Origin of the sequence: Nocardia sp. NPDC056611, from assembly GCF_042792755.1 — a bacterium.
Taxonomy (GTDB): Bacteria; Actinomycetota; Actinomycetes; order Mycobacteriales; family Mycobacteriaceae; genus Nocardia.
Window position 1 is genome coordinate 1,610,527 of record NZ_JBHTVV010000001.1, and the last position, 113,222, is coordinate 1,723,748.

The window sequence follows — 113,222 nt, forward strand, 5'->3', positions numbered from 1 at the left end:
CCACCTCGGGGGGGGCAATCCCTTCCCATTTGGGGGGTGGGCGGGCGGGGGGGGGGGGGGGGGCCCCCCCCCCGCGACCGCCGTCGTGCGTCACGGCGACCGTTCCCCTCGTGAGGGCGACGTGGATCTCACATGCGGGTAGCCGAGGATTGTGCGACTTCGGGGCTGGATAGAGTCGACACCACGTGCAGATCGAGGAAACCCCGAGGACTTGTGTTGACTACCGACCATCTTGACCGCTGGAACGCTCACGAGGCTGCGGCGGAGGCGATGATTCCGATCATCGGCAGCTTGTATCGGGACAAGGGGGTGACGATTCTGCTGCACAGCCGGTCACTGGTGAACAAGTCGGTGATCAGCATCCTGCGGACCCACCGGTTCGCGCGGCAGATCGAGGGCGAGGAACTGTCGATCGACGAGACGCTGCCCTTCCTGGAGGCGCTGCGCTCGCTCGACCTGGGCCCCAGCAAGATCGACCTGGGCCGGCTGGTGATGGCCTACCGCGCCGACGAGCGCGGCCTGTCGGTCCCCGAGTTCACCGCCGACGTGCTCGCCGAGGTGACCGACGGCAACAAGGCCGAGGCGCAGGGCCCGCGCGATGTCGTGCTGTACGGCTTCGGCCGCATCGGCCGCCTGGTGTCGCGCCTGCTCATCGAGAAGGTCGGCTCCGGCAACGGCCTGGTCCTGCGGGCCGTCGTGGTCCGCAAGGGCGGCGAGGACGATCTGATCAAGCGCGCGTCGCTGCTGCGCCGCGACTCGGTGCACGGCCAGTTCAACGGCACCATCAAGGTCGATGCCGAGAACAACACGATCATCGCCAACGGCAACGCCATCAAGTTCATCTACAGCAACGACCCGACCTCGATCGACTACACCGAGTACGGGATCGACAACGCGATCCTGATCGACAACACCGGCAAGTGGCGTGACCGCGCGGGCCTGGAACAGCACCTGCGCCCGGGCATCTCGAAGGTCGTGCTGACCGCGCCCGGCAAGGGCGACGTCCCGAACATCGTGCACGGCGTCAACCACCGTGAGCTGGACCTGTCGCAGACCATCTACTCCTGCGCGTCCTGCACCACCAACGCGATCGTCCCGCCGCTGAAGGCGATGGAGGACGAGTTCGGCATCGTGCGCGGCCACGTGGAGACGGTGCACTCGTTCACCAATGACCAGAACCTGCTGGACAACTACCACAGCTCCGACCGTCGCGGCCGTTCCGCGCCGTTCAACCTGGTGCTGACCGAGACCGGCGCGCAGTCCGCGGTCAAGAAGGCCATGCCGGACTTCTCGGCCAAGATCACCGGCAGCTCGATTCGCGTTCCCACCCCGGATGTCTCGGTGGCGATCCTGAATCTGCAGCTCGAGCGCGCGACCTCCAAGGACGAGGTGCTCGAGTACCTGCGCGAGATGTCGCTGTCGGGCCCGTTGAGCCGCAACCTCGATTTCACCGCGGCCACCGATGTGGTCTCGAGTGACTTCATCGGCTCGCGCGCGGCGTCGATCGTGGACGCCAACGCCACCATCGTGGACGGCGACACCGCGATCCTCTACCTCTGGTACGACAACGAGTTCGGTTACTCGTGCCAGGTCGTGCGGACCGTGCAGTACATCTCGGGCATCGAGTACCCGACCTACCCGCGCGTGGGCGCGGAGAGCGTCGCGGTCGCGGCGGGCTAGTCCCCGGCAGTGACGAAGGGCCCCGGCGGTGTGACCGCCGGGGCCCTTCGCTGTGTGTCGACTAGCTGACCGGTGTGACCGGCTGCCAGCACACCACGCGGGCGGGCTGCGGGGTCACGGTCGCGCCGGCCGGGATGGCGCACTGGTTGGTGTCGGTGGTGCCGTCGAAGCGGCCGCCGATCTGGACGGTGATGGCGGTGCCGTTCTTGGCCGCGCAGTCGATGGGCGCGATCTGGTTGACGTCGGGCTGCATGCTGTAGCAGCTGCCCACCTTGACGTTGGGGGCGAAGCACAGCGAGCTGTTGCCATTGGTGAGTACGAAGTAGCCGGCGTCGCGCAACTTGCCGTCGGGGCAGGTGGCGCCGTTCTTCACCGAGGCGGCCAGTTCGTAGACCGCGGAGTTGTCCTCGCAGGCGGTCGGCTTGATCTTGCCGATCTGGGCGCCGCGGTAGTCGGTGGCGGTGACGCAGTTGCCCACGGCCAGTTCGGGATCCTTGGCCGAGATGGTGCCGGACTTGGTGAGGCCCGCGACGAGGCCGAGCGCCAGGATCAGGATGCCGGCGACGGCGACGATGGTGCCCGTGTGCTTGGGCAGGCCGGATGACGCGGTGGGCAGGCCGCCCTCTTCCGCTGCGACGGGGGTCGTCTTCGACCGGTTGCGCAGTACGAGCCCCACGATCAGCAGGACCACGCCGGCCGCTGGGATCAGGAGGCTGCCGGCGGAGAAGCCGGAGGAGTCGGCCGAATCTCCGGCCGCAAGGATCGCGGTCGACCCGATTTGCCCAATGAACACGTGTTTCAACCCTTCCGGTCCGGTGACGGACTCGGCAGGAAAGTACCTCGAGTGGGGTACCGGCCGGGCTGTTTTTAAATGAACTTGTTTCCGATTTTTTCGAGTGTGCTCACTGCTGTGCGGGACCACCGAGGTGATCCCGCACGGCCCCGGTCAGTGGCAGTCGTGCTTGAACGACAGCCGCTCCGACCAGCGCTGCGAGGTCGGATCGTAGGCCTGGATGTAGGAGTCGTCGCCGCCCGTGCAGGGCGCGTGGAAGCCGGACTTCGGATCCCACATCGTGGTCTGGTAGCCGAACGAGGCGCCCGCGTAGCCGTTGTGCGGCCCGGCCTTCACCGTGTAGGTGGCCAGCCGGGTGCCGTTGTTCCGATTCACGATCAGCGTGACCGTCCCAGTGTTGAAGTGATCACCGTTGATCTTGAACTGCGCTCCGGCATCGGAGACCGCGGTGCACACGTCGCCGTTGCACTTGTTGCCCGCGGTGTAGGTGGTCAGCCAGATGTTCAGCGATGCCTTGCGGGCGGCCGCCGCGGCATTGTCGTCCTTGGCCTGCTGCCGCACGGCCGGGGTGACGCAGACGACGTCACCGGTGTAGGCCTCCCGCCAGACGTACCCGTTCACACAGGTATTGGGCCCGTACGCGCCGCCGCCCGCCTTCCGGGACGCGGCCGCGGCATTGTCGGCCCGCGCCTGATCCCGGGTGCCGGGGCTGACGCACACGTGGTCGGCCGAGTTGGCCTCCCGCCACACATAGCCTTCCTGGCAGGTGTCGGGCCCGTAGTCGCCGCCCGCGTTGGCGACGGTGAGGCTGCCGAACAATCCGAAACTGGCGGAACCGACGACGGCCGCTGCGAGTGCGGCGCGGGCGGCGGTACGGGCGTGGGTGGCGATCATCGGTGCGGTTCCTTCGTATTCGAGGGGGCGAGTACACCGAGAATGCGGGCGGCTACCAACGAACGACCAACGACGAACTCATGGCCGCGAACGGCCGGTGGCCAGCAGCAGCAACTCGCCGATCGGAGCTCGCACCGGGCGCCCGCCGCCCGCACTCCATGCGGTGTCGGTCGCGATGAGCCGTTGCCGGGCCAAGGTCTCGCGAATCCCGAAAGTGCCCGCCGCGCAGTTCCGATCGAGCGACACCCGGGGCGCGTCGACCGGGGATGTCGCGCGGGATGCCGCGGGGCCTTCGCGGATTTGGTCACCGCGGTCGGGGATCCCGGCCTGTATCAGGAGGTTTCGCGGCAGCTGTGGCGGTCGGGCCAGGAGCGCATCACGCATCGGCGGGCGCTGCTGGACGGTGTCGCGTGTCCGGCGCAATCCTGCGCTACTGGAGCCTGACCGCAGAAGTGACGGGTGCCCTGACGACCGGCGCCGCGCAGCAATGGCTGCACGGCGCGTTGGAACGATCGGTGGGTGGTGGGCCGGAGTAGCTGGTCCGGCCCACCGGAACCGCTAGGGATCAGGGCGTTTCGCCCGCGGTCTCGGCCAGCCAGTTGCGGAGCCAGATGGTGGCGGTGGTGCCGTTGCTGTCGACGACGTACCGCGGATACGACTGGTGCACGCCCGAGTCCAGGAAGTCCTGGACCTGTTTGATCCACTGCTCGCCCGCCGGGTTGTCGCCCGGCGCGTTGATGATGGCGGTGCCGCCCTGGACCAGCGCCTCGGACAGGATGGACTGGAAGGTCATCGCATAGCTGGGAATCTGGACCGGGTCCTGGGCGGTGAGCTGGGTGAGCAGCCCGGCCGAGCGGCCCGCCAGGTCGTCGGTGGGGACCGAGCAGTACAGGTCGCCCGCCGCGCAGAAGGTGCGGACCCGCGGGCTGAGCCAGCCGAAGCCGCCCGCCCGCGCGCCGCCCGCGCCGGTGCCGGCCACATGGGGGCCGATCAGGGCGTCGGTGGGGGAGCGGCGCGGATCGGAGACCAGTCCGACGGCGGCCACCCGATCGGGCGGGACGACACCGAGGCCGGTGCCGATCTCGGAGGCCAGGTCGCCCGCCGCGTCCGCGCCCTGGCTGTAGCCGATCAGCGCGAAACGTGTTGCCGCGCACCGGGCGGCCATGGCGGAGATGAGCCCGCGGGCATTGCTCACGGCCTCGTGCTTGGAGCGGCCGTAGACCTCGCCGTCCCAGGGGAAGGCGGTGGCCGGATAGCTGACGTAGTCAGTGCGCACGGAGCCGGGCAGGCCGCGCGTGACTTGGGAGAGCATGCCCTGTTTCGGATCGTCGACAGAGGTTTCCCAGGTGCCGGGGACGGCGATCACATTGAGGTTGGGGCAATCCGCCGGCGCGGCCTGTGCGCCGGGTGCGCCAGTGGCCGTGAGGATTCCGGCCGCGGTCGCCACCGCCGCGAGCGCGCTGCTCGCCGTTCTGAAGGCTCGGGTTACTCGAATGGACAAAGTCCACACCCCTTGTTCGAATCGTTCGGACGATTTCTCCACCGCATGGTCGGTGCCGGGGCGGCACGTCGAGCAGAACATACCAAAGGTGGGGGCCGGTCTCGAGACTGATTGCGCGGGAAACGCCGAGAACCGGACGGATGGGATAAATTGACACCTGTTCCCATTGTCCGGCGTGGCGGCGCGCGGGCGAAATCCAATTCCATTGTGCCGCGCCGATTTCACCGAGGCTAATTCGCGGGCCGGTAGCCGATTCCCCATTGCTATCAATCGACGCGCCGCCCGGCGGGTCGGACTCCAGGCCGATTATGTGGGAGTATTCCGTCCGGGAGAAGTTCTGGCAGTGGTCGCGGACGCTGAGCCGTCGATTCGCTACGGGGCAGGAGGGAACCGGCGGATATGAGTATCCGGGCAACGAATATCGGGGAACATCAGGGCATCACGCTGCCCACATTCGGTGATGTGTTGCGGCGGTTGCGCGACCAGCGCGGACTTTCCCGGGAGCGGCTGGCATTCTCGGCCGGGGTCAGCGCCAGTTATGTCACGCAGTTGGAGAAGGGCGGGAAAGTCAAGCCCGCCCAGGCCGTGGTCGACGCGCTCGTCCGATGCATGAATCAGCGGAATCCGTTGTCGGACACCGAGCGCCGCTATCTCTACGATTTGGCCGGGCTCACCGGCTCGGGATATCCGACGGTCGTGGAGTTGAGGAGATCGATCAGTGCCGACGCGCTGCGCATGCTCGCCATGCACCGGCCCAAGCTGGCAGCGTTCTACGACACCCGGGGCAATGTGCTGGCCGGGAACATCGAATGGGCGCAGGCGTTTCCGGGGTTGGCCGAGAACGGGAATCTGTACCGGTGGATGTTCGCCGATCCGGCGGCCCGGCAGGTGATGGCCGATTGGGAGGCCGACGTGCGGAAGTCGGTGAGCTGGCTGCGCGGGAGTGTCGGCTCGCTGACGGATCCCACCGTGTTCGGTGATCTCATGCGCGAGCTCGGCGAGTTCGCGGAGTTCCGGCGGTTCTGGTCCACCGGTGACGTCGGGTTCGCCCCGCCCGTGCGGACCATGCGGTTGCGTGATCGGGGCACGGGCGAGCTGAAGCTGTACCGGATCCAGGTGGGCATGCTGGATTCCGTGGCGCATCCGGGACTCATCGTCGCCACGGTCGGGCTGCCCACCGGTTCGGCTAGTTGATCGGGGTCAGGATCACGACCGGGATTTCGCGCTCGGTCCACGCCTGGTAGGTGTCGAAGTCGGCGTAGGCCTCCACCAGTCGCGGCCAGAGCCGGGCGCGATGCTCGGCGTCGGCGGTGTGGGCGCGCACCGCGAACCGGTCGCGGCCGATCTGGATGTGGGTGTCCGGGTTCGCGCACAGATTGCGGTACCACTGCGGGTGCTTCGGCAGTCCGCCCTGCGAGGCCACCACGATGGTGTCCGTGCCGTCGCCGATGTACAGCAGCGGGACCGTGTAGACGGCGCCGGACTTGCGGCCGCGGTGTTCGAGCAGCAGCGTCGGCACCGGTTTGCGGAAGCCCGCGCCGATGCGCCATTTGCCGCCGATCCGGCCGCCGGTGCGGCGGTAGATCCAGACCTGCGCGCGGCCGGAGTATTTGAAGATCTTGGGCAGGACCGGGGAGTCGAGTTGCGGGGGCCGCGGCGGGGTGGTGGTCATGGGATTCCTTTCACGCCCCTCGACCATACAGTCAGCACCATGTGTATGGTCAAGGCGTGCGTACGCATGGATGGTCCGGATCAGCGCCCGCCGACGACGCGGAGGCCGTCGACCGCATCGTGGCCGCCGCCCGCCGCGCCATCGACCGCTCCGGCGACGAGTTCAGCATCGCGGAGGTGGCCCGCGACCTCGGCGTCACCCGGCAGACGGTGTACCGCTATTTCCCCAGTGCGGAAACGCTTTTGACGGCCACCGCCATCGCGCAAACGGAACATTTCCTGGACGTGCTGGCCGAGCGGCTGGTCGAGATTCGCGATCCGGCGACCGCGGTCGTGGAGGGCATCGCCTACACCCTGGAACGCCTGCCGGAGGAGAAATACCTCGGCCTGCTGTTGCGTCCGGGGCGGGCCAGCGCCTTCTCGGCGGGCGTAACGTCCGATACCGCACGATCTTTCGGGCGTTCATTGCTGGAACGCTTCTCGGTCGATTGGGCGGGTGCGGCGATCTCCGACAGTGATCTGGACGAACTCGTCGAGCACATGCTGCGCATCGTGCAGTCGTTCGTCATCGATCCGGGCCGCCCGCCGCGACGGGGCGCGGAGCTACGCGACTATCTCTCGAAGTGGGTCGCGCCCGCACTGCTGTAGGGAAACCCCGGGGCCTAGCCTGCCCCGGGGTCTCGGTGGCCGCCCAATTGCGGCACGCCGACACGGTGGAGAACGGGTTGAGTCTGAAGTTAACGTGACGCTCTGCGATTGAGCTACAGCCCATTGGTGGCTGGGCCGGCAGGAGTTGAACCCGCAACCTTCACGCTGACAAGCCGTTCCTTCGATTCGGCGTTCGGCGGCGAATACTGAAACTGGAGCGATAGTGTGAGTTTGAAGGCGCGGTGCCTCTGCCGGTTGGGCTATCCCGCCGTGAGTGGCGGGAGGAGGATTCGAACCTCCACTGAACCGCTGTGCCTGTCACAGTTGAACTTCTGTTTCAGCTTGCGCTCCTTGCGCACTGCCGACTGTAGTCGCCGCCCCGCTACTCAGCCAAACAAATATCCGAAGACGTTCTCGCCCAGCTTGCGCTGGGTGACTTCGGCGTTGTTGGCCTCCTCGCGCGCGAATTTCACGGCGTGCTGGAGCTTTTCGACGCGCTCGACGAGCTCGTTGACGCGTTTGGCGGGCAGCGCGCCGGAGAACCGGATGGTCCGCCAATAGCCGACCACCACATCCTCGTGATACACCTCGACCTGCGCCGGATGCTTCTCCGTCGCTTCGGCTTTCACGTGGTTGCGCGGAATCTTCTTGGTGCGCACCGTCTGTACCGGCTCGGTCGCGTAGCAGTCCGCGGCGGCGTCGTACTCCCACGACTCGGCGGCGTCCAGCACCGGCAGCTTGCGGACGAAGGTGTGCAGGTCCACCAGCTGCTTCTCCAGGAACAGCAGGTAGGTGATGGGCGCGTTCTCGACCAGGGTGCGGCCGTCGACGACCACGTCGGCGGTGGCGGCGCAGTTCGCCCAGTCCTTGGTGGCCACCACATCGAACAGTTTGGTCAGGATTTCCGCCGTGGTGTGCAGGACTTCCTCGGATCTCACCTGGACGCGCGTCGACTCGGGCGGCAGCTGCTCGCCCTCCTCGTCCTTGGGGCGGTAGGTACGCGAAATACCGCTCAGCAACGGGTTTTTGGCCAGCTTGTGATGGGCCTCGGTGAGCTCGGAGAAGGTGCGGGACTTGATCCCTTTCTCGACGGCGACAATCTGATTCAAACGTGTCATTCGGGCACTGTATCGGTGGATCGTTCTTGTCGGCCAGGTGTTTTCGGCCCGCGCATCGGTGGTGGCGGTCGGTGCTGGACGGTGTGGTCTGTGAGTCCGACGCGGTCCGCTGCGACGTCGCGGTCGGGTACGGATCCTGCTCGCCCGCGCCCGGTGCCGGAGCCCGATCGTCGAGTCCGGCCGCACCCGTGCCCGATGCGGTGGCGCGCGAGCGGCGGGGTACGCGGCCGCGTCGGCCGGCCGGGTCGCACGGCTCGGCCTGGGCCGCGCGCCCCGAAGCCGCGCTCAGCCCGGAATCGGGCGTGCGGTAGAAAAGGTATGGCGTCGTGGACGCATCCGCTGATGCCGCCGCCGAGGAGACTTCGTGCGGTCATCGACATCTGAACGGAGAGGCTGTTTCATGGCGACCTCGGAAGCGCGCGCCCAGATCGGCGTGACCGGCCTGGCGGTCATGGGTAGCAATATCGCCCGCAACTTCGCCCGGCACGGCTACACCGTGGCCCTGCACAACCGCAGCATCGGCAAGACCGACGCCCTGCTCGCCGAGCACGGCGGTGACGGCGACTTCGTGCGCACCGAGACCGTCGAGGAGTTCGTGGCCGCGCTGGAGAAGCCGCGCCGCGTGCTGATCATGGTGAAGGCGGGCGACGCCACCGACGCCGTCATCGAGGAGCTGGCCGCGGCCATGGAGCCCGGCGACATCATCATCGACGGCGGCAACGCCCTCTACACCGACACCATCCGCCGCGAGGCGGCCATGAAGGCGCGCGGCCTGAACTTCGTCGGCGCCGGCATCTCCGGTGGCGAGGAGGGCGCCCTGAACGGCCCCGCGATCATGCCGGGCGGCCCGAAGGAGTCCTACGAGTCGCTGGGCCCGCTGCTGGAGTCGATCGCCGCGCAGGTCGACGGCGTCCCCTGCTGCACCCACATCGGCCCCGACGGTTCCGGCCACTTCGTGAAGATGGTGCACAACGGCATCGAGTACGCCGACATGCAGCTGATCGGCGAGGCCTACAACCTGTTCCGTGACGCGCTGGGCTTCGACGCCAAGCAGATCGCCGATGTCTTCACCCAGTGGAACTCCGGCGACCTGGAGAGCTACCTGGTCGAGATCACCGCTGAGGTACTGAACCAGGTCGACGCCAAGACCGGCAAGCCGCTGGTCGACGTGATCGTCGACGCCGCCGAGCAGAAGGGCACGGGCCGCTGGACCGTCAAGTCGGCCCTCGACCTCGGCATCCCCGTGACCGGTATCGCCGAGGCCGTCTTCGCCCGCGCCCTGTCCGGCTCCCGCGCCCAGCGCGCCGCCGCCAAGGGCCTCGCCTCCGGCGTCCTGGGCGAGAAGCCCACCGACGTCGCCGAATTCACCGAGGCGATCCGCCAGGCCCTCTACGCCTCCAAGATCGTCGCCTACGCCCAGGGCTTCGACCAGATCGCCGCCGGCTCCGCCGAATACAACTGGGACCTGCACCCCGGCGACCTGGCCACCATCTGGCGCGGCGGCTGCATCATCCGGGCCCGCTTCCTCAACCGCATCAAGGACGCCTACGAGGCCGACCCGGCGCTGCCGAGCCTGATCCTGGCCCCCTACTTCCGCGAGGCCATCGAGACGGCCATCGACAGCTGGCGCCGCGTGGTGGTCGTCGCCACCCAGCTCGGCATCCCGGTCCCGGCCTTCGCCTCCTCCCTCTCCTACTACGACGGCCTCCGCGCCGAGCGCCTCCCGGCCGCGCTGACCCAGGGCCAGCGCGACTTCTTCGGCGCCCACACCTACGAGCGCATCGACGCCGAAGGCAAGTACCACACCCTGTGGAGCGGCGACCGCAGCGAAGTCCCCGCGTAATTCGCGGTAGGACAACCGGTCTCATGACGAAGGCGGGGCAGGTGCCGATCGGCGCCTGCCCCGCCTTCGCTTTTCGAATGCGAGCCGAATCGCCTCAGAGGGGGAGGCAGAGCAATAGGACTATTCGGTCGGGGTAGGTTTCGCTTTGGATGGGGCCCACTTGGACGTTGTATTCGCGGATTGTGCCGGAGTTGGGGTTTCGGAGGCGGAGGGTGCGGACGGGTGGGGTGAAGTCGACCGTGCCTTCGGACCAGTAGTGGCGGAAGTGGGGGTAGCGGGCCAGATCGGAGACCAGGGTGGTGAGGGAGGGGTCGTCGGGGAGACGGCCGACGGTCATGCGGAGCCATTGGACGTAGAGGCGGGCCTCGGTTTTCCAGTCGGGTTCAACGAGTTTGGCTATCGGGTTGCCGAACAGCCAGTGGAAGATATTGCGGTCCTCGCGGAGGCCGGGGAAGGCGGCGTACCACGCGTCGTTGGCGTCGAGGACGTCGCCGCCGGGGGCGATGTAGGCGGCGAGGGCGGGGTGGAACAGGGCCAGGGCCTCGCGTTGGTCGGCGGTGAGGGAGTCGTACAGGTCCTCGGAGGTGGGGGCGTCGTCCACGCGCAGGCCCGCCAGGTCGAAGAGGTGGCGGCGGTCGGTGGGGGTCAGCGGCGCCTTGGTGTCGAGGCAGCGCAGCAGGGCTTCGACCACGGACCGGGTCGGGTTGCCGCGTTCGCCCTTCTCGAGCAGGGTGACGTAGCTGGCGCTGACGCCGGCGGAGTATGCCAGGTGTTCGCGGGAGAAGCCGCGTTCGTCGCGGAGGCGGCGTAAGGCCTGGCCGAAGCTGGGAATCGAGATGTCATCCGCCAGCCGGTCGCCGTTTCCGGTCACCGATGCCCGCCTTCCCACTGCATGCTCATCGCCGATTCCCGCTCGCAGTCACCGACGAGCAACCCATATCGGGATGCTGCCACACAACTCGTTTCACGACGGGAATGCGTTAGATCCTGTTTGTGTGTGTCGGAGCGCTTGTGGCGGCGGCGCCGCGCGTGATAGTCGCGCTTACCACATCGGGGCTCGATCGGGTACTGGGAAGGTGCTGGGTATCGCCATGGAGTCGGCGCAGAATCCGGTTTCGGCTCTCGTCGGGACATGGTGGGCCGCACTACTTTTCGAGGCGTCTTCAATTTCGCTCTCGAAAGGTTCTACATATGTGGGCTCTGGTTCTCGCCGCGGTCGGTCTCATGACGGGTAGTGCGGTGGCCGCGGGTGCGGCGGGTAGTGCGGGATCGCTGGCCGGGAATATCTGACCGGTCAGGGCTGCGGGTCCGCGGCCATCGCGTCGCGGACCGAACTCTCCTGTGCGCCACGGAATGTCGGCTCGGGGTGCAGGAGAATGGAATAGACGGCCTTGGTGTCGGCCAATTGCTCGCGCAGCCAATTCTGGCGATAAACCATGGTGTGCGGCATGGTGTCGTCACCGACCGCGACCGTATCGATCCCGGCCGCGCGGCACAGCGCGATGGTGCGGGGCAGACTGAAATCCTGGGTGACCGCGATGGCGGAGGTGACGCCGAAGATGTCGTGGGCGCGCACACACGATTCGTGGGTGCTGAATCCGGCGTAGTCGAGCGCGATCTTGGCGGCGGGCACGCCCTGCTCGATCAGGTAGGCGCGCATGGCGGTCGGCTCGTCGTAGGTGGAGCGGCCGTTGTCTCCGGTGAGCAGCAGCGCCTTCACCTTCCCGGCCTCCAGCAGCTGCCGGCCCAGGTCCAGGCGGGCCTTCAGGTAGTCCGACGGTTTCCCGTTCGCCTTGACCTCCGCGCCGAGCACGATGGCGACATCGGCGGACGGGGCGCTCTCCACGCTGTACTCGTACTTCCGGTGCGCCATCCGGATCCACAGATCCGACGCGACCAGCACCGTGAACCCCAGCACCGCGATCACGGCGCAGATCTTCACCACCCGCCGCAGCGGCAACCATGTGGCGACCCGGCTGCGGGCGGAGCGGAGAGCGGAACGCAACTGCATGGTCGCCAGTGTGCCGGAACTCCCCGCGTCGATCGAACGACTTTCCGCCCGTGTCGGGACCGGCTCAGATCGGCTGTACGCCGATCATCGGCAGCACGGTGCGCCGCGCGAACTCGCGGGCCGCCGTCTCGTCGGTGAGCGGGATCAGCCCGTCCGGCGTCAGCACCAGCGACTGCCCCAGCCGCGCGAACACCTCCGCCACCAGATCCGCGTCGAAGTCCGGCACATCCCCGGAAGCCTGTAGCGCGCGCAGTTTCTCGGCCAGATAGGTGCGCCCGACCGCGAGCACCGGCCCGGCCTCGGTGGTCAGCCGCGGCAGGATGGTCTCCGGCTCGGTGCGCAGCAGCCGCCGCAGCAGCTTGTTGTTGGCCAGCTGAATGATGAACGCCGCGAACACCTCCACCAGCTGCGCCTGCCCGGACTTGCCGCCCGCGGCGATCCGCACCCGCTCGTCGATCTCGGCGATGAACAGCTGCGCCTCGCGCACGCCGACCGCGGCGACCAGATCGTTCTTGGATTCGAATCGCCGGTACAGGGTGGCGGGGCTGATCCCGGCGCGACGGGCGATCTCCCCCATGCTGGTTCGCTTGATCCCGAAGTCCAGGAACGCCGACAGCGCGCTTTCCAGTAGCTGTTCGCCTTCGCTCCGCGGCTTCTCGAGAATGCGTTGCAGGATGGTGGGAACGGACGGCATCGAGTCTCCAGTCGATCGGGTGGACGACCCCGCGACAGCGCGGTGAACGGCCGAGGCGCGGTAGCGCACAGGCCGATCCGAAAGTATCTCATTGCCGCGGGGTCGCGGTTCGTACCCCGTCCGATCAGTGAACGCCCGGTCCGGTCAGCGGACGTCGAGGGCGGCCATTTCGCTCTCGATGGCATTGGCCGCGAAATCGATGCCGCTGGAACGCAGTTCGTGGACGCGGCGTTGTAGCGCCTCGAATCCCCCTGGCTGCGCGGCGATGTCGGCCACGCTGATGCGCTGTCGGTGCATACCGTCGTGCTTGTACGACACCGTGAAACCTCCTGCTAGCCCCGAGCGCGCACCCGGCTAGCGGCGGCACAGCACGGGCCGCCGGGAACGCATCCGCCGATGCTAGCAGCGGACTGACTGGTCACTTGATCAGTGTGGGGCTTCTCACACGCCCCCTTCAGTCACACCTCTTGACCCTGGCGATGCAGCGCCGAGTTGTGCAGGTATGCGGCCGCATTCAGGCGAATGTGATCGCGCTCGGCCTCGCTCAGCTCCCGGCGCACCTTGCCCGGGACGCCCGCCACCAGCGACCCCGGCGGAATCTGCGCGCCCTCCGGCACCAGCGCGTTGGCCGCGATCAGGCTGCCCTCGCCGATCACCGCGCCATTGAGCACCGTCGCGCCCATCCCGATCAGTACGTCATCGCCGACGGTGCAGCCGTGCAGAATCGCGTTGTGCCCGACCGAGACACCCTCGCCCACGGTGCACGGGAAGCCGGGATCGGCGTGCAGCACGCAGCCGTCCTGGATATTGCTGCGCGCACCCACGGTGATCTGGTCCATGTCCCCGCGCAGCACCGCCGAATACCAGACGCTCACTTCGCCTTCCAGCCGCACCCGGCCGGCCACGGTGGCGTTGGGCGCGATCCACGCGGTCTCGTCGATCTGCGGCGCGTGCTCACCCAGCTGAATCCTCATGGGGCGAACTTAGCGGCGGAACAGGGCGCGGTGGGCCGCGGGGGTGGTGCCCAGCAGCCGGTGGAAGTGATGGCGCAGATTGACGCCGGTGCCCAGACCGGAATCGGCGGCGACGCGATCCATGGTGTCGTCGGTCGATTCCAGCAGCAGCCGGGCGTGATCGACGCGCTGCTGCAGCAGCCACTGCTGCGGGCTCGCGCCGGTGCGGTCGCGGAATCGCCGGGTGAAGGTGCGTCGCGACATGAGCGCCGTGCGCGCCCAGCCGTCCAGATCCACGGGCTCGTCGAGATGGGTGCGGGCCCAGACCATGGCGTGCTCGATCGGATCCTCGTCCACCGACTCCGGCACCGCGACCGGAATGTACTGCGCCTGTGAGCCACTGCGATGCGGGGCCAGGACGAGACTGCGCGCCAGCTCGGCCGCCATCCTGCTGCCGTGATCGGTGCGCACCAGATGCAGGCAGCAGTCGAGCGCCGCGGCCGTGCCGGCGGAGGTGATCAGGTCGCCGTCGTCGGTCCACAACCGGTCGGCCCGCACCCGCACCGCCGGATAGGCGCGGGCCAGCTCGGTGGCCGCCGACCAGTGGGTGGTGATCTCGCGCCCGTCGGCCAGGCCGCTGGCCGCCACCGCCCACGCGCCGAGGCACAGGCCGACGATCCGGGCGCCGCGGGCGTGCGCCCGGTGCAGGGCCTCGCGAACCGGTTCGGGCAGTGGGCGATCGCGGTCCCACGCGGGGATCACGAACGTGTCGGCGGTCTCGGCCGCCTCCAGGCCCTGGCCGACGACGATGTCGAATCCCGCGGGTGTGGCGAAGGTTCCGGGTTGCTCGGCGCACACCACCACGCGGTAGGGGCTGTGGTCGGGGCCGCCGGCACCGATCCGGCCGAACACCAGGGTGGGGACCGAGAGGTGGAAGGGGCTGATCCCGTCGTGCGCCAGAACGGCGACGGTGTGCTCGGCACTCATGGCCCGATCTTATCGATGCGCGGCCTTCGGGCCACTGTCGGCGCTCGGTCCCACGGACGACACTCGATGCCATGACGAACAAGATCGACACCGCCGCCGCCCTCGAGATCCTCCACATCGGCGGTCCCACCGTGCGTTTCGGCTACGGCGACCTCACCTTCCTGACCGACCCGACCTTCGACGAGCCCGGCAACTACCCCGGCCCGGTCACCCTCTACAAGCTGGCCGGACCCGCCGTCCCGGTCGCGCAGATCGGCCCGATCGACGTGGTGCTGCTCTCGCACGACCAGCACGCCGACAACCTCGACGCCGCCGGTCGCGCGCTGCTGCCGAGCGTCGAGCACGTGCTGTCGACCCCCGACGCCGCCGAGCGCATGGAAGGCGTTCGGGGACTCGCGAACTGGGAGTCGGCGCGGATCGGCGCGGTGACCGTCACCGGCGTGCCCGCGCTGCACGGACCGGAGGGCTGCGAGCCGCTCACCGGTGTGGTCACCGGGTTCGTCCTGCAGGCCGACGGGCTGCCGACCGTGTACGTCTCCGGCGACAACGCCTCGGTCGAGAACGTGCAGCGCATCGCGGACCGCTTCGGGCGCATCGACATCGCCATCCTCAATGTGGGCGCGGCGAACGTCGACCGCTTCGGCGATCTGGACCTGACCCTCAACGGCCGCACCGCCGCCAAGGCCTCCCTCGCGCTCGGTGACGCGCTGATCGTGCCGGTGCACGCCGAGGGCTGGGCGCACTTCTCCGAGCACCTCGATTACCTGACCCACCGCTTCATGCTCGCCGGACAGGCCGACCGCCTCCGCATCCCGAGCCCCGGCGAGACCCTGACCCTCGACCTCCCCGCCGCGGTCGCCCGCGGATGACTGCCGCCGAATTCGGGCCGTGGCGCTGATGGCGGCGCGGCCCCGGCCGGGGAACGATGGCGGTATGAGAATCGGGGTTCCACGGGAGGTCAAGGAGCAGGAGTACCGCGTCGCCCTCACCCCGGCCGGTGCCGGGGAACTGGTGCGGGACGGCCACGAGGTGCTGATCGAGGCCGGAGCGGGCCTCGGGTCCGGCTTCCACGATGCCGACTACCTCGCGGCGGGCGCCCGCACCGCGCCCACCGCCGACGACGTCTGGGACGCGGCCGAACTGGTGCTGAAGGTGAAAGAGCCCATCGCCGAGGAGTATTCGCGCATGCGAGCGGGGCAAGTGCTGTTCACCTTCCTGCACCTGGCCGCCTCCCGCGAATGCACCGACGCCATCCTGCGCTCGGGTATCACCGCCATCGCCTACGAGACCGTGCGCGCCGCCGACGGCACCCTGCCGTTGCTCGCGCCCATGAGCGAGGTGGCGGGCAAGCTCGGCGGCATGGTCGGGGCGTATCACCTGATGGCGCCGCAGGGCGGGTCCGGGCTGCTGCTCGGCGGGGTGCCGGGCGTGCGGCCCGCGGACACGGTGGTGCTGGGCGGGGGTGTGGCGGGCAGCAACGCGGCGACCGTCGCGGTCGGCATGGGGGCGCGGGTCACGGTGCTGGACACCAATATCGCGCGATTGCGGGAACTCGACGCCCGGTTCGGCGGGCGGATCACCACCATCGGATCGAATACCGCGGAGGTCGAGAGGGCGGTGCTGGCCGCCGATCTGGTGATCGGGTCGGTGCTGGTGCCGGGTGCGCGGGCCCCGAAACTGGTGCCCGACAGTCTGGTCGCGCGGATGAAGTCCGGCGCGGTGCTGGTCGATATCGCCATCGATCAGGGCGGCTGCTTCGAGAGCTCGCATCCGACCACGCACGCGAAGCCGACGTTCCACGTGGCGGACACGCTGTTCTACTGCGTCGCGAACATGCCGGGCGCGGTCCCGCACACGTCCACCGTGGCGCTCACCAACGTGACGCTGCCGTACGCGCGCGCCATCGCGAACCTGGGCTGGTCGGGCGCGTGCGCCGCGGATCCCGGTCTCGCGCAAGGGCTCACGGCGGACGCCGGGCGGCTCTACTCCCCGGAGGTGGCGGCCGCGCACGGCTTGGGGCCGGCGACCTACACCTCGTCCTGACCCGGCGGCGGGCCCGCGACCGGGTGAATCCGGTTGCGGGCCCGCGGTGTCCGTCGCTCAGGACTCGGACGAGCCCAGCGCCCAATCGGGTCCCGCGCCGTCGGCCGGGAGGTCGCGCAGCTTGTCCGGGTTGCGCACCACGTCGATCTTGGTGATCCGGCCCTCGTCGATGGTGAACGAGAAGACGCCGGTGTTCTTGCCGTCGAACACCACCAGGCCGGGACGGCCGTTGACCAGCACCGGGCGACCCCACGCGCCGCCGACCTTCGACGCGAACTCCAGGAACCCGAGCAGTGTCGCGGCGACCTTGTCCGCGCCGTGCATCGGGTGCAGGAACGCCTGCACCTTGCCGCCGCCGTCGGAGGTGAAGGTGACATTGGTGTCGAGCACACCCAGCAGCGCGCTCAGGTCGCCGGAACGCCACGCCACCGCGAACGCCGACACCACCTTCTCGTGCTCGTCCGCGCTGGCGGGGAAGCGGGGAGTGCCGTTCTCCACGTGTTTGCGGGCGCGCGAGGCCAATTGGCGCACCGCGGCCGGGGTGCGGCCCACGACTTCGGCCACCTCGGGGCCGGTCATGCCGAAGACGTCCTGCAGCACGAACGCGGTCCGCTCGGCGGGCGACAGCGATTCCAGCACCACCAGCAGCGCGGTGGTGACCCGCTCGTCCTGTGAGATGCGGTCGGCCGGGTCGTCCCAGGTGGTGACCTCGGGCTCCGGAAGCCATTCGCCCACATACTGTTCGCGCCGCGCCCGCGCCGAGCCCAGATAGTCGAGGGCCAGCCGCCCGGTGACCGTGGTCAGCCAGGCGCGCAGATTCTCGATCTGCGCGTCCTCGGGGCTGGTCTCGTAGTACCGGACCAGTCGCAGCCACGCCTCCTGCACCACGTCGTCGGCGTCGCTGAGACTGCCGAGCGTGCTGTACGCGACCCGCCGCAGATAGCCGCGATGCTCCTCGAACTGCCGCGCCAGCTCGGCCTGATCGGGCCCGTTCCGTCCGTCACCACTCATCGCAACCCTCGCCTTCGCTCACGCCCGCCCGGTGGGGCGGACCGTTCACAGGACCGACGAGACAGGTCGCCGGGCTGTGACATTCCCCTGGAAAATCTAGCGAAGGCGACCGCGCGGTTCGCGAATTCGCGGTGACGGGTCAGCGTCGCCGCAGGTAGACGGCCGTGGCGGCGAGGACCGATGTCGCGACCTGAACGGCCTCGGACAAGCGGACCGCGCGCCGCAGATCAGGAACGCGGGGGACCGGACCGTCGCCCAGGGTCGGCCGCATCTCGATGCCGTGCCGGTACTCGGTGCGGCCGCCGAGCGTCACGCCGAGCGCGCCCGCCATGGAGGCTTCCGCCACCCCGGCATTCGGGCTCGGATGCTTGCCCGCATCGCGACGCCACGCTCGCCAGGCGGCGGCGGGACGACCCCCGATCACCGGTGCGAGAACGGTCGTGAGCAGACCGCTCACCCGGGCGGGCGCGAGATTGGCGACGTCATCGGTTCGCGCGGCGGCCCAGCCGAACCGCTCGTACCGCTCGTTGCGATAGCCGACCATCGCGTCGAGCGTATTGATCGCCCGGTAGGCCAGCAGCCCCGGAACGCCCGCCACCGCGCCCCAGAACAGCGGCGCGACAGTCGCGTCCGAGGTGTTCTCCGCGATCGATTCGAGCGCCGCGCGAGCCAGCCCGTCGGCGTCGAGCGCCTCGGGATCGCGACCGCACAACGACGGCAGCAACACCCGCGCGCCCTCGATGTCCCCGGACTCGAGGCGATCCGCCATGTCCCGCCCGGTCTTGGCGAGGGTCGTCCCGCCCAGCACGGTCCAGGTCGCGGCAGCGGTGAGCGCCACCTCGCCGAGCGTCCGAGCGATGCCGTTCGAACTCGGCCGCGAGGCGCGGTGTTTCGCCCCGGCCCGGGAGACGGCGCGCCGCAACCCGATTCCGAGTCCCGTCACGGTGCCGACCAGCACCACTTCGTGCACGATTCCCGCGGCCCGATCGTCCCGATAGGTGAGCTGCTCGACCCGCATTGCCGCCGAACCGAACCCGGCCACCGGATGCCCCCTGCGAGGATCGCCCAGCATCCGATCCAGCCCGAACCCGAGCAGCAACCCGGCCGCAGCGGCAGTCCCCATACGCACCCGGCGAGGCTAGCCGAGCCGGCGGCACGCCCGGGCCCCGGCCGCCGTGCACACCGTCACGCGACCGTCCTGGCGGGAGATCGTGCGCCCAGCACGAACACAACGATGGCCCAGGTGCCGACGCCCCGATGGCCGTGCGCCCTGGATTCGCGCGCTCGGACCCCGTGCGGAGTTCAGGAGCCTCGGGATGCTGCCGCGTGGTCGCGGTCGGCGGCGCTCGGCCGGAGTCAGCGGCGGGTGCCGCCGTAGCGGTCGGCGAGACGGGCCTCGTTGGCGGTGGGCTTCGCCTTGATCGGGGCCGGATCGTTGGGTTTGGCCGCCGGCGAGGGAATGGGCGATTCGGCGGTGTCGTCTGTCGTCGCGGTCACCTCGGCGACCTGTTCGGCCGGGGCGGCGGGTTGGGCGTCGGCCTCGGTCTTCTCCCGGCGGCGGGCGCGGATCTCGGCCCAGACGAAGTAGCCGAGGCCGAGGGGAGCCATGACGCCGAAGGCCAGCCATTGCAGGCCGTAGGAGAGGTAGGGCCCGGCGTCGAGCTGGGGGAGAGCGTCGGGGGTGAAGGCGCCCGGCTGGCCCGTGTCGAGCTGGAGGTAGCCGCCGAGGCCGTCGGTGGGGATGGGGGTGAGGGGGAGGCCGAGGACGGTGGCCTCCTGGGCGGTGTCGGTCGTGTACACCTGCCGGAAACCGTCTTCGGTGGTCGGCGGCTTCTTCTCGATGACGCCCTCGGAGGCGCGGATACGGGCCTCGAGGTGCTGCGGCCCGGTGGGCGGGTCGGCGATGGCGGGCGGGCGGGTGCCGCCCTGCGCGGCCGCGATCTGGCCGCGGTCGACCAGCAGGGTGCGGCCGTCGTCGAGCCGGAACGCGGCGAGCACGGTGTAGGCGGGCTGCCCGTCGAGGTGACGCAAGCGCACCAGGACCGTCGAGTCGGGGACGTAGCTGCCGTTAGCGGTGACGCGCCGCCATTCGGTGTTCTTGCCGTCGCCCGACAGCGGCCCGGCGATGTCCACCGGGTCGGCGTGCACCGACGCGGCGATGCGGTCGTTGCGATCGGAGGTGCGGGTGTTCTTGCCCAGCTGCCACGGCGCGAGGACGGTGAAGCACAGGTAGGCGAAACCGGCGACCACCACGGCCAGGATCAGCCAGCTCGGGCGCAGCAGGAAGGTGAGGCGGCGCAGCAGTGAACTCATGCGTCCCGGCCTCCGGCCCGCGGATCCTCGCCGAGCTGTTCGCGCACCCAGTCCAGCATCCCCGGCACGGCCGCCTCGATCTGTTCGCGCACCAATGCGAAATCGGACTGGTCGCCGTAGTACGGGTCCGGCACCGAGCGACCGTCCGCGTCGGGGTCGAAACTGCGCAGCAGTCGTCGCCGGTCCGACGGCACCCCCAGCCGGGCCAGGTCCCGCTCGTGCCCGGTGTCGAGCGCCACCACCAGATCGGCGTCGCGGTGGTCGGCCCCGATCACCGCGGCGGTGTGCCCCGTCGGATACCCGTGCGCGCTCAGCTCCCGATCGGTCCGGTGGTCGGCCTCGTCCCCGACATGCCAGCTCCCGGTCCCGGCACTGCTCACCCGCACCCGATCCGCCAATCCGGCGCGCTCGAGATGCGCGGCGAAGATCTTCTCGGCCATCGGGGACCGGCAGATATTGCCGGTGCAGATAAACGTCACATGCAGGTCGCCCACGACAGCCATTCTGGCCGGTAAGCGCGGACGGCGGCCACGTAGGGTGGACGGCTGTGCCGGACGACACCGAGTTCCAGGATTTCGACCATGCCAGGCTGCGGCACCACGGGGACGTGGACGCGCGGCCGGGCATGGTGGATTTCGCGGTGAACGTCCAGGGGAGCGCGCCGCCGGAATGGCTGCGGGACCGGCTGGCGGGACGGCTGGGGGAGCTGGGGCGGTATCCGGGGGAGGCGGACGAGCGGGCGGCGCGGGCAGCGGTGGCCGCGCGGCACGGGCGGTCGGTCGACGAGGTGCTGTTGCTGGCCGGGGTGGCCGAGGGGTTCGCGATGCTGCCGCGGCTGGTGTCCCGGCTGGCGGCGGTGATCCATCCGTCGTTCACCGAGCCGGAGCTGGCGTTGCGCGAGGCCGGGGCGCCGGTGGCGCGGGTGATGCTGGAGCCGCCGTACTCGCTCGACGGTGTCGTGGTGCCGGAGGACGCGGATCTGGTGGTGGTGGGCAATCCCACGAACCCGACCTCCGTGCTGCACTCGGCGGACAGCATCCGGGCGCTGCGGCGGCCCGGACGCATCGTGGTGGTGGACGAGGCGTTCGCCGACGCGGTGCCGGGCGAGTCGGAATCCCTCGCCGGAGAGAGTCATCCGGATGTCTTGGTGTTCCGGAGCCTCACCAAGACGTGGGCGCTGGCCGGACTGCGCTGCGGGTACGCGCTCGGCGCGCCGGAGGTGCTGGCGCGGTTGAATCACGGCCGCGCGCACTGGCCGCTGGGTACCTTGCAGCTGGAAGCCATTGCGGCGGTGAGCGAACCGGCCGCGGTCGCGCAGGCGCGGCGGATGGCCGAGCGCATCGCCACCGATCGCGCCGCCATGATCCCGCGGCTGCGGGAACTGGGCGTCGAGGTGCACGAGCCCGCGGCGGGCCCGTTCCTGCTGATCCGGGTGCCGGACGCGGAACTGTTGCGAAAGCGGCTCGCGGACAAGGGGATCGCGGTGCGCCGCGGTGATACGTTCCCCGGGCTGGAAACGGGTTTCCTGCGGGTCGCGGTGCGGCCGGCGGAGGCGGTGGACCGGCTCGTCGCGGCCATCCGCGACGTGGGGTTGTGATCGTGGCAGGCAGGATCGAGCAGGAGGTTCGGTTGTGACGACGGTGCGGCTGTCGGATCTCATCGCGGCGCTGGAAGCGGCGTACCCGCCCGGACTGGCCGAGTCCTGGGATTCGGTGGGCTTGGTGTGCGGTGACCCGCGGGACGCGGTCTCGCGGGTGCTGTTCGCCGTCGACGCCACGGCCGCGGTCGTGGACGAGGCCATCGAGTGGGGCGCGCAGGCGCTGGTCGTGCATCATCCGCTGTTGTTGCGCGGGGTGGACACGGTCGCGGCCGACACCCCGAAAGGCGCGCTGCTGCACCGGCTCATCCGCTCCGGCTGCGCGCTGTTCAGCGCCCACACCAACGCCGACTCCGCTGATCCGGGCGTCTCCGACGCGCTCGCGGCGGCGATCGGGCTCACCGTCACCGGGCCGCTCGATCCGAAACCGCTGACCGCCCTGGACAAGTGGGTGGTGCAGGTGCCGGTCACGCACCGCGACGCCGTGCTGGACGCGCTGTTCGCGGCGGGCGCGGGCAGGATCGGCGCCTACTCCGACGCCGCCTGGACGGTCGCGGGCACCGGCCAGTTCCGGCCCCTCGCGGGAGCCAACCCGGCCCTGGGCGTGGTCGGCGAGCTGCACGAGGTCTCCGAGGATCGCCTCGAGGTGGTGGCCTCGCCGTCGCGGCGGGCCGCGATCCTGGCCGCCCTGCGCGCGGCCCACCCCTACGAGGAACCCGCCTATCACGTCACCGAACGCGCCGACCTGCCGTCCCGGCTGGGCATCGGCCGTGTCGGCGAGCTGCCGGCCCCGGAAACCCTGCGCGAGTTCACCGCTCGCGTGCGCGCCGCCCTGCCCGCGACCACCTGGGGCGTGCGGGCCGCCGGTGACCCGGACCGCGTCATCCGCACCGTCGCCGTCTGCGGCGGCGCGGGAGATTCCTTCCTGGGCAAGGTCTCCCGCCTCGGCGTGGACGCCTACGTCACCTCCGACCTGCGCCACCACCCCGCCGACGAACACCTGCGCGCGGGCGGCCCGGCCCTGATCGACGCCGCGCACTGGGCCACCGAGTTCCCCTGGTGCGGCCAGGCCGAAGGTGTGGTCCGCCACGCCCTGCCCGGGCTCGAGACCCGCGTCTCCACCCTGCGCACCGACCCCTGGACCCTCGGCGAGTCCGACTGCTGAGCCCGTCCGCGCGCGACCCGGCCGACCCCGGCCGCCCCGGCGATTGTCCGGCCCGGCCCGGTCCGCGTGATCGTTTGTCCTGCTCGGGGCGGGCTTGGCGTTTCGGACCCCGCCGGGGCGGTACGGTGGGAGTCTTGAATTTCGTCCATAGCGTCCAGGAGACCTTCGCGTTGAATGCCGAACCATCGATCCAGGCCAAGCTGCTCGACCTCGCCGCCGTCGACGCCGAGCTGACGCGGATCGAGCATCGCCGCAAGGTGCTGCCCGAGCAGCAGGAAGTGGATCGGCTGGCCGCGGAGCGCGGCACCCGCAAGGACGAGGCGGTCAAGGCCGAGATCCTGATCGACGACCTCGACCGCGACATCCGCAAGCTGGAAGGCGAGATCGAGGCCGTCCGCAAGCGCGAGGAGCGCGACCGCGGCCTGCTCACCGCCGGGTCGGTCGGAGCCAAGCAGCTCTCCGAACTGCAGCACGAGCTGACCAGCCTGGAACGCCGCCGCAAGGTCCTCGAGGACGACGAGATCGAGGTGATGGAGCGCCGCGAGGCCGCCGCCGCCGCGCACGCCCACGCCGGGGCCAACCTGGACCAGGCCGAGGCCGAACTGGTCGACGCCGAGCGCCTGCGCGACAGCGCCCTGGCCGACCTCAACGTCGCCCAGCAGCGCTGCGACTCCGACCGCGAAGCCCTGACCCGGTCGTTCCCCGCCGACCTGATCGCCACCTACGACAAGCAGCGCGCCACCTACGGCGTCGGCGCGGCCCTGCTCCAGGCGCGCCGCTGCGGCGCCTGCCGCATCGAACTGGACCGCGGCGAGATCTCCCGCATCTCCCAGACCGCCCCCGACGTCGTGGTCCGCTGCCCCGAATGCGGCGCGATCCTGGTGCGCACCAAGCACTCCGGGCTCTGACCCGACCGCCGCGCGCTCACCGGCGCGCGGCACCCGTGCCGCCCGGCGGGGACCGGCACACGACACGACAGCCCGAATACCGCGAACCAGCACGGCGACGCGACAGGATCGACGCCTGGCCCGCACCGGATCCCCTGGGCGATGACACGGTGAGGCGACGCGGCGGCCGACCCGCGAACCAGGCGCCGCGCGGCACGGGCCTCGACGCCACGGCGGCGTGACCCGCCGGCGGATTCTCGGACCTGCACGGAAGGTGAACAGCGTTGGTGGACATGGTGATCGTGGAAGCGGACGGCGGCTCGCGCGGCAATCCCGGCCCCGCCGGGTACGGTGCGGTGGTCTGGGACTCCGATCGTGCGCGCGTCCTGGCCGAGCGCAAGGAATTCCTCGGCGTCGCCACCAACAATGTCGCCGAATACCGGGGGCTCATCGCGGGTCTGGAGGCGGCCGCCGAGCTGGGTGCGCGGGAGGTGTCCGTGCGCATGGACTCCAAGCTGGTCGTCGAGCAGATGTCCGGGCGCTGGAAGGTCAAGCACGAGGCCATGATTCCGCTCGCCGATCGGGCGCGGCGGCTGGTGGCCGGGTTCGATCGGGTGAGCTTCGCGTGGATTCCGCGCAAGGAGAACTCGCACGCCGACCGGCTGGCGAACGAGGCGATGGACGACGCCGACACCGTCGCCGAGGTCCGCACAGCGCTGCGGGAGTCGGGCCAGGCGCTCGGCCGCCCGGCCGAACTCGGATCGGACGCGTCGAATTCGACGGCGGCCGAACGCGATTCCGGAAGCGGCCAGGGCACGCTCGGGCAGGTCGCCGCCGCCGTGGCGGGCGGGGTCGTGGACAGTCCCGCATCCGCCGCCACGCCCGCACCCGGCTGGACCGGGGCGATCGGGCGGCCGACCCGGCTGCTGCTGCTCCGGCACGGGCAGACGGAATTGTCGGTGGAGCGCCGGTATTCGGGCCGCGGCAATCCGCCGCTGACCGAGCTCGGGCGGCAGCAGGCCGCGAACGCGGCGGCCATGCTCGCGCGCAAAGGCGGGATCGAGGCCATCGTGTGCTCGCCGCTGGGTCGGGCGCGGGAGACCGCGGAGGCGGCCGGGAAGGCGCTCGGGCTGCCGGTGCGGGTGCTGGAAGGATTGACCGAGACCGACTTCGGGGCCTGGGAGGGAATGACGTTCCTGGAAGCCCGGGAACAGGATCCGGAGCTGCACGGCCAGTGGCTGGGCGATCCGTCGATCCCCGCGCCGGGCGGTGAGAGCTTCGATCAGGTGCGTGAGCGGGTCGAGTCGGTGCGGCGGGATCTGGTGGCGTTGTATCCGGGCGCGAATGTGCTTGTGGTCAGCCATGTCACGCCGATCAAGACGCTGCTGCAACTGGCACTCGGAGTGGGTCCGTCGCTGCTCTACCGGCTGCACCTGGATCTGGCGTCGCTGTCGATCGCGGAGTTCTATCCCGACGGCGGTTCGTCGGTGCGCCTGGTCAACGACACGTCGTATCTCTGAGGAGACCGGTAACCCCCGGTGCCGCAGGGGGTTCGGTTCACGGACGTAGGGTCGCCATCAGGAACTCGGTCTGGTCGTAGACGGCCTTCTCGAACCAGTCGTCGAAGTAGATGTCGAAATGGCCGATCGGATAACGCTTCACGGTGGCGTGCTTGGTCCGCTCGGCCGCCTTCACTGTGGGGCCCGCCGGGGCCACCGTGTCGTTGTCGCAGATCGCGTACAGCACAGGCGCTTTGATGTCCTTGACGTGCCGCGTCGGATTGTCGAACAGCGTCGACAGCCCGATCCGCGCCGCCACCTTCGGCCGGTACTGCGCGCTCTCCTCGGCGAGCCGCCCGAATCCGGCGGGTACGTCGGCCGCGCTCATCAACGCCGCGGAGTGCTTCTTGCCCGCCAGCCGCGCGGTGATCGGGCGCCGAATGATCGGCCCCACCACCTGATCCGTCACCGCCAGCGTCCCGGTCTTGATCAGACTGAACGGCCCCTTCGCCAGCGCCGAGGACCAGCCGCTGGTGAACGGGCACTGCGCCACCACCGCCGCGATGTAGTGGTCGTCAGGAGCGACAGCGAGCACGTGACCGCCGCCGAAAGAACTGCCCCACAACGCGATTCGTGTAGCGTCGATCCCCCGGATGGTGCGGGCGAACGCGATCGCCGCATGCCAGTCCTCACGCTGCCGCGCGATATTGATCATCTGCCGGGGCTCGCCCCCGCTGGCCCCGAAATGCCGATAGTCGAAGGCCAGAGCCGCGATTCCCACCGACGCGAACCGTCGCGCGTACCGATCCAACCCCATTTCGCGGTCCGCCCCCAGCCCGTGCCCCATGACCACCAGCGGGCGCGGACGCGGCGGTCCATCCGGGAGATACAGCCAGCCGGCGCACTGTTCGACACCCGAAGGGAACCCCACCTCGACACGCTCCATGACGCCCTACCGTACCCTGGTGGCCGCGGACGAGTCGGTCGGGCGGCCGCGGCGAGAGGAACGGGCAACGCGTGTGCCGCAGCCTGTCGCCGAGGAAAGTCCGGACTCCGGAGAGCAGGGCGGTTGTTAACGGCAACCCGGGGCAACCCGCGGGACAGTGCCACAGAAAACAAACCGCCGGCGGGCCGCACTTCGCGAGAAGTGCACCGCCGGTAAGGGTGAAACGGTGCGGTAAGAGCGCACCAGCGCGCCGGGTGACCGGCGCGGCTAGGTAAACCCCGCCCGGAGCAAGGTCGAAGGCCGCACTCGCGAGAGTGCGGCTGCGCAGGTGTTCGAGGGCTGCTCGCCCGAGCCTGCGGGTGGACCGCTCGAGGCACCCGGCAACGGTGTGTCCAGATGGATGGTCGCCACCCGGCGTTTCGACGTCGGGGACAGGATCCGGCTTACAGACCGACTCGTCCGCCCGTATTTTCTGCCCCTACGCTTCGCTGCGGGGCGGGTTCGCGGCCTCTGGTCCCGATTCTTCCCTCCTCCGCTCCTCCGCTTCGCTCCCCCGCTCCGTCAGTCCAGAATCGGGACGGCCGCGAACTGGGGGTGATCTGTCGGCGAGAATTTGGCGTCGCGGGGGCGATCTCCCGGTGCCATCATGGAAGGCACACCGTCGGATTTCCGATGGCGCGGAGATATTTTCGCGGAGCTCGCCATGGATGTTCTGTATCTGCTGATCGGATGGCTCGCCGCCATCGTCGTGATCGCCGGAATCGGCCTGGCGGCCGGGGTACGGGTGGTCACGCAATACGAGCGGGGCGTGGTGTTCCGGCTCGGGCGGGTGCGGGCCGTGCGGGAGCCCGGATTGCGGCTGCTGATTCCCGGCGTGGACAAGATGTCCAAGATTTCCCTGCAGGTGGTCACGATGCCGGTGCCCGCGCAGGAGGGCATCACCCGCGACAATGTGACCGTCCGGGTGGACGCGGTCGTCTACTTCCGGGTCATCGATCCCCTGCGCGCCCTCATCGAGGTGCAGGACTATCTGTTCGCGGTCGCGCAGGTGGCGCAGACGTCGCTGCGTTCGATCATCGGCAAGAGCGAACTCGACGATCTGCTGTCGAATCGGGAGCAGCTCAACAAGGGCCTGGAATTGCTCATCGACTCGCCCGCACTGAACTGGGGCGTGCACATCGACCGCGTCGAGATCAAAGACGTCGCCTTGCCCGACGCCCTGAAGCGTTCCATGTCCCGCCAGGCCGAGGCCGAACGCGAACGCCGCGCCCGCGTCATCTCCGCGGAGGGCGAATTGCAGGCCTCGCGGAAGCTGGCCCAGGCCGCCGCCAATATGTCCGACGCCCCCGCCGCATTGCAGCTGCGATTCCTGGAAACCGTGGTTCAGGTTGCGGCGGAGAAGAATTCGACCCTGGTGTTGCCGTTCCCGGTGGAGCTGCTGCGTTTCCTCGAACGCAGCGGCCGGACGCCGGCCGAGACCGCGCCGGAGGAGCCCGACGCGTCGCAAGAGATGAGGGAGTAAGTCATGGCTGGTGTCGTTCAACCGGCGGCCATCGTGGTGCTGTTCGCCATCGCGTATGGATTCAAACTCTTCAGTGCCAAGTTCCCGGGCGGTCTGCGCGGTAGGTAGGCGGTCCGCGCGGCGAGCGGTGCGGCCGCGGGAAAACCGGCGGGCGGGCGGCGTGATCGACACCGCTCGCCCGTTTCCCTGCGCATCTGCTCCGCGTGGATGAGAATGGCGGCGCGCCCCACGGTGTGTACCGGCGCGGCTCGGCGTGTCGGGCGGGTTATCGGCCTTGAACTGGCACCGAACGTGATCGACGTCATAAAGTGTTGCGCGTTGGAAAGTTCCGTAGCGGTCCGCGACGGGACAAGGGCTCAACAATCGTCGGAAAGCAGGTCTCGTCTCAATGCGAATTGCTCGCAAACTGGCAGTGGGAGCGTTTCTCGCCGCTGCCGCTTCCGCTGTGCTGGGTGCCGGTTCTGCCTCCGCGGTGGCCGTGACGCCGCTGCCGGGCGGGATTCAGGTGGATCTCACCGCGGCGGACACGCAGTGGGTGGCGCAGAACCACTTCGGACAGGTCATCGCCGGCCTGCCGCATCCGTCGGCCGCGTCGTTCGGGGAAGCCCTGGACTCGGCCGCGTTGCTGTCGTCGCAGTACCCGGGCGGCCGCGTGGTGTTCACCGTGTACGGTCCGTTCAACGAGCTGAACGGCACGATGCTGGCCCTGCAGTAGGGCCAGTCTCCGCAGTGGAACTGCATCAACGGATCGTGTCGGCGCCGGTGGACTTCGGCGCCGTCCGAACCGAGTTCGGACTGGCCTCGGACTACCCGTCCGAGGCCGTCTCGGAGGCCCGCGACGCGGTCGACGCGTTCGCGGGCGCCCGAGCCGACCGGCGGGAGATCCCGCTGGTCACCATCGATCCCCCGGGTGCCATGGATCTGGACCAGGCCGTCTGCCTGGAACGCACCCCGAGCGGCGGATTCCTGCTCCACTACGCCATCGCCGACGTCGCCGCGGTGGTCGTCCCCGGCGGGCCGCTGGCCCGCGAATCCCTGGCCCGCGGCCAGACTTTCTACTTCCCTGACGGCACCGTCCCGCTGCACCCGCCGGTGCTGAGCGAGGGCCTCGCCAGCCTGCTGCCCGACGTCGACCGCCCGGCCGCGCTGTGGACCATCGAATGCGACGCGCACGCCGAACCGGTGCGGTTCTCGGTGACCCGCGCGCTGGTCCGCTCCCGCGCCCGCCTCGACTATCAGGGCGTGCAGGCCGACGCCGACAACGGCAGCCTGCACCCGTCGATCGCCGCGCTGCCCGATTTCGGGCGGCTGCGCATCGCGGCCGGCATCGAGCGCGGCGCGATCACGCTGCGGTTGCCCGACCAGACCGTGGTCCGCGACGCCGAGCAAACCGGGATCGACCACTGGCAGCTGGCGCTGGAACCGCGCACCGCGGCCGACGACTGGAACGAGCAGATCTCCCTGCTGACCGGTATGTGCGCGGCCCGAATCATGCTCGACGGACATAACTCGAACGGCTCCGGCAACCCCGAGCCGCCGGGTCTGCTGCGCACCATGCCGCCGCCCGCCCCGTCCGCCATCGAGTCCATGCGCCGCACCGCCGCCGCGGTCGGCGTGCCGTGGCCGCCCGAGGAGTCCGCGGGCCGCATGCTGGCCGAACTGGACTGCAACACCCCCGCCGCTCTGGTGCTCATGTCGGAGGCCACCGGCCTGCTGCGCGGCGCCTCCTACACCATCCTGAACGGCCAGGACCCGGACACCTTGCGGCACAGCGCGATCGGGGCCCCGTACTCACACGTGACCGCCCCGCTGCGCCGCCTGGCCGACCGCTACGCCACCGAGATCTGCCTGGCCCTGTGCGCGAAAGCCGCGGTGCCGCACTGGGTCGTCGACGAACTCACCACCGCCGTCGACACCATGCGCCGCACCGACGCCCTCGCCGGCAAGGTCGAACGTGCCTGCCTGGACCTCACCGAGGCCACCGTCCTGTCCCCGCGCCTGCACACCGACTTCGACGCGGTCGTGCTCCGCGAGGCCAACGGCACCCGCCCCGCCGAGATCTTCATCGCCGACCCACCCGTCCTCGCCAAGTGCACCGGCGCCCCACCCGAAGGCGAGAACGTCCAGGTCCGCCTCACCGAGGCCGACCCCGTCACCCGCACCGTCACCTTCAGCTACGCCACTGGACCAGCGCTTTCGATGCCATACTCGACGTCATGACCACGTAAACCGCAGCTCTACGCGAAGGCTGGAATATCGCATTTCTGGCGCGTGGAGAATACGGACGGGCGGCCGGTTGTCTACGTCTATGAGCTCGACCCAGCCACGAATACCTACGCGCTCACCGGAATCCACCATGATCGGCTTCAGCTGACCGTTCCGTTCGAGCTGGAGATCGATCTCACCGAGATCGACTTGCTCTGACTGCCTTTCGCGGGGGCGAACCGCTCGTCCGGGTCAGCTCAGTGGGTGGTGGTGGACGAATTCGACGGCGTCCGGGTACTGGTCGAGGGCCTGGGCGGCTGCTGCCGCCTCGGCGTCGCAGAGATGTTGGTAGGTGTAGTCGGCGTCGACGGCGTGGGTGCGGATCGTGTTCAGGGCTTCCACGGCGTCACGGTGGTCGCCGAGCACGCCCTGGAGGTGTTTGGCTTTCTTGCCGAGGTCCTCGGCGGGTTTGCCGAGGACGGCGGTGGCGGCCTCGGCGGAGTAGCGCAATCGTTTGGCGGCCTTGCGAATATCGTGCAGGCGCTCGATGCGCGCGTCCCCGGACAGCCCGTGCTCGGCGTGCACGAGGTGGCGCAGCTTGCGCAGATCGCGGCGCAGCACCTTGGTGAAGACGGGCTCGGCGGGCTTGCCGGCCCGGGAGTCCTTCAGCGGCGGGTCGGTGATCAACTCCCGCAGATCGCTGATCAGTGTGGCGTAGCGGCGGTCGCCGAATGCGGTGACCACCGCGCGGTGGGCTCCGGCATAGGTGTCGCGTTCCTCGGTGATGAGTCGCTGTGCGAAACCTTGGTGATGAATGGCTTTCTCATCTGTCGGCACAGCCTGTTCGGCCAACGCCCCGGTGGCGGCGAGCAACTCGGTGAAGCGTTCGGCGCGCACCTCCGCGTCCCGGGCCACCCCGAGTAATCCCGCCAGCCAGCGCAATTCGTCGGTGATCTCGGTGACCGGTGCCCGGCGCAGTATCCGCCGGTAGGACTTCAGCACGCTGCGCAGCCGCCGGGTGGCCACCCGCATCTTGTGCACCGAGTCCGGAAGGTCCTGGCGCACATCGGGTTCGGCCGTACACAGCCGGTCCACATCGGCGGCTACTGCGTCGACCAAGGCGGGACCGGCTGTGGTGCTCATCTACGTCCTGTACTTGTCGGTGGCTTCCACCAGATGGTGGGTGATGCCGGGTTCGAGGGCCGCGTGGCCGGCGTCGGCCACCAGGTGCAGTTCCGAGCCGGGCCAGGCCCGGTGCAGATCCCAGGCGCTGGTGGCCGGGCACACGACGTCGTAGCGGCCCTGCACGATGACGCCGGGAATGTGGGCGATGCGGTCGATGTCGCGCAGCAACTGTCCCTCGTCGAGGAAGCCGCCGTTGACGAAGTAGTGGTTCTCGATGCGTGCGAAGGCCAGCGCGAAGCGCGGATCGGCGGTCTCGGCGACCCGATCCGGTTGGGGCAGCAGGGAACTCGTGGCACCCTCCCAGGTGGACCACGCGACGGCCGCGTCGGTGGCGAGAGCGGCATCGGGGGAGTGCAGCAGGCGGTGATAGACCTCGACGAGGTCACGCCCGCGGTCGGCTTCCGGCACCGGCGCCAGGAACTTCTCCCACTCGTCGGGGTACACGTACCCCGCGGAGCCATTGTAGTACCAATCGATTTCCTTGCGCCGCAACAGGAATATGCCGCGCAGCACCAGCTCGGTGACTCGGTCGGGGTGGGTCTGGGCGTAGCTCAACGCCAGCGTCGACCCCCACGACCCGCCGAACACCAGCCACCGCTCGATGCCCAGATGCGTTCGCAGCCTTTCGATATCGGCGACCAGGTCCCAGGTGGTGTTGTGCTCGAGGCTCGCCCCGTCGGCGATGTGCGGCGTCGACTGCCCGCAGCCGCGCTGATCGAACAGCACGATCCGGTACGCCTCGGGATCGAAGAACTGCCGGTGGTAGGGCGCGGTGCCGCCGCCCGGTCCGCCGTGCAGGAAGACGGCGGGCTTGCCGTCCGGATTGCCGCTCACCTCGTAGTAGAGCGACTGACCGTCGCCGACGTCCAGCTTGCCCTGCTCGTAGGGCTCGATCGCCGGGTACAGGGTCCGCATCAGCCCGCCACCAGCCCCGCGGCCATGTTCGGGATCTCCAGCGCCGACAGCGTCTGATCACGCACATCGGAACAGCTCTTGGTGGTCACCCGGTCGACCACGCCCCGCTCGCTGGGAATGAACAGGCCGTTCTGCACCGCCCATTGGGCGACGGTCGCGTTGAACGCGATCTTGCCCAGCGTCGGACCCTGCACCCGCCAGTCCGACAGCTGCGGGCGCAGCATGTCGCACAGCTGCTTGGCCTGATCCTCGGAAATGTTCAACGGTGCACCGGTGCTCGGCACGGTCGACTGCGCGGTGGTGAGCGGCGAGCCGGAGCCCTGGGGCTGCGACGGTCCGGTGGTGGTGTTGTCCCCGCACCCCGCGGTCAGCGCGATGGCGGCCAACGCCGCGCCCAGCAGCGAGGTGCGGCGGATCCAGCGACTCGTTCCACGATCCATGAATTCCCTTTGGTCGTTCCAGCTCGTTGGCTTTCGAGTCTGCCACCAAAATCGGGCAGTGGACCGAGATGACGGGGCCCGAAGGCTGGGAGATAGCCGGAAGCTATGGAATGCGCCGGGTGGGGCGTCGGCGGGTGACCTCGCCCGCCCGCGTCCCGGTATCGGCCCACCACGTCCCGGTATCGGCTCACCGCGTCTCCGTATCGGCCCAGCACGCAGCGAAACGCCCCCGCGATCAGCGCGGGGGCGTCCTCGATCAGCGCGTGGCCGGACCGCTCAGTAGCTGTGCTCCGGGCCGGGGAACACCCCGCGCCGCACTTCGTCGGCGTAAGTGGCTGCGGCGGTACGCAATTGCCCGCCCACATCCGCGAACTGCTTGACGAACTTGGCGGTCTTGCCGCCGGTGTAGCCCACCATGTCCTGCCAGACCAGCACCTGCGCATCGCATTCCGCGCCCGCGCCGATGCCGACGGTCGGAATGGTCAGCTTGCGGGTGACCTGCCCGGCCAGTTCGGCGGGCACCATCTCCATCACGACGGAGAAGGCCCCGGCCTCCTGCACCGCGATGGCGTCGGCGATGAGCTGCTCGGCGCCGTCGCCGCGGCCCTGCACCCGGAATCCGCCCAGCGTGTTGACGCTCTGCGGGGTGAATCCGATGTGCGCCATCACCGGAATGCCGGCGGCGGTCAGCGTGTGGATGGTGTCGGCCACGCGCTCGCCGCCCTCCAGCTTCACCGCGTGCGCCCCGGTCTCCTTCATGAACCGCACGGCCGTGGCCAGCGCCTGTTCGGGGGAGGACTCGTAGCTGCCGAACGGCAGATCGGCCACGACCAGCGCGTGCGGAGCGCCCTTCACGACGCCGCGCACCAGCGGGATCAGTTCGTCGACGGTGATCGCCACGGTGGTGTCGTAGCCGTACACCACATTGGCGGCCGAGTCGCCGACCAGCAGGACCGGAATCCCGGCCTCTTCGAAGAGCCGAGCGGTGGAGTAGTCGTAGGCGGTGAGCATCGACCAGCGCTCCCCAGCCTGCTTCATCTGCTGCAGGTGCTGCACTCGCGTCTTCCGCTTCCGCGCCTCCTCCCCGCGCTTGGGAGTTGTCGGCGCCGAACCGTACACAGGGGTTTCCGCCTCGGATACGGACATCATCGTCCCTTTCGTCGTTGCCTCGAGGCCCTGTCGGGTCCCCGGGTTGTTCTGACGTCCTCAGTCTGCCATTGCGGCCGCTCACCCCAGCGATGCAATTGCTCACATCTCAGCCGACCGGTCCCTTAGCCAGCTGGACGCGCTCGGACCGGTTCTGCCCGCTCGCGTCGGTCCATTTCAACGTGACGGTGTCGCCCGGGTGGTGCAGGTCCATGGTCGCGGTGAGGTCGGTGGCCGTGGTGATGGTGTGGTCGTCGAGGCCGGTGATGACGTCGCGGGCGGCCAGCCCGAGCTGATCGGCGGGCCCGCCCTGCACCACGCCCCGGATCTGCGCGCCGCCCCCGGCGGAGGTCACCGAGACGCCGATGAAGGCGGTGTCGCCGATGTGGATGCGGTCCGAGCTCTGGCCCGCCTGGATCTGCTTGGCGACCCCGGCGGCCTTGTTGATCGGGATGGCGAAGCCCTGACCGCCGCCGATGCTGAACCGGAATCCCTTGGACGCGGCGGTGTCCATGCCGATCACCTTGCCGGTCGCGTCGACCAGCGGGCCCCCGGAGTCGCCGGGTTCGATATTCGCGGCGACCTGGATGAGGCCGGTCAGCTGCTCGGAGCTGCCGGTGGCGTCGTCGCTGGCGGTGATGGACCGGTTCAGCGCGGTGACCGTGCCCTGCGCGGGAGTGGGCTCGCCGCGGCCGCCGGCGTTGCCGACACCCACCACGGGGTCGCCGATGGCCACCTTGTCGGAGTCGCCGAGCGGCGCGGTCTGCAATCCGGACGCCCCGGTGAGTTTGATGACGGCCATGTCCTCGCTGCGGTTGAATCCGATCACGGTGGCCTCGTAGGTCTGCCCGTTCCCGAGATCGGTCGCCGAGATCTTGGTCGCGCCCTCCACCACATGATTGTTGGTGAGCACGATGCCGTCCGAGCCGAGCACGATGCCGGTCCCCGCGCCCTCGCCGTTCTGCAGCCCCAGTTCGGTGTCGATATCCACGATGCCCGGCACCACATTTCGCGCGGCCGCGTCGAGATCGGCTGGGGCGGTGGTGAAGTCGATGGGCTGGCTCTTCGTCACCCCGCCCGGCGATTCCGCGATCGGCGCACCCGGCAGGGTCGAGGGCCCGCACGCGACCAGTCCCAGCGTGGCGGTCAGCGCGACCACCGCCGCCGCGGCGACCCGCAGCGCGCGGAGGCGGGACGAGCGGGTGGTGGGCCGATTCGGCGAATGCGGTTGCACGGACATGGCATCCCCTCGTACGTAGAGCCCCCCGGTTCTCTCCCATTAAGCATGCGATTTCTGAGAGCCGCCTGGGGACTTTCCGTGCGAACGCCCACGGACCGGGGAGGACCCGCACCGAACCTCCACCATGGCCGAAACCGTGACATGGCACGATCGTGGGATGGCGTTGATGCGAACCGGCCGGGTCGTGCTCATGGCGACGGCGTTGGCGATGACCGCGGCTGCGTGCACCAGCGTGGTGGACGGCAATCCCACCGCGTCGGCACCGGTGGGGATGGAAACCTTCTACAACCAGACCCTGAACTGGGGCAGCTGCCGCGAGTACAGCGAAGACCAGATGCCGCGCGACGCCGAGTGCACCCGGGTGACCGTGCCGGTCGACTACGCCAATCCCGGCGGGGCCACCGCCAAGATCGCCATCTCGCGGGTCAAGGCGAACGGCGCCAAGATCGGTTCGCTGCTGTTCAACCCCGGCGGACCGGGCGTGACCGGCCTGAGCATGGTCACTCTCGGCGACAGCACCGCGCTGGCCGACCGCTTCGACCGGATCGGCTTCGATCCGCGCGGTATCGGCGCGTCGCAGCCCGCGATCACATGCCGGACCGACGCCGAGAACGACGCCCAGCGCGCCGAGCCGAACCGGGACAACTCGCCCGCCGGCATCGCCGCGCTCGAGGCGGAGAACAAGGACTTCGCCGGCAAGTGCGTGGAGCGCACCGGCAAGGAGTTCCTCGGCCATGTCGGCACCCGCGAGGTCGTGCAAGACATGGACGTGATCCGGGCCGCGCTCGGCGACCCCAAGCTCAGCTATGTGGGCTACTCCTACGGCACCCGCCTGGGCTACGCCTACGCCGAGAAGTTCCCCGACAAGGTGCGCGCCCTGGTCCTCGACGGCGCGCTGGATCCGGAGCAGGATCCGGTCAAGGAGTCGGTGGCGCAGGCGGCCAGCTTCCAGAAGGCGTTCGACGCCTACGCGGCGGACTGCGCGGCCAAGGAGAAGACCAACTGCCCGCTCGGCGACGACCCGGGCCAGGCCACCAAGAAGTTCCGCGCCCTCGTCGACCCGCTGTGGGACAAGCCGGTGCCCACCCAGGACGGTCGCGGCCTGCACTACGGCGACGCCATCACCGGCGTCCAGCAGACCCTGTACTCCAACCGCCTGTGGCCCGCCCTCACCAAGGGCCTGCGCGAACTGGCCCAGGGCAGCGGCGACACGCTGCTCGCGCTGGCCGACATGTACGACGGCCGCCACGACGACGGCAGCTACGACAACAGCGCCGACGCCTTCAACTCCATCCGCTGCGTGGACGACCCGGCCATCACCGACCGCGCCGTCGCCGCCAAGCAGGACGCCGACTACCGCCGCGTCGCGCCCTTCCTCGACGACGGCCACGGCAGCGATGCCGCCCCGCTGGAACTGTGCGCCATCTGGCCGGTCCCCAATACCAGCTCCCCGCACAAGATTTCGATCCCGAACCTGCCCAAGGTCGTGGTGATCTCCACGACCGAGGACCCGGCCACCCCGTATCAGGCGGGCGTGAACCTGGCCCAGCAGCTCGGCGCCTCGCTCATCACCTTCAACGGGACACGCCACACGGTGTCGCTGTCCGGTGTGAAATGCGTCGACGACCCGGTCATCGACTATCTCGTGGACCTGAAGCAGCCCGCCCAGGGCCTCACCTGCTGATCGCTGACGCCCGGGCCGCGCGCCGATATCTCCGCGCGGTTCGGGGTCGTCGCTGCTGACAGTTCCGAGAGTTGAATCTGTCGGCGTATGTAACACGGATTTAACTCCGGGACCCTACGCTCGCGGTCATGGACCGTCAGAAGGAATTCGTGCTCCGGACGCTCGAAGAGCGGGACATCCGTTTCGTGCGTCTCTGGTTCACCGATGTCCTGGGATATCTCAAGTCCGTGGCGATCGCGCCCGCTGAGCTCGAGGGTGCGTTCGAGGAGGGTATCGGCTTCGACGGTTCGGCCATCGAGGGGTTTGCCCGGGTCTCCGAGGCCGACATGGTGGCCAAGCCGGATCCGTCCACCTTCCAGGTGCTGCCGTGGTCCACCTCGAAGGGCCACCAGCACTCGGCGCGCATGTTCTGCGATATCGCCATGCCCGACGGATCGCCGTCGTGGGCCGACCCCCGGCACGTGCTGCGCCGCCAGCTGAACAAGGCCGCCGATCTGGGCTTCAGCTGCTACGTGCACCCCGAGATCGAGTTCTTCCTGCTCAAGCCGGGCCCGCACGACGGCACCGCGCCGATCCCCGCCGACAACGGCGGTTTCTTCGACCAGGCCGTGCACGACGAGGCCCCCAACTTCCGCCGCCACGCCATCGACTCGCTGGAGTCCATGGGCATCTCGGTGGAGTTCAGCCACCACGAGGGCGCGCCCGGCCAGCAGGAGATCGACCTGCGGTACGCCGACGCGCTGTCCATGGCCGACAACGTCATGACCTTCCGCTACCTGATCAAGGAAGTGGCCATCGACGAGGGCGTGCGCGCGAGCTTCATGCCCAAGCCGTTCGCCGACCACCCGGGTTCGGCCATGCACACCCACATGTCGCTGTTCGAGGGCGAGCAGAACGCCTTCGCCGACCCCGACGACCCGGACAACCTGTCCGAGACCGCGCGCGCCTTCATCGCGGGCATCCTCGAGCACGCGCACGAGATCTCCGCGATCACCAACCAGTGGGTGAACTCCTACAAGCGCCTCATCCACGGCGGCGAGGCCCCCACGGCCGCCTCCTGGGGTCGCTCGAATCGTTCTGCGCTGGTGCGCGTCCCGATGTACACCCCGAACAAGTCGGCGTCGCGTCGCGTCGAGATCCGCAGCCCTGACAGCGCCTGCAACCCGTACCTGGCCTTCGCGGTGTTGCTGGCCGCGGGCCTGCGCGGTATCGAGAAGGGCTACACGCTGCCGCCGGAGGCCGAGGACGACGTGTGGTCGCTGACCTCGGCCGAGCGTCGCGCCATGGGCTTCCGCGAGCTGCCCGCGTCCCTGGACGAGGCGCTCAAGGCGATGGAGAAGTCCGAACTGGTCGCCGAGACCCTGGGCGAGCACGTCTTCGACTTCTTCCTGCGCAACAAGCGCCGCGAATGGGCGGGCTATCGCGCGCAGGTGACGCCCTACGAGCTGAAGGAATACCTGGGGCTCTGACCCCGGCGAATCACCCGAATCGGGCCGCAATCCTCGCGATTGCGGCTCGATTCGTGTCTCGCGCCGCCACTCTCATGCCCTGATCGGCACGTCACCGCGGCCACTCGGTGGCGTCGCGGACTGGAAGCGGATTGGACACAGTGTCTGGTTTGAGTGGGATGGGTGGCATGTCTGGTGGGCACGACCTGTAATTTGAAGGACATGGTTCGGCCTCCGACTGCTCGTTCCGCTGTGCCCGGTGTCGGGCGGCTCGGTCTGCTCGAGCCGTCGGCCGCCGCCTCTCTGCGAGAGTTGGCATGGGACAACGTGGACAGCGTTCCCCTGCTGTGGGCGCTGTCGCGTTCCCCCGACGCCGATCTGGCGCTGCTGACGCTGATCCGGCTGCGCGAGCAGCTCGGGAGCGATTGGGCCGCCGTGGATTCCGAACTGCGCCGCGACTCCGCCCTGCGCGGGCGGCTGTTCGCGCTGATCGGCTCCTCCAGCGCCTTCGCCGATCACCTGGTGGCCGATCCGGGCGCGTGGCGGCTGCTGCGGCGGCCCACGCTGCCCAGCCGCGCGGAAGTGCTGGCGGATCTGCTGGACGCCGTGCACGCCGTCCCGGAGAACGGGGCCGCGGCCGGGCCCATGATGTACCGGGCCGGGATCTCCGGGCCCGAGGCGATCGCCTTGCTGCGCAAGCGGTATCGCGATCAGCTCATGCTGCTGGCCGCCATCGACCTGGCCGCCACCGTCGAGAACGAACCGGTGCTGCCGTACCAGCAGGTGGGGCAGCACCTCACCGATCTGGCCGACGCCGCGCTCACCGCGGCGCTGTCGGTCGCGGTCGCGCGGGTGTGTCAGGACCGTGAGGTGCCGGTGCACCTGGCCGTCATCGCCATGGGCAAATGCGGTGCGCGGGAACTGAACTACGTCTCCGACGTGGACGTCATCTTCGTCGCCGAACCGGCCGACACCACCGCCACCCGGCTCGCCGCCGAGATGATGAGCGTCGGCAGCGCCGCGTTCTTCGAGATCGACGCCGCGCTGCGCCCCGAGGGCAAGGCGGGCGCGCTGGTCCGCACCCTGGACTCACACATCGCGTACTACAAGCGCTGGGCGCGCACCTGGGAATTCCAAGCGCTGCTCAAGATGCGGCCCGCCACCGGTGATCTCGACCTCGGTCGCGAGTATCAGAAGGCCCTCATGCCCATGGTGTGGGCCGCCAACGAGCGACCCGACTTCGTGGCCGACGTGCAGGCCATGCGCCGCCGCGTCGAGGACCTGGTGCCCGCTGACCTGCGCGAACGTGAGCTGAAACTCGGGCACGGCAGTCTGCGCGATGTCGAATTCGCCGTCCAGCTGCTGCAATTGGTGCACGGCAAGGCCGACGAGTCGCTGCACGTGCAGAGCACCGTGGAGGCGCTGGGCGCGCTGGCCGCGGGCGGCTATGTGGGCCGCGACGACGCCGCCAACCTCACCGCCTCCTACGAATTCCTGCGGCTGCTCGAACACCGCCTGCAGCTGCAGAGGCTCAAGCGCACCCACACCCTGCCCGCCCCCGAGGACGAGGAGGGCATGCGCTGGCTGGCGCGGGCCGCGCACATGCGCCCGGACGGCCGCCAGGACGCGGTCGGGGTGCTCACCAGCGAGATCAAACGCAACGCGGTGCGGGTGCGGCGGCTGCACGCCAAGCTCTTCTACCGGCCGCTGCTGGATTCGGTGGCGCGCATGGACGCCGCCCAGCTGCGCCTGAGCCCCGAGGCGGCTGTGCGGCAGCTGGCCGCGCTGGGCTACGTCGCCCCGGAGAACGCGCTCGGCCACCTCAAGGCGCTGACCGGTGAGGTCGGGCGCAAGGGCCGCATCCAGGCGCTGCTGCTGCCCACTCTGCTCGAATGGCTCGGTGAGACACCGAATCCCGACGCGGGCCTGCTCGCCTACCGGCGGGTGTCGGAGGGCCTCGACAACGAGATCTGGTTCCTGCGCGAACTGCGCGACGAAGGGGCCATCGCGCAGCGGCTGATGATCGTGCTGGGCTCCTCGGCGTACCTGCCGGACCTGCTGATCAACGCGCCCGAGACCATCCGCATGTACGCCGACGGGCCGCGCGGGCCGCTGCTGCTGGCCACCAAGCCCTCCGATGTGGCGCGCGGAATCCTGTCCGGGGCACGGCGTTACGACGATCCCAAGCGCGCGGTCGCCACGGCGCGCTCGCTGCGCCGGCACGAACTGGCGCGCGTCGCCTCCGCCGACGTGCTCGGCATGCTCGATGTCCAGCAGGTGTGCGAGGCGCTGTCCTCGGTGTGGATCGCCACCCTGGAAGCCGCGCTGCAGGCCGTGATCCGGGCCAGTGAAGCCGAACTGGGCAGACCCGCTCCCGCGGACTTCGCCGTCATCGGCATGGGGCGGCTCGGCGGCATGGAACTGGGCTACGGCTCCGACGCCGACGTGCTGTTCGTCTGCGATCCGCGGCCCGGCGAGGACGAAACTGTCGCCGTGAAATGGGCGGTCGGCGTGGCCGAACAGGTGCAGCGCCTGCTCGGCGCGCCCAGCACCGACCCGCCGCTGCAGGTCGACGCCGGTCTGCGCCCCGAGGGCCGCAACGGCGCGCTGGTCCGCACCCTGGCCGCGTACGCCGCCTACTACCAGCAGTGGGCGCAGCCGTGGGAAGTCCAGGCGCTGCTGCGCGCGCATCAGGTCGCGGGCGACCCCGAACTCGGAGTCCGCTTCCTGCGCACCATCGATCCGGTCCGCTACCCCGAGGGCGGCATGTCACCCGAGGGCGTCCGCGAGATCCGCCGCATCAAGGCCCGCGTCGACTCCGAACGCCTCCCGCGCGGAGCCAACCCCGCCACCCACACCAAACTGGGCCGCGGCGGACTGGCCGACATCGAATGGACCGTCCAGCTCCTCCAGCTGCTCCATGCCCACGAGGTCCCCGAACTCCACAACACCTCCACCCTCCGATCCCTCGACGCCATCGAACGCGCCGAACTCATCGACACCGCCGACGCCGACCTCCTCCGCGACGCCTGGCTCACCGCCACCAAGGCCCGCAACGCCCTGGTCCTGGTCCGCGGCAAACCGGCCGACCAACTCCCCGGCCCCGGCACCCTCCTGTCGGCGGTAGCCCGTGTCGCGGGCTGGCCCAATGACGACGGCAGCGAATTCCTCGACCACTACATGCGCGTCACTCGACGCGCGAAAACGGTGGTGGAAAGGGTCTTCGGCGGCGAATAGCAACCCACGGGAGGCGTCAGTAGGGCAGCTTCAGGTTCCGCTGCCCCATCATCTCCTGGTAGCAGAGGTCCATCTCGATCACCGTGTCCAAAGCCTCCCTGACCGCGAACAACGCGTCCTCGAGGCTTCCGACGGTCAGCTCCGATTCCGCCTCCTCCAAGACCGACCGCAGGCCATGCAGGCTGTCGCCTTGGATGCTCAAACCGGGAAACCTGCGACCTTCCCACCTGACCAGCGAATAGTTTCCCTGTACACCCAGCAACTGCGCCGGTTCATCCACGATCACCTCCTCTCTCTTACGCGAGATCGAAGGAACCCGCGAGTTGTCCGGAACGCCGTCGACCCACGACCAGCCCTCCCGGCGGGCGATTGTGAGTAGCTGCGTGCGCGCGCTACACGAACTGGGCTGGTGGCCATCGCCTGCGGTGCACAGCCGATGCGGCCATAACAGGATCTTCACGCTGTCGGAAGTCTGCATCGACGGCGTCAGCGGCAGTCGGTGATGATTTACGCGAGATGTGGTCCAGGACAACGTCATCACCGCCCTACATCCGCGACGCGGGGAACAACGGAACCCCGCGCCATGACCCGGTCCGATGCCGCCCGCGGTGCCGGCGCCCCGCCCGCCCGCTCGCCGGCGCCTCCACATACCTCGAACCGTCGAGACACAGTCGGAGAAACCTGGCCTCACCACCCGGATGCTCATCCCGGTAGAAACCCCACACGCTCCAGCCGATCACGGCCAGGCAGAGAGCGAGAATCGACAGCAGCGCCCATGTGTCCCAAAGCATTACGGCATCCCCTCGAATTGCGTGGTTCCCGAATGGCCTGATTTCCGAACGGCGTCGCGGGCGTAATCGCTCGGCGCCGGTTCTCGGTGCACCCAGGATGGCTGAAGAGAGCCGTTCACAGTGTGCTGCACGCGAATTACGATGGGTGCACACACTGTGCATGCTCAGGCTGTGCACGCTCATGGTGTGCATGCTCACCATGAACACACCGGTCCTGGGCAATCCGTAGATTGCGAGGCTAACTAACATGGCCGGATCAACGGTCTCCCGCAGGGCATTTGGAAACTTCTTGCGTCAGATGCGGGAAGGGGCCAAGAAGACTGCACTGGCAGCTGGACTACATGCTGAAACCTCTCGCATGACCATCGTGCGGCTGGAAGACGGCCTGCTCACGAAGATCACCACCATGCAGCTCGAAAGTCTGCTCACCTTCTATCAGGCCGACGAGACAAGTCGGGCGGAGGCGCTGAGTCTCTGGCGAGAGGTCAGGGAGCAGGCCAAAGCCGATAAGTTGCAAGGCAATTCGAAAGGCTTCTGGCAGCCGTACGCGGATCAGTTACCTTCGCATTTTCCGCATTACCTGCGGCTCGAAGCGGCAGCCGATCGCATGACCACACATCAGCTCGTGCTGGTCCACGGTCTGTTGCAGACCGCTGATTATCGCCGGGCAGTCGCCAAGTTGGATGCGCCGGAGCTGTCGGTTGTCGATACCGAGCGGCGGATCGAATTGATGGAACGTCGGCAGATCCGGCTCGATAACCCTGCCTTCCAGTTGAAGGTCTTTCTGTCGGAGGCGGTCCTGCGGCATCGCCCCGCGGAACCCGCCGTGATGGCCGCGCAGCTGCGCTGGCTGGCGGAGGTGGGTGAGCGGGAAAACGTTGGTATCCGCGTCATTCCATTCGGAATCGGTCCCCACCGAGGCCTTGTGATGCAGTCATTCACCCTGCTGGATTTCGACAGCCTCCAGAGTCGCCTGACCGAGCCGCCCGTCGTCTACCTCGAGGGCGCTGTAGGGGCCCTCTATCACGATCGAACCGATGTGATCGACCGCTATCGCGAGGCGATCGCCGCTCTGCAAACGGTAGCGTTGACTGAGGACGACACCAGGACCATGGTGCTCGAGGTAGCGAAGGAGTATGCGGCGTGAACAATCCGCCTGTCCGGCAGTGGTACAAGTCCACTCGAAGCGAGACCTCGAACCAGTGCGTCGAGGTCTACCAGGACGATGATCGTGTCGGTGTTCGCGACTCGAAGAATCCTGGTGGCCCGGAACTGTTCTTCGACGGCGCCGAGTGGGACGTCTTCCTCGGCAGTCGCATCTGGGACCGCTGACTCGGGGAGTCGCGCAGATCAGCCGAGTGGAATCCATTCCACACCAACCTGTTTGACGTGGGCTGCCTCGTCCACGGTCAGTGGTGTGCGGCCACTGGCCTTGGCGAGGTAGGTCATGGGGTCCCAGTCCAGCGGAGCGAGGTCGTCGGGGTTGCCGGAGACGAGCAGCAGGGTGGTGACGATGGCGGCGGCTTCCGGGGTGGTCCAGGGGGTGCGGTCGAGGGCGGCGGCGAGGTCCAGGCCGTGGAGGGCGAGTTCGGCCACGCGGGTGATGAGGAAGTCGGTGAGGCCCATGCCGACGCTCCAGCGGGTCATCAGTCGGCGGTCGTCGGGTTCGCGGCGAGCGGAGTCGTGGACCAGCGGCCAGGCGGCGTCGAGTGCGGCGACGACGGCTCGGCCCGAGGGGTAGGCGGTGGCGCTCCGCTGGGCGAGGGCCACGCGCTCGATATTGGCCTGCGCGTCGAAGATTCGCGGGTTGTAGTAGTTGACGGCGTTGAGGGGAGCCGTGGCCGGTTCGGGGACAGTCAGGCCGTCGGTCACGCGCTCGATCCCGGCGACCACGTGGGCGAGCAACTCGGTGACCGTCCACGGTGCGCAGGGTGTCGGCTTGCCGAAATCGGTTTCGGAGAGCCCTGATGCCACGTGGACCAGTGCCTTCGCTTCCTGGCGGAACCCGGTAAGGATGTCATCTCTCCCCATGAGGACACCCTAGGGCGGCGACGGGAGGATCGGCGTACCCCTCGGATGAGGATCACATCGTTCTTCGAATGCCGGATTCGGTTGGGATGCCGCGAATTCCAGTCCCCAGCCTGTGGACGGACCATGTACACAGCAGGTCGGGTCGTTCGGGCGCCCGGAGCGAACATGCCCGGCGGTATGGCGGTGCTGGGAGATTTGCTCTGCGGTTCGTCAAGGGGGGCGGACCGTTCTCGGTCAGCGCATCCGGGGAGATGCTGACCCGCACCGGGCATACGCGGGATTGCTCAAACCGGAGATTGCTCTGGGCACGCTGGGTGATCCCGCCGGACAATGGTCCTATGACCGCCAGTGTCGAACTGCGTGTGTATGCCGAGCTGAACGACTTCTTGCCCCCGGGAGTGCGGTACGCCGCGCAGCTGCGGCCGGTCCGGCCGCACCAGACCGTGAAGGACGTCGTCGAGGCTGCGGGTATTCCGCACACCGAGGTCGACCTGATGCTGGTGAACGGTGAGTCCGTCGACTTCGGCCGCCGTCTGCAGCCGGGCGATCGGGTTGTGGTCTACCCGATGTTCGAGACGCTCGACATCGGGCCGCTGACCCGGGTGCGTCCTTGTCCGCTGCGCGATCCGCGCTTCATCGTCGATGTCAACCTCGGCGGGCTCGCACGGCTGATGCGGCTGATGGGACTCGACGTGCGCGAGGACTGGGAAGCCGACGACGCAGCACTGGCGAAAACAGCCGCGGCCGAGCATCGAATCCTGCTCACCCGAGACCACGGACTTCTCAAGCGCCGCACCGTGACTCACGGCGTATTCGTCCGGTCGGACCACCCGTTCGAGCAGATGGTGGACCTCGTCCGCCGTCTCGACCTGGCGGATCGGCTGGTGCCGTTCAGTCGCTGCCTGCGCTGTGGCGGCGCTGTCACCGGTGTGGCCAAGCAGGACATCATCGAGAGACTCGAACCACTCACCCGCCGCTACTATGACAACTTCCGGCAGTGCTCGGATTGCGGCCGAATCTATTGGGAGGGTTCACATCAGCGACGTCTGGACGCCCTGGTGGCCCGGATCCGCGCGGCCATCTCGTCGTGATACGGCGCTCCTCAGCACCGGGACGGCGGTCGGCCTTCTCGCAGAGGGCATTCACCGAAATCCATTCACCAGCTCCGCGCGCAGGGCATGAGCTGCATTCGTATGCACGGAAAGCCGACAATCGGCCACCGCGACCGGGCTGCCGACGGGCTTGCACTACGTCGCCATTAGGTTTTGGTCTGATGCCCACATTCGAGGAGATCATCCGCCACCGCGAGCCGGACCCCACCGAGAACCCTTGGGTCAACCGGCCGCCCCCACCAGAAGCGATCACGATCGTCCCGTACGACCCACAGTGGCCGCGGCGCTTTTCGGTCTTGGTTGGCGGTATCCGCGCAGCGCTCGGTGATGCGGTCCTGGATATCGAGCACGTCGGATCCACCTCCGTCGAGGGGTTGGCCGCCAAAGATGTCATCGACATCGTTCTCACCGTGGCCGACTCACGGCAGGAGAGCGTATATGTCCCCCCGCTCGAACACGTCGGTTATTACCTCACCGTCCGAGAACCGTCGTTTCACGAGCATCGGTGCCTGCGGCTTGCCGACCCTCGAGTGAACCTGCACGTGTTCGGTCCCAACTGTCCAGAGACCATCCGACTGCGCATGTTCCGCGACTGGCTGCGCGACCACCCCGAAGATCGCGCGCTCTACGAGGACGCCAAACGAGCCGCCATCCCAGGAGGTGGCAACGTCATGGACTACAACGCACGCAAGCAGCAGGTGATCCGCGAGATCTACGATCGTCTCTTCCGCGCCTTCGGGATGAAGTAGACAATCCCCGGGAACCGACATCCTCTCTTGCCGCAGGCGGCGCGGCTTCGAGACGGCGGCAGCTACCGGGCAAGCAGTACAGTGCCGAGGTGGCTGTCACCGTGGAAACACTGACCGAGGTCGACGATGAGATCGTGGAGGCTTTCGGCCGGCTGCTGCCCCAGCTGTCGCAAACGGCCTCGCGATTGGATCGAGAAGCGTTGGCGCAGTTGGCTTCTGCAGAATCGACCACTGTCCTGGTCGCGCGTAGCGGTGGAAAGATCGTCGGGACATTGAGCTTGGTGATGTTCCCGATTCCGTCGGGTCTTCGAGCACGGGTTGAAGATGTGGTGGTCGATGACTCGGCGCGCGGTCAAGGCATCGGCGCGGCGTTGATCGAGGAAGCCAAGACCCGAGCCACGGCTGCCGGCGCGCGAACACTGGATTTGACCTCGCGAGCATCCAGGGCCGCGGCCAATCGCCTCTACGAGCGCCTCGGATTCCGAGCGCGTGAGTCCCGTGTCTATCGCTTCGCTCCAACCGACTGACCCTCGCACAAGGCATCGGCAAACGCACTACTTTGCCGCATAGCGCGCTGCGTAGATGGGACAGCGCCGCACGGCGAAAGATCAACCGGCTGTTCGGTTCTGAGAGCATACGCAGGCCACCCGGTCGGCTGGGCGACGTGTTGCGCCGAGTCCGCGCCGAGGGGGACCCGTAAATGCTCAGGGGACATGAACTGCCATCCCACCGACATCCCGTGCCTAACCGGCACTCACCGCACCTAACCAGCTAACAACACTCTGACGTCAGCAGATGGCACGACTGCATGATGCTCCACCCATCACCTGACGAATGGAGACCTGTGAACACACCCACCCGCGTCGAGCCGTTCCCCACCCCACAGCCCAGTTACCTGTCGGCCGCGGACGCGCCGAAGAAGCAGAAGAAATGGGTGTGGCTGGTCGGTGCCCCGGTACTGGCTCTCGCCCTGGCGGCACCCGCGTGGAACGGCGCCGCGGCAGCGGCCGACGTCGCTCAGCCGGATATCGCGGCGCCCGTATCGACACTCGTGGTCGAATTCTCTCCGGCCAAGCAGGACATCACCTCCAGCCAGCGCAACGCCATCCGGTCTGCCCAGCAGTACCTCGACTACTCTGCCTTCTCCCGCAGCGGTCTGATCCACCAGCTCGAGTACGAAGACTTCTCCACCGCAGACGCTACGTTCGCAGTAGACAGCCTGGATGTGGACTGGAACGAGCAGGCGGCAAAGAGCGCCAAGCAGTACCTCGAGTACACCTCGTTCTCTCGGTCCGGACTGATCGATCAGCTGGTGTACGAGGGCTTTACGCGCGCCCAGGCCGAGTACGGAGCCAATGCCTCCTACTGACAATCTCTTTCGGCGGTAGACCCTGTTGGCGAGAAGCGAGCACTGCGGCGCGCTGCCGGTCGTAGTGCTCGCGTGGGCGCAGCGCGTGGGGTTTTCATCACCGGCAAAGCGTTCACGTCGGGTGCCCGGGCTAAACCGGTCTGGCTTCAGTCAGCGGGAGTGAGCGATAATGCCGCATGCCGCGCTAACCGGAACGGCCAGCGCGAGGTGCCGGCGGCCGGAACCTTGTGCGCCGCAGAACGTCCGCTACTGCCGAGGACCGTGCTGGAACTAGATCAAGGCTGGGTGCAAGCATGTTCGCGATTGAACGCGCCGACGCTTCCGGTGCCGGTGGGGAGGTTGCGGGCGGCGTCTGCGTATGCCTCCCCCGGGGTCGCCCCCTTACCGAAGCCCACGATCGGGAACCCTGCGACGATCGCGAGCGGACTCGTCACGATTGCACCGCAGCCGTTCGCGAACGTCACCATCATCCGGCAGTCGATGATGCCTTGACCCTTGCATGCTCGGTCGGCGGCTCGAATGGCGTCGGCTTCCGTCGGGTGGTTGACCGAAAACGCGTAGACGTTGCCCCACGCGCTGAGGGAAACGGCGCCCCAGTTGACCGGGTCGGCGGCGGCAGGCGGTGTCGCAAGAACGGCAGCGGCGCTCGCCGAGAGGGCGGCGGCCGCAAAGGATTTGTTGAACAAGTGGCGTGCTTCCTCTGCGCGCCGACCAGGGTGCGGCGATCGTATGGAAGATACCGCAGCGCATGGACTCGAGGTCGCCCCAAGTCTTGGGGGCACGGCAAAGACCATCACGAACTGCGGTTTTCGTGATGGATCCGCTGAAACCGATCTAGTTGCCCTTGGCTGCGGCGGATTCGGTCATCCCTCGACGAGGTCGCCTTGCCGAACACACTCTTCTGCCGCTTACGCGTCGGTTCGGAGCGGCTAGCACGGTCCCGGCCAGTTCCGCGTCACCGCAGCGAGCTGCGACTGAGTATGGCTGAACGCGAAGCGGCTGTCCCCGGAACATCTGGTGGGCCGCTCTCGGCAATGGGCCACTGCTCGAATCAAATTGGGTGATTTGCCCGATGGTGCCAACCTGGCACGGCTTGTAGTTTCTAGCGGTATGCCGCGCCGATTGACAGCCCTGTTGGGCATCACCAGCCCGTTGTTCGCGATTGCCGTCGGTGTTGCCGCACCGCAGGCCGCCGCGGCCGACACGGTCGTGCTGGCTCCCTGGGTCTCGTGCACTGGCCACTGGTGCCGCAACGAAACTGACGACACCTATCGCGTGGATGTGATCCTCGACTGCGGTAGAGAAAGGCAGCACGTAATCCGTGCCTACCTTCCGGCGCGCAGGACGTCGGTCGTGGGTGGTGATTGTGGTAGTCATCGCGAGCGCTGTTCGACCGACCGCGAGCGCTGGTGCGACGAGGACAATCCGATCCTCGGGATTCGGTACGACAATGTGGTGGTCGACAACGGGCCGATTCCGCCGTGGCCCTTCGGCGGCACGGGCTCATCGTTCTGAACGCGGAATAGCGGGTTCAGTTGGGGGTCAAGGTATCTGCACGGCCATAACCTCTGTGGCGGCACGTTCCCCCGACCGCACCGCACCGTCGATCCAGCCGCACATGATCGCCGAACTCTCGCTCCCGGCCCAGTGGATCCGCCCGCAGGGGGTGCGTAGCGCGTGACCGAACTCGGTGAGCACACCCGGTGGCGCATGACTGATCATTCCGCCGCCGGAGTAGCGCTCGACCGTCCAGTTCTGCTCGTGGTAGCTGACCGGGGACGAGGCCATCGCGCCGAACCGGTCGACCAGTTCGTTGATCACCACAGCTTTGCGCTCCGCCGGATCGAGTAGCCCGAGCTTGCGAGCCGCGGGACCTTCGGTAATCACGCACATGATGCCGGGAGTGCCGGTGTCCGTGCAGGCGTCGATGGTCAGAGTGGCCGGGCTGCCGGGCGCGGCCGACTGTCCGCACAGGCCGTCAGCGCGCCAGAACGCGGTGTCGTAGACGACCGAGATCTTGTAGACCGCACCACTGGGCATGCGCCGGTGCAGGAAGGTGCGGTCGACGGGAAGCATTGGCTCGTAGGCGATTTGCGTGGCGACGGCCAAAGGCACGGCGACGATCGCGCGCCGAGCGCGGACGGTGAGCCGCTCGGAATGGACGCTGACGCCGTCCTCGTCCTGCGCGATGAGGTCCACCGGTCTCGAAAGATGCAGCGCGTCACCGAGTTCGGCGGCCATCGGTCCGTAGATCGCACCCATACCGCCGTGCACCCTGGCGTCCTGGGCGCCGTCCTTGCTGGAGATGACGAACACCGGCCCGCCGCCCGAGCCCATCTGGTGCAGCGCCCACAACAACGACACCTCCGAGGCGGCCGAGGTGTAAATGCCGGCGAACGCCATGTCGAGCATCTCGCGCGCCTGATGGGAGTGAATATTTCGATTCAGCCACTCCCCCAGGGAGGTTCGATCCCACTCGCCGGCCTTCTCGGCCTCCCACGGAGCGTCGAACGGGATCGACTTGCACATTTGCCCGACCTCGAACAGGCCGGCTCCGAGGTTGGCGATCGCCCACGGGCTCATCGCCCAGGGAATGGTGCCGGAGTAACGGTGCTTCTTGCCGTCGACGATCATCATCGCGTCGCCGTCGACATACTCCTTGTATTCGGTCACGCCGAATTCAGCCATCAGGGCCTTGATACGGTCCTGCCCGGGGCCGACCCACGCGCCGCCGCGATCGATCCAGGTCCCGTCGGGCAGTAACTCGGTGAAGGTGCGACCTCCGACCCGGTCACGCGCCTCCAGCAGAGCGACCGAGCGGCCGGCCTGCTTCAGCCGCAGTGCGGCGGTCAATCCCGCGAAACCCGCACCCACGACGCAAAAATCGACATCGGCTGCCATGAGTCGCCCCTTCGTCCGGAAGTTCCGCACTAGCGCCACGTGTCCCCGTCATCACGTGAGGTGACAGGGCCGGCTCGTCGACCGCAGGGTCTGGCATAGCCAAAGTACGCCGCGCGCCAGTCTCAGTATCGGGATTCGCAGGAAATCTACGCATGTGAGGCAGTGCCCCGCTGTCAGGGATTCCTGACAGATTTCAGCCACGTAGGCGGGGTGAGAGTCCCGGTAGTCGTCAGCACGGCGCCGGTGGGCTGTGCGAGTCGGTGCCGGCCACCGGCCGAGGATGCCGACGCGGGAAGCACGACTGTGGGTGTGTCCAGCAGAACGTGCAGGCGGGCGATGAAGACGTCGATGCTGCCGTAGCGTGCCAGGACCTGCGCGAGCAGTTCGTGCACGGTCGATCCCATGAGATCAGTCATTTCACCCCATTAAGGTTCACCGACCGGTCGGGCCGGTTCTGACCAGCATTCTGCACGATAATCCCGATCACGCAGCTAATTCCGAGATATCGGTGACTTTCCGTGCCTGGACACTCTCGATTCGTGCCATCAGCGCGGTATTCGGGCCGCTCCCGCCCAGGATCTCGATACTGTGCGGTGCGGGTGATCCGATCGTGGAGTGTGGCGGGAATCCGGGTGCGGTTATCGTGCCGCATTCTCACGTCGGATCATCCGACCGGGGTCAACCGTGGACGACTCCGGAATCGATGCCCCGCTTCACCGACTCCGAGCGGCGCATCGTGCTCGGTAGCCGGGTGGATAGGCCCGCAGACTCTTCCTATCCACCCGGCCCGAGCAGCAATGTGGACCGTCACGGCGGAAATCGTCAGATATTCATCAGCGGCCGGGTCAGCCCCCGCGGAGGTGAGGCCCACGTCGTCATCGTGGCCCGCGCCCGGTCGCCGGGTGCGCCCGCGGTGACAGGGTCTGCCACGTCGAAATCCGGTGGGCGGGCACCGTCGTGTGACTGCACCCCCAGCCGGGGTCCACGCGGGCGGCGCTCGACAACGCGCTGCGTGAGGTCGCCCGGCATCTGGGCATCGACCTGCCGGTGTTTCTCACACACGTCACGATCGGACGCGCGGTGCAGCCTCAGCCCGCCGGCCCTGCCATCGACAGCCGCCTCTGAACCCCGATGCCCGGAATCCGGGGCCGCAAGCCCGTGCCCTCCAGCTCGACGGTCTCTTCGATGATGTTGGTGCCCAGTTCCTCGATGAACAGCGGGTCCAGGTTGGCCGCCGCGCCGATGATGAGGCTGTCGAAAGCGCTGTTCGTCCGCATGATGGCGCCGCTGCCCGGCCTGCCCGCCGACCCCACCATCGGATTCGGTGATCTGCCAAGGATTTTCAGCTCCCACGCGCTGCTGCATGTGGATCAGGTTGTGTGGCAGGGTGGGGCGGGCGTTGGGTCGTTGGTGTTCGGAAGGTGTCGTCAGTGGGTTTGGGTTTGGGGCGCAGTGGGCTTCGGCGCTTACGGGTTGTGGCCTGCATGGTGGTGTTCGCGGGGTTGGTGGGGGTGCCGGCGGCCGAAGGGGCGGATCCCTCTGAGGATTCGCTCGCGGAGGCAGCCGTAACGCCTGTGCTGCGATGGGCGGACTGTGCCGAGGGGTTCGAGTGTTCGACTGCCGCGGTGCCGTTGGACTATCACCGGCCGCAGGAGGATCGGATCGAGCTGGCGGTGATCAAATTGCCTGCCACCGATCCCGGTAGCCGGATCGGGACGCTGTTCGTCAACTTCGGTGGGCCGGGGCCGTCGGGGGTGGATCGGCTACGGGAGCGGGCGCGGTGGCCGTGGTTGTTCTCGGCGGAGCTGCGGGAGCGGTTCGATATCGTGTCGTGGGATCCGCGCGGGGTGGCGCGGAGTGCGGCGGCCCGGTGCTTTCCGAACACCACCGAGCAGCTCGCGTTTCTCGGATCCTTCCCGGACATGCCGGGTGACCAGGCCGGGGAGGCGGATTTCTATGGCCGGAACCGGGAGTTGGCCGACCGCTGCCGCGCGCTGGCCGGGCCGGTTCTCGACCACGCCTCGACCGCCAATACCGCGCGGGATCTGGAGCTGCTGCGGCGCGCGGTCGGTGACGCGCAGCTGACCTATCACGGTATTTCCTACGGGACCCTGGTCGGCGCGACCTACGCCAACATGTTCCCCGGCCGGGTTCGGGCCATGGTGTTCGACGGGTCGATGGATTTCGACGGCAGTGTGAACGGCCATGGCGGACAAGGCGATACGGTTCCGGTGGACACCCGCCAGAATGTGGCCGCGGGTATCGCCACGACATTCGATGCGTTCCTGCGTGATTGCGCCGCGGCGGGTCCGAAGTGTGCGTTCTCGGCCGGTGATCCCGCACTGAAATGGCCGGTGCTCGCGGAGCGGGCGCGGCTGGCGCCGATTCGGGCGGCGGGAGAGATCTTCACCTATTCGTCGATAGTCAATGCGGCGGCGAACCTTTCGCGCCCGGACACCTATCCGCAGCTCGCGACCCTGTTGCAGATGCTGTTCGACGCGGGCACCTCGTGGCCGGGCATTGTGCCCATCGCAGATCGAGAGTCCTATACCGGCAATCGCACCGAGGCCTTCTACGCGACCCAGTGCGTCGACAGCGCCGTCCCCACCGATCTCGGCATCTACAGCCGCACCGCGATCACCGAGGATGTGCGGGTTCCGTACTTCGGCCGGATCGGCGTCTTCGACATGATGGCGTGCGCGTTCTGGCAGGCTCGTGACGCCGACCGCTACACCGGCCCGTGGAATCGCCGCACCGCCGCACCGATCCTGGTGCTGAACAGCAGATTCGATCCGGCGACGCCTTTGCAGGGCGCGGTCACCGGAGCCGCTCAGCTGGCGCGGGCGCAGGTCGTGACGATCGAGGGCATGGGCCACAGCAGCATGTATGTGGCCAGCACCTGCGCCGAGCGCGTCAAACGCGACTACCTGTTCAGCACCGAACTGCCGCCGGCCGGAACCGGTTGCGCCGTCGACGCTGCACCGTTCAGCTGAGCGATCAGACGGGGTGGATGCCGCCGCCGTAGGACACCCCTGGGTGCCGGATGGTCGGAGATCAAGACATCGACGCGATCCTCGGCCGTCCCTCCCCGATCTCCCCTGTCTCCACCTCGGGGGAGGGCATCCTCGGCCTGCGGGTCAGTCGAGGTCGTCCGGGGTGGGCGCGATTCGGGCGGAGGGGAATTCGGCTCCGAGGGTGGGTTGGACGTGCGGGAGTGGGCTGCCGAGTAGTTCGTTCTCGCGGTTGCGAATCAGCCAGGGCGGACAGGTGTGGGCCGATTCGGGGGTGGTCGGGCGGGTGCCCGGAGCGAACATGCCCGGGGGCATGGCGGTGCTGGGAGATTCGGGGCGAACCTGTGGTGTGACGGGGCGGGGCTGGGTGGTCGGCTCGGGCACGGTCGGGCCGCGGAAGCTGCGGGTGAGGTCGGGGAAGGGGTTGGGGGAGTAGCGGTTCGATGGTGGGCCGGTGGGGGAGGTGGGGTGGCCTGTCCGGGCGGGATCGTCGGTTGGCGCCGTCGAGGTCGGGAGGGTGGCCGTGGGGTGGGTGCCGGTGGTGGTCGATGGTGTGGGCGAGCGGTGATCGGGATCGGTGTCCGGTCGCCACCGATCCGCGCCGGGGTCGGTCGCGCTTCGATGGAGCGCCTCCGGGTCGTCGGAAGTGGCTTGATCCTGGGGGATGCGCTGTGCGAATGGGGAATTGGTCGCCGAGGCGGTCTCCTCGCCTGCCTGCGGGCGGTGGGTGTCGGGGTCGGCCGGGTTGCGCCACGCGTCCAGGTCAGGCGTGGACCCTGGCGTGGTAATGGCTCGTGTATCGAAGGGGCGACTCGGATCCGTTGCGCCACTGCTGTTCCCGGAGGCATCGGCCGCGCCCGGTGCGGTGATCGTGAAGAAGGCGGGGATTCCTGAGCCTGCCGGCGGATAGATCGGGGTGTAGTTGGCGTCCAGAGCCGCGAGGGCGAGCTGGTATTGCTCGTCTCGGTCGGACGCGGGGCCGTCGGTCACCGGTGGGGGCACGGTTTTGCGGAGGGCTTCGGCGCCGAAGGCGGCGGCGATCATGCGGTGGCCGGTGCTGTGGGCGATCTCGGCGGTGTCGGTGGCGTCCTGGACGAAGCGGCGGGCAGCGGCCGCGGCGGCGTCGGCGAGGTGGCCGGTCATGGTGTCGGCGAGGGCGGTGTGGATGGTGGCGTGGAGGGTGGTGACGGCGCCGAAGATGCTGTCGGCGATGGTGACCCAGGTGTCGGCGGCGGTGTGCATGTCGCAGGGGTTCATGGCTTGGACGGCGTCGTGGATCTGCTGGTGGGACAACCGGGTGAAGTCTTCGACGTGGTCGATGTAATCGGGGTCGGCGGTGCGGTGGGTGAGGCGGGCCTGGTCGTGTTCGGCGCCCGATTGGCTCAGGCGGGCGCTGCGCCGCAAGGCTTCCGGTTCCATCGGCGTCCCTCCCGTCGTCCAGCTTCCGAGTACTTGGACGCGGGAGGGTCGATGCCGGTTCCCGATGTGGCCGGTCAGCCTTTGCGGGCTTGCAGGGTGTAGCTGAGGGGCAGGCGTTCGCGGTGTTCGATCAGTCGCCATTCCCACTGCTCGTCGTGGGCCATGCGGCCAGGCAACGGGTTCGAGGGGACGCTGTCGTGTTCGACGAGCTGGGTGAGGGTGAGGTCGGCCTGCAGCAGGGCTTCGACGATCTCGCCGAGGCCGTGGTTCCACTCGTGTGTGATGGTGTTGGCCACCGTGGAATCGGTTTCGACGTAGGTGGTCTCGTCGTTGAACACCATGGGATCAGCGGTCTCGAAATACGGGTAGCCGATCGTCAGGGCGTCGGTGCGGGTCTCGTCGATCGACCACAGCACCGGGTGGTACTCCCGCAGGAACAGGCGGCCACCGGGCCGCAGCAGCGCGGCCACGGTCGCGGCCCAGCGGCGGATGTCGGGCAGCCAGCACAGCGCGCCGACGCCGGTGTAGACCAGCCCGAACCGCCTCCCGCCGAGCGCGGATACCGCGTCGTAGATATCGGATTCGACGTACTCGATCGGCGTCGCGGCGGCGTCGGCCAGCTTGCGGGCCTCGGCCAGCGAGGCGGGGGAGAAGTCCAGTCCGGTCACGGTCGCGCCGAGCCGGGCCAGTGACAGCGTGTCGGTGCCGATGTGGCATTGCAGGTGCACCGCGTCGACCCCGCGAATGTCGCCGAGCCGTGGCAGATCGAAGCGCACCACATGACTGAGGAAGGACGGGTCGGTCCGGAAGTCGTCGAAGTGGTAGTCGAGGGAATCGGCGTGCAGCGGGGCCCGATCGTTCCAATTGGCCTGATTGAGGCCGCGATAGTCGCTCATGATCCTCGACTGTGTCACGAACTGTCGTTGCGGGACCGGGGACTTCGCGCGATATCTCGGTGGATACTTGTCCCGAGTGGTGTGGGAGGCGAGATGGGGACGTCGCGGATTCGGCGGGGGCTGGTCGTACTGCTGGCGGTCGCGGGGGTGGCCCTGACCGGCTGCTCGGCGTCGAAAAGCCCTGCCTCGCAGCAGATGTCGGCACCGGTGACGGACAACCCATGGGTGGTGGCGGGCCAGACCTCGGCCGCCGGGCCCAGCGGACCCCGCTCCGGGGTGCCGGACGCGAACCTCGCCGCCGAGAACGGGGACGGCGGCGCGGTCGACAAACTGGCCCTCAATGCCATCGCGGATATCGCCGACTATTGGAACGGCCAGTACGCCAAGACTTTTCCGGGCGTGTTCAAACCGGTGACCCGGTTCATTTCCTGGGATTCCACCGCCTCGCGCGCCCAGGCCGTCGAATTCTGCCGCGGCAGTACCTTTCAGGAGGTCAACGCCGCCTATTGCAGTGTCGACAAGACCATCGGGTTCGACCGCGGCACCCTGCTGCCGGGCTTGGTGAAGAAGTTCGGCCCGATGGCGGTGGTCATGGTCCTCGCCCACGAGTACGGCCATTCGGTCCAGGCGCAGGCCAAGCTGAACGGCTTCTTCACCCCGACCGTGGTCCGTGAACAGCAGGCCGACTGCTTCGCCGGCGTCTTCCTGCGCTCGGTGGCCGAAGGCAATTCGCGCCATTTCACCCTCAATACCACCGACGGCCTCAATGGCGTCCTGGCCGCGGTGATCTCCTTCCGTGACCGCGAGCCGGGCGCGTCCCGGGACGAGCACGGTACGGCGTTCGAGCGGGTCACCGCCGTGCAGATCGGCTACACCGACGGCGCGACCGCGTGCAAGGGCATCACCCGCGCCGAACTGAAGCAGCGCCGCGGCACCCTGCCGACGAGCTTCCAGCCGGGCGACAAGGATCGCCAGCTGCCGGTGGACCAGCCGGATCTGGCCTTGGTGGCGCAGTCGCTGACCCGCGCTTACCCGATCCAGCCCGCGCCCGTCTTCGACTACGGCGGCATCACCCGCAGCTGCCCGACAGTGACCGTCACCCAGCCTGTTTCGTACTGCCCGGCCACCAATGTGATCGGCACCGACATCCCGAGCCTCGCCAAGCGCGCGGCCACCGGCGACACCGGCGACCTGTTCTCCGCGACCGTCGGCGGCGACTACAACGCCTTCGTCGTCTTCGTCTCGCGCTACATGATCGCCGTCCAGCAGGCCCGTCGGCTCGGCATCTCGGGAGCCGAATCCGCCGGGCTGCGCGCCGCCTGCTTCTCGGGGGCCTACAGCACCGAGCTGAGCCGCCCCGGCAGCGATCTGCAGTTGTCCGCGACCGATCTCGACGCCGCCATCTCCGGACTGCTGATGGACGGTCTGGCCGCGGCCGACGTCAACGGCGCGGTGGTGCCCAGTGGTTTCGTCCGACTGGAGGCGTTCCGGACCGGCGTCCTCGACGGGGAGGACGCCTGCCTGAAGACCTACAAGTGAGCCCGGTCGGGCTCCGGTGAAACCCGGTCAGGCGGCGGGCAGGTGCGCTTCGAGCCAGTTGACCACGTCGGTGAGCACCTTGTCCTGCTCGGGCTCGTTGTAGATCTCGTGGTAGAGCCCGTCGTAGCGGATGACCGTCTTGTCCTTGGCCGCGGCGTCGCGTTCCACCTTGTCGGTGCCCGTGGGTGAGGCGAGGCCGTCAGCGGTGCCGTGCTGGACCAGCAGCGGCGCGGTCAGGCGATCCAGGTGCGCCTTGACGTACTCCCCGGCGCGCAGCATCTCCCCGGCGGTGCGGGCGGGCACGCCGCCGTGATGCACCAGCGGGTCGTCGTCGTAGGCGCGCACCACCTCGGGGTCGCGGCTGACCAGCGTCGAATCCAGTTTCACGACGGGCACATTCGGCAGGTACTTGGCCACCAGCGGCGCGGCCAGGCGCTGCACGGCGTTGCCGGCCTCGATGTCGATCGCGGGGGCGGACAGCACCAGGCCGTCGACCTCGGGCTGGTCGCGGGTGGCGAAGTAGGCGGTGGTGAGCCCGCCCATGCTGTGGCCGATGACGAATTTCGGCAGTCCCGGGTGGCGGCCGGTGGCGGTGGCGAGCATGGTGCGCACATTGTCGGCGGCGGTGTCGAGCGAGCCGATATTGGCGCGGGCGCCCTCGGACTTGCCGTGGCCGGTGTGGTCGAGCGCGTAGACGGCGAACCCGGATTCGGTGAGCCGTTGCGCGACGTGCGCGTATCGCCCGGAATGCTCGGCATACCCGTGCACGATCACCGCCACGGCGCGAGGCTCGCCGTCGGGCAGCCACGCCTGCCAGAACACGCGGCCGCCCGCGCCTTGGAATTCACCGGTCTCCGTGCGGGTCATCGCCGCTCCTTCGAGTCGAGGTCGTCACGTACCTACGAGGGCAAGGGTGCCGGGTCGCGGTTTCGGACGCCACGATGTGCGTCCGAAATGTCGCCAACCGGCGGAGCCATTCTCGCTCATCGGCCGCGTGATGGGGCGGGCACCGGTAAGCGCGTGGCGACGGGCATGATCGAGCACGTCGCCGCCCCGGCGCCGGGGACTGTGGTGCCGGTCAGAAGGCGGCGATGCGGTCGATGAGCAGCCGGTTGAATCGGATCAATCGGGCATAGTTGGCGCGGGAGATGCGTTCGCCGGTGCCGTGGATGCGTTCCAGGTCGGCGGCGGACAGCATGATCGGGGCGAAGTTGCAGCGGGTCCGCGCCAGATCGTCGTAGTAGCGGGAGTCGGTGGCGGCCGGGACCACGCCGACGGTGACGGCCAGCCCCGGCACCACCGCGCGCGCGACATCGGCGACGACGTCGAAATCCGGTCCGGCGCTCGGATCGGTCGACGGCTCGGAGCAGGTGCCGTCGAGTTCGATGGTGACGCCGTTGTCGCGCACCACCTTCCGGCAGTGCGCCAGCACCCCGGCCACCGAATCACCGGGCAGGATACGGAAGTTCACGTACGCCTCGGCCCGCTGCGGGAGCACGTTGGACTTGACCCCGCCGCTGATCACGGTGGGGGCGGTGGTGGTCCGCACCAGCGCCTCGGTCTGCGGCCGGGCGGCCAGCACCCGCGCCGCGATCGGCCCGGCCACATTGACCAGCCCGAGCAGGGTGCGCCGCGGTTCGGTCACGAATTTCCGCACCCGGGTGAGCATGTCGACGGCGACCGGTGTGAGTCGCAGCGGGAACGGGTGGTCCTGGATCCGTGCCACCGCCCGCGCCAGCCGTCCGACCGCGGTCTGCCGCCCCGGCATGGACGAGTGCCCGCCCACGTCGGTGACCGAGAGCCGGACGGTCGCGAAGCCCTTCTCGCCCACCATGATCGTGGCCACCGGCACGTCGATGCCCTCGGCGACGCCGACGGTGATGACACCGCCCTCGTCCACCAGCAGCCGGGCCCGCACCCCCGCGTCCCGCAGTCGCCGCGACATCCGGCCCGCGCCGTCGGCGCCGAAGATCTCCTCGTCGTGCCCGAACGCGAGATACACCGTCTGCGTGGGCTCGACGCCGTCCCGCAGCGCCGCTTCGACCGCCTCGAGAATCGCGATCATCCGGCTCTTGTCGTCGATCGCGCCCCGGCCCCAGATGAATTCGTCGTCCACGACCCCGCCGAACGGCGGATACGGCCAGCCGTCGTGGTCGTCGACGGGCACGACATCCATGTGCGCCAGCAGAATCGCCGCCACGGCCTCGGCACCGGGCTCTCCGGTGTGCGTGCCCTGCCGCGCGCTCCCGGCGGCCCGCGCTTCCGGCCCGGCCGTGCCCACCAGGTGCTCGGTCGCCTGGCTACCCGCCCAGCGGTACAAACGGCTGTGGCCGAAGCTCTCCCAGGTGAGGTGGGCGTGGACCAGGGGGAAGCACTTCTCCAGGTGGCCGGTGAGGCGCTCGAATTCGGCCGGGTCGATGCGGCTGTGGTCCTCGTGGGAGACGGTGCGGCAGCGCAGCGCCCCCGCCAGCCGCTCGGCGGTGGCGTCGTCGACGGTGGGCGCGTGGGTCGGCGCGGTGCTGGTCATGGGCTAACCGCCGGTCCGGGGAGGGAAGGTCACGGCCACAGTGGCATTGTTCACCACATCGGCGATCAGGGAGACCGTCTTCTCGTTTCGCCACTTCGGAATCGCCTCGCTGACGTCGCCGGGCAGGTCCGGGGTGCGGATTCCGGACAGCAGCGGCAGGTGCAGTTGGGCGGCGGTCACGGTGACGGGGGCGTTGGCCGGCTGATGCGCCCACACATCGTCGACCACGTCGGTGACGCGGATGCCGATGCGATGTCCGGCGGGAATCGGCCAGTCCTGGGCGAGGAGCCGGACCTGCGTGGTCGGGGTGACCGGTGCGATGCCGCGGGTGATCACGGTGGCCCGATTGTCGGGTCCAATGTCGTAGACCTCGACGGTGACGCTGGCCGCGGCCGGACCGTCCAGGGTGAGCGTGGCGGTCGGCGCACCGGACAGCTGCTGATCCTGGGCGAGCGGTGGGGAGACGGTCCAGATCTCCCGGTCCGCGCCGGGCAGCAGACCGCGATCGGTATACCGTCCGGCGCGCAGGTCGATGTCGAGGGTGTGGCTGTCGGCCGGCGGCCACGCCGTCTCCGCCCGCCAGCGGCCGTCGAACTGCCCGACCGTGACGCGCGGGCCGGGCACCCTCACATCCTTGCCCGCCACCTGCCGGTCGAAGAAGGCCAGCAGTTCCGAGGAGAACTGGGTGGCACCGCACTTCTCGCTGCAATCGCGGTGACCCCACTGCCCGAACATGGCCTTGTGCTCGCCGGGGCCGAGCCCGTTCCACAGCTGGAAGACCCGGTCGGCGCGAGTGTTGTAGTCGACGAAACCCTGGCCGAGGAACAGCGGAATGGTGTTGCCGCGCAGCTTCTCCACCAGATCGCGGTCGCGCCAGAACGGCGTGCTCGCGTCGTGGTTGCTGGTGTCGGCCAGATACCGCTGATAGCAGGCCGGGTCGATGGACGACGCATTGGCCTTGTACTCGGCCGAGTCATTGGGGTGCGCGGGCGTCGACGCGATCAGCAGGTGCTCGAATCCGGCGATGTCCCCGGGCCGGAAACCTTGTTCACTGATCGGTTTCAGCGAGAACTTCCACGCGATGCCCTGCATGTACAGGTACGCGTTGGGGTCGGCGACGACTTCGAACGAGGCCACCGCCGCCAGGCCCGCCGGCTTCTCGGCCAGCCCCATGAGCCCGGTCCACCCCTCGTAGGACACCCCGTACAACCCGACCCGCCCGGTCGACCACGGCTGTGCCGCCGCCCATTCCACCGCGGTCTTCACATCCGAACGTTCACCCGGCCCCCCGAAATCCGGGCACCCGTTGGATCCGCCGAACCCGCGCAGGTCCACGATCACGTAGGTGTATCCGGCGGCCAGGAGCATCGGCACCGGCAGGTCCCCGGTCGAGGGCCCGCCGCCGGGCCGCAACTCGGTCAGCCGCGCCTCGTGCGACCGATACGGACTCACCGTCATCACCACCGGCGTCCGCACGTCGTCCCCGAGCCCCACCGGCCGCAGCACGTCCGCGTGCAACCGCGTCCCGTCGGGCGCGGTGATGAACTCCTCCCGCCACTGATACCCCGGATCCGCGCTCGCCTGCCCCGGCGCGACTACCGCCCCCATCACCAACAGCACGCCGACCACCGCGCGCCACACCACCATCCGCATGCTCACCATAGTGACCTTGGTGGTTGTGCGCCCCCCTGACCAGCCCCAGGAACCTGGGTGCACGGTGGCCGGCGGCGTCGGTCATTCAGTGGGTGTCGGCCGCTAGTTCCCGGACCAAGAACCGTTCCTGGGCGGCGATCGTATACACGTGTAGTAGGTATTGTTCTGTAGGCTCCATCGGCGAGGGGGGCCGACTATTGGCCGCCCTGGATGCGCTGGCCACAGTGGAGATCGAACGGTTCGCAAACTGCTCTTACATGAGGGGTTTTCGATGAAGCGCAAAACTGGGCGCGACACTCTGTACCACGATCAATCCGCGTGGTGGAAGCTCCAGGAGTTCCTCCCGCCCCGGCTCCGGCTCACGTCCGAAGCGGACCTTCCCACCGAGGATTTCTGGGAATGGGAGAGCAACAATATCCACCTCGATCAATATCTGAATCCCGAGGCCCCGGCGAAAGTGATCCTGCATCACGGCGTCGGCACCAACGGGCGGCAGATGAACCTCATTATCGGTAAACCGCTGGCCGACCAGGGCTGGGAAGTGACCGCTGTCGACAATCTCGGCTACGGCATGACACAGGTCCGCCCCGGCGGCACTTACGGGTATGGCCAGTGGATCCAGATGATCACCGACTATCTCGCATACGAGAAGTCGCGCGACGATCGCCCGATCGTGCTCTATGGGCTGTCGGCCGGCGGCATGGTCGCCTACCACGTCGCCGCGCACGCACCGCGCGGCGCCGTGCACGGAATCGTCGGCCTGACCTTCCTCGACCAGCGCAATCGGGACGTGTGGATCGCGACCGCGCGCTACAAATTCAGCGCCACGGTGGGCATGAAGGGCGTCGAGGCCCTGGCCCGTTCGCCGATGAAGGGCCTGGAGTTTCCGATGAGCCTCGCCTCGAAGATGAGTGCGCTGTGCAACAACGCGGACGCCATGAAAGTCTTTCTGGCTGACAAGACTTCGGCCGGCAATGCGGCGTCGATGAAATTCCTCGACGATTACCGCACCTATGTCCCGGATATCGAACCCGCCGATTTCGACGTCTGCCCGATTCTGCACACCCAGCCTGCCGAGGATCATTGGACGCCGCTGGAATTGAGCAAACCCGTGCTCGACCCGATCAAGAAGGTTCCGGTGAAGCTGGTGATGCTCGAGAACGCGGGGCACTATCCGCTCGAGGAGCCCGGACTCACCCAGATGGAGGAGGCCGTCGACGCGTTCGTGCGCGACGTCACCGGCACCAACCCCTGAATCACAGAGAGTCGGGTACCCCATGGCGAACGTAGCGGAAACCGCTCCCGAATCGTTGCCGCGCAAGAGTCCCCGGGTGTGGCTGGCCCCGGCGGTCGTGGTGTCGCTGCTGATGGCGCTCCTGGCCACCATGTACCTGGCGTATGTGGTGGATCCGTCGAAGCATCTGCACGACTTTCCCGTCGCGCTGGTCGATCAGGACTCCGGCGATGTGATCGGCGGGCAGCCCACCAATGTCGGCAAGCAGATCAATGACGCTCTGGTGCAACAGATTCCGGCCGACAAGTTCGACCTGCGGGTGCTGGGTATCAGCGAGGCGCAGCAGCAGCTGAACACGGGCAAGGTGTACGGGGCGATCGTGATCCCCAGTGATTTCACCAAGCGGCTGGGCATCTTCGCGGCCGCCAGCGCCGTGCCCGGCGATGTCACCCGCCCGCAGATCACGGTGTTCACCAATCCGCGTACCGGGACCTTCGGATCGCAGGTGATGCAGAACCTCGCGGCGACGGCGCTGAAGCAGGCCAACGACACTGTCGGCCGACAGCTCACCGGCACCGTGAACACCCGGTTGCAGCCCTCCGGCGGCGTGTCCACGTTGCCGGGCCTGAGCAAGCTCATGCTGGCCGCGCCGATCGAGGTGACGGTCACGCCGTTCCATCCGCTGCCGGGCGGCACCGGCGGCGGTCTGACCGCCTTCTTCTACACCGTGATGATCCTGCTGGCGGGCTTCACGGGCGCCATGGTGATCAATGGAATGGTCGACGCCGCACTGGGTTTCGCGCCCACCGAGTTCGGACCCTGGTATGTGCACAATCCCTCCGTCTCGATCTCCCGTTTGCGCACGCTGTTCCTCAAATGGGCGGTCATGGCCGGTGTCGCGCCCGTGGTGGCGGGCATCTACATGGGGGTCGGTCAGTGGCTGGGCATGCCCATGGACCGGCCGCTGCTGCTGTTCCTCTACAGCACCTTCGCGATCATCGCGGTCGGCGTCACCGCGTTGTCGATCGTGTCGGCGCTGGGCACCATGGGCCTGCTGGTGAACCTGGTGTTGTTCATCGTGCTCGGCCTGCCCTCCTCCGGCGGCACGGTGCCGATCGAGGCGATCCCGAGGCCGATGGCCTGGCTGGCCGCGTTCGAGCCGATGCACCAGGTGTACCTCGGTGTGCGCGCCATCCTCTATTTCAACGGCGACGGCTCGGCGGGATTGAGTCACGCGTGCTGGAAGACCTTGTTCGGATTGCTGATCGGTCTGCTGGTGGGCCTGATCGTGACCGGCTACTACGACCGCAAACAACTGGATCGCGCACCCGCTGCGACCCGATAGCGCTCAGGCGGGTTGCAGCTGGCGGAAAGCGCACGGGCCGATGTCCTTCCAGCACCGGATCGGCTGCGAGAAGCTCGACATCTCGAGATAGCCCAGGCGCTGGGCGATCTCGGCGACCGGCAGGCTTCACCGCGACGAGCATCTCCTCGACCGCTCGACGGTTCCCAGGGTTGGAATCAGCGACAGGAAAAGGGTGTTCCGCCACCGCGCCGGTTGGTTCGATGCGGACGTGGTTGTAGCCGGGATAGTGCTGTGGGGTTGTTCGGGGTTCGGGTTCGATGAGTGGTGAGGGCGTCGCCGATGTCGATACGCGGGTGGTGCGGCTACGGGAATTGACCTGGCAGGTGTTCGTGCCGACCGCGGTGTTCGGGATGGGTGGCGGAGCGGCCGCCCCGATGTATCCGCTGCGCGCGCTCGAACTGGGCGCGAGCGCCGGGGCGGCGGGAATCGTGGTGGCGCTCTCGGGGTTCGGGCAGCTGCTCGCGGATCTGCCCGCGGGACAGCTCATTGCCCGGGTCGGTGAGCGGCGGGCGGTCGCCGCGGCGTCGGTGGGCGGCGCTGCCGGTGTGGTGCTGGCCATCGTCGCGCCGAATCTGGGGTGGCTGGCCGCGGGGATGCTGCTCACCGGAGCGGCCTCGGCGCTGTGGGGGCTGGCGCGGCAGACCTATCTGGTGGCCGTCGTGCCCGAGAGCGACCGCGGGCGGGCACTGTCCCTGCTGGCGGGCTCACAGCGGTTCGGGGTGTTCGCCGGGCCCCTGATCGGCGCGGGCGCGACGCACACGCTCGGGGTGACCGGCGCGATGTGGCTGCAACTGGCGGCGATCCTCGTCGGCGGGACGCTGATGATGTCGGTGCGCGATATCGACGAGGGACCCGAGCAGATCCGGCGCGGGCTGCGGGCGGTGGTGACCGAAAACCGCCGTGTGCTGGGCACACTCGGGTTCGGAGCGCTGGCGACCGGGGCGGCGCGGGCGGCTCGCGTGGCGCTGCTGCCGCTGTGGGCGGCTCATATCGGAATGAGCGCCCCGGTCATCGGGCTGATCTTCGGGATCGCCGGAGCGGTCGACGTCCTGCTGTCCTATCCGTCCGGCATCTGGCTGGACCGGTACGGGCGGCGCGCGACCGGGACACCCTCGCTGCTGCTGTTCGCGCTCGGCTACACCGCGCTGCCCCTGGCCACGACGGCCTCCGGATTGTGTGTGATCGCCGTGATCCTGGGCATCGCCAACGGTCTCAGCAACGGTCTGATCATGACCGTCGGCTCCGATGTCGCCCCACCGTCATCGCGGGCCGAATTCCTCGGCGCCTGGCGGCTGACCCACGACCTCGGCATGTTCGCGGGCCCGATCGCGGTCGGAATCATCGGCGCGGCAGCCACACTCGGTTCCGCCGGGGTCGCGCTGGGAGCGGTGGCGACCGCGGGTGCGGTCGCCGTCCGCCGCTGGTTCCCGGCGCGGGTGACGGTCAGATCGGGCGCAGATTGATCATTGTGCGCAGGCGGGCGCGGTCGCGTTCGAGGCGGCGGGCCTCGTAGGCGATGGGGAAGTAGCGGACGCGCTCGGGCAGTTTCGGGACGGTGCGGCCGATGGCCCAGCCCAGGAGTCGCAGGGCGCGTTCGTCATTGGCGGTCCACTCCAGGCCGAGCTTCTCGCGAATGCTGGCGGGGGTGGTGCCGACGGTGAAGAAGTACTGGAGGCGGCCCACCGGGGCGGTCACGGCGCGCCAGAGCGGGTGCAGGGGCGCGGGGATCTGCTGGGGCGGCGCGATCCTACGGATCACCTTCAGGTAGTCGTAGGCGACATTCGTTGTGGTCAGGTGGTTCTCGACCTGATCCCAGAACCAGGGCTCCCACTCGGCGTAGGAGGCCGGGATTTCCTTGGGGGCCACCGAGAAATTGCGCATGAGCTGCACGGTCTCCTGGTAGTAGGCCTCCTTGTCGGCGTCGGTGAGTTTTGTAGGACACCGATTGGCGCTTCATTTTCTCGGTTTGTCCTGCATACGATCTGCGTTTGTGAAGCCTTCCCGAGACACGCGATAAATCGGACAACTCGGGCGAGTCTCGATTGCGGCCTGTCGGAGTCGGTCTGGTCGGTGCGACACTTGGCTTCCCGAGTTCGACGCTGCGCAGTGATGGTGGTGTGCGATGGAGAAGCCGAGTGAAGCGGCCGTTTCTACTCGCCCCCGGGATCGAAACGGAGCGGCCGTCGAGTTCCCCTGGGATCGGCTACGCTTCGACTGGCTGGAGGGTGCGCAGCCGTGGCGGACGTTCGTGTGGCGATACGGCCAGAAGAACTACTCGGGTAGCTACTGGTCGGCGACGATGTCTGATCACGTGATCTACGAGTCGCGTCTTGAGCTGGCAAACCTTCTACTCGCCGACTTCGATCACTCAGTGAAATTTATTGCAGCGCAGCCTTTCTTGGTGACCGCTGTTGTCGACGGTCTGGCGCGCAAGCATATCCCCGATTTCGCGTTGCTGACCGATTCCGGGCCGACGATCATGGACGTCAAACCGGCACGCAAACTCGATGATCCCAAGGTTGCTTTCACCCTGGGTTGGTCACGGGTGCTGGTAGAGGAACTTGGTTGGCAGTATGTCATCGCCAGCGAACCGGACACGTTAGTAGTCGAGAACGTGCGGTTTCTGGCCGGATACCGCCGTGGATGGCTGTTTCCCACTGAACTGGTCGAGGACCTGAAATCCGGAGCGGTCGACGGACTCACCTTCGCTGAAGCATGCCGGGCGTTTCCCGACACGTCAGTACGGGTCGTGAAGGCGACGCTGCTGCATCTGCTTTGGACCGGGTGGTTCAGCGTCGACCTCGGCACGCCGTTGCAGTCGTCGATGGTGCTGGCCAGGGGCCACTTATGAGCGGGGCGCAGGTTCCGATCTGTATTGGGGCCCGTGTGATCTACGACGGCCGGATAGGGGAAGTCGTCGCGTTCGGCACCGACAGGGGAGCAGTTCTTGCCGTGGTGCGGATACCCTCGAACAACAGTCTTGTGCGAATCGCGTTGGGAGAGTTGAAGGAAGGTGGGTTGGCGAGTGTTGTACCAGATTCGCCGGACTCGCTGTCATCGGAGGATTCGGACAACGCGGACCTCGCCGGGGTCGCGCTATTGTCGCTGTCGGACATCGAACGGGAGCGGGTTCTCGATCGTGCGGCACACATCCGGGAAGTGCTGACCGGATACCGTTCCGGCCTCAAGGAATTCCCCGCACCTGGGGAGCCGCGGCCGGACTACGATCCGCGTCGGCCCCGGATCGCCCGATACACGGCCAAAGCCGCGGAGCTGTCGGTGTCGCGGCGCACGGTTCAGCAGTGGGTCGCCGACTATGAGGCATGCGGTGAAGCTGGGCTGGTGCCCAAACGCGGGTCTATGTCCAGGGATCCGTTTGGGCGCACAGATCGCCGCTGGGTGGAGGTGGCGTTGGAGGTCATGGTCGAGCACGTAGATCTGTCGAGGCCGTCGGCGGCGATGGTGATCGAGCGTGCGAACGCGCGGGTCGTCGCACGTTATGGCGCTGATGTTGTTGCGCTGCCGGGCCGGTCGACGGCCTACCGGGTGTTGGACGAGTTGGAGCAGCGTCAGCCGTTGTTCCGGTTGAGCACCAAGCGCAATCGCGATATCGCTGACCGGCCACAGACCACCTACGGGAAGCTTCGTCCGACTCGCCCGGGTGAGTACCTGTTGATGGACACCACCACGTTGGATGTGTTCGCGCTGGATCCGATGACGCTGGAGTGGGTGCAGGCGCAGTTGACCGTCGCGATGGACTGGTACTCACGCTGCATTGTCGGGATCAGAGTCACCCCGGTCTCGACGAAGGCCGTGGATGCGGCCGCGACGCTGTATCAGGTGTTTCGTCCGCCGCCGGTGGGTAAGGATTGGCCTGCGCACGCGGTCTGGCCCGACCCGGGGATTCCGCGGTGGGTGTTGTTGGACGACAAGGCGATTAATGGTCCGATGGTGGATGCTGCGCATCCGGCGCTGGTACCCGAGACCGTCGTCATCGACCACGGCAAGATCTTCGTGTCCGCACACCTGACTAGCGTGTGCCGGCGCATGGGTATCTCGATCCAGCCTGCACGGTTACGGACCGGCCGAGACAAGGGGCCCGTGGAACGGTTCTTCCGGACCTTGCGCGAGGATCTGCTACAGATCCTCCCTGGGTACAAGGGCCCCGACCTGCACTCACGAGGCTTGAACCCGGAGATGGACGCATTCTTCTACCTCAACGAGATCGAGTCGAAAATCCGTGAGTGGGTGGCGTCGGTATATCACCACCGCCCTCACGACGGGCTGGTCGAACCCTATTTGCCGAAACTCGACCTATCACCGGCGATGATGTTCGAGCACGGCATCGCACGCGCCGGGTACGTCGAGGTGCCGCGAGATCCAGATCTGGCCAAGGAATTCCTGAAGCCTGAGATCCGAAGCATCCAGCACTACGGCGTCCAATGGGACTACCGCATCTACCGCGACCTACCAGAAGCCGAACGTGACGAGTCCGCGCCGACGTTGGCCGACTGCGAGCAGCGAGTGATGTGGAACCAGGGGAAACGCTGCCGCGGCATCGCGATTCACGTCAATCCCGACGACATCACCCGCATTTACACCAAAGACCGAAGGGGGCGTTGGGTGACGCTGGTGTGGGAACACGCCGCGTCGCTGAACATGCCGATGAGCGTGGACGCGATGGCCTTTGCCCGGCGGCTCGCCGCAGCGAAATACACCTACCCCAACGACAAACTCGCCGCCGCTGACCTTTTCGAACGCTGGAATCTCGGTCTTGGCCAGAGCCGCGCAGAGCGGCGGATGGCCTTGAGGTTGGCCCGCAACCAGGCAGCGCTGCTCGAAATGACCACCGCGGTGCCAGACCCCGATGCCAGCCAGATTCCCTCAGGCCAGACTCTCTCGGTCGCCACCGTCATCGACGCCAATCGTGCGAGCACGACGCCACCCAATGCTGGAGACGACGACAGTGCACCCGAAGGCGGTGACACCGACACCATCGACGACGACGATCTGTACGAGTTCCCCGACGACGATCTCGACGACTTCTACGCCGACGCAGTGGAGGACGTATGAGCAAGCGGATACCGGCCGGGCCGGCCGGCGACACAGCGCGCCTGGACAACCTGACTCTCGCACGCAAAGAGGGCTGGCACCATCACGTGTACGCAGCACCGCGACAACAACCGGAGATGCTGAGTATCAAGCAGCTCGCTGCGCTCGAGCCGCGCGATCTGGCCGCTCATAACCGCAAGAGGGCGGTGTGGCACGCGAACCTCGGGCCGTTGCGAACTCCGATGCTGGAAGAACTCCACGAGGATCTGGCCGACATCCTCGGCAGCAACCAGCAGGACGGCGACAAAGCCAAAGGCGCGATCGGTGTCGATGCCGGGCCAGGTCAGGGGAAGACGACGGCTGCGCTGGCCTACGCCAAGAAGCTCCATCAAGACATCGTTCTGGAGTACGGGGCATTCACCGACGACGGGCATGAACGGTGGCCGGTGTGCCGGGTTGGGTTGACCGGCAACACCGGAATCCGTGACTTCAACCGCGCCATGCTGAGGTTCTACGGCCATCCAGGCTCCGAACGCGGGTCGGCCGGTGATTTCGCTGATCGCGCTCTCGATTGCGTGCTGGCCTGCGAGACGAAACTGATCATCGTCGATGACCTGCACTTCTTGAAGATGAACGAGAAGGCCAGTGTCGAGGTCAGCAACCATTTCAAGTACATCGCAAACGAGTTCCCGGTCACCCTGCTGTTCATCGGCATGGATCTGGGTGCGCGGGGATTGTTCTCCGAGGGGTCGTCATACGCCGATCTCGTGCTGGGGCAAAGCGGTCGCCGCACTACTCCGTTGACGATGCGGACCTTCACCATCGACACCGAGGAAGCCCGCTACGATTGGCGAAACACGTTGTTGGCCATCGAACAACGGCTCGTGCTGGCCAACAAGTACCCCGGTATGCTCGCCGACGTGTTGTCGGACTATCTGTTCGCACGAAGCACCGGCATCATCGGCTCGCTGATCACTGTGATCAACCGCGGCTGTCAACGCGCGATCCGGCAAGGCGTCGAATGCCTCGATGAGAAGCTGCTGGACAAGGTGAAGATCGACGGCGCCGCCGAATCCGCCTTCAAGGAGATGATGCAGGCATTCGCATCCGGTCGCCTCACCAGCAAACCTGGCAGGAAGCCGACGCGACGTCACCGCGGGTTGTAACGATGGACTCGCGCACGCTGCCGATCCGGGTGGCACCCCACGACGGCGAGGCCCTGGATTCCTGGCTTGAGGCGATCGCCGCACGAACCCGCACAGACTGGGCGGCGCTATTGTCTGCAACCGGGCTGAGCTCCGACTATGCCCGCAAACGGCAGAACGTAGTCGAATTGACCGATGTGGAAGCCGCAGCGCTAGCAGTTGCGACCAGCCTGGACATCAACGCGATCCACGCGATGACATTGAGGCGTTTCAACGGTGTCGCGGTCCGCCTCCTGCCCGACCGTCGTGTCGACCGCCGTTTTCCCTGGAGCAGGGAACGCGGCAGTCGATTCTGCCCCCGCTGCCTGGGCGATACTGGTGGACGATGGCAGTTGAACTGGCGGTTGGGCTGGTCCTTCGCGTGCCTACAACATCGGTGTCTGCTCGCCGATGTCTGCCCACATTGCGTCAATTATCAACGCTATCGCGCGTTTTCCGGGCACACGGTGCCGACACCAGGACGTTGCGCAAGCGCGACCCCCGGGGGCCCTCACCTCACGCGATGCGGTGCCGACCTGAGCACCACGCCTGTCACCATGCTTGTACCTGACCATCCGGTTCTGGTCGCCCAAGGGCTAATCGACGCAATCATCCGTTGCGGTGCGTCGGATTTCGGTCTCTACGCAGGCAATCCGCAACCTACCGCCACCGTGCTCGCCGACATGAGAGAGATTGGCAGCCGAGTCCTACGAGACGCCCGCGACAGAGAACTAGCCACAGTCGCCGACCCCGCCCTGCTGGCCGCCTACCGCAATTCACAGGAATTCCGCCCGAAATGGCGTACACACCCTGACACGAGGCGGTGGGCCACGCCTGCTGCGGCGGCCACCGCTGCGGTCGGTGTCGTGGGCGCGCTGCATGTGCTCGGTGCTGGCAGCGGCGCCCAGGCTGCTGACCGACTCAGATGGGTGCTTGAGTTGAGTCGTCGGGAGGGGAGGGCCATCAATCCCGCAACCCTGGGCAAACTACGCCACATCAGCCCTGTGCTGGCGAGAACCCAACTCGCCGCGCTCGGGCCTTACCTTGCGCCTCTCGCTCAGCTGCGCTACCGAACCAGCGAGACCACTTTGCGTACGACACAGGCGGGACCGGCATGCAGGGCCCAACCGCTAGTGACACGTCTGCCGGCGATGCTGTGGCAGGAATGGGCGTTACGGTTCATCGTCAGGGGCTGCAGCTATCGGCGGCTGCGGGCCGCGCTGCCCGTCGCACTCTTGCATGTCGGGACACCTGTGACGCTGACTCAAGCCCTCACGCTGCTCGACAGCCCTATCGGCGAGCAACTCGTTGGGCATGTCGTGGGCACTCTCGAACGAGATAGTCGTTGGCCCGACATTCGATCGGGATTGATCCGGATGGCCGACCATCTCGCTGAAATCGAGGTCCCGATCAACTACCAGCGCCGACGCAGCATCGACTACACCGGGCTCATGCCAGAACGAGTGTGGAGGAGGATCTGTCGCGACACCGGCACCGCTGGTCCATCGGGCAACCGGGCCGACACCGTCCGCTATTACCTGTTCGCGCGGCTCAGTGGTCTTCCGTTCGACGCGCGCCCAGAGGACTTCGGCGACACTCGTCTTCGGTTCGAGGCCACCGAGTTCCCTCGATATCTGACCCCCAAACTCGCCGCCGCGCTCGACGCATACGCCACTGAGTTTCTTGCTGTGCACGGCATTGTCAAAGAACCGGTGATCTGGCGGCCCACGCCAGCGATATTGGATGCGTTGGACCTACCCGGCCCCGACCCCGCGACCATCGATGTGCCTCGGTTGCATCAACTAGTTAGCGCCGCCGGTCAAACACGCAAAGGCTCAACTCGCCGTGCTACCCAAACTCTCAGCACCACCCCGCCCATCGTGCGGTACCTCCTTGAGGTTTATCCGGTAGCACCGCGACCCCAGGCGCGCCGGGGCGAAGTCTGGTCCCGAGCTCTGCGGATACTTCCCGAGCAGCTGCTCACGGAGCTCTATCTCGAGCGCGGGCACAGCGTGGCTACTATCGCGGCGCAGACCGGAATTAGTCGGAAGGTCGTCACCCGCCTGGCCGACCATTATGGGATCGCGCGCAGACCCCATGTCACTCCACGTACTCCAAGGGTGGATCGCGACTGGTTCTACGATCAGTACATCAACTGCCAGCGATCGTTGAAAGACCTCTCGAATGACACGGGTGTCGACCTTGCCTCCCTGGTGTATTGGGCTGATCGCTACGGCATTCGTCGGCGCGCGTCGGGCGCCCTCGGCCACCGGGCGACAGTGGAGGCGCAGGTATTGGCGGAGTCTGCACCTGAAGTGCTCCGCACCGCGTTGCAGAGTCCATACGGGTGGCAACGTCTTTCGCGATTCGTCGTGGTCGCAAATCTACCCACCTTGAGCATCGGCGCGGCGCAGCTGGGAGTTCACAAATGCAATCTCGTCACGCAGATCCGTCGCCTCGAACATGACGTCGGAGGCGCACTGTTCACCGATAATCCTGGCAACGGACAGTTGAAGACGACACCGTTGGGCGAGATGGTCCTCGCCGCGATGCAGTCGATGACTGCGGTGGCATTGGGCGAACAGAATCTATCTCCTGGTAGTGACGATTGACCGCAGGGCGTCGCTTGCAGGCCCCGTGGAGCAGTGTTACAACCGCGCTGGAGTCTACCCCAAACGCGTGCTGGCACACCATGAATGGGCTGCAGTGGGGATTACAGACCTATAGAGCGTGGAGGTGCTCGGGGCCGTGGCGGTCAGCCAGCAGAGTTGACGACTGTTCTTGGCGGGCAATGGTTACGGAGGATTGCGGTCACGGAGGCGTGATACCAGGTTGTCTGCAGTCTGTTCGGCCCACTCAAGGGCGAATATGTCCAGTTTTGCCTCGGTCAAGCGGGCGTGCCACGCTGCGCTAGCCACTTCCGACGAGACTTTCCGATCTTCAGTCATGACGTGAACATATCTGGACGCGGCGACATGGGTGGTGATCCTTCACACCGCAGCGCTGCGAGGCGTTCCACGATCAGTTCATGGGCGAGCTGTTTCAGGAGGCGGCGTTGTGGCCGACATTTCTGGCGTGGAAGAACGCTTGACCCGCGGTGACGTCGGTGCCGGTGAATAAGCCGAGCACGCCGCATGGATCGATGGGCTCGATCTCAGCGTAGCTGTCGGTGATCGCGGTGATCCTGCCTTGTAGGACGGCGGCGTAAATGGCCGATCGTGTGCTGCCCATCGAGGTGGATGTCGAGATCGTGGACGATGCAGAACTCGTATTCGTCGCTAACCGCGAGGTCGGTGGGTCTGTCCAACCTGAAGCCCAGGACCTGCCAGCTCATCGGAACTAGTTGCCCGGACAGCAATTTCGCGGCCGTCGCAATCCCATCCCCTCTCGAATCCTCCCAGCCCGGCGGTCCCCGACCAGCCTCCAAACGACAGATTCGAAATGCCGGGCTGGAGACACTATTCGCACCGGCAGGCAGATCGCCAGGCACTTCCCCAGTAACGCCGAGCCAGTGAGGTCCGGCCGGCCAGGAACGTGGATCTTGCGACGTTGGCGGGAATCCCACCTCGGTCGGCGATCTCGATGCCGGGCCCGCGGCTTGTCACGTGACGGTGCGGTGAAGGCTCGGGCCCGTCGCGCGGCGGCCGCGACCAACAGATTGCCGGCGCAGGGTGGCCGCCCCCGTAGTCGCCATGGCGAAGCCGACTGCCATGGGGCGCCGCAGCCCTGCTCGGGTCATTCAGCGCGATGCCGCGGTCACTGACCACCCTGGGTCTCGCGACGATGACCCTCGCCATGTAGGCGGCGCTCCGTTCACTGTCGCCCGCCATCGCCTCGACCGGAGGTGTGAGCCGATTCGTACGCATCCCGCCACGATTGGCGGCCAAGGCTCTGCCATCTACCAGTTGCTCGACGGCCTACATTGCCTCGGTCGCATGAGATCTCAGCCATCCGCACAACTGGATCGGCGGAAAGCCTTCGATCGGACCGTGGACCCGAGGTGAAAGATACGTCCAGTAGCTACTGCGTCGGCGCGGCGACGAGTTTCACAGACTTAGGCTCGACACCGTCCGCGACCGCCAGGCAGGGCGCTTCATGATCCCCGTCTTTCAACTCCACACCCGCTCGTCCGGCCGAGAACGCAGCCCACACCGAGTGGCCGTTCGCCACCGACGAATAGAAGCTGGTCGCGAATACCAGCGCGTCCACGTCAGCCACGCTACCGCGCATACCTATTGCCAATGGCGCGAAGTGCTCGACGAGTGCCTCTGCCGTCTCGGCCGAGTAACAGGCGTTGAGCACCACCAGTTTCGGTGGCTCGTCGGTGGCCGCACATGCCGCCGCCAATGCACGCTCGGTGACCACAACGCCCTCATGATGCTCGTCCAGGTCTCGTTCGAGCGCGATCAGCTTGTCGTTACCGTGGCCGGCGAAGTGCACGACATGTGGGCGGAACTTTGCGATCCCTTCCTGAAGGTCGGCAGCCGTTGCGGACAGCCGAACATCGAATTGAACGCGGTCACGGTGCAAAGCGGCTTCCACAGCCTTACGGATCCGCGTGTGTTCGCGTGTGATCCGCAGGTCTCCCCTGGGTGAGGCGCCCAGCATCAGGATTCGGAGCGTCTCCGCCGCGGATTCGGCCGATGCGTGACCGAGAGTGGATCTACCTGAGATCACGTCGTACTTCGCACCGGTGTGATCGAGTGTGCTGCTGCCGAGAGGGCTTTGGAGTACGTGGACTTCACGCAGCCGCATTGTCTTCGTTTTGCCATTCGGCAGCGTGTCCGTCACCTCGTCACCGTCTTCGACGTCAGCATCGACTCTAAACGTGATTCCATGCTGGGGGCCGAGGTCCATCGCCTCGATATCGAACGCGGTCGCTGTACCGTCGTCAGCTACACGGCGCAGCTTCATCATTTTGCCCTGCATGTTTCGTGGAACCATCCGAGCCCCTTCGACGCCACCTTCGCTGTCAGCAGTGTAGCCATGGGACCGTTAGGGGCTTACTCTCCTGACTGAAGCTCTCGGCCAAGGCAGGTGGCTAGGCCGAGTCGAAGGGTGGGGAGGTCGAGAAGCCGCCAGCCACTGCGACTGTTCTTCGCCTCTTCGCCTCTTCGCCGAAATCCGCAACGGACAATCGCATTGGCCTCATCGCTCAACGCTGTAGTTGCGGCGAGGAGTCGGTGCGGCCGTCTAGGTCCACGAAATCCGTGACGATCCGGGTGTTCTCGCACCAGAACCGCACCGCGAACCGGCCGCTGTCATGCGCTTCGCGTTGCAGATAGTCGAGCCCGTCGCCGTGGGCTTCGGTGACAGCAGCTTCGGCGGACATGCTGGCGGTATACGAGCCTGATATCCGGAACGACTCTTCGTCAACCAGGTAGCGGAGAGCGTATATCTCTATCCTCAGCCGTCCGCTCGGCGTCGACACATCGGGCGCGACATGGCCTTCGGCTTCGACCTGGTCGGCGATATCATCGCGCAGTCGATCGGTTACGGCGGCTCGCACCGCATCTAATGGCTCCAGAACCTCTTGGTCGAAGGCCAGTCCGGTCAGCACTTCGAAGCTGTCTCTTACCCGTCGGCTTTCCTGGTCCAACACCAGGACCATGGGTTCCTCGTCGTCGGTACTGGGGTCCCAGAGATCCTCCGTGGTGACGTAGTCCAGGGCCCCCAAACGGGCGTCGATCAGCGGGGCGAACGTCGCGAGCGCGGCGCGGGTCCGGCCGTCATCGAGATCCGCGGTTGTGACCGCTAACAGCGCTTTCACAACACGAGCGGAAGATTCGAATGATGCGACGGTAGCGACGACATCGGCAGCCTTCTCACGCGCCATCGTCAAAAATCTTGTGAAGCGGTTTGACCGATTGAGTGAGTTGCTCTTCTCGATGTTGCATGGGCGCGAGCAGATGGGACCGAGGTTCGCTGGGGCGTCGATGTCATACCCGGCGGTGACTGCCTCCTTGCCTAGCAAATCCTCCACCAACCGATCGCGGTCTTTGGGCGAAGCAGACCGTGGAATGATGTGGTCGACGTCGACTTCGTTGAAGTCCCGCGGCTTGCCGCACCAGTAGCAACACCCCTTCCATGCCAGCAGCAGCGCTAGGCGCAAGCGTGCGTTGGCCTGGCTGTCACCTGAGCGGTATCGGACTGCTGTCGTTGTGGAGGGCACAACCGAAAACTACTCCCAGCCGATACGGTGCACCCCTACGTCTGCTGATCGCAGGAGATCCTCGGACTGGACTTCATACAATCTCGTGGCCTGTCCGAATACGCCACTCAGTCTGTGCGATCCGAGGTGTCCTTGTTCTGGGAAGCTCGGTCTGCGAGCACGTCAGCGATCAACACCGAGACCAGTTGGCTGGGAGCGAGTCTCGTTTGTTCTGCTGAGCTCGTCGACGCGCCCGTTGGTAGGGATGGGCAATCCCAGGAAGTTCTTCCTGACGGCTCTCGTCAGCCGATGGTGCTGTCGATGCGGAGCCGCTACTGGTCTATGTCGGATCAGTCCCTCCCTAGGGGGAGATCCTGATCCGACAGGGCACCAATGGTCAGGCTGCTACGCAGCATTGAGCGCCGCAGTGGCCCTCTTGAGCTCGGAGCGGCGATGGGTTTCTGCCTTGGCCCGCTCACCGCGGCGAAGCTGGTTGTCTACCAAGCAGATCCATCCCTGGGTTTCCAGCCATCGTTGCTGAGCCTGTCCATCGAGGGCGTTGAGAAATAGCGGTATCCCCTTCGCGTCGGTTTGTGTCGCTGCGATATCGGCCCAGTCGGGACTTGCGCCGCCGTGCGTCCGCCGGTAGATGCCGATGGATCGGGCTACGAGAAAGCCGACGGTGCTCGGCTTCGCCTGCGAGACATGGTCTCCGTGGAAGCGGGTGTGGAAGCGCCGGCCCACGCACAGCGACCGCGGACTCGAGTTCGAGGCGATCCAGCCCAGCTTGTCGAGTAGTGCGAAGGTGAGGTTCCTGGCCAGCCGCTGATCAGGCAGATCGCCCAGCGAGAACAGCCACCAGTCGATCGAGGGGCCGCTGTTCCAGAGTTCATGCCATGTCGGACCGGTGCCGCAGGCTGCCCAATAGCCCGCGATCTCGCCAGCCAGCATTTCTCCGAGCGTATCGGCGTCGCCGGCGACGATCGATTGCAGATGCTTGGACTCGGCGCGGCGTTCTCGCAGGCATTCGCCGCTGTTCATCCCAGGGGGATTGGCGTGGGCGGATTTCAGCGCTTCCACGGTGGGAACCTGACCTGCTTGCAGCAGTTCGATGATCCATTCGGTTTCGACGTTGCAATGGCGGGCCAAATCGACGGGCTCCCGCTGGGGGAAACCGTGCAGTGCTGGAGCAATCGCGCGCGACAGGCGGATCGCAGCATCCGTGTCCCCGGCGAGTGGGGTAGTGGCGAGCCATGCCTCGGCGCAGGGGTCGATTCCTGACCTGCGCCCTTTCAGGATCACTGTGGACAACGCTCAAGCTCCGATCTCGTGTGAGTGGTAGGCCACGCGAGGCAGGGCTGGTCCGGGCGACCGTCCCGCCGCACTGGCTTGCGCGGACTTGTCGGTCGGTCCGGTGAAGAAGGTCGCACAGAGCGATCGGATCTGGATAGTACGACGTTCATGCATCAAATGGAAGCAAATGAGACGTTGCCGCTCTGGATCATTGTGCGCTGGACGTATGGGCTTGAGTCGAAATGTCTGGCCTTGGCGATCGTTCAGCTACTCCGGCCGGTGCTGCATTCGGGGCGCGTGTCCGTGCCCGCTGGACGGAGCTGGGGTGGAGCCCAGAAACCGCTGCGCACGCATGCGGTGTTCATTGGACTTATCTGGGACAGATTGAACGCGGGCGGCGCAGTCCTCGACTGGAGAATATCCTGCGGTTCGCCGACGGACTTCAGACAACTCCGGGCGTGCTTCTGGATGGATTGCCCCTACCTCCACCGGTCAACGAGTAGCTGTTTGCTCTCGCTGATCGCCTGGGCTCGGGTGCGGCCAAGGATTGAACGAGTCGGGATCTGTGGTCGATACTCGTGAGTCCAAGCGGGGATATGGATTTCGATGACAGTGAGCGCCGCACACTCCTCGACGAGGGTGTCGATCCGGATGATTCGGAGGTCATCCCAGCAGCGGATCTCTGGTGGGGGGCGATCGTCTGGCTGGACGGCGTCGGCTTGGCTCGGGTCACCGTTGTTGGTAACGACGCCCGCTGCCCTCTGTGCGCAAGAGTGCGGTGTGGACTTGGCGCAGGCGCTCCGCATCGCCTCGAAATCCGGCTACCGCGTCGTTATAGAGGAAAGCCTCCCACAATCGGACAACCGCATAGGCGAGAGTATCGCGGTCGATAGGTGGGTGGTAGCCCTCGTTCTCGGCCTGCTCGAGGAGCTGCTCCACAGCCGCTACTGCAGCCTTATGAACCGGCCCGTCGCTTCGGGTGACTAGACGCAAGGCAGCGGTGGATTCGTTGTCGAAATAGGCTCGCAAGGAGTTGTCTTCGACGAGCAGGTCGACGGCGCGGTCGAGGATCTGCTCGAGTCGCTCGCCTCCGGTCGTGGTGCAGTGCAGTTGAATCAGGGACATCATTCGCTCTAGTTGACGAGCGATCGCTGCGGCGAGCAGCCCGTCGCGAGAACCGAACCAGCGGTAGATGCTTGCCCGACCCACGCCCAGTTTCGCCGCAATAGCGTTCACATCCAGGCGCTTACCAGAGAGGAAGACCTCGATGGCGGCCGACAGCACATCTTCGCGGCTGGCCGACGCAGGTCGGCCGGGAGCTCTGGATTCTGGGCTTCGCGTCATGCGGAAAGCCTAGGACTCGCACACGAAAGTCCGGTTCACGAGCCCGAGGCTCGTGTTCATGGGCACTAGAATACGCAGCTGGTGGTTGTTCCGGAAGTTGCCTCCATTGCAGCAAACCGGTTCGACTCCAAGTTATTTCACCGTGCCCCAAGGCTGCGATCGCCGCATCCGCGGTCGTGGTGGTCGTCGTGCTCATCGGGTGGATCCTTCCGAGTCGGCAGCGATGATGTCTGATCGAGGCGGGGCTGGGATGGCGCTTCTGCTGTGCGTCAGCGGCACTCGGGACAGTCCGCCCCAGCACAGCGCGGTGATTGCGTCGACCGCTTCCTCTTTCTGGATCGGCCGGTCTGCCTCCAGCCAGTGGCGAGCGGCGGTCTGGCTGGCGCCCACCAAACCCACGGCCAGGATGCGAGCCGGATAGGGGTCCAATCCAGAGTCGTGGGCAACCAGATCGAACACCGCGTCCACGCATGCTTCGACAGCCTTCTCGACTCGGCGCTGCACCTGTGGTTCATTGGTTAGGTCCCCATCGAAGATCAACCGATAGCCCTGCGTCTCGAGATCGACGAAATCGAAGTGCGCCCGCACCGCGGCGCGCACCCGGCGGTGGTTGTCGGTGGTGGAACGCAGCGCTTGGCGCACGCCGGAGACCAGTGCGTCGATGCAGTTCTGCAGCACGGCCAGATACAGCTCGAGCTTGCTCGAAAAATGCCGGTACACAGTGGGTTTGCTGAATCCGAGCCGACCTGCGATCTCGTCCATGGCCGCCGCGTGATAGCCGCGCCGCACGAACACCTCGGTGGCTGCGTCGAGAAGTTGCTGTCGGCGAACCGTGTGCGACACCCGCCTGGGTCCGCGGGACCGAATCTCATCGTCGACTTCCGTGGACAAGCTACGCGATCTCACGCTCGGTCGGCTCCGGCCTCGCGCAGCAGCCCGAACAGCCACAAGTAGCGCTTGCGGTCACGCCAGTGCGGGGGAGCCGGTGTGTTCCCCGGCTCGCCGGGTTGAGATGTCCTCATCGTTTTCCTCCTCGTGGAAATCTCCGAATGACCCGGCGGGTGGCGGCGGGGATGGACCGAAGCGGTGTGTCACGGCTCTGACGGAGTGTTTGCAGAGTATGAAGGATTGACAATATTGAATACAGTTTGAGTACAACTGTCAACGATGAGTACGAACGGGTGTTCGCTGGGATACGATTGCGACGTGACTGAAGCGTCGAAGTTTCGCTCCGAAGTGCGTCACGTTATGCGTGAACGTGCACTGGAGACGGCTCGGCAGCTCGTCTGTACCGAAGGCTGGGGCGCGGTGAGCATGTCCCGCGTGGCCAGGGAGATCGGCATCAGCCGGCCGGTTCTCTACAAGGAGCTCGGCTCCAAGGACGCCCTGGCTCAGGGCATCGTCATGCGCGAGGTCGACATTTTCATGAAGGGTGTTGCGGAAACCCTGACCGGGTATCCTGCCGACCCTGTCTCGGGTCTGGCTGCGGCCAGCGCCTACGCGCTGCGCAATGCCGCGGAGAATACCCTGATCAAGGCCATTCTGTCGGGTCGCCAAGCTGGTGACACGGCACTGCTTCCGGTGGTGGTGACCGAGCCTGAGCCGGTTCTCGTCCGGGTGCTCGAAGCGCTCACCGATGTCGTTCGCAGGCAGTACGGACTACCAGCGATCAATGATGAAGACCTCGGGTCGATGGTCGAAGTCGTCGTCCGCATGACCCTCAGTCACATGTTTCAGCCGCTCGGCGCGGTAGAACGCGCGGTCGGGCAGATAGCGGCAGTGGTAGCCGGGATTTTCGGGCGGACGTCGGCGCCCGTCATCACGGTGTAGTTGGAGTCGGGCATCCCGCACAAGCTGTGACCCCTGGAGCCTGGGTCTCCCGTGTCGTCGGTTCAGGTGTCGTCACCTCGCGACAAAATTAGAACATCTGGTATTTCTGTTTACAGTTTGCGCCTACCTGTATTGCGAATTGTCATATTCATCGCTATCGTTCGGAACGATCCGGATCACACCTGCTGATCGAAGTGGTGCGGATCACCACAACCGTGGCGCTTTCGGCAGCTTGCCCCCGTGATAACGAGGGACTTCTGCTCGCCGAGGAGGTCCACACGGCGATGCCGGGTTCATTTCCCTTCGCGTGACATTTCCGGACATCTATGTGTGTTGTGTCCGATCGCGCGCGAGAGCCCGAGGTCAGGAATGGAGCGCGATGTCGGCAACGGAACCTCAGCTGTCCAAGCTGACGGCAGCAGCGGTGGCGGGCGCTCGGGGAGCGCCACGCGTGCTCGGGGCGTTCTACGCGACGGCGCTCGAGACATTCCGCTATATGCCCCGTCGGCCGTTCCAACTGCGGGAATTCGTATCCCAGGCGTGGTTCATCGCGAGCGTCTCGATCGTGCCAACACTGCTGATGGCCATCCCGTTCTGCGTCATGGTGGTGTTCCAGATCAACGTGCTGCTCAACGAGATCGGCGCCATCGACCTGTCCGGCGCCGGCGCCGGCGTCGCGGTGGTCCGCGAGATCGGCCCGATCGTCACCGTTCTCGCCGTCGCCGGAACCGGAGCGACCGCGATTTGTGCCGACCTGGGGTCGCGGACCATCCGCGAGGAGATCGACGCGATGCGGGTGCTCGGCATCAATCCCATTCAGCGACTGGTCGTTCCGCGCGTCCTCGCGTCCACCGTGGTCGCCCTGTTCCTCAACGGTCTGGTCACCGCGGTGGGTCTGACCGGCGGCTATCTGTACGCCGTGTACCTGCAGGGGGCGACACCGGGGCAGTTCATCACCGCGATCCCGATCCTCACCGGAATACCGGACCTGCTGGTCAGCGAGCTCAAAGCCACCGTATTCGGGCTGCTCGCCGGGCTGGTCGCCTGCCATCTCGGTCTGAACGTCAAGGGCGGGCCGAAAGGTGTCGGCGACGCGGTCAATCAGACCGTCGTCTTCAGCTTCGTCCTGCTCTTCTTCGCCAATGCCATCATCACGACCCTTTCGCTGCACTGACCGGAGCGTTCGATGAAATCCTCAACGTCCTACGACATCTCGGAATCCCTGAGCCGCAAGTCCTGGGCACGCACCGCGGCGAAGACCGCCGCCGCGCCCGCCAACCGTGTTGCCGATGTCGGAAACCAAATCGCTTTCCACCTCACCGGTGTTGCCGCTGCCCCTCGGGTGCTCAAACGGTATCGATCCGAGGTGTTGCGTTTGATCGCCGAGGTCAGCCTCGGTACGGGTGCGCTGGCGGTGATCGGCGGGACCGTCGTGATCGTCGGATTCCTCACTGCCGCAGCGGGTTACGAAGTGGGCCAGCAGGGCACCAGCTCGCTGGGCAGGGTCGGGGTCGAGGCGATGTCCGGGTTCATCTCGGCGTTCTTCAACACCCGGGAGGCGATACCCGTCATCGCGGGCGTCGCGCTGACCGCCACCGTGGGTGCGGGATTCACGGCTCAGCTCGGTGCCATGCGGGTCAGTGAGGAGATCGACGCGCTGGAAGTGATGTCGATACCCGCGCTGCCCTACCTGGTCACCACCAGGATCCTGGCCGGGCTCATCGCTGTCGGCCCCTTGTATGCGATCGCGCTGTTCATGGGGTACGCATCCACCGAGTTCGTCAGCGTCTTCCTTTCGAACCAGTCTTCAGGCACATACCACCACTACTTCAACCTGTTCCTGGTTCCCGGCGACGTGCTGTGGTCGCTGCTGAAGGTCGCGGTCATGGCCGCGGTCGTGATGTGCGTGCATTGCTACCACGGATACAACGCCACCGGGGGTCCGGCCGGAGTGGGCACCGCGGTCGGCCGCGCCGTGCGCACCTCGTTGATCGCCATCATGATGATCGACCTGCTCGTCGGCATCGCGATCTACGGCGGCGTCCACTCGACCGTGCGGGTGTCGGGATGATCACGACAACCAACCGCCGCACGGCACTCGTTTTCGGTGTCGCCGCCATCGCCCTGACCATCCTCGCCGTGGTGGGAGCCCTCGCCTCCTATAAGGGCAGCTTCACCCGCTCGGTCCATGTCTACGTGCACGCCGACCGCGCAGGGCTGCTGATGGCCGAAGGATCCGATGTCAAGGTCGACGGCGTCGTCGTCGGGCGGGTCGCAACCGTGCGGCTGGCCGACGATCGCGCGGTGTTGACGCTGGACCTGACCCCCGAACAGGCCGGCAAGATCCCCAGCAACGTCGGCGCCCACCTCGAACCGACCACCCTGTTCGGACGCAAATTCGTGTCGTTGATCTGGCCGCAACAGCCTGCGCCGACGCAACTGAGCGAGGGAACGGTGATCGATTCGGCCACCGTCACGGTAGAAATCAACGACACCCTCAACACCCTGCTCGCGATCTTGAAAGTTGTTGACCCGCAAAAGGTCAACTCCACCCTGACCGCCGCCGCCACCGCACTGGACAGCCACGGCAAACGGGCCGGTGACCTGCTCGCGGATCTGGATCGATACCTGGGTCAGTTCAACAACGCCATCCCCACCCTGCAACGCGATATCCCACTGCTGGCCGACAATCTCGACACCTTGGCGGCCGCGACTCCGGACCTGATGGCGATGGTGACGAACCTGTCCACGACCAGCCGGACCGTCGTGGACGAGCAAACGCATCTGAGCGCCTTTCTGCTCAGCTTCACCGGTTTCGGAAACGCCGGATCCGCCCTTGTGGACAAGGCAGGTACCCCTTTGATCAGCGCTCTCGACGCCCTGGAACCGACGACGCGGCTACTGGCCGACCAGGCACCGAGCCTTCCGTGCTTCTTCGCCAGTCTGAACAAGTCTCGCCGGGTTCTGGAGCGGGCGCTGGGCGGCCGACCGGGACTCAATATCGTCGGAACCCTGCTGCTGGGCAACCCGCCCTACGCCTATCCCGACGACGTTCCGGTCAACGGCGCCGCAGGGGCGCCGACCTGCTACCCCTATGCGAATGGCTCCGGCGGCCCCGCCCCGGGACACATCGACTTCGGTGATGGCTCCCATGCTTATCGTCCGGTCCGTGAGCCGCTCGACGTGCTCGGCAACCCGTTCGCCGCTCTGATCTACGGACTCACCCGATGAGCGCCCGCCGGGACGGTCTGAAATTGCTGGCCTTCCTGACCGTCACCTCGCTCATCACCGCGGCGCTGTTCGTCGTCGTCGGTGATCTGCGATTCGGCAGCCAGCGCGGCTACCACGCCTTGTTCACCAACGCATCTGGAATCAAGCCGGGTGAAGAGGTGAAGGTTGCGGGCGTCGTCGTCGGCAAGGTCGACAGTGTCGACTTCGCGGCCGACGGCCTGACCAGCGTCGACTTCACCGTCGAGGACACGGTCGACATCCTGCGTTCGGCAACGGCGGCAATCAAATACAAGAACCTCATCGGCGACCGCTATCTCGAACTCACCGTGCAACCGGACTCGTCCGGAATCCTGCCTGCCGGCGACACGATTCCGCAGACCCGGACCCACCCCGCGTTGGACCTCGACGCGCTCGTCAACGGTTTCCGTCCCCTGCTGCAGGGGCTAGATCCCGACGAAACCAACAAGCTCGCGGGCTCGCTGGTGGAGGTGCTGAACGGGCGCGAGCAGAGCGTCGCGTCCATCGTCGAACAGCTTGGCGCACTGGGTAGTTCGGTCGCCGACCGAGACGAGGTCATCGGCAGGCTGATCGACAACCTCAACCTCGTGCTGAAGACGATCACCGGCCGCGACAAGCAATTCGGCGGACTTGTCGACGGATTGCAGGAACTGGTCACCGGGCTGAACAGCGATCGCGGTACCCTGACCGACGCGCTGCAGCGCATAGACGACGTCTCGGCGCAGACCACAGCGATACTGAGCGACAACCGGCCCGCCATCGCCGCCGATATCGACGGACTGCAACGCACCGCAGCGGATCTCAATGCTAGCACCGACACCCTGCAACTCGTGCTGGCGAAACTGCCAGAGGTCTACCGACGCGGCGCCCGGGCCAGTGGTTACGGCAGCTTCGTGAACTTCTTCCTGTGCGGTTTGGCGATTCGATACCCGTCGATCGGCGGCGGTTACGCGACCACGCCGATGTTCACCGTGCCGGCCGAAAGGTGCAAGTGACAGTGAAGTCCTTCTTCGATCGGGACCCGGCCCGCATGGGCTGGATCGGCACGGCGATCATCGCGGCGCTACTCGTGCTGGTTTTCAACTACGACAAGATTCCGGGCTGGCCCGGAATGACAACCTATACAGCGCAATTCACCGATGCCAGCGGACTGCAACCGGGAGATACCGTGCAGATCAGCGGCATCACGGTAGGCAAGGTCGATGCCATCCGCCTGTCCGGTGATCACGTCGATGTCGCGTTGAAGGTCGACACCCGTGGACGTCATCTCGGCGACCGAAGCAGCGCCGCGATCAAGGTCGAGACCGTACTCGGACGTCGCTTCGTCGAATTGCATCCCGACGGCGCGGGCAGCCTCGGCAAGACGATTCCGGTGTCGCGGACCACGTCGGGATTCGACATCACCGATTCACTGTCCCAACTCACCGACAAGGTCGCGGGTACCGACAAGAAGAAACTGTCCGACGCGCTCGACAGCCTCTCCTCGGTCATGGAGGCGCTCCCACCGAACCTGAAGTCCTCGCTGGACGGAATCTCCCGGGCTTCAGCTACGGTCGCCTCCCGCGACCAGGCCGTGCAGGACCTGCTCGGCAACACCAGTGCGGTGTCGGGTCTGCTCGCTGAGCGCGACCAGAAGATCACCGCACTCATCAGCGACGGTGGAACGTTGTTCGCCGCGCTCAACGACCGGGCCGACACCCTCCGCGCCCTGTTGGTCGACGTCCGCAATGTCAGCAACCAGCTGCGGGCCCTGACAACGGAGAACACCGCCGGCACGCCGCCGATGCTCGCCGAGCTGGACAAGACCCTGGGGGTGCTGAACCAGAACTACGCCAATATCAACGACGCGATCACCGGCCTGCGGCCGTTCATCACGCAGCTGGGAGAGGTGGTCGGCAGCGGACCGTTCTTCAACGTCCTGCTGCAGAACATCACACCGGCCAACTTGCGCGGACAGGCGCCGGGCAGCATCGGAGGCGGAAAGTAAATGCGCACAACCATTTCGACCACGCTCCGGCGAATACCGTTGCCGGGCCGCGTCCTAGCCGTCGGCGTTGCCGCGGCCACCGTGGTCACCGCCGCTGTCGCGATCATCGGGCGAGGCAACACCCACCACGTCACCGCATATTTCACCAACAGCACCGGCCTCTATACCGGCGACCCGGTGACGGTCCGAGGGGTACAGATCGGCAACGTCGACGGCATCGAACCGATCGGCGACCGGGTCCGCGTCAGAATGTCCTATGACGCAGCCACTTTCGTGCCCACCGACACCCGCGCGGTGATCGTGGCACCGACCCTCGTTTCGGGGCGTTATGTACAGCTGACGACGGATTCCGGCACACAGTCCACGCTCGCCGAGGGCGCGGAGATCCCGCTGGAAAGAACCGCGGTACCGGTCGAATACGACCAGGTCAAAAAGCAACTCGATGAACTCGCCACCGAAATCGGACCGCAGCAGGGTCGAGACGGGTCATTGAGCCGACTGGCCAATGCCGCCTCCGCCACGCTGTCCGGGAACGGCGCCACCCTGAAACAAACATTGACCAACCTGTCGGCCGCCGTGCAGACCCTCGCGCAAGGCGGACCCGATCTGTTCACCACTGTGCGCAACCTGCAAACGCTGGTATCGGCCCTGGCCGCCGGCGAGCGGCAGATCACCCAGTTCACCGGCCAACTGGCGGGCTTGTCACGGTTGCTCGACGATAACCGCACCCAACTCGACGCCGCCGTCCAGGCCCTGCAGGCGATGCTGCCGGAGATCCGCACCTTTGTGAACGACAATCACGCCGCGCTGGCTCGCGACGTGGGCGCATTGACTCGAATTTCGCGCCTGCTGGTCGACCGCCAGGATGACCTCGCGCAAATCCTGCACGTCGCCCCAACCGCATTGGGCGATCTATACAACATCTACGACCCACGGTCGCGCACACTGACCGCCGCGGTCAGCGTCGCCGACTTCCCGGATCCGATGTCGTTCATCTGCGGACTGCTGACCACCGTCAACGCGCCCCAGGAAGAATGCTCGCGCGCCAATCAGAACTTCGGCGACCTGTTCGCCTCCGCACTGCGCGCCGCCCAGCCCAAACCGTCGAGCCCACCACCGCTGGCGTTGCCGGAGTTGCTCATTCCCGGATTGGGGGTCGGTCGATGAACCGGGCCCGCCGTATCACCGCACTCACCACCGTTCTGCTCGCATGCGCCCTGGCGGCCGGTTGCCGGATGGACGGTCCCAACTCTATTCCGTTGCCGGACAACGCAATTAATCATGGCAGCTACACCTTGCACGTCGAGCTGAGGGACGCGCAGAATCTTGTCGGCAACTCGATCGTCAAGGCCGACAACGTCACTGTCGGCGTCCTGCGTCGGATCGAGGTACACAACTACATCGCCATCGCGACACTGGAAATCGACAATGCCGTGTCGCTGCCGAAGAACACGATCGCCCAGCTCGCGCAGACCAGCGTGCTCGGTGCGCAGTATCTGGAACTGACCACTCCGAAGAACACGCCCGCGAGCGGCCGACTGCGCGGCGGGGACACCATCGCGTTGTCGGCGAGCTCGGAATACCCGGCGACCGAGGAGGTGCTCGCCGCGCTCTCGCTGCTACTCAATGGCAGTGGCCTGCAGCAGGTGCGCACCATCATGAGCGAGCTCAATCAGGCCGTCGGGGGGCGCGAAGACGTTGTCAACAGCGCGATCGGCCGTATCCAGACTTTCGTCGGAGGCCTGGACAGCCAACGCGCCGACATCGTTCGCGCCATCGACAGCCTCGGCACGCTGGCCCAAGCGCTGGCCGACCAGAACATCGCCCTCGGCAATGGCATCGAACAGATCCAGCCCGCGATCCGCATCCTCGACGAACAACGCCGACAGTTGACCACCATGCTCGACAGCGTCGGCCGCTTCGGTGCTCAGGCTGCACAGATCCTGCGCGGCAGCAAGGAAAACCTCACCGCCGACCTGACCAATCTGCAGCCGGTTCTCAACCAGCTCGCCGCCTCGGGCAAAGATCTGCCCGAATCCCTGCTGGTGGCGCTCAGCGTGCCTTTTCCCGTCACGGCCGTCGACGGCATTCGCGGCGACTATCTCAATTTGTTTCTGACCTTGGATCTGAGCGCCGAGGCCATCCAGAACAAGGTCATCGGCAGCATCCCCTTCCCGGACCTGCTGCCCTCGGGACCCGATCGCGCGGTCGATCCACTGACCGCGCCGACCCAGCCCGCCGCCGGAGGCCGTTGATGAAATCACGTCTGATCAAAGGCCAGCTCATCGTCTTCTCGGTGCTGGCGATCGTGAGCCTGGTCTACGGGCTCATTCAATACGTCGATATCCAGCGTCTGACCGGCTTCGGAACCTACACGGTCACAGTTGAATTCAGTGATTCCAGCGGGCTGTACACCAACGCCCTGGTCACCTATCGCGGCTCCGAAGTCGGTCGCGTCTCGGGTATCGGTTTGCGCGACAACGCAGCCGAGGCGCAACTGCAGATCAAGTCCGACAACAGGATTCCCGCAACCGCCATCGCCGCGATCAAGAGCATGTCAGCGGTCGGCGAACAGTACGTCGATCTGATACCGGCCGACAGCAACGGGCCCTACCTTCACGACGGCTCCCGAATACCGCGGGCCAAGACGTCGGTGCCCGCGCCAACCGGCCAAGTCCTCGACAACCTGCAAACCCTGCTCACGAACATCCACACCGACAGTCTGAACAAGGCAGTCGACGAAACCGCCACCGCACTCGACGGCACCGGGCCGGCCCTGTCGGGTCTGATCGAGTCGTCCGCGGCCCTGATCCATTTGGCACAGGCTGATCTCGGACCGACCATGACCCTGATCAACGACGCGGAACCACTGCTCACCACGGGTAATGCCGCGGCATCCGACATCCGTTCGTTCACGCGCGATCTGGCTTCGTTCACCCACCAGCTGGTCCACAGCGATGCGCAGATACGGAACCTGCTCGTCCAGGGACCCAGCGCCGCCGACACGCTGGCGGGCACCTTCACCGAGCTCACCCCAACGCTGCCGCTGCTACTGGCCAATCTGCAAACCGTCGGACAGGTCCTGCGCGTCAATATCCCGCAGCTCCGGCAGATCCTGGTCGTTTACCCGGCCTTGAGCGCGGTCGTCAACAACAGTGCCGTGGGCTACCAGGACAATCCCGACCCCCAGCTGCCATTGCCGCTGGATATCAAGCTCGGCGACACCCTGAACCCGCCACCCTGCACCGAGGGCTATCAGGGTACCGAACGCCGCGATCCCTCCGACACTGGACCCGTTCCGGCGGTGCCTGGACAACACTGCGACATTCGCCCCGACAACCCGAAGGTTGTCCGTGGAGCACGAAACCTTCCTTGTGCCACCGACCCGACCGTACGGACCGCTGAAGTCGCCCACTGCCCGCGCGGGCTGCCCTCGACCTGGCCCGAGATGTTGGCCCGACCGGGCGCGTCCGAGCCCGCGGTGGATCCCTCCCCGCTTCCGTCTCCCACTCCTTCCGCCACAACGGTTCCCGCCTTGCCCACACCGAGCGCCGACGCTGTGCCATATGCCGAATCCAGCGGCACCTTCCGAGGTCCTGATGGCTTCACCTATCTGCTCGGACCCGCATCCACCATCACCGGAAAGGAAATCAAGGGATGGCAATCACTACTGATCAAGTAACAGCAGCCGCCGACGTTGATCGCGGCATCGATGGCGAGGAATCCCCGGAATCCACCTCTGCCGAACCATCGACCCCTGTGCCCGAGCGATCCACGCATCCCAAACTCGCGGCGGCGGTCCTGATCCTGAGCGCACTACTGATCGGCGTCGCGATCAGCGCGACTCACTTCAACCTGGACGTTCACGAGAACAGGGCGGCCACCGAGCGAGATCACGCCGTCCTCGATACCGGGCGAAGGGTCGCCGCCGAGCTCGTCACACTAGACCACAACACTGCCCAACGTGACTTGGACAGCATCGCGGCGAATTCCACCGGGTCCTTTCGAGACCAGTTCTCCAAAGTGTCGGGAACGTTCGCCTCCGTGCTGAGCCAAGGCCGGGTCGAATCCACCGGCGAGGTCAAAGAAGTGGGCATAGCGAGTGCCGACGACCACCACGCCACAGTGCTGGCGGCGGTCACGTCCACCGTGAAGAACACCGAAGCCCCCGGCGGGCAATTGCGCGTCTACCGAATGAAAATGACCCTCGACAAGATCGAGTCGAAGTGGCTTGTATCGAATGTGGAGTTCGTGGCATGAGAATCCTGGTTTTCCCACGTCGAATCTTCATGGCAGTTGCTCGGGTGCGACGTGTGCCGCTCGTCGCGGTAACGGCCGCGCTGGCCGTCGCGTCGGCCGGCGCCGTGACCGCTACGACCGTGGCCGTGGTCGAACTCCGACACGACGATGCGATCCGAAAGGCCGAAGCTGCCGCCGAAACCGACGCGAAGGCAAAATTGCCCGCGGTGCTGTCCTACGACTTTCACACCGTAGACACCGAATTCCCCAAGGCTGCAGACAATCTCACCGGCAAATTCAAGGACGACTTCGCCCACCTCGGAACGTCGATCATCATCCCTGCGGCGCACCAGGATTCGATTGTCACCAAGGCCGACGTCGTCGAAACGTCGGTGGTCGAGGCCGCCGCCGATCGTGTCACGCTGCTGGTCTTTCTCAATCAGACCACTACCAGTACCAAGATGCCTGGGCCCCGGCTCGACGGCAGCCGCGTCCGGATCACCATGACCCAGAGCGGTGCGAAGTGGCTGATTTCCGATATCACCCCCGTCTGACCCGAGGCGCTGAAAGGCAATCAAGGTAATGGGAATCGAAGTCTCTGTCGAGAACATAAGCAAATCATTTGGTTCGCAGCGTATTTGGCAGGATGTCTCGCTGACGCTGCGGTCGGGGGAAGTAAGAGCTCCTAACAGGTTCAGTCAGTTGGCGTCGGGTTGCGTTGCAGTGCAGGATGTTTCGTTGTGGCAGCACCCTGGATCGTGGATGACGAGTTGTGGGCGGTAATCGAACCGCTACTGCCGGTGAAACCGGCCGGGACACCAGGCCCGCCACAGATGGACTCCCGCCTGGTGCTGCAGGGGATCTTGTTCGTGCTGATCACCGGGATCGGGTGGGAAGATCTGCCCCAGGAACTGGGGTTCGGATCCGGGATGACCTGTTGGCGCAGGTTACGCGACTGGCAAGCCGCAGGAGCGTTCGAGGAGATCCATCAAGCTGTGCTCGCCCGCGCCCATGCAGCCAGGCTGATCGACTTCGACCGGGTCATGGTCGACGGCTCGCACGTGCGGGCGAAAAAGGGGGCCCCGCAACAGGTCCCAGCCCGGTCGACCGCGCCAAGACCGGCTCCAAGCACCACATCCTGACCTGCGCGAACGGGTTCCCGCTCGCCGTCGCGTTGTCAGCGGCGAACGTCAACGATCATCTGATGCTGTCCACGCTGCTCGATCGGGTCCGGCCCCTGCGCGGGCGTGCGGGCCAGCCCCGTCGCCGGATCGCCAACCTCATCGCGGACAAGGGATACGACTACCCCAGCGTGTATTCCGAACTGCGGCAACGTCATATCACCGGATATATCGCCCGCCGCGGTACCCGAGACAAGGTCACCGCCGGCCGCTGGATCGTCGAGCAGACCTTCGCCCTTCTGCACCAGTACCGGCGGTTGGCCATCCGATGGGAGCGACGCACCGACATCCACCACGGATTCCTCGACCTCGCCGCAGCACTCATCTGCTGGCGACGACTCAGCAACCGAACTCGATAGGAGCTCTAAGCGCTCTGCTCGGCCCTTCGGGTACCGGTAAGTCCGTGTTCCTGAAGTCGTTGATCGGTCTGCTCCGTCCGGAGAATGGCTCGATCTACATCGACGGCACCGACATCACCACCTGCGTCGGAGCTGCGGCAGGGCGGGAACCGAACTCCGGTTGGAAGTCGCTTCGGCCTCCAACGTGGAGTAGCTCACTGGCCGGCTCCTTGCTATTTGAGTCATACAGGCGTCTGTGTATCATATTCGACTGATGGAGGTCCGCAGCTCGGCCGACTCCGGCGCATCCTTGGCGGCCCCGAATTGGAGATTCACGCATGCAATTGGCACTCACCGACGACGAGCTCGCCTTCCGCGACGAGCTGCGCGCGTTCTACCGCACCGAGATCCCCTCCGAGATCCGGAACCGCGCGCGACACGGGCAGGAGCTGAGTAAGGACGATTTCGTCACGGCACAGCGGATTTTGAATGCCCACGGTTTGGCGGTCCCGAACTGGCCGGTGGAATGGGGTGGTCGTGAGTGGACACCCATCCAGCGTCACATCTGGCATGAAGAGATGCAGCTGGCATCGGTGCCTGAGCCGCTCACCTTCAACACCAAGATGATCGGCCCCGTCATCGCGCAGTTCGGTTCACGCGAGATGCAGGAGCGATTCCTACCCGCGACAGCTAATCTCGATATCTGGTGGTGCCAGGGGTTTTCCGAGCCTGAGGCAGGCTCCGACTTGGCATCGCTGCGCACGACCGCGGTGCGCGACGGAGACTATTACATCGTCAACGGTCAGAAGACCTGGACTACGCTTGCCCAGTACGCGGACTGGATCTTCTGCCTGGTGCGCACCGACCCGAATGCGGTCAAGAAGCAGGTCGGCATCTCCATGCTGCTGTTCCCGCTCGACACCCCCGGTGTGACAGTGCGTCCGATCAAGCTCATCGACGGCGGTTTCGAGGTCAACGAGATATTCCTCGAAAACGTCCGCGTCCCGGCGGAAAACCTTGTCGGCGAGGAGAATCGAGGTTGGACCTACGCCAAGTTCCTGCTCGGCAACGAACGCACCGGCATCGCCGCTGTCGGCCAGACCAAAGTCCGGTTGTGGTTGGCCAAGGAGTACGCCAAGCAGACCCGCCAGGGTGGGGGTACCCTGCTCGACGATCCGGTCTTCGCCACTCGGGTTGCCGAACTCGAGAACGAGCTGCTTGCGCTGGAACTAGTGCAGCTACGTGTAGCTGCCGGGTCAGCGGACGGCCAGCCCAACCCCGTGTCGTCCATTCTGAAACTACGCGGCACAGAGCTCCAGCAGGCCACGACGGAACTGCTAGTGGACATCGCGGGTCCTGAATCGCTGCCCTGTGAGGGCGACGACCCAGATTGGGCGCGCCGCTCGACCGCGAACTACCTGAACTACCGCAAAACCTCGATCTATGGCGGATCCAGCGAGGTACAACGCGGCATCATCGCCTCCACCATCCTCGGACTGTAAGGCAGCACAATGGATTTCGAACTGACTCCCGAACAGGAAATGTTGCGCGACACCGTCCGTGGCGTCCTCGATCGGGCCTCAACTCCCGCGCGTCGCGCCGAGGTCGTCGCAACCGAGCTCGGCTGGGACCCACAGGTCTGGCGCACCTTCGCGGAAATCGGTCTGCTGGGCCTGACGTTCACCGAGGAAGACGGTGGGATGGGTGCGGGCCCCATCGAGTCAATGCTGGTCCTCACAGAGCTCGGCCGCCGTCTGGCCCCCGAACCCTTGCTTGATTGCGCGCTGCTGCCGGGCGGAATTATCGGCCAAGCCGGCACGGACGCACAGCGCAAGGATCTGCTTCCCAAGATCGCGGACGGCTCTCTGCGGCTCGCCTTCGCCCACGGCGAGCCGGGTGCACGCTGGCCGTCCGCCGAGATCATCACCCAGGCTGTTCCTACCGACGAAGGATGGGTGTTGACCGGCCACAAACACCCTGTTCCGCACGGTGATTGCGCCGATCTGCTCATTGTCAGCGCAGCGCTGCGTACGGATGCGGTCCAGCAGACTGGGGGTGCAAGCCTTGTCGGAGCCGAGGTGGGGTCGAGTGCCGCCGCCCCGATAGGGCTGTTCTTGGTCGATCCCGCATCTAAGGGTGTGCGCCGCACCACCTACGTCACCCACGACGGTCTACGCGGGGCGACTGTCGAATTCGACGGTGTGACAGGCGAACTGCTCGGTGAGCCCGCTGACGCGTCGGCAGTCGTGGCTGAGGCGCTCTCTGGTGCTCAGGCCGCGCTCTGTGCTGAGGCTGTCGGCGCAATGGAGGAGTCACTGCGGCTTACAACCGAATACCTGAAGACGCGCAAACAGTTCGGTGTCCCGCTGCGCTCCTTCCAGACTCTCACGCATCGCGCGGCCGATATGTATGTGTCGCTGGAGTTGGCGCGTGGGATGAGCATGTATGCGTCCATGTCGCTGGCCGACGGTGTCGCCGATCCGGTCGTTGCGTCTCGTGCGAAGGTTCGGGTTGGCCGGTCTGCTCGGCATATTGGGCAGGAGGCTATCCAGATGCATGGAGGCATCGGCATGACGGCCGAATATCCGGTCGGGCATTACACGGCTCGGCTGACCGCCATCGAGCACAGCCTCGGCGACTCTGCGGATCATCTGCGCAACCTGAGCAGGTATGTGAGCGACTACCAGATGGTCGAGATCTGACTCGGCTTCCCAGACAGGTCCGTACCAGAACGTAGAGCGGCTTCGAGATCTGCCGCCGTTCACGTCTCTCCGCCGACTCGCCCACCGACTTCAGGAAGGCGGGTCGGTTTCGGGCGCAGGCGCAGTGTGGCCACAGTGAAAACCAACGTCGACGTAACCGACAGTTGGCATCGACGCAGGATGAATGCGTACTTCCAATCGCCGCTGGCAGGGTCGGTTGACTTCCTCACCGCCCACGACAACACGAAAATGACCGAAGCCCATCACTATGTGCCCGAATCGCCAAGGATCCCGCGATCGTCAGGCGGCACCCGAGGCGCAGGGTGAGTCAGGACTTGGGACTGCAGGTCTCCGACGTCGCACAGATCTGGTCGCGCGAGGCGTGCAGCTCTGACCTTCCGGCTACGCGCTGGCCGGAAGTGCTAATTAACTTGTGGAGGGCTCCATGGCTGGCCTAGCAGGGCTGCGACCAGTTCGAGTGCGGTATCGATCTCTGGCTCGGTCCGGCCGAGGAGAGGCGCGTAGAGGTGCGCGTCGCACATTCTCACGATTGCGACACCGACTGTGGCGGCTGGAAGCGGCAGTTCGAGGTTGCCTGCGTCGACCTCGAACTGCAGCATTTCGGCGATCAACCGCGAAGCCGTCTGCTCGATTCGCCCAGGGTTTAGAGCGAGCTGTACGAATTGGAGCGGCTCGCGTGCGCACAGTGCTTGCAATGGCGGCGCCATTGCAACCGCGTGCATGAAGTGGTTCAAGACCTCGAGGATGAGATCCGCTCCGCCGGCACTGGCCGCCTGGTCGCGGCTCTGGCGAAATGTACGTTCGGTGGCTTCGGCCAGCACGATCCCGAGTAGATCTGCCCGATTGCCGACCAGTCGGTACAGCGTGGAGCGTCCGATGCCCAGGCCCCCGGCTAGGGCGCGCATATCCAAGCTTTCGCCGTCCAGATAGATCTTCGTGGCGGCATCGATCACGGCGCGGCGGGTGAGCATCTGGGCGAGCCCGGGGCTCCCCGCTGAAGCGGGGGACTTGTCCGCGCGATCCACAGCGTTGTCGTCTCCTCCCGGCATGAGCGGAGTATTGCACATCACACTGTGTTGTGTCAGATTGGGACACCTGAGCGAAGTGTCCCAGGAGATGGTTCATGACAGTTATTCAATCTGTGCGTGGTTCGGTGGAGGTCGAGTCGCTCGGCGTCACGCTGATGCACGAACACGTCTTCGTCCTGACCCCGGACGTGATGCAGAACTATGGAAACGAGTGGTGGGACGAAGACGAGCGGGTAGCGGACGCGATCAGCCAGCTACGAGCCCTCAAGGCCGCCGGTGTGGACACGATCGTCGATCCGACCGTGGTCGGGCTCGGACGCTATCTGCCGCGGGTCCAGAGGGTGAACGCGGAAGTCGATATCAACATCATCGCCGCGACCGGCCTCTACACCTTCGGCGAGATCCCGCACTTCTTTCACTATCGGGGGCCGGGCGGTCTGTTCGGAGGTGCCGAACCGATGACGGAGATGTTCGTGAAGGACATTCGTGAGGGAATCGGCGAAACCGGCGTGCGCGCGGCGTTTCTCAAGGGCGCGATCGAGGAGCGCGGGCTGACTCCCGACCAGGAGCGTGTTCATGGGGCGATCGCGGAAGCGCACATACAGACTGGCGTGCCGATCACAGTGCACACGAACGCCGCTCACCAGACCGGTCGCCTGGCGCTGGATTTCTACCGAGAACACGGGGTGGATCTGACGAAAGTCGTTGTCGGACACGCAGGAGACAGCAACGACCTCGACTATCTCGAATGGATCATGGACCAGGGGGCGACGATCGGCTGCGACCGCTTCGGTCTTGATGTCTTCAACCCGACCTCGGAACGGATACGCACAGTGGCCGCGCTGTGTGCCCGAGGCTACGCCGATCGGATCGTGCTCAGCCATGACGCCGCGTGCTACATGGACTACTTCTCCGGGGAAGAAACCCAGACACAGGTGAAAGCCGCTGCGCCGAACTGGAACTTCTTGCACATCTCGCGCGATGTCCTGCCAGCGCTGCGTGACCAGGGCGTCACCGACGGACAGATCACCACGATGCTCATCGACAACCCACGTCGCTACTTCTCGGGAAAGGCCGCATGATGACGATCGAGGCAGGTCGGGCCTACAAGATTCCCTTCGACACGACCGGTGTCTATGTCGACGAACACGGCGTCAAGCGCTACCAGCGTCTTCCGGAGTCGCTGACCACGATGTTCCGGGCGTCAGTCGAGGCGCACCCCGACGTGGAGGCCATCGTCGAGGTCGGTGGTCCGCGGTACACATATCGGCAGCTGTGGGAACGCGCGGCGACGGTGGCCGGTGGCTTGCGGGCACGAGGTGTCCAGCGCGGGGACAGGGTTGCGAATCTTCTTCCGGCCGGCGCGAATTGGGTTATCGCGTTCCTCGCCACGCAACTCGCCGGTGCGATCGTGGTGCCTGTCAATACGCGTTTCGCGCCGCCGGAGATCGAGTATGTACTGAGCGACTCTGGTGTGGCGTTCACCTTCTGGCCCGGCGAGCCGCTGCCCGAGGGTACGGCCCTGGTGGTGGACGATGCGAAGCCGACCGACGTGGCGGCTATCTTCTACACCAGCGGGACCACCGGGTTCCCGAAGGGCGCGCTGACAACCCATGAGAATTTCCTTTCGACGATCGAAACCTCGATCCGAGTGTTCGGTCTCGGCCGCTCCGAGGGCCCGAAGCTTCGCAACCTGATATCTGTGCCGTTGTTCCACGTGACCGGCTGCAACGCTCAGCTGCTGGTTCAATTGGCGGTTGGCGGCACCACTGTCGTACTGCCCGAATTCGACGTTCAGGCGTTCCTATCGACAATCGTCACTGAACACGTCAACGTGATCGTGAGTGTTCCGGCGATCTTCGCGCTGGCGCTTGTCCAAGGCAACTTCGCCGACTACGACGTCAGCGGCGTGTCATTCATTGGTTACGGCGGTGCGCCCATATCGCCGTTGCTTGTCGAGCGGCTCAAAGCCGGCTTCCCGAACGCTCGGGTGGGCAACGGTTTCGGGCTGACCGAAACAGCGTCCATCGCGACCTTTCTGCCGCATGATTGGGCTGCCGAGCACGCGGACTCGGTCGGATTCGCCGCGCCGGTCGTCGATCTTGCACTCGCTGACCAAGATCCGACCACAGGCGTCGGTGAGTTGCTGGTTCGCGGACCGAACGTCGTCGCGGGGTACTGGAACAAGCCCGAGGCGACGGAGTCCGCGTTCGTCGATGGGTGGCTGCACACCGGGGACCTGGCAAGAATCGATGACGAGGGTTTGGTGTACATCGTCGACCGGGCGAAGGACGTGATTAACCGGGGCGGCGAGAACGTGTACTCCGTCGAGGTCGAGAACGCGTTGGCCGGCGCGCCCGGAGTCGCCGATGCTGCGGTCGTCGCAGTGCCGGACGAAGTGATGGGAGAAAAGGTCGGTGCCGTGGTGGTTCCCAGCACCGCAGATTTCGATGTCGCAGGACTGATCGCCTATCTGAGGCCACTCCTCGCTGACTTCAAGGTTCCCCAGTACATCTCGGTACGCACTCAGCCGCTGCCACGCAATCCCGGCGGCAAGCTGCTGAAACGTCAACTGCGCGAGCAGACTACGTGGGGCGAGGCCCTTCGCTGAAAGGGTGAGCGCCACGCCGCGTCAGCTCTATCTGGTGGCTGAGGCGACGAGTAAGGATCCCAGCGCTGGCCGTCGGGGCTCGACGGTGGCCCTGCGCGCACTCGGTTGTCAGCGCGATGTCGGCCGGCGCTGGGATCCCCACATTCGGTGCTGGCGCGTAAGCCATTGCCGCACAAGGGTTGTTCGTCGAACAATGATCAGGTTGGTAAGGACTGGGTACATGCGACTTGAAACACTGTTGCCGCTCGGCAAGGTAGATCCTGGCCTGCGGGCCCCAGACATCCCGCTGGACATCTGGTCAGTGGGTGACAACGCGAAGCTTCTCGAGTCGATCGGCTACGGCGGAGTTGTGGTCGAGGAGACCAAGGATGACCCCTTCACAATTTTGACGTTGGCTGCGCAAGCCACCGAAACCCTGCGGGTTGGGACGGCAGTAGCGATCGCGTTCCCTCGAAGCCCGACGGTGATGGCTCTTCATGCGTGGACGCTGCAGAAGCTGTCTCGCGGGCGCTTCACCCTCGGTCTCGGAACCCAAGTCCGCGGCCATATTCAGCGGCGTTACGGTGTCGCGTGGGCGCCGCCGGCACCGCGCATCCGCGAGTATGTCCACGCGGTTCGCGCGGTCTGGGACTGCTGGCAGAACGGGACACCGCTCAACGTCATAGGAAACCACTACAACCTTGATCTGATGGTGCCACTGTTCGATGCGGGACCCATCGACAACCCCGCGATCCCAATTCACCTGGCGGCGGTCAACCCCAGGTTGTGCGGTGTGGCTGGAGAAGTCGCAGACGGCGTTCGGCCGCATCCTGTGTGCACGCCGAGCTACATCCGGTCAGTCATGCTGCCAGCTGTACAGCAGGGCGCCGCAAGGGCTGGGCGTGATCTATCCGAGTTTCGTGTCGCGATGAAGCCACTGGTTGCGGCGGCGCGTTCGGAGGAGGAGCTGATTTCGAAGGTTCGTGACGCGCGAGCGCGTATCGCGTTCTACGCTTCCACACCCGGATACGCCGCAGCCTTCGAGCACCTGGGGCTCGAAGCCCTTGCGGCCGAAGCAAAGATCCTGTCGAAAGCGCAGCGATGGGAAGCCCTGCCCCTGCTCATCGACGACGAGACTCTCGAAACGTTTGTGACGATCGGGACCTACGACGAGATTGGCCAAAAGCTGGTCAACCGATACGGCGATGTTGTCACTGATATCGAGTTCTCGATCGCGATCCGAGACGACGAGGACCGCAATACCCTTCAGGAACTTGCACATTTGGTGCAAAGTGCGGATGAATCCATTGCGCGAGCAGCCATCCGTGGTCCGAGCGATGGTAGCAAGCTGACACCTCAGGTCGAGCCGTCGTGCTGATCCTGTCTGTCCGTGACCTTCTGGTCTTCGTGCACGCGCAGCACGTGGGAGCAGATCAACCAGCGTTGCTCTGGCTGACCGGTAGCCATCCTGTCGGCACCGGGGCTTGCAGATTGTCGCGTGTTCTGGCGAACGTTTCGAGCGGTCGTTCCCCACCGACGGCGCGCATGACGGCTCAGGGTGGCTGGGTTGTGAAACCCGATGGCGGAGGCGACTTGCGCCAACGGCATCCGCGTCGCCGCCCAGTTGTTCGGTATGAACGCCGCGTAGACCTGCTGACCGGACCCATGCTGTGTGTTGCCACCTACCCAGAATCACTTCGTTGCTCAGCGGGGCAGGCCCCGGATGTGGCGAACGCCCGTCGCTGCGTTGCCTATCGCGGAACTGATTTCGTACGCCGTTCGGGTTCGGGTGGTTCGATCAAACGGGCGCGCGAGTGACCCGTAGCGTCACGGAAATGTGGGCTCGTGAGCCCCTCGTTGACGAGTCTGCGGCCCACGTCCAGGCATTCGATCATCTGGTCGTCGGTCAGGGCGAGGCTGTCGTTGCGCATGCTCAAGGCGATCACACCGTTCCATGCTCCCCAGAGGAAGCGGGCCGTGTTGGCCGCCGGGTAATCATCTGCCTCCCCAGCGTCGATCGCCGCGCTGATTCCGGTTTCGAATCTTGCCATCAAACGGTCGATTTCGTCGGACGCTCGTTGGCGCATGTCGTTGTCGTTGTCCTCGGCCTCGACGCCCTGAACGAGGAAGCGGAACGACTCGCGATGGGTTAGGAAGAACTTCGCGTACAAGTCCGCGACGGCCATCACCCGTTCGAGGGGGGAGGCGTCGAGCTCGAACGCCTCGTCGAGGTAGACATTGAAGATTCGCGTCGCGCGCTCGACCAGCGCGAGCATCAGCCCATCCTTGTTGCCGAAGTGCGTATAGATGGTGCCGACAGACACGTCCGCGGCCTCGGCGAGCTCTTCCATTCGGGCCGTGCGGTAACCACCCGCAAACAGGCGTTCAGCCTCGTCGAGTATGCGCTCGCGCGTGCGAGCTCGCCGTCTGTCCATGCGGGTGGGCGCAGCGGCGTCCACGTCATTCACCTCTGATCCTCTCGTGCCGGGACCGATCGTGTCGCCAGGCCGTGTCTCTCTTCGGGGCGATCCTATCCGGTGACCCTCTGATTGAATACTATTCATTTTTGAAGCCTATTGCATTATTGAATCAGATTACCTATGGTCGACGGCAGGAGGTTGTGACATGGATCAACACTGTGATGTCGTGATCGTCGGGGCTCGCCTCGCGGGTGCTTGCGCGGCGACGCACCTAGCGCGCGCGGGCGTCGACGTGGTCGCGTTGGATCGCTCGTCGTTCCCGTCGGATCAGTTCTCGACGCATCTGCTATTCCCGGATGGGATCAACGAAGTGCGGAAGATGGGTGCCTTGGACGGCATCCAGGCGCACAATCCGACGCGCTCGCTATACCTGTCGCTGACCATCGACGGCGGAACGGCCGACGAGGTACGGGTTTTCGAGCGCTGGCGCAATGCCGGGCCGATCGACTATTGCATGTGCGTGCCCCGGATCCTGCAGGATGTCGAGCTCGTCAAGGCGGCTCGCGCTGCGGGGGCCGACGTGCGTGAGCGGCACAAGTTGGTCGAGGTGCTGTGGCGTGGCGGCCGGGCCTGCGGTGTGCGGTATGCCGACGCGGAGGGACGCCAGCACAATCTGTACGCGCGTTTGGTGGTCGGCGCGGATGGGCGCCGATCGTCGGTCGCAGCGCAGGTAGGCGCGAACACACCGTATCGGGCATCCCGTAACGGTCGCGGTCTGGTTTTCCGGTACGCGGATGATCCGCTTTATGGCACCCGCGACGGTGAGACCATTCACCAGTACCGCGACGGAGGCTCGATGGCGTTCGTGTTCCCGTCGGCGCCGGCACCTCGAATGCTGATGCTGTTCATGGGTGCGGCAGAGGAGGCGGCGACAGCACTGGCCGATCCGGAGGCGTACTGGGAGGCCAAGCTGCGGCAGCACCCCACCCTTGCGAAGCGGGTCGCGGGTGCGACCAATCTCAGCGCGGTGCGTGGCACCGGTGACACCACCGGCTTCTTCCGTGCCTCGAGCGGCCCTGGGTGGGCGCTCATCGGCGACGCCGGCCACTTCAAGGATCCCGTTCTCGGGCAGGGACAGCGGGACGCGCTGTGGACCGGCCGTCGGTTGGCGGAGGTGGTGGTCGAGTCGCTACACGACACTCGGGAACTGGATCTGGCGGTTCGCCAATGGGAACAGGAACGTGACCATGAGTGTCTGCACGCCTACCATTTCGGCAATATCGAGACCGAGCCGCTGCCCGCATCGCCGGTTCTGACTGAAATCCTGCGACGCCAGACTCAGGATGGCGCGACGACACCCAATCTCGGCGACCTGTACGGCCGCGCCCGCACGATGCCGCAGGTGCTCAACACCGGCAGGCTCGTCCGCGGCTTGGCGGATACCCTTCGCCACCATCGCCGGAACCTGGATACGCCCGAGGCCGCCCGGCGGGTGGTTGCTGATATTCGGACCCAGATTGGCGTGCGCCGAGAGCTTGCCGGCAAGAAGTTCCGGCCGTCCGCCGTGGTAGTTGGCTCCGATCGTCCCGACCCGACGCCGCCGGCGCCCGTGCGGCCCCCTGCACGGGTCCTGTCGGACGCACCGAATGTCGAACCCGTGCCCGCACCGGCTGCCGAGCTGAAACCGAAACCCAAGGCACCGACGACCCGGCGGTCGAGCGATCCCATCCCGAAGACCGAACCGCACGTGCTCACCGCCGAAACCCGAGAAGAGGCCGCACAGTGACCCAAACGATCCGCATCGCCGCTATCCAGCCGCGACTACGTTTCGGTGACGTCGACGGCAATCTGGCCCACGTCGAAGACCTCGTTCGCTCCGCCGTATCCGCGCACTCGCCCCGTTTGGTCGTGCTGCCGGAAGGAATATCCTCGCCCTACGTCGGCTCGTCAGCAGCACTGGGCACAACGGTGCGGCCGATCGACGGTGCGCCGCTACAACTCATGCGGATGCTGGCGCGCACCCTCGACATCGTGCTCGCTGGAGGCTTTCTTGCGCACCGCGGCGGTGACGCTCGTTCCACATACGCTGTGGTCGAGCCGGACGGGCGGGTGCACCTCCACGACAGCACCAGATTGTCGCCAGCGCAGCGAGCGCAGTGTGCGCCGGGGCGAGGCCGCGGTAATGCAACCGTAGCGGCCTTATCAGAAACCCCGGTCGGAATAGTGACCGGTCACGAGTGGACAGACCGCAGGACCGTCGACCGTCATTATGGGCGTTCGCATCTCGTTCTGGGTGGTGCATGCTGGGCCAACGACAGCGCACACCCTGGTTTGTGGTCCGCGGCGTCTGGGGTCCGGTACCGGCAGCATCTCGCCGCCGCGCCGAAACAGCTAGCCCGATTGCTGGACACGCCGGTCGTGTTGGCGACCCACGTTGGTCTCGCGGGTTTCGGCGGTAGTCGACGAGCGGCCGACCTTATCGCCGCGACGCAGATCGTCGCCCATGACGGTGCTGTGCTTGCACAGCTGACCGACGCCGACGGCGAAGGACACATTGCCGCTGACGTGGACGTATTCGCCACTCCCGCACCGGAACTGGAGCCAAGCCTGGCGGCACGCTGGTTGCGTCCGGAGACCGCGATCGTCGACCGTGTTGCGGCCCGCGCAGTCGGATTTGGATACGCCGCCTCCTATCGGGCCCGGCATCTCCTCGAGCGGCATGCATGGCAGTCCTGGCCCAGCAGCGACCTACCGGACGAGATCGCGGCGGCCGAAGCGCATGGACAAATGCAGTCGACGACCTTCTCTCGCAAGAATCCGCCCGCCGGCGCGGCGCTCAGTTCGAGATGACAATTCGGCACCGAATTGTGTTCGAGGACAAACCCTTTCAAGCCTGCGGGCTGTGCCCGCAAGAACGAATCGAGTCAGTCAGATGAAAATCATCGTAGAACCATCGAAGTGTGATGGCCTCGGTATGTGTGAGGCGGTCGCGCCCGATCTGTTCGAAGTAGGTCCGGACGGCATCGTGCGGGTCCTCGATGACGCCCCGGGCGAGGATCGGCGCGTCGACGTGCAGGCTGCGATCGATGCCTGCCCGGTGCTGGCACTGAAGCTTTCGTCATGACCGCACCGTTAGCGCGCTCCGAGCATCTGGTGGTGGTCGGTGCGTCCCTGGCAGGCCTACGCGCTGTGGAAGCGGCACGCCGCCTTGGGTTCACCGGTCAGATCACGCTGATCGGGCAGGAGTCGCATTTGCCCTATGACCGACCGCCATTGTCCAAGGCGTTCTTGGACTCTGACGGAGACAAATCCGCGTTGCCGTTCCGATCCGAGCACGAGTTCGCCGATGACCTTCAGGTGCGGCTATTGCTCGGCCATCCCGCGACCGGCCTCGACGCCGCCACCCACACCGTCATGGTGAACGGGCGGGCAGTCGCTTACGACAAGTTGATCATCACTACTGGAGCCACCCCGCGGTCACTTCCGATGACTTTGCCCGGCGCCGCCAGTTGTGGTGTGCACAATCTGCGGACGATCGAGGACGCGGTCGCAATCCGGGAGGCTCTGGATCGTCGTGCCCGTGTCGTCATCGTCGGGGCAGGATTCATCGGGTCTGAGGTGGCCGCAGCAGCCCGCAAGCGGGGACTGCCGGTCACCATCATTGAGCGGCTCAGCACACCTCTGGTTCGATCAGTAGGTCCGGCGGTGGGCTCGATCGTCGCCGAGCTGCATGAGCGAGCCGGCACCGAACTGGTCCTCGATGCTGGGATCACCGAGATCACAGCCCAGGACGGTCACGCAACCGGGGTAGTGCTGCATGACGGCCGCCGCCTGGACGCCGAGCTTATCGTTGTCGGCATCGGCGCCTCTCCGGCCACAGAATGGTTGTCAGGCAGCGGCATCGAGTTGCACCCCGTCGACGGCGGTCTGGTATGCGGACCGGACCTTGCCACCAATCTGCCCGATGTCTTCGCGGCCGGAGACGTCGTGCACGCGCCGAACTCGTTATTCGATAACGACACCGTTCGGCTCGAACACTGGACGAACGCAGCCGAACAGGGCGTGCTAGCTGCGCGCAGCGCTCTCGGCCATCGTTCGAACGAGGCACCGGCCAACGTGCCGTACTTCTGGTCGGACCTGTATGCCGCACGCATCCAATTCGTCGGGTTACCTACCGCCGACGAGGTCCTGCCGGTCGGTTTGGACACCGACGCGCCAATCGTCCTGTACCGGCGGTCGGACCGGATCGTCGGCGCGCTCACTGTCAATCGTCCGCGCGACATCATGAAGTTCCGCCGTCGGATCGCCGATCGGGGCCTGTGGGCGGAATCGGTTCAGTTCGCCGACGAGCTGGCGGCAGCGCTGCGCGCGTCCCAACCCGATTCCCGATCGCTGTCGTCTGGTGCGCGTTTCACGGTGCCTTCGACGGCGGAGAAGCTCGATCATGGAAGGACACTCCGATGACCTCGGTGCTTATTGTCGTTTCGGCCGCCGACTATTGGACCCTCAACGACGAAACGAATCACCCGACCGGATTCTGGGCCGAAGAACTCATCGAGCCACACCGGCTGTTCACCGCCGCGGGGTGGCGCGTCACGATCGCCACTCCGGGGGGGAAAGCCCCGACCGTCGACTCCCTGAGCCTCGGACTGGCCGGCGGGCTCCCGCACAAGACCCGGGAGTACCGGCGCTACCTCGGGGAGCAGAGCGATGAGTTCTCGAGGCCAGTCGCGCTGTCCGATATCAACGAAGACGAGTACGACGTCGTCTTCTATCCGGGTGGGCACGGGCCTATGCAGGACCTGGCAGTCGACCCGATATCCGGGGCCCTGCTAACCAGACGACTCGGTTCCGGTAAGCCGCTGGCGCTGCTGTGCCACGCGCCGGCCGCCGCGCTCGCTGCCCAAAATCCAGACGGGACATGGGCTTTCGCGGGGTATCGGATGACGGCCTTGTCGAACCGCGAAGAACTGCTCAACTCGTTCTCACGCAAGGCCCCGTGGCTACTGGAGGACCGGCTCGCCGAGGAAGGGGCCGACTATGTCAAGGGACCGGTGCCATTGCGGCCGTTCATCGTTGTCGATCGGAACCTCTACACCGGGCAGAATCCCGCGTCCTCGGCCAAGTTGGCGCGCAAACTCATCGCGGACCTTGGCAGCCCGGCGTTGTCGGTCAGCGCCACCCGTGTAGTGCCCGCCAGTCCGGCTCACGTGTACGCGATGATCCACGACATCACCAGGATCGGCGACTTCAGCCCCGAAACTACGAGCGCTCGCTGGATCGAACAAGGTAGGCGCTTCAAGGGGAGCAACAGCATCGGCCGGTTCTACCGGTGGGGTATGGCCGCCACCGTTATCGAAGCAACACCGGGCAGGGTGTTCGCGTTCCGCACCGACTGGCCGTCATCGACCACCTGGCGCTACGAATTGCGCCGCGTCGACGGCGGCACAGAGGTCACCGAATCGATGCACAAGGTCGACGCGCAACTCGCGCCGATCCGGTGGATTCAGAACGCGGTCGGGGTCCGCGACCGCGCTGCGCACCTGCAGTCCGGGGTGGAGACCACGCTGGACCGGTTGGTCAGCCACTTCACGGAAGTCGATCGGCTCAAGAAGGCTGCGGCACCACGGTAGTCCACCCTCACTGCTCGACTCCTACCAACGATGGGACCAGGCTCACTATGGACTTGTTGACCGTATGAGCCTCGTCCCGGCAGTAAGTAGCCCGTAATGGCGCAGGCCAACTGACGGGCTGTCACCGGAGAACCCGCACCGCCGCGGATCTGCACCGCCAGGTCCAGTCTGAGCGCCCCTCGAACCAGTGCGAAGGAACCGCATGGCCACCAGCATGCGCACCAACATCGTAATCACCGGCGCCAGCTCCGGGCTGGGCGCGGGCATGGCTCGCGCGTTCGCTGCCAAAGGACGCAATGTGGCATTGTGCGCGCGTCGCATCGACCTGCTCTGGCAGTTGCGTGATGAGTTGCTGCGCGCCCACCCCGGCATCGATGTCGCTGTCTATGAACTGGACGTCAACAACCATGACCGCGTTTTCACGGTGTTTCGTGCTTACCAGGCGCGTGCGGGATCTGTTGATCGGGTCATTGTCAATGCGGGGCTCGGTAAGGGGCAGCCGATCGGAATCGGCCGTTTCGATACGAATCTGCAGACCGCGCAAACGAATTTCACTGCGGCACTCGCCCAGTGTGAGGCTGCAATGGAGATCTTCCGCGCCCAGAACGACGGGCATCTGGTCGCCATCTCTTCGATGAGAGCCATGCGCGGGCTGCCCGGCGAACTCACCACCTACGCCGCAAGCAAAGCGGGGCTAGCAGCGCTGGCAGAAGGCATTCGAGCCGACACCCTCGATACACCGATCCGGGTTACCACGATCTATCCCGGCTATATCGCCACGGCCATGAGCGCGACCTCAACCAGTGCACCGATGTTGACCCCGCTGGACAAGGGCGTGCGCGCCATGGTCAACGCAGTCGAACGCGAACCAGCCGAGGCCACAGTGCCATCCTGGCCATGGACCCCGATCGGATTCGTCAGGCGGCACGCCCCGCTACGATTGCTCGGAAGGTCGAGTTGATGGTTGCCAGCGAGACTGTCGATTCGATCCACACGGACCATGTGTTTGCCCCTTGGCTGGCGGAGTACCGCGCCGAGGGCACCGGGGCCTGCCTCGCTCACGGTAACTCGGGGCTGGAGTATTTCTTCCCCGAATCTGACCGGCACGCCGGCATGCTGTCCACGGCGTCAAAGAGTGGCAAATGGTTATGGGCTGCGGTCCTCTGATGGACCGGGCCCGAAATTAGATCTTATGCAAGGTCTTCGGGCAGTTCAGACTGGTATTGATCGCTCGGCCGATCCAACTGGAATGAAGGTGCCGTCGTGCTGTCGCTCGCTGCGGGCGACTGCGTCCGACGACGGCTCCGACTCATGCGACGTCAGGTCGAATCTGAATGAACGAGAATACGCGATCGATGAGCTCGGGAAGCGTGCTGGAGCTCTCACCGTCAGCCCATTGCGACAACGCGACATCGAAGCATCCCAATGCAGCGCTCACCGCGGTGCGCGCCTCGAGGTTGGCGGTGTCGCCGTGAGCGCGGAGCTGGTTGGCGACCTCGGGGTACAGCGCGGCCGACCAGGCGAGGTGCTTTTCGAGGTTCTTCGCCCGCAGTTCGACAGTGTTGTTTATGACGCGCATGACGCGTTTCCAGCTGACGCCATCCTCCTCCATCGCGACTGCAGCACCGCGGATGACCGCGTGAAGGGCGGACCAGATGTCGGACCCGTCGAGATTGGCGACGAACGCATCGCGGGCTTGCTCAGCGGTGGGCATGCGCCCGCCGAAAACGACGTCCTCCTTGTTCGGGAAGTAGCGGAAGAAGCTGCGCGTCGAGATCTGGGCTGCAGCGGCGATGTCGTTGACAGTGACCGCGTCGTACCCGTGCTTGTCGAACAGTTCCATCGCCGTCTCGGCCAAAGATGTCTTCAACGCCTCGCGGGCACGTGCGCGCAAGCCGGTGGTGTCCAAAGGTGCCATGCGGTAAGCGTACCAATGACAACTGTGACATGCACTGCCATATATGGCGCATACTGACTCGACTGTCATATGATGACAGTCAGATGTTGAAACCATGGCACCCAAGGAGGTAGATCACCATGACAACGGTTTTATTCGTGGTCTCGGCAGCAGACCGCTGGACGCTCAAGGACGGCACCGTCCACCCCTCCGGCTACTGGGCGGAGGAGCTTGCAGCTCCGCACCGAATCTTCAGTGAAGCTGGATGGGACATCACGATCTCGACGCCGGGCGGCAAGCCGCCCACGCTCGATGAGCTGAGTCTGGGTTTCGCCGGTGGAATGCCGGGCAAGCGGCGTGAGGTCAAGAACTACCTGGACAGCATCAATGACGCGCTGAGCGCTCCCCGGCCTCTCGATCAGGTGAACGCCGGCGACTTCGACCTGGTGTTCTACCCCGGTGGCCATGGCCCGATGGAAGACCTTGCATACGACAAGGTTTCGGGTGCGCTTTTGAAGCAAAGGCTCGCCTCAGGCAAACCGCTGGCCCTGTTGTGCCACGCACCCGCTGCGATTCTGGCAGCCACCGATCCCGATGGCAGCAACGTGTTCGCGGGGTACAAGATGACCGGTCTGTCCAACCGGGAGGAGTTGCTGAACAGTTTCGCGCGCAAGGCTCCCTGGCTGTTGGAAGACAAGCTGAAGGACGCCGGCGTCGACTACTCGAAGGGCATGCCCCTGCGGCCGTTCGTAGTAACCGACCGCAACCTGTACACCGGGCAGAACCCGCAGTCCTCGGAGAAGCTCGCGCATCTGCTGGTGTCGGAACTGGGCGAGCCCGCGTTGCACGCGAGCGTGTCGCGCATCATCGCCGCGCCGCGGCAGGAGCTGTACGCCTTCATCAGTGACATGACCGGGATGGGTGAGATCAGTCCCGAGACTCGCAGTGTCAAGTGGGTGGAGCCCGGGAAACGGTTCAAAGGCAAGAATGCGATCGGCCCGCTCTACCGCTGGTCGATGGGCGGGGTCGTCACCGAGAACGTGCCAGGCGAGGCGTTCGGGTTTTACACCGACTCGCCGTCGGAAACGCATTGGCGCTACACATTTCAGGATGTCTCGGGCGGCACGTTGGTGACCGAGTCGATGCGCAAGCAGCGTCCGCAGATCAGGCCCGTCGTGTTCATGCAGGACGTCTCCGGAGCTCGTGATCGTCAAGAGCATTTGGAGAACGGCATGCGCGCCACGCTGGACCGACTCGCCGAGAAGTTCGAAACGACACGATAACTCGGCTCACAGATCGCGGTCATGATCCAGGGAACGCCAGGAATGGACCAGGATTGGAGTAGATGATGGATAGACGACAACTGCTGGGAATGTTTGCCGCAGGAACCGCTCTTGCGCTGACAGGGCGTGCCGTCGCCAACAGCGCACCACCGGAATGGGGTCCCGACCTCTCGAACCCTCCAGGGTCCGGACTGGCCCAGCCTGCGCTGCAAGGAAGTGTTTCGCGAGTGATCGCCGCGCCGCGGCACGATCTGTACGTCTACATCAGCGAGATGACCCATATGCGCGAGATCAGTCCGGAGAACCAGTGGACGAAATGGGTCGTGCCAGGTGAGCGGTTCGAGGGCTACAACGCGATAGGGCTGTTCTATCAGTGGCCGATGGGTGGTGTAGTCACCGAAAACGTGCCCGACGAGATGTTCGATTTCTACACCGATGCGCCGTCGCAGACACATTGGCGCTACGCCTTCACTGACGTCGAAGGCGGCACATTGGTCACCGAGTCGTTTCGCAAACAGGATCCGCAGATCGCGCCGATCGTGTTCATGCAGGACATCTCTGGCGCTCACGACCGTCAGGCGCATCTGACGAACGGCATGCGCGTCACTCTCGAACGGCTCGCTGAGAAATTCGAGTCACCGCGGTAACACAAGCGTCATCTCAACCTCACGGACAGCCCCAGGGGGAGACTGCAAGGCGCTCGATAAAGAACGAAGTTAAGGAGAAAACAATGACCATCGACATTCACAGGGTGACCGTGCTGGGAACAGGAGTGCTCGGATCCCAAATCGCATTCCAGACCGCATTCAGCGGGTTCGAGGTCACCGCTTACGACATCAGCGACGCCGCGCTCCAAGCTGGACGTCAGCATATCGACAATCTCGCCGCGATCTACCGGGAGCAGCTGCCGGACGCGGGCGACGGGAGGGCGGAGCGGACTGCGACGAGCATCGCGCTCACCTCCGACCTGGCTCGAGCGGTCAAGGACGCCGACTTGGTCATTGAGGCCATCCCCGAGGTGCTCGCGATCAAGCAGGAGACTTACAGGAAGCTCGGCGAAGCCGCGCCGGAGCGGACCATTTTCGCGACGAACTCCTCCACTCTGCTGCCAAGCGCCATGAAGGACTCCACCGGTCGGCCGGACAAGTTCCTCGCCCTGCACTTCGCGAATCAGCTGTGGCAGCAGAATACGGCCGAGATTATGGGCACGCCGGACACCGATCCCACGGTGTTCCAGAAGGTGGTCGACTTCGCATCGAAGATCGGCATGGTGCCTATCGAGATCCACAAAGAAAAGGCCGGATACGTCCTGAACTCGCTGCTTGTGCCACTGCTGAACGCAGGGCTCACCCTTGCGGCAGGCGGGTACGCCGATCCGGAGGCGGTGGACAAGACCTGGAGGATCGGCACAGGCGCGCCGGCCGGTCCGTTCCAGATCCTCGACGTCATCGGTCTGGCAACGCCCTACAACGTCTTCGCCAACGGCGACGAGGATGCCCAGAAGCTTGCCGCATGGCTGAAGACGAATTACATCGACAAGGGCAAACTCGGCGTCGCGACAGGTGAGGGCTTTTACAAGTACTCATAGTCACGTGGGCGGCGCAAGCGCTGCGAACCGGGCAGAACCGGGCAGATATGCCGGAACACCCGGAACCGGTCACGGTCCGTCGAGCGGCGTTGCGTCGCACGGCGCTGAGTGGCTGACGATCCGCGCGCTGTTACGATCCTGGACATCAAATAGTGGCCGGACGATAACGAAGCGAGATGGTGGACGCCCAGCAGGATGTGGAGGAGCAGCCCGGTCGGGTTGTCCCGAAGACCAAGCGGGGAGCGCGGACTCGGGCCGCGCTGGTGACCGCGGCTCGTGAAGTATTCGAACGAGACGGCTTCCTTGACGCCCGTGTCGCGGACATATCCAAGACCGCCGGTATGGCATCCGGCTCGTTCTACACCTACTTCGACAGCAAAGAAGAGATCTTCGCTGAGGTCGTGCGGCGGATGCGGGAAGAAATGCTGCACCCGCACATACGTGAGCGTGCAGGAATCTGTGATCCGTGTGAGCTCATCGCCGCGGCCAATCTGGAATATCTCAAATCCTATCGGCGCAACGCCCGGTTGATGGCTGTGCTCGAACAAGTTTCGAATATCGATGAGCAGTTCCGGACCTTGCGTTATGAACGTGCGACAGTCATCTTCGAACGCAATGCCACCATGATCCGCACCTTGCAGGAAACCGGCTTGGCAGACGCTGAGCTGAACGCATGGGTCACCGCGCAAGCATTGTCAAGCATGATGAGCAGGATGGCCTACCTGGTGTTCGTAGAAGGGCAGAAGATCGCCTTCGACACCCTAGTGGAGACCTTGAACCGAATCTGGTTCAACGCATTGGGTCTTGAGAGAACTCCCTGACACAACAGCAGTTCCCGCTCTGGATGACCCTCCTCGGCCTGCTCATAGCCTCGTTCTAGGCGCCGTCAGCACCCATTACCACGACAGCAACGAGCTGAACCGAGCCCCGGCCGATCCTCGTTGAGCGTTGTTTCGTCTCGGTTGGCATGCTTGTCCGCTGCGATCCCAAGGCGTGGCTGCAGCGTGCGGCGTGTGCGGGCTCACCGGCCCCAAATCTGCTTACGGCTTAGGGATCCGGCTGTGAACGATCTCCGTCGACACTAATGTTGGGGCCCTCGCGCCATGCTCTCCAACTCGGCGGCAGTGCGTGCTATCGACCACGCTTCTGCTGGTGGTATCCCCAGGGCAGTCAGACAACTACTCGCTGCCGCTATTGCCGGATCCTCGACGTTCCAGGTCTCGTCATTGCGCGTCTTCAGCAGTGCGACCACTATCGCGGAGAGGATGAGCGAAAGGACTTCGGCCGGCATATGGTCGGAGAAGACCGCTGTGCGCTGGCCTTCACGCACCAGCTCGGCGCCATGCTGGTGTACCGAGGCTAGCCGTTTTTCACGGGTGCAGCGATTACCGGCGGTCTGGCACCCCGTCTCGGACTGCGCACTGTGGTGACGCTGGGCATGCTGTTGGGGTCGGAGCGGGAGCGCTGCCGCTGTCGTCTCGTGTGAGCGCCGAATCTGGTACCTGCCCTTCCTTTGCTGATGCTGTTCGGAGTGGCCATGGGCCTCAGCGTTTCGCCCGCCACCGACGCCATCATGGACGCGTTCCCCGAACAACTTCTGGGCGTCGGCGGCGCGGTGAACGACGCCTCCGTGGAATTGGGCGGCACGCTGGACATCGCCATCCTAGGCTCGCTGCTGTCGACTGCCTACCGGGACGAACTCGGCTCAGCCATCGCGGGCCGGCTGCCTGCGGATGCCGCCGAGGTTGTGCAAGACTCGGTTGGCGGCGCGCTCGGCGTCGCGCAACGCCTGGCCGTGGCCGGGGCGCAGCAGCCCGCAGCCGACTTGGTGTCGGTTGCGAATTCCGCCTTCGCTCAGGCGGTTTCGCATACCGATCTGGATCGGGGCCGCAAACGCTTGCCGTTGGAGCGATCGTCATCGCGACACTTCTGCCATCCCGACGTAAAACCACGGCGACCGCCTCTGCCGAGCAAGCCGTTCGGGTCGGGAGTCGCTGAGTTGCACCCTGGGATGCCGCTCGTCGTCCTGTGTACGTGGCCAGACGCGACGAGCGATACCCCATTTCGTATCGAAGGCCCTGCCTCGGCTTTCGGTAGCGTGCCGCGGCGGAGGCGGTCGCCGTGCTGATTTCGCACCGCATCGCCAGTCGCTTCCGCGGGGTCTCGGAATCCAGTCGTGATCGAGGTCACGTCCGCGCACCAACTTTGAAGTTGACGTCAGAATCAAGTTCGGTGAGGCTGTTCCTAGGGGCAGGATTCTGGAAGGGCTTTCTGAATGGGACGTTTCGACGGCAAAGTTGCCATCGTTACCGGCGCCAGCCGCGGCATCGGATTCGCT

General features: G+C 66.3%; 105 protein-coding genes, 1 other RNA gene and 4 pseudogenes (1 of these 110 running past the window's edge). 67 read left to right on the plus strand and 43 right to left on the minus strand.

From position 1 onward, the window contains the following. Positions 1-216 precede the first annotated feature (216 nt). Positions 217-1,680 (plus strand): glyceraldehyde-3-phosphate dehydrogenase, encoded by a 1,464-nt coding sequence (locus ACFRAQ_RS07375; RefSeq protein WP_379095270.1) that lies wholly within the window; start codon positions 217-219, stop codon positions 1,678-1,680. A gap of 61 nt (positions 1,681-1,741) precedes the next feature. Here ACFRAQ_RS07375 and ACFRAQ_RS07380 read toward each other — a convergent pair whose 3' ends face one another. The 4 genes from ACFRAQ_RS07380 to ACFRAQ_RS07395 form a co-directional block, all read right to left on the minus strand. Continuing rightward, positions 1,742-2,473, minus strand: a complete 732-nt coding sequence (locus ACFRAQ_RS07380; RefSeq protein WP_379095273.1) for a hypothetical protein — start codon at positions 2,471-2,473, stop codon at positions 1,742-1,744. Between the two features lie 153 nt (positions 2,474-2,626). Beyond that, positions 2,627-3,367 carry a hypothetical protein gene (locus ACFRAQ_RS07385; protein WP_379095276.1) on the minus strand — a complete coding sequence of 247 codons (741 nt, stop codon included), beginning with the start codon at positions 3,365-3,367 and terminating at the stop codon, positions 2,627-2,629. 78 nt (positions 3,368-3,445) lie between these two features. Next, positions 3,446-3,751: a hypothetical protein gene (locus ACFRAQ_RS07390; RefSeq protein WP_379095279.1), complete on the minus strand. Its 306-nt coding sequence runs from the start codon at positions 3,749-3,751 to the stop codon at positions 3,446-3,448. Between the two features lie 181 nt (positions 3,752-3,932). Next, entirely contained in the window at positions 3,933-4,868 is a 936-nt protein-coding gene (locus ACFRAQ_RS07395) for a cutinase family protein (protein ID WP_379095282.1), read from the minus strand. Positions 4,869-5,267: 399 nt separating this feature from the next. Between ACFRAQ_RS07395 and ACFRAQ_RS07400 the strand changes: the two genes are divergently transcribed. Next, positions 5,268-6,062 (plus strand): helix-turn-helix domain-containing protein, encoded by a 795-nt coding sequence (locus tag ACFRAQ_RS07400; protein ID WP_379095285.1) that lies wholly within the window; start codon positions 5,268-5,270, stop codon positions 6,060-6,062. Here the strand turns inward: ACFRAQ_RS07400 and ACFRAQ_RS07405 are convergent. Continuing rightward, positions 6,055-6,540 carry a nitroreductase family deazaflavin-dependent oxidoreductase gene (locus tag ACFRAQ_RS07405; protein ID WP_379095287.1) on the minus strand — a complete coding sequence of 162 codons (486 nt, stop codon included), beginning with the start codon at positions 6,538-6,540 and terminating at the stop codon, positions 6,055-6,057. The two genes, ACFRAQ_RS07400 and ACFRAQ_RS07405, sit on opposite strands and share 8 nt — an antisense overlap. Before the next feature lie 56 nt (positions 6,541-6,596). On the opposite strand from ACFRAQ_RS07405, the gene ACFRAQ_RS07410 reads away from it, so the two are divergent. Next, a complete protein-coding gene (locus ACFRAQ_RS07410) occupies positions 6,597-7,187 on the plus strand; it encodes a TetR/AcrR family transcriptional regulator (protein ID WP_379095290.1) in 591 nt (196 codons plus the stop codon). A 386-nt stretch (positions 7,188-7,573) separates the two neighbouring features. On the opposite strand, the gene ACFRAQ_RS07415 is transcribed toward ACFRAQ_RS07410, so the two are convergent. Continuing rightward, positions 7,574-8,305: a hypothetical protein gene (locus ACFRAQ_RS07415; RefSeq protein ID WP_379095292.1), complete on the minus strand. Its 732-nt coding sequence runs from the start codon at positions 8,303-8,305 to the stop codon at positions 7,574-7,576. Between the two features lie 400 nt (positions 8,306-8,705). Between ACFRAQ_RS07415 and gndA the strand changes: the two genes are divergently transcribed. Beyond that, positions 8,706-10,148, plus strand: a complete 1,443-nt coding sequence (gene gndA, locus ACFRAQ_RS07420) for an NADP-dependent phosphogluconate dehydrogenase (protein WP_379095295.1) — start codon at positions 8,706-8,708, stop codon at positions 10,146-10,148. 94 nt (positions 10,149-10,242) lie between these two features. On the opposite strand, the gene ACFRAQ_RS07425 is transcribed toward gndA, so the two are convergent. The 6 genes from ACFRAQ_RS07425 to ACFRAQ_RS07450 all read right to left on the minus strand — a co-directional run bounded on the left by ACFRAQ_RS07425 (position 10,243) and on the right by ACFRAQ_RS07450 (position 14,793). Then, the gene (locus tag ACFRAQ_RS07425) at positions 10,243-11,019 is read right to left on the minus strand and encodes a helix-turn-helix transcriptional regulator (RefSeq protein ID WP_379095298.1); all 777 of its coding nucleotides are present in this window, start codon (positions 11,017-11,019) and stop codon (positions 10,243-10,245) included. A 423-nt stretch (positions 11,020-11,442) separates the two neighbouring features. Beyond that, the gene (locus tag ACFRAQ_RS07430; protein ID WP_379095301.1) at positions 11,443-12,159 is read right to left on the minus strand and encodes a vancomycin high temperature exclusion protein; all 717 of its coding nucleotides are present in this window, start codon (positions 12,157-12,159) and stop codon (positions 11,443-11,445) included. A gap of 64 nt (positions 12,160-12,223) precedes the next feature. Beyond that, positions 12,224-12,853, minus strand: a complete 630-nt coding sequence (locus tag ACFRAQ_RS07435) for a TetR/AcrR family transcriptional regulator (protein ID WP_379095304.1) — start codon at positions 12,851-12,853, stop codon at positions 12,224-12,226. Between the two features lie 144 nt (positions 12,854-12,997). Continuing rightward, positions 12,998-13,171 (minus strand): hypothetical protein, encoded by a 174-nt coding sequence (locus ACFRAQ_RS07440; protein ID WP_213560258.1) that lies wholly within the window; start codon positions 13,169-13,171, stop codon positions 12,998-13,000. 140 nt (positions 13,172-13,311) lie between these two features. Then, positions 13,312-13,827, minus strand: a complete 516-nt coding sequence (locus ACFRAQ_RS07445) for a gamma carbonic anhydrase family protein (protein WP_357096816.1) — start codon at positions 13,825-13,827, stop codon at positions 13,312-13,314. 9 nt (positions 13,828-13,836) lie between these two features. Next, positions 13,837-14,793, minus strand: coding sequence for a GlxA family transcriptional regulator (locus tag ACFRAQ_RS07450; protein WP_379095307.1), 957 nt, complete (start codon positions 14,791-14,793; stop codon positions 13,837-13,839). Between the two features lie 71 nt (positions 14,794-14,864). Here ACFRAQ_RS07450 and ACFRAQ_RS07455 point away from each other — a divergent pair, with 71 nt between their 5' ends. Together ACFRAQ_RS07455 and ald are read left to right on the plus strand one after the other, a co-directional pair. Further along, positions 14,865-15,662 carry an MBL fold metallo-hydrolase gene (locus ACFRAQ_RS07455; protein WP_379095310.1) on the plus strand — a complete coding sequence of 266 codons (798 nt, stop codon included), beginning with the start codon at positions 14,865-14,867 and terminating at the stop codon, positions 15,660-15,662. Positions 15,663-15,726: 64 nt separating this feature from the next. Continuing rightward, entirely contained in the window at positions 15,727-16,836 is a 1,110-nt protein-coding gene (ald, locus tag ACFRAQ_RS07460; protein ID WP_379095313.1) for an alanine dehydrogenase, read from the plus strand. A 57-nt stretch (positions 16,837-16,893) separates the two neighbouring features. Here the strand turns inward: ald and sigJ are convergent, their stop codons facing one another. From sigJ to ACFRAQ_RS07480, 4 genes are all read right to left on the minus strand, one after another. Further along, complete coding sequence (gene sigJ, locus ACFRAQ_RS07465; RefSeq protein ID WP_379095316.1) at positions 16,894-17,847, minus strand: RNA polymerase sigma factor SigJ; 954 nt, start codon at positions 17,845-17,847, stop codon at positions 16,894-16,896. A 139-nt stretch (positions 17,848-17,986) separates the two neighbouring features. Continuing rightward, positions 17,987-18,970 carry a cobalamin biosynthesis protein gene (locus tag ACFRAQ_RS07470; protein WP_379095883.1) on the minus strand — a complete coding sequence of 328 codons (984 nt, stop codon included), beginning with the start codon at positions 18,968-18,970 and terminating at the stop codon, positions 17,987-17,989. A 233-nt stretch (positions 18,971-19,203) separates the two neighbouring features. Continuing rightward, positions 19,204-20,148 carry an SURF1 family cytochrome oxidase biogenesis protein gene (locus tag ACFRAQ_RS07475; RefSeq protein WP_379095886.1) on the minus strand — a complete coding sequence of 315 codons (945 nt, stop codon included), beginning with the start codon at positions 20,146-20,148 and terminating at the stop codon, positions 19,204-19,206. Between the two features lie 8 nt (positions 20,149-20,156). After that, positions 20,157-20,663, minus strand: a complete 507-nt coding sequence (locus tag ACFRAQ_RS07480) for a low molecular weight protein-tyrosine-phosphatase (protein ID WP_379095318.1) — start codon at positions 20,661-20,663, stop codon at positions 20,157-20,159. Positions 20,664-20,707: 44 nt separating this feature from the next. Here ACFRAQ_RS07480 and cobC point away from each other — a divergent pair, with 44 nt between their 5' ends. From cobC to ACFRAQ_RS07500, 4 genes are all read left to right on the plus strand, one after another. Beyond that, positions 20,708-21,757, plus strand: coding sequence for an Rv2231c family pyridoxal phosphate-dependent protein CobC (gene cobC, locus ACFRAQ_RS07485; RefSeq protein WP_379095321.1), 1,050 nt, complete (start codon positions 20,708-20,710; stop codon positions 21,755-21,757). Between the two features lie 34 nt (positions 21,758-21,791). Further along, on the plus strand, positions 21,792-22,922 hold the full coding sequence (locus tag ACFRAQ_RS07490) for a Nif3-like dinuclear metal center hexameric protein (protein ID WP_379095324.1): 1,131 nt from the start codon (positions 21,792-21,794) through the stop codon (positions 22,920-22,922). Between the two features lie 170 nt (positions 22,923-23,092). Beyond that, positions 23,093-23,830 (plus strand): zinc ribbon domain-containing protein, encoded by a 738-nt coding sequence (locus tag ACFRAQ_RS07495; RefSeq protein ID WP_379095889.1) that lies wholly within the window; start codon positions 23,093-23,095, stop codon positions 23,828-23,830. Positions 23,831-24,096: 266 nt separating this feature from the next. After that, positions 24,097-25,329: a bifunctional RNase H/acid phosphatase gene (locus tag ACFRAQ_RS07500; RefSeq protein ID WP_379095892.1), complete on the plus strand. Its 1,233-nt coding sequence runs from the start codon at positions 24,097-24,099 to the stop codon at positions 25,327-25,329. A gap of 37 nt (positions 25,330-25,366) precedes the next feature. Here the strand turns inward: ACFRAQ_RS07500 and ACFRAQ_RS07505 are convergent, their stop codons facing one another. After that, positions 25,367-26,254 carry an alpha/beta hydrolase gene (locus tag ACFRAQ_RS07505; RefSeq protein WP_379095327.1) on the minus strand — a complete coding sequence of 296 codons (888 nt, stop codon included), beginning with the start codon at positions 26,252-26,254 and terminating at the stop codon, positions 25,367-25,369. Positions 26,255-26,284: 30 nt separating this feature from the next. Here ACFRAQ_RS07505 and rnpB point away from each other — a divergent pair. The 5 genes from rnpB (at position 26,285) to ACFRAQ_RS07530 (ending at position 30,200) form a co-directional block, all read left to right on the plus strand. After that, positions 26,285-26,716, plus strand: an RNA gene (gene rnpB / locus ACFRAQ_RS07510) — RNase P RNA component class A. Between the two features lie 241 nt (positions 26,717-26,957). Next, on the plus strand, positions 26,958-27,776 hold the full coding sequence (locus tag ACFRAQ_RS07515; protein WP_379095329.1) for a slipin family protein: 819 nt from the start codon (positions 26,958-26,960) through the stop codon (positions 27,774-27,776). Positions 27,777-28,164: 388 nt separating this feature from the next. Further along, complete coding sequence (locus tag ACFRAQ_RS07520) at positions 28,165-28,491, plus strand: hypothetical protein (RefSeq protein ID WP_379095332.1); 327 nt, start codon at positions 28,165-28,167, stop codon at positions 28,489-28,491. Between the two features lie 14 nt (positions 28,492-28,505). Then, positions 28,506-29,996 carry an RNB domain-containing ribonuclease gene (locus ACFRAQ_RS07525; RefSeq protein ID WP_379095335.1) on the plus strand — a complete coding sequence of 497 codons (1,491 nt, stop codon included), beginning with the start codon at positions 28,506-28,508 and terminating at the stop codon, positions 29,994-29,996. A 51-nt stretch (positions 29,997-30,047) separates the two neighbouring features. Beyond that, positions 30,048-30,200 (plus strand): hypothetical protein, encoded by a 153-nt coding sequence (locus tag ACFRAQ_RS07530; RefSeq protein ID WP_379095338.1) that lies wholly within the window; start codon positions 30,048-30,050, stop codon positions 30,198-30,200. A 33-nt stretch (positions 30,201-30,233) separates the two neighbouring features. Here ACFRAQ_RS07530 and ACFRAQ_RS07535 read toward each other — a convergent pair whose 3' ends face one another. The 5 genes from ACFRAQ_RS07535 to ACFRAQ_RS07555 form a co-directional block, all read right to left on the minus strand. Continuing rightward, positions 30,234-31,124, minus strand: coding sequence for a CHAD domain-containing protein (locus tag ACFRAQ_RS07535; RefSeq protein WP_379095340.1), 891 nt, complete (start codon positions 31,122-31,124; stop codon positions 30,234-30,236). Next, positions 31,125-32,081, minus strand: coding sequence for a prolyl aminopeptidase (gene pip / locus ACFRAQ_RS07540; protein ID WP_379095342.1), 957 nt, complete (start codon positions 32,079-32,081; stop codon positions 31,125-31,127). It lies immediately after the preceding gene. Beyond that, a complete protein-coding gene (locus ACFRAQ_RS07545) occupies positions 32,081-32,521 on the minus strand; it encodes a hypothetical protein (RefSeq protein WP_379095345.1) in 441 nt (146 codons plus the stop codon). The genes pip and ACFRAQ_RS07545 overlap by 1 nt, the downstream gene beginning before the upstream one ends. Before the next feature lie 276 nt (positions 32,522-32,797). Continuing rightward, positions 32,798-33,667, minus strand: a complete 870-nt coding sequence (gene panB, locus ACFRAQ_RS07550) for a 3-methyl-2-oxobutanoate hydroxymethyltransferase (protein WP_379095348.1) — start codon at positions 33,665-33,667, stop codon at positions 32,798-32,800. A gap of 109 nt (positions 33,668-33,776) precedes the next feature. Beyond that, positions 33,777-34,907, minus strand: coding sequence for a S1C family serine protease (locus ACFRAQ_RS07555; protein WP_379095350.1), 1,131 nt, complete (start codon positions 34,905-34,907; stop codon positions 33,777-33,779). 157 nt (positions 34,908-35,064) lie between these two features. Here ACFRAQ_RS07555 and ACFRAQ_RS07560 point away from each other — a divergent pair, with 157 nt between their 5' ends. The 3 genes from ACFRAQ_RS07560 (at position 35,065) to ACFRAQ_RS07570 (ending at position 41,276) form a co-directional block, all read left to right on the plus strand. Then, the gene (locus ACFRAQ_RS07560) at positions 35,065-36,591 is read left to right on the plus strand and encodes an alpha/beta hydrolase (RefSeq protein ID WP_379095353.1); all 1,527 of its coding nucleotides are present in this window, start codon (positions 35,065-35,067) and stop codon (positions 36,589-36,591) included. A 128-nt stretch (positions 36,592-36,719) separates the two neighbouring features. Then, positions 36,720-38,060, plus strand: coding sequence for a glutamine synthetase family protein (locus ACFRAQ_RS07565; RefSeq protein ID WP_213560277.1), 1,341 nt, complete (start codon positions 36,720-36,722; stop codon positions 38,058-38,060). Positions 38,061-38,261: 201 nt separating this feature from the next. Next, positions 38,262-41,276 (plus strand): bifunctional [glutamine synthetase] adenylyltransferase/[glutamine synthetase]-adenylyl-L-tyrosine phosphorylase, encoded by a 3,015-nt coding sequence (locus ACFRAQ_RS07570; protein WP_379095355.1) that lies wholly within the window; start codon positions 38,262-38,264, stop codon positions 41,274-41,276. 16 nt (positions 41,277-41,292) lie between these two features. Here ACFRAQ_RS07570 and ACFRAQ_RS07575 read toward each other — a convergent pair whose 3' ends face one another. Continuing rightward, complete coding sequence (locus tag ACFRAQ_RS07575) at positions 41,293-41,814, minus strand: DUF6959 family protein (protein ID WP_379095357.1); 522 nt, start codon at positions 41,812-41,814, stop codon at positions 41,293-41,295. 500 nt (positions 41,815-42,314) lie between these two features. Here ACFRAQ_RS07575 and ACFRAQ_RS07580 point away from each other — a divergent pair, with 500 nt between their 5' ends. Both ACFRAQ_RS07580 and ACFRAQ_RS07585 read left to right on the plus strand, forming a co-directional pair. Further along, entirely contained in the window at positions 42,315-43,214 is a 900-nt protein-coding gene (locus ACFRAQ_RS07580) for a helix-turn-helix domain-containing protein (RefSeq protein WP_379095359.1), read from the plus strand. Beyond that, on the plus strand, positions 43,211-43,399 hold the full coding sequence (locus tag ACFRAQ_RS07585) for a DUF397 domain-containing protein (protein WP_379095362.1): 189 nt from the start codon (positions 43,211-43,213) through the stop codon (positions 43,397-43,399). The genes ACFRAQ_RS07580 and ACFRAQ_RS07585 overlap by 4 nt, the downstream gene beginning before the upstream one ends. 18 nt (positions 43,400-43,417) lie before the next feature. On the opposite strand, the gene ACFRAQ_RS07590 is transcribed toward ACFRAQ_RS07585, so the two are convergent. Next, on the minus strand, positions 43,418-44,098 hold the full coding sequence (locus ACFRAQ_RS07590; RefSeq protein WP_379095364.1) for a maleylpyruvate isomerase N-terminal domain-containing protein: 681 nt from the start codon (positions 44,096-44,098) through the stop codon (positions 43,418-43,420). A 338-nt stretch (positions 44,099-44,436) separates the two neighbouring features. Between ACFRAQ_RS07590 and ACFRAQ_RS07595 the strand changes: the two genes are divergently transcribed. The 4 genes from ACFRAQ_RS07595 to ACFRAQ_RS07610 all read left to right on the plus strand — a co-directional run bounded on the left by ACFRAQ_RS07595 (position 44,437) and on the right by ACFRAQ_RS07610 (position 47,328). Further along, on the plus strand, positions 44,437-45,189 hold the full coding sequence (locus tag ACFRAQ_RS07595; RefSeq protein ID WP_379095367.1) for a Mut7-C RNAse domain-containing protein: 753 nt from the start codon (positions 44,437-44,439) through the stop codon (positions 45,187-45,189). Between the two features lie 182 nt (positions 45,190-45,371). Beyond that, positions 45,372-45,959, plus strand: a complete 588-nt coding sequence (locus ACFRAQ_RS07600) for a GrpB family protein (protein ID WP_379095370.1) — start codon at positions 45,372-45,374, stop codon at positions 45,957-45,959. A gap of 89 nt (positions 45,960-46,048) precedes the next feature. Next, positions 46,049-46,486: a GNAT family N-acetyltransferase gene (locus ACFRAQ_RS07605; RefSeq protein WP_379095373.1), complete on the plus strand. Its 438-nt coding sequence runs from the start codon at positions 46,049-46,051 to the stop codon at positions 46,484-46,486. A gap of 317 nt (positions 46,487-46,803) precedes the next feature. Then, positions 46,804-47,328 carry an Ltp family lipoprotein gene (locus ACFRAQ_RS07610; RefSeq protein ID WP_379095376.1) on the plus strand — a complete coding sequence of 175 codons (525 nt, stop codon included), beginning with the start codon at positions 46,804-46,806 and terminating at the stop codon, positions 47,326-47,328. A 275-nt stretch (positions 47,329-47,603) separates the two neighbouring features. Here ACFRAQ_RS07610 and ACFRAQ_RS07615 read toward each other — a convergent pair whose 3' ends face one another. Next, a complete protein-coding gene (locus ACFRAQ_RS07615) occupies positions 47,604-48,014 on the minus strand; it encodes a DUF4189 domain-containing protein (protein ID WP_379095379.1) in 411 nt (136 codons plus the stop codon). Between the two features lie 424 nt (positions 48,015-48,438). On the opposite strand from ACFRAQ_RS07615, the gene ACFRAQ_RS07620 reads away from it, so the two are divergent. Continuing rightward, positions 48,439-48,843 (plus strand): hypothetical protein, encoded by a 405-nt coding sequence (locus tag ACFRAQ_RS07620; RefSeq protein WP_379095382.1) that lies wholly within the window; start codon positions 48,439-48,441, stop codon positions 48,841-48,843. A gap of 27 nt (positions 48,844-48,870) precedes the next feature. Here ACFRAQ_RS07620 and ACFRAQ_RS07625 read toward each other — a convergent pair whose 3' ends face one another. From ACFRAQ_RS07625 to ACFRAQ_RS07635, 3 genes are all read right to left on the minus strand, one after another. Beyond that, entirely contained in the window at positions 48,871-50,229 is a 1,359-nt protein-coding gene (locus ACFRAQ_RS07625) for a flavin monoamine oxidase family protein (protein ID WP_379095385.1), read from the minus strand. Positions 50,230-50,402: 173 nt separating this feature from the next. Further along, positions 50,403-50,645 carry a hypothetical protein gene (locus ACFRAQ_RS07630; RefSeq protein ID WP_379095388.1) on the minus strand — a complete coding sequence of 81 codons (243 nt, stop codon included), beginning with the start codon at positions 50,643-50,645 and terminating at the stop codon, positions 50,403-50,405. A gap of 672 nt (positions 50,646-51,317) precedes the next feature. Then, positions 51,318-51,506 (minus strand): hypothetical protein, encoded by a 189-nt coding sequence (locus ACFRAQ_RS07635; RefSeq protein ID WP_379095391.1) that lies wholly within the window; start codon positions 51,504-51,506, stop codon positions 51,318-51,320. Positions 51,507-51,854: 348 nt separating this feature from the next. Here ACFRAQ_RS07635 and ACFRAQ_RS07640 point away from each other — a divergent pair, with 348 nt between their 5' ends. Then, the gene (locus tag ACFRAQ_RS07640) at positions 51,855-53,222 is read left to right on the plus strand and encodes an alpha/beta fold hydrolase (RefSeq protein WP_379095394.1); all 1,368 of its coding nucleotides are present in this window, start codon (positions 51,855-51,857) and stop codon (positions 53,220-53,222) included. 144 nt (positions 53,223-53,366) lie between these two features. Here the strand turns inward: ACFRAQ_RS07640 and ACFRAQ_RS07645 are convergent, their stop codons facing one another. Both ACFRAQ_RS07645 and ACFRAQ_RS07650 read right to left on the minus strand, forming a co-directional pair. Beyond that, the gene (locus ACFRAQ_RS07645) at positions 53,367-54,659 is read right to left on the minus strand and encodes a hypothetical protein (protein WP_379095397.1); all 1,293 of its coding nucleotides are present in this window, start codon (positions 54,657-54,659) and stop codon (positions 53,367-53,369) included. Between the two features lie 74 nt (positions 54,660-54,733). Then, complete coding sequence (locus tag ACFRAQ_RS07650) at positions 54,734-55,555, minus strand: class I SAM-dependent methyltransferase (RefSeq protein WP_379095400.1); 822 nt, start codon at positions 55,553-55,555, stop codon at positions 54,734-54,736. 93 nt (positions 55,556-55,648) lie between these two features. On the opposite strand from ACFRAQ_RS07650, the gene ACFRAQ_RS07655 reads away from it, so the two are divergent. Then, positions 55,649-57,094, plus strand: a complete 1,446-nt coding sequence (locus ACFRAQ_RS07655) for a metallopeptidase (protein WP_379095403.1) — start codon at positions 55,649-55,651, stop codon at positions 57,092-57,094. Between the two features lie 27 nt (positions 57,095-57,121). Here ACFRAQ_RS07655 and ACFRAQ_RS07660 read toward each other — a convergent pair whose 3' ends face one another. From ACFRAQ_RS07660 to ACFRAQ_RS07670, 3 genes are all read right to left on the minus strand, one after another. Then, positions 57,122-57,961, minus strand: a complete 840-nt coding sequence (locus ACFRAQ_RS07660) for an alpha/beta hydrolase (protein ID WP_379095406.1) — start codon at positions 57,959-57,961, stop codon at positions 57,122-57,124. Positions 57,962-58,172: 211 nt separating this feature from the next. Next, positions 58,173-59,621, minus strand: coding sequence for a M20/M25/M40 family metallo-hydrolase (locus ACFRAQ_RS07665; RefSeq protein ID WP_379095409.1), 1,449 nt, complete (start codon positions 59,619-59,621; stop codon positions 58,173-58,175). Positions 59,622-59,624: 3 nt separating this feature from the next. Next, entirely contained in the window at positions 59,625-61,283 is a 1,659-nt protein-coding gene (locus ACFRAQ_RS07670; RefSeq protein WP_379095412.1) for a CocE/NonD family hydrolase, read from the minus strand. A 262-nt stretch (positions 61,284-61,545) separates the two neighbouring features. On the opposite strand from ACFRAQ_RS07670, the gene ACFRAQ_RS07675 reads away from it, so the two are divergent. From ACFRAQ_RS07675 to ACFRAQ_RS07685, 3 genes are all read left to right on the plus strand, one after another. Continuing rightward, the gene (locus ACFRAQ_RS07675; RefSeq protein WP_379095414.1) at positions 61,546-62,529 is read left to right on the plus strand and encodes an alpha/beta hydrolase; all 984 of its coding nucleotides are present in this window, start codon (positions 61,546-61,548) and stop codon (positions 62,527-62,529) included. A gap of 22 nt (positions 62,530-62,551) precedes the next feature. Continuing rightward, a complete protein-coding gene (locus ACFRAQ_RS07680; protein ID WP_379095417.1) occupies positions 62,552-63,853 on the plus strand; it encodes a YhgE/Pip domain-containing protein in 1,302 nt (433 codons plus the stop codon). 278 nt (positions 63,854-64,131) lie between these two features. Further along, complete coding sequence (locus ACFRAQ_RS07685) at positions 64,132-65,337, plus strand: MFS transporter (protein WP_379095420.1); 1,206 nt, start codon at positions 64,132-64,134, stop codon at positions 65,335-65,337. On the opposite strand, the pseudogene ACFRAQ_RS07690 reads toward ACFRAQ_RS07685, so the two are convergent. Further along, a pseudogene (locus ACFRAQ_RS07690) lies at positions 65,318-65,803 on the minus strand (oxygenase MpaB family protein); the annotation flags it as partial. The gene ACFRAQ_RS07685 and the pseudogene ACFRAQ_RS07690 sit on opposite strands and share 20 nt — an antisense overlap. A gap of 193 nt (positions 65,804-65,996) precedes the next feature. Between ACFRAQ_RS07690 and ACFRAQ_RS07695 the strand changes: the two are divergent. Genes ACFRAQ_RS07695 through ACFRAQ_RS07710 form a run of 4 tightly spaced genes read left to right on the plus strand, consistent with a single transcriptional unit; the run spans position 65,997 to position 72,722 of the window. Continuing rightward, the gene (locus tag ACFRAQ_RS07695; RefSeq protein WP_379095423.1) at positions 65,997-66,725 is read left to right on the plus strand and encodes a TnsA-like heteromeric transposase endonuclease subunit; all 729 of its coding nucleotides are present in this window, start codon (positions 65,997-65,999) and stop codon (positions 66,723-66,725) included. Then, positions 66,722-68,947 (plus strand): helix-turn-helix domain-containing protein, encoded by a 2,226-nt coding sequence (locus tag ACFRAQ_RS07700; RefSeq protein WP_379095426.1) that lies wholly within the window; start codon positions 66,722-66,724, stop codon positions 68,945-68,947. The genes ACFRAQ_RS07695 and ACFRAQ_RS07700 overlap by 4 nt, the downstream gene beginning before the upstream one ends. Beyond that, the gene (locus tag ACFRAQ_RS07705; RefSeq protein ID WP_379095429.1) at positions 68,944-70,092 is read left to right on the plus strand and encodes an ATP-binding protein; all 1,149 of its coding nucleotides are present in this window, start codon (positions 68,944-68,946) and stop codon (positions 70,090-70,092) included. Before ACFRAQ_RS07700 ends, ACFRAQ_RS07705 begins: the two co-directional genes overlap by 4 nt. 2 nt (positions 70,093-70,094) lie before the next feature. Further along, complete coding sequence (locus tag ACFRAQ_RS07710; protein WP_379095432.1) at positions 70,095-72,722, plus strand: TniQ family protein; 2,628 nt, start codon at positions 70,095-70,097, stop codon at positions 72,720-72,722. 430 nt (positions 72,723-73,152) lie between these two features. On the opposite strand, the gene ACFRAQ_RS07715 is transcribed toward ACFRAQ_RS07710, so the two are convergent. The 4 genes from ACFRAQ_RS07715 to ACFRAQ_RS07730 form a co-directional block, all read right to left on the minus strand. Then, complete coding sequence (locus ACFRAQ_RS07715) at positions 73,153-73,341, minus strand: hypothetical protein (RefSeq protein ID WP_379095435.1); 189 nt, start codon at positions 73,339-73,341, stop codon at positions 73,153-73,155. A gap of 789 nt (positions 73,342-74,130) precedes the next feature. Further along, positions 74,131-75,039: a CHAT domain-containing protein gene (locus tag ACFRAQ_RS07720; protein ID WP_379095438.1), complete on the minus strand. Its 909-nt coding sequence runs from the start codon at positions 75,037-75,039 to the stop codon at positions 74,131-74,133. A gap of 226 nt (positions 75,040-75,265) precedes the next feature. Next, entirely contained in the window at positions 75,266-76,282 is a 1,017-nt protein-coding gene (locus ACFRAQ_RS07725) for an HNH endonuclease (RefSeq protein WP_379095441.1), read from the minus strand. 384 nt (positions 76,283-76,666) lie between these two features. Then, positions 76,667-77,572: a hypothetical protein gene (locus ACFRAQ_RS07730; RefSeq protein WP_379095444.1), complete on the minus strand. Its 906-nt coding sequence runs from the start codon at positions 77,570-77,572 to the stop codon at positions 76,667-76,669. Positions 77,573-77,796: 224 nt separating this feature from the next. Between ACFRAQ_RS07730 and ACFRAQ_RS07735 the strand changes: the two genes are divergently transcribed. Continuing rightward, positions 77,797-78,057, plus strand: a complete 261-nt coding sequence (locus ACFRAQ_RS07735) for a helix-turn-helix domain-containing protein (RefSeq protein WP_379095446.1) — start codon at positions 77,797-77,799, stop codon at positions 78,055-78,057. Positions 78,058-78,283: 226 nt separating this feature from the next. Here ACFRAQ_RS07735 and ACFRAQ_RS07740 read toward each other — a convergent pair whose 3' ends face one another. Together ACFRAQ_RS07740 and ACFRAQ_RS07745 are read right to left on the minus strand one after the other, a co-directional pair. Further along, positions 78,284-78,898 carry a QsdR family transcriptional regulator gene (locus ACFRAQ_RS07740; protein ID WP_379095449.1) on the minus strand — a complete coding sequence of 205 codons (615 nt, stop codon included), beginning with the start codon at positions 78,896-78,898 and terminating at the stop codon, positions 78,284-78,286. A gap of 192 nt (positions 78,899-79,090) precedes the next feature. Then, positions 79,091-79,741 carry a TetR/AcrR family transcriptional regulator gene (locus ACFRAQ_RS07745; RefSeq protein ID WP_379095452.1) on the minus strand — a complete coding sequence of 217 codons (651 nt, stop codon included), beginning with the start codon at positions 79,739-79,741 and terminating at the stop codon, positions 79,091-79,093. Between the two features lie 363 nt (positions 79,742-80,104). Between ACFRAQ_RS07745 and ACFRAQ_RS07750 the strand changes: the two genes are divergently transcribed. From ACFRAQ_RS07750 to ACFRAQ_RS07820, 15 genes and pseudogenes are all read left to right on the plus strand, one after another. Continuing rightward, positions 80,105-80,728: a TetR family transcriptional regulator gene (locus ACFRAQ_RS07750; protein ID WP_379095454.1), complete on the plus strand. Its 624-nt coding sequence runs from the start codon at positions 80,105-80,107 to the stop codon at positions 80,726-80,728. A gap of 379 nt (positions 80,729-81,107) precedes the next feature. Continuing rightward, complete coding sequence (locus tag ACFRAQ_RS07755; RefSeq protein WP_379095462.1) at positions 81,108-81,902, plus strand: MlaE family ABC transporter permease; 795 nt, start codon at positions 81,108-81,110, stop codon at positions 81,900-81,902. Between the two features lie 12 nt (positions 81,903-81,914). Beyond that, the gene (locus tag ACFRAQ_RS07760; protein ID WP_379095465.1) at positions 81,915-82,799 is read left to right on the plus strand and encodes an ABC transporter permease; all 885 of its coding nucleotides are present in this window, start codon (positions 81,915-81,917) and stop codon (positions 82,797-82,799) included. Next, positions 82,796-83,959, plus strand: a complete 1,164-nt coding sequence (locus ACFRAQ_RS07765) for an MCE family protein (protein WP_379095468.1) — start codon at positions 82,796-82,798, stop codon at positions 83,957-83,959. Before ACFRAQ_RS07760 ends, ACFRAQ_RS07765 begins: the two co-directional genes overlap by 4 nt. Then, complete coding sequence (locus tag ACFRAQ_RS07770) at positions 83,956-84,972, plus strand: MCE family protein (RefSeq protein ID WP_379095471.1); 1,017 nt, start codon at positions 83,956-83,958, stop codon at positions 84,970-84,972. Before ACFRAQ_RS07765 ends, ACFRAQ_RS07770 begins: the two co-directional genes overlap by 4 nt. Next, positions 84,969-85,964 carry an MCE family protein gene (locus ACFRAQ_RS07775; RefSeq protein WP_379095474.1) on the plus strand — a complete coding sequence of 332 codons (996 nt, stop codon included), beginning with the start codon at positions 84,969-84,971 and terminating at the stop codon, positions 85,962-85,964. The genes ACFRAQ_RS07770 and ACFRAQ_RS07775 overlap by 4 nt, the downstream gene beginning before the upstream one ends. Continuing rightward, entirely contained in the window at positions 85,965-87,131 is a 1,167-nt protein-coding gene (locus ACFRAQ_RS07780; protein ID WP_379095477.1) for an MCE family protein, read from the plus strand. Next, positions 87,128-88,219, plus strand: a complete 1,092-nt coding sequence (locus tag ACFRAQ_RS07785) for an MCE family protein (protein ID WP_379095479.1) — start codon at positions 87,128-87,130, stop codon at positions 88,217-88,219. The genes ACFRAQ_RS07780 and ACFRAQ_RS07785 overlap by 4 nt, the downstream gene beginning before the upstream one ends. Continuing rightward, on the plus strand, positions 88,219-89,646 hold the full coding sequence (locus ACFRAQ_RS07790; RefSeq protein WP_379095482.1) for an MCE family protein: 1,428 nt from the start codon (positions 88,219-88,221) through the stop codon (positions 89,644-89,646). The genes ACFRAQ_RS07785 and ACFRAQ_RS07790 overlap by 1 nt, the downstream gene beginning before the upstream one ends. Then, positions 89,622-90,224, plus strand: a complete 603-nt coding sequence (locus ACFRAQ_RS07795; RefSeq protein WP_379095484.1) for a hypothetical protein — start codon at positions 89,622-89,624, stop codon at positions 90,222-90,224. The genes ACFRAQ_RS07790 and ACFRAQ_RS07795 overlap by 25 nt, the downstream gene beginning before the upstream one ends. After that, entirely contained in the window at positions 90,221-90,757 is a 537-nt protein-coding gene (locus ACFRAQ_RS07800; protein ID WP_379095487.1) for a hypothetical protein, read from the plus strand. Before ACFRAQ_RS07795 ends, ACFRAQ_RS07800 begins: the two co-directional genes overlap by 4 nt. A 186-nt stretch (positions 90,758-90,943) precedes the next feature. Then, positions 90,944-91,743 (plus strand): IS5 family transposase gene (locus tag ACFRAQ_RS07805; protein WP_379095490.1). Its coding sequence is split into 2 segments (ribosomal slippage): positions 90,944-91,274 and positions 91,274-91,743, totalling 801 coding nucleotides; the frame shifts between segments, so codons are not numbered across the junction. Beyond that, positions 91,743-91,868 (plus strand): annotated as a pseudogene (locus ACFRAQ_RS07810) (ATP-binding cassette domain-containing protein); the annotation flags it as partial. The gene ACFRAQ_RS07805 and the pseudogene ACFRAQ_RS07810, both read left to right, overlap by 1 nt. Before the next feature lie 192 nt (positions 91,869-92,060). Further along, positions 92,061-93,224 carry an acyl-CoA dehydrogenase family protein gene (locus ACFRAQ_RS07815; RefSeq protein ID WP_379095493.1) on the plus strand — a complete coding sequence of 388 codons (1,164 nt, stop codon included), beginning with the start codon at positions 92,061-92,063 and terminating at the stop codon, positions 93,222-93,224. A gap of 9 nt (positions 93,225-93,233) precedes the next feature. Further along, entirely contained in the window at positions 93,234-94,424 is a 1,191-nt protein-coding gene (locus ACFRAQ_RS07820) for an acyl-CoA dehydrogenase family protein (protein ID WP_379095495.1), read from the plus strand. A 422-nt stretch (positions 94,425-94,846) separates the two neighbouring features. On the opposite strand, the gene ACFRAQ_RS07825 is transcribed toward ACFRAQ_RS07820, so the two are convergent. Then, the gene (locus ACFRAQ_RS07825; RefSeq protein ID WP_379095498.1) at positions 94,847-95,470 is read right to left on the minus strand and encodes a QsdR family transcriptional regulator; all 624 of its coding nucleotides are present in this window, start codon (positions 95,468-95,470) and stop codon (positions 94,847-94,849) included. 98 nt (positions 95,471-95,568) lie between these two features. Between ACFRAQ_RS07825 and ACFRAQ_RS07830 the strand changes: the two genes are divergently transcribed. The 3 genes from ACFRAQ_RS07830 (at position 95,569) to ACFRAQ_RS07840 (ending at position 99,441) form a co-directional block, all read left to right on the plus strand. Next, positions 95,569-96,555, plus strand: a complete 987-nt coding sequence (locus ACFRAQ_RS07830; protein ID WP_379095501.1) for a phosphotriesterase — start codon at positions 95,569-95,571, stop codon at positions 96,553-96,555. Then, positions 96,552-98,084, plus strand: a complete 1,533-nt coding sequence (locus ACFRAQ_RS07835) for a class I adenylate-forming enzyme family protein (RefSeq protein WP_379095504.1) — start codon at positions 96,552-96,554, stop codon at positions 98,082-98,084. Before ACFRAQ_RS07830 ends, ACFRAQ_RS07835 begins: the two co-directional genes overlap by 4 nt. 220 nt (positions 98,085-98,304) lie before the next feature. Then, positions 98,305-99,441 carry a TIGR03617 family F420-dependent LLM class oxidoreductase gene (locus tag ACFRAQ_RS07840; protein ID WP_379095507.1) on the plus strand — a complete coding sequence of 379 codons (1,137 nt, stop codon included), beginning with the start codon at positions 98,305-98,307 and terminating at the stop codon, positions 99,439-99,441. Positions 99,442-99,814: 373 nt separating this feature from the next. Here the strand turns inward: ACFRAQ_RS07840 and ACFRAQ_RS07845 are convergent, their stop codons facing one another. After that, on the minus strand, positions 99,815-100,531 hold the full coding sequence (locus ACFRAQ_RS07845) for a TetR/AcrR family transcriptional regulator (RefSeq protein WP_379095510.1): 717 nt from the start codon (positions 100,529-100,531) through the stop codon (positions 99,815-99,817). A gap of 157 nt (positions 100,532-100,688) precedes the next feature. Between ACFRAQ_RS07845 and ACFRAQ_RS07850 the strand changes: the two genes are divergently transcribed. The 7 genes from ACFRAQ_RS07850 (at position 100,689) to ACFRAQ_RS07880 (ending at position 107,283) form a co-directional block, all read left to right on the plus strand. Continuing rightward, entirely contained in the window at positions 100,689-102,269 is a 1,581-nt protein-coding gene (locus tag ACFRAQ_RS07850) for an NAD(P)/FAD-dependent oxidoreductase (protein WP_379095513.1), read from the plus strand. Then, positions 102,266-103,333 (plus strand): carbon-nitrogen hydrolase family protein, encoded by a 1,068-nt coding sequence (locus ACFRAQ_RS07855; RefSeq protein ID WP_379095516.1) that lies wholly within the window; start codon positions 102,266-102,268, stop codon positions 103,331-103,333. Before ACFRAQ_RS07850 ends, ACFRAQ_RS07855 begins: the two co-directional genes overlap by 4 nt. A gap of 82 nt (positions 103,334-103,415) precedes the next feature. Further along, positions 103,416-103,607, plus strand: coding sequence for a ferredoxin (locus ACFRAQ_RS07860; RefSeq protein WP_379095518.1), 192 nt, complete (start codon positions 103,416-103,418; stop codon positions 103,605-103,607). Next, on the plus strand, positions 103,604-104,947 hold the full coding sequence (locus ACFRAQ_RS07865; RefSeq protein ID WP_379095521.1) for an NAD(P)/FAD-dependent oxidoreductase: 1,344 nt from the start codon (positions 103,604-103,606) through the stop codon (positions 104,945-104,947). Before ACFRAQ_RS07860 ends, ACFRAQ_RS07865 begins: the two co-directional genes overlap by 4 nt. Continuing rightward, complete coding sequence (locus tag ACFRAQ_RS07870; protein WP_379095524.1) at positions 104,944-106,116, plus strand: DJ-1/PfpI family protein; 1,173 nt, start codon at positions 104,944-104,946, stop codon at positions 106,114-106,116. The genes ACFRAQ_RS07865 and ACFRAQ_RS07870 overlap by 4 nt, the downstream gene beginning before the upstream one ends. A 202-nt stretch (positions 106,117-106,318) precedes the next feature. Continuing rightward, a complete protein-coding gene (locus ACFRAQ_RS07875) occupies positions 106,319-107,077 on the plus strand; it encodes an SDR family oxidoreductase (protein WP_379095526.1) in 759 nt (252 codons plus the stop codon). Further along, entirely contained in the window at positions 107,077-107,283 is a 207-nt protein-coding gene (locus ACFRAQ_RS07880; RefSeq protein WP_379095528.1) for a hypothetical protein, read from the plus strand. Before ACFRAQ_RS07875 ends, ACFRAQ_RS07880 begins: the two co-directional genes overlap by 1 nt. A gap of 142 nt (positions 107,284-107,425) precedes the next feature. Here the strand turns inward: ACFRAQ_RS07880 and ACFRAQ_RS07885 are convergent, their stop codons facing one another. Continuing rightward, a complete protein-coding gene (locus ACFRAQ_RS07885; protein ID WP_379095531.1) occupies positions 107,426-108,034 on the minus strand; it encodes a TetR family transcriptional regulator in 609 nt (202 codons plus the stop codon). Positions 108,035-108,153: 119 nt separating this feature from the next. On the opposite strand from ACFRAQ_RS07885, the pseudogene ACFRAQ_RS07890 reads away from it, so the two are divergent. The 7 genes and pseudogenes from ACFRAQ_RS07890 to ACFRAQ_RS07920 form a co-directional block, all read left to right on the plus strand. Next, positions 108,154-108,840, plus strand: a pseudogene (locus ACFRAQ_RS07890) (type 1 glutamine amidotransferase domain-containing protein); the annotation flags it as partial. Between the two features lie 30 nt (positions 108,841-108,870). Then, positions 108,871-109,296, plus strand: a pseudogene (locus ACFRAQ_RS07895) (SRPBCC family protein); the annotation flags it as partial. A gap of 62 nt (positions 109,297-109,358) precedes the next feature. Continuing rightward, positions 109,359-109,943: an SRPBCC family protein gene (locus ACFRAQ_RS07900; RefSeq protein WP_379095535.1), complete on the plus strand. Its 585-nt coding sequence runs from the start codon at positions 109,359-109,361 to the stop codon at positions 109,941-109,943. Between the two features lie 83 nt (positions 109,944-110,026). Continuing rightward, a complete protein-coding gene (locus ACFRAQ_RS07905; RefSeq protein WP_379095537.1) occupies positions 110,027-110,884 on the plus strand; it encodes a 3-hydroxyacyl-CoA dehydrogenase in 858 nt (285 codons plus the stop codon). Positions 110,885-111,060: 176 nt separating this feature from the next. Then, entirely contained in the window at positions 111,061-111,705 is a 645-nt protein-coding gene (locus ACFRAQ_RS07910; RefSeq protein WP_379095540.1) for a TetR/AcrR family transcriptional regulator, read from the plus strand. A 698-nt stretch (positions 111,706-112,403) separates the two neighbouring features. Further along, on the plus strand, positions 112,404-113,012 hold the full coding sequence (locus tag ACFRAQ_RS07915) for a hypothetical protein (protein ID WP_379095543.1): 609 nt from the start codon (positions 112,404-112,406) through the stop codon (positions 113,010-113,012). Positions 113,013-113,159: 147 nt separating this feature from the next. Further along, a protein-coding gene (locus tag ACFRAQ_RS07920; protein WP_379095546.1) for an SDR family oxidoreductase crosses the window boundary here: on the plus strand, positions 113,160-113,222 show its start. The gene runs 693 nt beyond the window's last position; the window shows 63 of its 756 coding nt (coding positions 1-63); its start codon is at positions 113,160-113,162; its stop codon lies beyond the right edge, outside the window.

What these genes read in the sequence shown, in the direction of transcription:
- ACFRAQ_RS07385 (WP_379095276.1), bottom strand. Translation starts at nt 3,367, where the DNA reads ATGATCGCCACCCACGCCCGTACCGCCGCCCGCGCCGCACTCGCAGCG.
- ACFRAQ_RS07390 (WP_379095279.1), bottom strand. Translation starts at nt 3,751, where the DNA reads ATGCGTGATGCGCTCCTGGCCCGACCGCCACAGCTGCCGCGAAACCTC.
- ACFRAQ_RS07400 (WP_379095285.1), top strand. Translation starts at nt 5,268, where the DNA reads ATGAGTATCCGGGCAACGAATATCGGGGAACATCAGGGCATCACGCTG.
- ACFRAQ_RS07405 (WP_379095287.1), bottom strand. Translation starts at nt 6,540, where the DNA reads ATGACCACCACCCCGCCGCGGCCCCCGCAACTCGACTCCCCGGTCCTG.
- ACFRAQ_RS07415 (WP_379095292.1), bottom strand. Translation starts at nt 8,305, where the DNA reads ATGACACGTTTGAATCAGATTGTCGCCGTCGAGAAAGGGATCAAGTCC.
- gndA (WP_379095295.1), top strand. Translation starts at nt 8,706, where the DNA reads ATGGCGACCTCGGAAGCGCGCGCCCAGATCGGCGTGACCGGCCTGGCG.
- ACFRAQ_RS07430 (WP_379095301.1), bottom strand. Translation starts at nt 12,159, where the DNA reads ATGCAGTTGCGTTCCGCTCTCCGCTCCGCCCGCAGCCGGGTCGCCACA.
- ACFRAQ_RS07435 (WP_379095304.1), bottom strand. Translation starts at nt 12,853, where the DNA reads ATGCCGTCCGTTCCCACCATCCTGCAACGCATTCTCGAGAAGCCGCGG.
- ACFRAQ_RS07445 (WP_357096816.1), bottom strand. Translation starts at nt 13,827, where the DNA reads ATGAGGATTCAGCTGGGTGAGCACGCGCCGCAGATCGACGAGACCGCG.
- ACFRAQ_RS07450 (WP_379095307.1), bottom strand. Translation starts at nt 14,793, where the DNA reads ATGAGTGCCGAGCACACCGTCGCCGTTCTGGCGCACGACGGGATCAGC.
- ACFRAQ_RS07455 (WP_379095310.1), top strand. Translation starts at nt 14,865, where the DNA reads ATGACGAACAAGATCGACACCGCCGCCGCCCTCGAGATCCTCCACATC.
- ald (WP_379095313.1), top strand. Translation starts at nt 15,727, where the DNA reads ATGAGAATCGGGGTTCCACGGGAGGTCAAGGAGCAGGAGTACCGCGTC.
- sigJ (WP_379095316.1), bottom strand. Translation starts at nt 17,847, where the DNA reads ATGAGTGGTGACGGACGGAACGGGCCCGATCAGGCCGAGCTGGCGCGG.
- ACFRAQ_RS07470 (WP_379095883.1), bottom strand. Translation starts at nt 18,970, where the DNA reads ATGGGGACTGCCGCTGCGGCCGGGTTGCTGCTCGGGTTCGGGCTGGAT.
- ACFRAQ_RS07480 (WP_379095318.1), bottom strand. Translation starts at nt 20,663, where the DNA reads ATGGCTGTCGTGGGCGACCTGCATGTGACGTTTATCTGCACCGGCAAT.
- ACFRAQ_RS07505 (WP_379095327.1), bottom strand. Translation starts at nt 26,254, where the DNA reads ATGGAGCGTGTCGAGGTGGGGTTCCCTTCGGGTGTCGAACAGTGCGCC.
- ACFRAQ_RS07515 (WP_379095329.1), top strand. Translation starts at nt 26,958, where the DNA reads ATGGATGTTCTGTATCTGCTGATCGGATGGCTCGCCGCCATCGTCGTG.
- ACFRAQ_RS07520 (WP_379095332.1), top strand. Translation starts at nt 28,165, where the DNA reads ATGCGAATTGCTCGCAAACTGGCAGTGGGAGCGTTTCTCGCCGCTGCC.
- ACFRAQ_RS07535 (WP_379095340.1), bottom strand. Translation starts at nt 31,124, where the DNA reads ATGAGCACCACAGCCGGTCCCGCCTTGGTCGACGCAGTAGCCGCCGAT.
- pip (WP_379095342.1), bottom strand. Translation starts at nt 32,081, where the DNA reads ATGCGGACCCTGTACCCGGCGATCGAGCCCTACGAGCAGGGCAAGCTG.
- ACFRAQ_RS07545 (WP_379095345.1), bottom strand. Translation starts at nt 32,521, where the DNA reads ATGGATCGTGGAACGAGTCGCTGGATCCGCCGCACCTCGCTGCTGGGC.
- panB (WP_379095348.1), bottom strand. Translation starts at nt 33,667, where the DNA reads ATGTCCGTATCCGAGGCGGAAACCCCTGTGTACGGTTCGGCGCCGACA.
- ACFRAQ_RS07555 (WP_379095350.1), bottom strand. Translation starts at nt 34,907, where the DNA reads ATGTCCGTGCAACCGCATTCGCCGAATCGGCCCACCACCCGCTCGTCC.
- ACFRAQ_RS07560 (WP_379095353.1), top strand. Translation starts at nt 35,065, where the DNA reads ATGGCGTTGATGCGAACCGGCCGGGTCGTGCTCATGGCGACGGCGTTG.
- ACFRAQ_RS07565 (WP_213560277.1), top strand. Translation starts at nt 36,720, where the DNA reads ATGGACCGTCAGAAGGAATTCGTGCTCCGGACGCTCGAAGAGCGGGAC.
- ACFRAQ_RS07570 (WP_379095355.1), top strand. Translation starts at nt 38,262, where the DNA reads ATGGTTCGGCCTCCGACTGCTCGTTCCGCTGTGCCCGGTGTCGGGCGG.
- ACFRAQ_RS07575 (WP_379095357.1), bottom strand. Translation starts at nt 41,814, where the DNA reads ATGACGTTGTCCTGGACCACATCTCGCGTAAATCATCACCGACTGCCG.
- ACFRAQ_RS07580 (WP_379095359.1), top strand. Translation starts at nt 42,315, where the DNA reads ATGGCCGGATCAACGGTCTCCCGCAGGGCATTTGGAAACTTCTTGCGT.
- ACFRAQ_RS07590 (WP_379095364.1), bottom strand. Translation starts at nt 44,098, where the DNA reads ATGGGGAGAGATGACATCCTTACCGGGTTCCGCCAGGAAGCGAAGGCA.
- ACFRAQ_RS07595 (WP_379095367.1), top strand. Translation starts at nt 44,437, where the DNA reads ATGACCGCCAGTGTCGAACTGCGTGTGTATGCCGAGCTGAACGACTTC.
- ACFRAQ_RS07600 (WP_379095370.1), top strand. Translation starts at nt 45,372, where the DNA reads ATGCCCACATTCGAGGAGATCATCCGCCACCGCGAGCCGGACCCCACC.
- ACFRAQ_RS07620 (WP_379095382.1), top strand. Translation starts at nt 48,439, where the DNA reads ATGCCGCGCCGATTGACAGCCCTGTTGGGCATCACCAGCCCGTTGTTC.
- ACFRAQ_RS07625 (WP_379095385.1), bottom strand. Translation starts at nt 50,229, where the DNA reads ATGGCAGCCGATGTCGATTTTTGCGTCGTGGGTGCGGGTTTCGCGGGA.
- ACFRAQ_RS07630 (WP_379095388.1), bottom strand. Translation starts at nt 50,645, where the DNA reads ATGACTGATCTCATGGGATCGACCGTGCACGAACTGCTCGCGCAGGTC.
- ACFRAQ_RS07635 (WP_379095391.1), bottom strand. Translation starts at nt 51,506, where the DNA reads ATGCGGACGAACAGCGCTTTCGACAGCCTCATCATCGGCGCGGCGGCC.
- ACFRAQ_RS07645 (WP_379095397.1), bottom strand. Translation starts at nt 54,659, where the DNA reads ATGGAACCGGAAGCCTTGCGGCGCAGCGCCCGCCTGAGCCAATCGGGC.
- ACFRAQ_RS07650 (WP_379095400.1), bottom strand. Translation starts at nt 55,555, where the DNA reads ATGAGCGACTATCGCGGCCTCAATCAGGCCAATTGGAACGATCGGGCC.
- ACFRAQ_RS07655 (WP_379095403.1), top strand. Translation starts at nt 55,649, where the DNA reads ATGGGGACGTCGCGGATTCGGCGGGGGCTGGTCGTACTGCTGGCGGTC.
- ACFRAQ_RS07660 (WP_379095406.1), bottom strand. Translation starts at nt 57,961, where the DNA reads ATGACCCGCACGGAGACCGGTGAATTCCAAGGCGCGGGCGGCCGCGTG.
- ACFRAQ_RS07665 (WP_379095409.1), bottom strand. Translation starts at nt 59,621, where the DNA reads ATGACCAGCACCGCGCCGACCCACGCGCCCACCGTCGACGACGCCACC.
- ACFRAQ_RS07670 (WP_379095412.1), bottom strand. Translation starts at nt 61,283, where the DNA reads ATGGTGAGCATGCGGATGGTGGTGTGGCGCGCGGTGGTCGGCGTGCTG.
- ACFRAQ_RS07675 (WP_379095414.1), top strand. Translation starts at nt 61,546, where the DNA reads ATGAAGCGCAAAACTGGGCGCGACACTCTGTACCACGATCAATCCGCG.
- ACFRAQ_RS07680 (WP_379095417.1), top strand. Translation starts at nt 62,552, where the DNA reads ATGGCGAACGTAGCGGAAACCGCTCCCGAATCGTTGCCGCGCAAGAGT.
- ACFRAQ_RS07685 (WP_379095420.1), top strand. Translation starts at nt 64,132, where the DNA reads ATGAGTGGTGAGGGCGTCGCCGATGTCGATACGCGGGTGGTGCGGCTA.
- ACFRAQ_RS07695 (WP_379095423.1), top strand. Translation starts at nt 65,997, where the DNA reads ATGGAGAAGCCGAGTGAAGCGGCCGTTTCTACTCGCCCCCGGGATCGA.
- ACFRAQ_RS07700 (WP_379095426.1), top strand. Translation starts at nt 66,722, where the DNA reads ATGAGCGGGGCGCAGGTTCCGATCTGTATTGGGGCCCGTGTGATCTAC.
- ACFRAQ_RS07705 (WP_379095429.1), top strand. Translation starts at nt 68,944, where the DNA reads ATGAGCAAGCGGATACCGGCCGGGCCGGCCGGCGACACAGCGCGCCTG.
- ACFRAQ_RS07710 (WP_379095432.1), top strand. Translation starts at nt 70,095, where the DNA reads ATGGACTCGCGCACGCTGCCGATCCGGGTGGCACCCCACGACGGCGAG.
- ACFRAQ_RS07715 (WP_379095435.1), bottom strand. Translation starts at nt 73,341, where the DNA reads ATGGGCAGCACACGATCGGCCATTTACGCCGCCGTCCTACAAGGCAGG.
- ACFRAQ_RS07720 (WP_379095438.1), bottom strand. Translation starts at nt 75,039, where the DNA reads ATGCAGGGCAAAATGATGAAGCTGCGCCGTGTAGCTGACGACGGTACA.
- ACFRAQ_RS07735 (WP_379095446.1), top strand. Translation starts at nt 77,797, where the DNA reads ATGTCTGGCCTTGGCGATCGTTCAGCTACTCCGGCCGGTGCTGCATTC.
- ACFRAQ_RS07740 (WP_379095449.1), bottom strand. Translation starts at nt 78,898, where the DNA reads ATGACGCGAAGCCCAGAATCCAGAGCTCCCGGCCGACCTGCGTCGGCC.
- ACFRAQ_RS07755 (WP_379095462.1), top strand. Translation starts at nt 81,108, where the DNA reads ATGTCGGCAACGGAACCTCAGCTGTCCAAGCTGACGGCAGCAGCGGTG.
- ACFRAQ_RS07760 (WP_379095465.1), top strand. Translation starts at nt 81,915, where the DNA reads ATGAAATCCTCAACGTCCTACGACATCTCGGAATCCCTGAGCCGCAAG.
- ACFRAQ_RS07765 (WP_379095468.1), top strand. Translation starts at nt 82,796, where the DNA reads ATGATCACGACAACCAACCGCCGCACGGCACTCGTTTTCGGTGTCGCC.
- ACFRAQ_RS07770 (WP_379095471.1), top strand. Translation starts at nt 83,956, where the DNA reads ATGAGCGCCCGCCGGGACGGTCTGAAATTGCTGGCCTTCCTGACCGTC.
- ACFRAQ_RS07780 (WP_379095477.1), top strand. Translation starts at nt 85,965, where the DNA reads ATGCGCACAACCATTTCGACCACGCTCCGGCGAATACCGTTGCCGGGC.
- ACFRAQ_RS07785 (WP_379095479.1), top strand. Translation starts at nt 87,128, where the DNA reads ATGAACCGGGCCCGCCGTATCACCGCACTCACCACCGTTCTGCTCGCA.
- ACFRAQ_RS07790 (WP_379095482.1), top strand. Translation starts at nt 88,219, where the DNA reads ATGAAATCACGTCTGATCAAAGGCCAGCTCATCGTCTTCTCGGTGCTG.
- ACFRAQ_RS07795 (WP_379095484.1), top strand. Translation starts at nt 89,622, where the DNA reads ATGGCAATCACTACTGATCAAGTAACAGCAGCCGCCGACGTTGATCGC.
- ACFRAQ_RS07800 (WP_379095487.1), top strand. Translation starts at nt 90,221, where the DNA reads ATGAGAATCCTGGTTTTCCCACGTCGAATCTTCATGGCAGTTGCTCGG.
- ACFRAQ_RS07815 (WP_379095493.1), top strand. Translation starts at nt 92,061, where the DNA reads ATGCAATTGGCACTCACCGACGACGAGCTCGCCTTCCGCGACGAGCTG.
- ACFRAQ_RS07820 (WP_379095495.1), top strand. Translation starts at nt 93,234, where the DNA reads ATGGATTTCGAACTGACTCCCGAACAGGAAATGTTGCGCGACACCGTC.
- ACFRAQ_RS07830 (WP_379095501.1), top strand. Translation starts at nt 95,569, where the DNA reads ATGACAGTTATTCAATCTGTGCGTGGTTCGGTGGAGGTCGAGTCGCTC.
- ACFRAQ_RS07835 (WP_379095504.1), top strand. Translation starts at nt 96,552, where the DNA reads ATGATGACGATCGAGGCAGGTCGGGCCTACAAGATTCCCTTCGACACG.
- ACFRAQ_RS07840 (WP_379095507.1), top strand. Translation starts at nt 98,305, where the DNA reads ATGCGACTTGAAACACTGTTGCCGCTCGGCAAGGTAGATCCTGGCCTG.
- ACFRAQ_RS07850 (WP_379095513.1), top strand. Translation starts at nt 100,689, where the DNA reads ATGGATCAACACTGTGATGTCGTGATCGTCGGGGCTCGCCTCGCGGGT.
- ACFRAQ_RS07860 (WP_379095518.1), top strand. Translation starts at nt 103,416, where the DNA reads ATGAAAATCATCGTAGAACCATCGAAGTGTGATGGCCTCGGTATGTGT.
- ACFRAQ_RS07865 (WP_379095521.1), top strand. Translation starts at nt 103,604, where the DNA reads ATGACCGCACCGTTAGCGCGCTCCGAGCATCTGGTGGTGGTCGGTGCG.
- ACFRAQ_RS07870 (WP_379095524.1), top strand. Translation starts at nt 104,944, where the DNA reads ATGACCTCGGTGCTTATTGTCGTTTCGGCCGCCGACTATTGGACCCTC.
- ACFRAQ_RS07875 (WP_379095526.1), top strand. Translation starts at nt 106,319, where the DNA reads ATGGCCACCAGCATGCGCACCAACATCGTAATCACCGGCGCCAGCTCC.
- ACFRAQ_RS07880 (WP_379095528.1), top strand. Translation starts at nt 107,077, where the DNA reads ATGGTTGCCAGCGAGACTGTCGATTCGATCCACACGGACCATGTGTTT.
- ACFRAQ_RS07885 (WP_379095531.1), bottom strand. Translation starts at nt 108,034, where the DNA reads ATGGCACCTTTGGACACCACCGGCTTGCGCGCACGTGCCCGCGAGGCG.
- ACFRAQ_RS07900 (WP_379095535.1), top strand. Translation starts at nt 109,359, where the DNA reads ATGATGGATAGACGACAACTGCTGGGAATGTTTGCCGCAGGAACCGCT.
- ACFRAQ_RS07905 (WP_379095537.1), top strand. Translation starts at nt 110,027, where the DNA reads ATGACCATCGACATTCACAGGGTGACCGTGCTGGGAACAGGAGTGCTC.
- ACFRAQ_RS07910 (WP_379095540.1), top strand. Translation starts at nt 111,061, where the DNA reads ATGGTGGACGCCCAGCAGGATGTGGAGGAGCAGCCCGGTCGGGTTGTC.
- ACFRAQ_RS07915 (WP_379095543.1), top strand. Translation starts at nt 112,404, where the DNA reads ATGCTGTTCGGAGTGGCCATGGGCCTCAGCGTTTCGCCCGCCACCGAC.